Source organism: Promicromonospora noduliphila (assembly GCF_056951025.1).
On record NZ_CM167806.1, the window covers coordinates 4,456,400 to 4,571,742 of the forward strand.

Consider the following 115,343-nt stretch of genomic DNA (forward strand, 5'->3'; position numbering starts at 1 on the left):
ACACGGGCGCCAGGAGCCGCTCCCCCAGCGTCGCGTCCTGCGCGAGCTCTGCGAACAGCGTGGCGAGGACGGCGCCCAGGGCGATCAGCACGCCGACGCCGGCCAGCCCGAGCCGCCAGCCGCGCACCACCGCGCCGTCCTGCTCGACGGGGCCCAGCTCGCTGTCGCGCGGCGTCGCCGCGAGCGCCGCACCGGCCAGGGCGAGCCCGAGGCCGGTGCCGACGCCGGTGCCGCCGCCGAGGTCGAGCACGAGGTGGATCAGGCCGATCACGGCGATCGGGAGCCCGGCGAGCAGGCGGGTGCGCCGGGTCGAGTGCACGGTCCAGGCGACGGGCAGCACGGCGAAGCGCGCGAGGTACGGCAGGGACAGCGAGGCGAGCGACAGCGCGACGGCGAGGACCACCTCGACCCGGTCGGCCGAGCGGTCGACGAGGTTCCACGGGAGCGCGAGCGACACGAGCAGGGCGAGCGCCGCGATGACGTCCCGCACGTAGTCGGCGACGGCGATGTTCGCGAACGGCCTGACGACCTCTGGGTCCTCCGGCGTGGCGTCCGGCCCGGCCTCCGGCGAGATCGTGGCGACGTGCTCGTGGTCGAGCCGTTCGGTCGGGGCGCCGTTCGCGTCCTGGTCGACGTCGGCCGAAGTTCTCTCGTCACGCTCGGAGGCGCGCTGGTCCATCATCCGTTCACTCCTCGATAACGCCGCTGGTCGAGACTGGGGAAAGTGTGGCTGGCGGCGCTGGGGTCCACGACGTTTGTACCCGCTCGGCACGGGCCCTGTCAGGCCCAACCACGGCGAGTCCGGTCACACCTGCATTTCTGCGCACGTCCATCACATCCGGCGCGTGGGTGGAAGAACCGCGATCGGCGGCAGCCGACCGCACGTCGAGGTCAGGAGAACGCAGTGGACTCTTACGCCGCACCGGCACCCCGCACCTGCGACGTCTGGCTGGTTCCGGTCCGACGCCGGGAAGCCTGGACGCGCCTGCTGACCGTACCGGATCGCGAGCAGCTCGTGGGCCTGGACGAGGCGGCGACGGAGGTGCACCTGACGTCGCGGGCCGCGCAGCGGCTGATCCTGTCCCGCTACCTGGGCGTTCCCCCGGAGGAGATCGTCGTGGACCGGTGGTGCGAACGGTGCGGCGACCCGCACCACGGGCGCCCGCACGTGCCGGGGGTGGCCCTGGACTACTCGGTCTCCCACACGCGGGCCTGGGTGCTGGTGGCCGTGGTGGGCGAGGGCCGGGTCGGCGCCGACCTCGACGCCCGCCCCGCCACCGGCGACCTGGACGACCTGGCGGCGGCCGCGCTGACCCGGGCGGAGCACCATGCGTGGCGCCGCCTGCCGGCCCGCGACCGCGCCGACGCGCTGCTCGCGTCCTGGACCCGCAAGGAGGCGACGACCAAGCTCACGGGGCACGGCCTGGCGATCCCGCTGCGCGACCTCGACGTGACCGGCCCGCGCCCGACCCTGGTCACGGCCGACCCGTCGGTCCGGCTCCCGCACCCCCGGCCGTACCTGACGCACGTGCCCGCGCCGGCGGGCCACAGCGCGGCGCTGGCGACCACCACCCATGTGGACCAGGTGCGGCACCTGCGCCTCCCGGACGCGGTGCCCGACGACGTCGCGGCGCGGACGGCGGCCCGCCGGGAGCCGGAGCTGTCGCCGCTCGCCCCGTCCGCCGCCGTGGAGCCGGCCCCCTACTCGGCCTGAGGTCAGATGCCGAGCTGGTAGGCGCCCCAGTACGCCAGGGTGACCAGCAGCGCCGTCGCGCCCAGCACCGTCGCCCAGAAGCCAGTGGAGACCACCACGGCGGCGGCGCGGCGCGGCGCGACACGGATGGTCTCGACGGCCTCCGCCACGGGCCGCACGACCCGTCCCCGCAGGTCGCGGACGCGGTTCAGCAGGAGGGCCGCCGCCACGACGGCCGCGATCGCGAGGAGCCGCACGGCGATCCAGCCGCCCTGCACCACCAGGGCGTCCTTCTGGTAGTCCAGGGCGAGCCGCGCGACCGCCCCGAGGTACGCCACCAGGCCCACCGTCGTCGCGACCGAGCCGACGCCCAGCCCTGTCAGCGGTCCGCGCAGCCCCGGGGCGAGGCGGACGCCCGGGCGACCGGACCGCCGTCGGGCAAGGTGGCCTGCCAGAACGGCGCCGCCCACGAGGAGCGGGCCCACCACCAGCAGGCCCGCGGCGGTGACGACCACCCCGACCAGCCAGTCGCCGTCGCCGTACCACTGCGGCTGCGGCACGGGCGCGGCGAGGTAGAGCTGCTCGGGCTGGGCCCCGGCCACCTGCGGCGGGGCGGACGCCGTGGCGGGCAGCCCGAGCACCCAGTCGGCGACGTCGGCCGCGAAGTCGGGGTGCAGCACCAGGCCCTCTGGCGTCTCCACGTTGATGCCGTGGTTCGCACGCTCGTAGAACCGCACGGTCACGTCGTCCGCGGCGGCCAGGAGCTCGCGTGTGCCCTGTTCGAGCGGCATCGAGGCGTCCTTGGTGCCGTAGACGGCGAGGATCGGGTCCTCCTGCTTCTTCAGCCACGGCCGCACGTCGAAGTCCGCGTACTCGAACCCGCCGCCCGGCACCCTCATGCCGACGGCGCGCGGGATCGCCCGGAACACCCCGGCGGGCACGTCCGTGTTCCGCAGGTAGTTGTCGACGGCGTACGCGGCCTGCTGCCGGGGCGGCACCACGGGGGCCGAGACCAGGATCTGGAACGCGAGCCGCGGGTCGTCCACCATCATCACCGGGGACACCCACGCGCCCTCGGACTCGGCGTACAGCCCCACGTCCTCCGGGTCGACGCCGGGGACCTCGCGCAGGTAGCCCACCGAGTGGGCGTAGTCGCGCGCCATGGCCTCGTAGTCGCGGTGCCGGGTGGAGTAGTTGTCGAGCCGCTTGTCCGGCACGAGCGTGGTGATCCCCGCGCTGGCCAGGGCGGTGGCGGCGAGCGTGAAGGCGTCGGCCGCCTTGCCGGTGCCCGCGCCGTGCACGAACACGATCCCGGGGCGCTCCGCCGGGCCGTCGACGGGCTCGCGCAGCAGCCCGCCCACCTCCAGGCCGTCCGCGAGCGGGATCGTGACGGGCGACTCGCGCACCTCGTAGTCGCCGGGCTCTCCCGTACCGGGCGGGACGCCGCCGATCGCCGTCGACGTCGTGGCCGGGCGCAGGTGGTCGGTCACGGGCTCCGGCTCCCAGGCCGGCCCGGCGACGGCGCCGGTCACGGCCAGCGCGACCAGGATCGCGGCGGATGTGGCGACCGTCCGAAAGAACACCTTCGGATGTTACGCCCGGCGCCCCGAACCCTCGATCCGACGCGTCATTCGGGCGGGCGGTTCGCGAGCATCTGAGCGGTGTCCCAGGTCAGGGCGCCCGAGTGCAGGTCGCCGACCACCCCGCGCACCCAGGCCAGCTCGGCGCGCGTCACGGCGATCAGGTGCTCGTGCTCCAGCAGGAGCACCCGGGGCAGGCCCCCCTGCTCCCGGCTGATCGCCTCCTCGCGCTCCGCCTGCTCCAGCGCGGCCGCCAGGGCCGTCGCACGCTCGGCGAGCCGCTCCGCCACCAGGTCCGGACTCGTGATCGCCACCACGGCCAGCACCGCGCGGAACTCCGGGAACTCGCGGGCAGGCGTCGCGAGGGCCGCGTCCATCCAGCGGCGCAGCGCCTCGCGGCCGTCGGCGGTCAGGGCATAGACGATCCGGGCCGGGCCCGTGTCGGCCGCCAGCTTCTCGCGCACCTCGATGAGGCCGTCGCGGAGCAGCCGGTCGATCGTCTGGTAGACGCTGTTGCTGCGCGCCACGTTGACGACGTCGTCCTTGCGCCGCGACTTGATCAGCCGCTGCATGCGGTAGGCGTGCATGGGCTCCTCGGCGAGCAGCGCCAGCAGCACCATCGCGAGCGGCGAGCGGGGCCGGGACTCCTGGTTCACGGCGCCCAGCCTAGATCGGGATCGCCCGATCACTCGGGGCGCCTTGCCATCTTATGGTTAGCCATTTTATGGTGAGCACATGAGAGCGATCATCATCGGAGCGGGCATCACCGGACCCGTGACCGCCATGGCCCTGCAGAAGGCGGGCATCGACAGCACCATCCACGAGGCGTACCAGCGCACGGCCGACGGCGTGGGCGCCTACCTGAACCTCGCGCCGAACGGCCTGGCCGCGCTGCGCGTGCTCGGCATCGACCACCACGACCTCGGCGGCTTCGACACGCACACGCTGGCGCTGCGGGCGTCGTCGGGCCGCAGCCTCGCCCACCTCCCCATGGGGCGGGACGACGACGCGCGCACGGTGAGCCAGACCGTGCGGCGCTCCGACCTCTACGTCCGGCTCCGCGACGAGGCCGTGCGCCGCGGCATCCCGATCGAGTACGGCAAGCGGCTCACAGGCGCCGCGGTGCGGGGCAACGGCGGCGTCGTCGCCTCCTTCGCCGACGGCACCACGGCAGAGGGCGACCTGCTCGTCGGCGCCGACGGCCTCCACTCCCGCGTGCGGGAGATCCTCGACCCGAGCTGCCCGCCGCCGCGCTACACCGGCCTGCTGAACACCGGCGGCTACGCCTCCGGCGTCTCGGTGGACGCGCCGCAGGGCACCTTCACGATGATCTTCGGCCGGCGCGCCTTCTTCGCCTATGCGAACCGCGGGCCCGGCGACGTCTGGTGGTTCGCCAACGTGCCCCGCGCCCGCGCGGCGACCGACGCCGAGCTCGCGGCCTGGACCCCGGACCGCTGGCGTGCCGAGCTGATGCGCCTCTTCGCCGACGACGCCGGCCCCGCGCTGGACCTGATCGCCGCGACGCCGGAGATCGTCCCGCCGTGGAACACGCTCGACCTGCCGACCGTGCCCGTGTGGCACCGCGGCCCCGTCGGGCTGGTGGGCGACGCGGCGCACGCCATCTCCCCGACGTCGGGCCAGGGCGCCTCGCTCGCGATCGAGGACGGCGTGCTGCTCGCGCGGTTCCTGCGCGACCACGGCGACCCGGCCGCCGGCTTCGCGGCGTTCGAGGCGTCACGCCGACGGCGGGTCGAGAAGCTGATCGCTCAGGCCAAGCGCACGTCCAACCAGAAGATCCCGAACCCGCTGACCCGGCTGCTGCGCGACCGGGTGATCCTGCCGCTGGTCGGCCGGGCGGCGACCAGGACCACGCGGGACTGGGTCACGGACTACCGCATCGACTGGGACGCCCCGGCGGACCGCCTCGTGGCGTGACCCGGCCGGGCCCGGATCAGGCCGGTTCCCCGTGGCGGCCCGCGCCCGCGGCGAAGCGGGCCGCACCCGGGTAGGCGTCGGCGGCCAGGGAGCGCTCGCCGTGTGTCCACTCCTGGGCCAGGGCCGCCGGTTCGTCCAGGCCCCACTGGTCGAGCACCGACGCGCGGTCCTCACGCAGGCAGACCTGCGGGAACGCCGCGAGCGAGGCCGCCAGCTCCACCGCGGCCGGGACGGCCTGCCCGGCGGGCACCACCCGGTTCGCCAGGCCCATGCGCAGCGCCTCGTCCGCGTCCACGGCACGGCCCGTGAGGATCAGGTCCATCGCGTGCGACTGCCCGATGAGCCGAGGCAGCCGCACGGTGCCGCCGTCGATCAGGGGCACGCCCCAGCGGCGGCAGAAGACGCCGAACACGGCCGTCTCGTCCGCGACGCGCAGGTCGGCCCAGGCCGCGAGCTCCAGCCCGCCCGCCACGGCGTGCCCCGACACGGCGGCGATGACCGGCTTGCTCAGCCGGAGCCGGGTGGGGCCCATGGGCCCGTCGCCGTCGGCCGCCGCGCGGTTGCCGTCCGGCGTGCCGAGCGCCTTGAGGTCGGCGCCCGAGCAGAACGTGCCGCCCGTCCCGTACAGCACGGCCGCGGTGGCGGCGTCGTCGGCGTCGAAGGCCCGGAACGCGTCGGCGAGCGCCACCGCCGTCGGCCCGTCGACGGCGTTGCGCCGCTCCGGGCGGTCGATGCCGATCAGGGTGACCGTGCCCTCGCGGGTGACCAGGACGTTCACCGGCGGCCCTCCCACAGGGGCTCGCGCAGCGCGCGGCGCAGCACCTTGCCCACGGGCGAGAGCGGCACCGAGTCGACGGCGCGCACGGACTTGGGCACCTTGTAGCCCGCCAGCTTCTCGCGCACGGCGGCCTGCAGCGCGGCCTCGTCGACGGCGGCGCCCGGCGCGGGCACGACGAAGGCGGTGACGGCCTCGACCCAGGTGTCGTCGGGCGCGCCGACCACCACCGCCTGGGCTACCGACGGCTGCGCCAGCAGCACGTCCTCGACCTCGCGCGGGTAGACGTTGTAGCCGCCCGTGACGATCATGTCGCTGCGCCGGTCCACGAGGTAGAGGTAGCCGCGCTCGTCCGCGCGCGCCATGTCGCGGGTACGCAGCCAGCCGTCGCCCGCGAACATCTCCGCGTTCAGCTCGGGTGCCGCGTGGTAGCCGGCCATGGTGAACGGCGCACGCACCCGGATCTCGCCGATCTCGCCCGGTGCCACGGGGGCGCCGTCGTCGTCGGTCACCAGGAGCTGGGCGTCCAGCGCGGGCTGGCCGCACGAGCCGAGCAGGGCGGCATCGGCGTGGTCCTCCGCGTCGAGCACCGTGAGGCACAGGGGCGCCTCGGTCTGGCCGTAGTACTGCGCGAACCGGCGGCCCCACACGTCCATGGCCTGCTCGATCACCGGGCGCGGCATGGGGCTGGCCCCGTAGATGGCGGTGCGCAGGGAGGAGACGTCCGCGCGCTGGGCGACGCCCGAGCTGAGCAGCATGCCGATCATCGTGGGCACCAGGTTGATCTCCGTGGCGCGGTACCGGGCGATGGCGTCCACGTAGCCCTGCGGCTCGAACCCGGGCAGCACCACCGACTCGCCGCCGCGCAGCCAGTACGGCAGCACGAACGTGCCGCTCGCGTGGATCAGGCTGGCCGCGTGCAGCATCACCGAGTCCCGGGCCGGGCTGACCAGGTTGGTCAGGACGTTCGCCACGATCGCGGCGTAGCTGGCCTGGGTGTGCTCGACGGCCTTGAGCGTGCCCGTGGTGCCGGAGGTGTACAGCAGCAGGATCGGGTCCTGCGGGTTCGCGGGCAGGTTCGGGTCGGCGGTGGAGACGTCCTGCATCGCGGCGAGCAGGTCCGGTCCGCCGACGGCGCCCGGCGCGCCCAGGCCGAGGGTGGCGACGCCGTGCGCCGCGGCGAGCTCGGCCGCGCGCTCGGTCAGCGCAGCGTCGTGCACCAGGAGGCGCACGCCCGTCTCGTCGAGCATGCGGCCCTGCTCGGCCGCCGACAGCCGGGCGTTCAGCGGCACCCTGGCGACACCGGCCTTGAGGCAGGCGAAGTCCATGGCGATGGACCACAGGCCGTTGCCCATCAGGAGCGCGACCCGCGAGCCCGGCTCGGCTCCGTGGGCGTGCAGCACCCGTGCCATGGCGTTCGCCGCCTCGTCCACCTGCGAATACGTCAGTGACTCGGCGCCGAAGCGGACGGCGGTACGCGGCCCGAACCGGGCGGCTCCGCGTCGGACCAGGTCAACGGCGAGCATGCTCTTCCTCCACGGCAGATGTCCGGTTAGTACGTTTCGTGACCGTACTCTGCGCTCCGCGCGCGGTGGAAGGGCGTGCCGACTACGTCACACCTCGTAGATCTCCGTGCCCGACGACCGCGCCCGCCGGTACTTCACCGGCAACGCCTGCGGGTGCCGCACCCAGGGCGAGGGGACCCACGCCAGGTCGTGGTCCTCGACGGCGAGCTCCAGGTCCAGCTCGGTCAGGAGCCGGTTGATGGCGACGCGCGCGATGATCCGCGCCTGCCGCGACGCCGGGCAGCGGTGCGGCCCGACGCCCCAGGCGAGGTGCGCCCGGTTGCCGACCTCGTCCCAGTCGTTGCCGGTGTGCACCCGGGGGTCCTGGTTCGCCGCCGCGACCGCCATGATCAGGGCGTCACCCTTGCGGATGAGCTTTCCGTCCAGCTTGAAGTCCCGCATGGCGTACCGCGGCAGCGGCGGGTTCGCGGCGGGCGCCTCGCGCCAGAGCACCTCGTCCAGGGCGTCGTCGAGCGCGATCCGGCCGCCGGTCCAGCGCGCGGCGAACCGCCGGTCGGTGAGCAGGAGCCGCAGGGTGAGCGCGATCCACGCGGTGAGAAACTCGCTGGCCGCGATGATCGGCACGGACATGGAGTCGGCGACCTCGCGGTCGTTGTGGAAGCTGGGGTGCCGCACGAAGGTCGAGGTCAGGTCGGAACCGCCGGCGGCCCGCCGTTCCCCGACGTGCGCCATGAGGTTGCGGCCCATCCGCTCGCGTGCCTCCGCGGCCTCGCTCGTGTGGTCCATGATGTGCGCCGAGTCGGCCATCATCTGGTTCGCGGTCTCGGTGTCGAACCCGAACAGCGAGGTCACGGCGAGGAAGCCCACCTTCTTGGCCCACTCGGGCACCAGGTCGGCCTCGCCGCTGTCCCCGAGGTCGTCGATCAGCCGCCTGCTGACCTCCTCGACCTGAGTCACGACGGTCTTCTCGGGCAGGGCCTCCAGGCCGTCGTCGAGGGGCTGCCTGAGCCGGCGGCGCTTCTCGCCGTCGTGGTGGTAGGACGAGTTGCGCGGCTCCCGCGGCGAGATCCCAAGCAGGCCCGAACGCTCCGGCAGCAGGCCGTCGTAGTGCCAGCGCCAGTTGCGCGGGTCGCGGGAGAACTGCGCCTCGTTCCGCGTGATCTCGCAGATCTCCGCGTGGCCCATCACCAGCCAGGCGGGCACTCCCGGCTCCATGTCCACGGGGGCCACCACGCCCCACCTCGCCCGCAGTACGTTGTAGATCTCCTGTGAGTCCGCGCCACCTGTGGTCGCCGACAGGGGGGTGAGCCCCGTCAGGCCCGTGAGCTCGACCGGGGACGTTCGAGCGGCCACTGTCTCCATTCCACCATCTCAGCACAGTGTCCGTATTGCCCGTAAATCCGCCGTGCGATATTCGGTATCGGCCTGCAACATGTAGGGCGATCGTTGCGGGCTTGGTCCGGCTCCGGCGCCAGGGTCTGGGCCCGGCAGGCCCGGCGTTAGAACCCGAGCCGCCGGAGCTGTTTCGGGTCGCGCTGCCAGTCCTTGGCCACCTTGACGTGCAAGTCCAGGTAGACCTGCTGACCGAGCAGCTTCTCGATGCCGCGCCGGGCCTCGGTGCCGACCGCGCGCAGCCGCGAGCCGCCGCGCCCGATGACTATCGCCTTCTGCGACTCCCGCTCGACGAACAGGTTGACGCGCACGTCCAGCAGCGCGGGCCTGCCCTTCTCCGGGTCGCCCGACCCCTCGCGCTCGACGATCTCCTCGACGACCACGGCCAGCGAGTGGGGCAGCTCGTCGCGCACCCCCTCCAGGGCGGCCTCGCGCACCAGCTCCGCCACCATGACGGCCTCGGGCTCGTCGGTCAGCTCGCCGCCCGGGTACAGGTCCGGACCCGCAGGCAGGTGGGACACGAGCACGGTCTCGAGCTCGTCCACCTGGAAGCCGTCCTTGGCGGACACGGGCACGATGTCGGCCCACTCGCGGTCCACCGACTTGGCGAGCTGCTCGACGGCGATGAGGTACTCCATGAGGTCGGCGCGCGCCACGAGGTCGGCCTTCGTCACGACGGCGACGACGGGCACGCCCTTGCGCCCCGTCATCAGCTCGGCGAGCTGCGCCGCGATGTAGCGGTCGCCCGGGCCGATCTTCTGGTCGGCCGGCAGGCAGAACGCGATGACATCCACCTCGGAGAGCGTGTCGCGCACCAGGTCGTTGAGCCGCTCGCCCAACAGCGTGCGCGGCCGGTGCAGGCCGGGCGTGTCCACGAGCACGAGCTGGGCGTCCGGGCGGTGCACGATCCCGCGGATCGTGTGCCGGGTGGTCTGCGGCCGTGCCGACATGATCGCGACCTTCTGCCCCACCAGCGCGTTCGTCAGGGTCGACTTGCCGGCGTTGGGGCGGCCCACCAGGCAGGCGAACCCGCTCCGGTGCTCCGTGGTGTCGTCGCTCACGAGGTCACTTCCTTCTGGTCACGCTTCTGATCACGGTGGCCGTGCTGGTCTTGACCACCGTTGCTGTCGTCCGGCTCACCCACCGGCTCCGTGCGGTGCACGAGGATCGTCGAGAGCTGCTTGCGGCGGCCCTCGACCCGCTCGGCCTGCAGGTGCATACCGCCGATCTCGGCCGACGAACCGGCGAGCGGCACCTTGCCCAGCGCCTTGGCGAGCAGGCCGCCGGCGGTGTCCACGTCGTCGTCGTCCAGGCGCAGGTCGAAGAGGTCGCCGAGCTCGTCAACGGGGAGGCGGGCCGGGACGCGGAGCACGCCGCCGCCGAGGTCCTCGACCTCCTGGACCGGCACGGTGTCGTGCTCGTCGGTGAGCTCGCCGACCACCTCCTCCAGCAGGTCCTCGATGGTCACGAGGCCCGCCACGCCGCCGTACTCGTCGACCACCAGCGCGATGTGGCTGGCCGAGGCCTGCATCTCGCGCAGCAGGTCGTCGATCGGCTTGGACTCTGGCACGAACACCGCGTCCCGCGCCACGTCCGACGCCGGGCGGAGCGACGGCTCCGCCGCGCCGCCCCCGCCGTCGTCCACGGGCCAGTGCACCGCCGCCACGACGTCCTTGAGGTAGGCGACGCCGACGACGTCGTCCACCGACTCGCCGATGACCGGCACCCGCGAGAAGCCCGAGCGCAGGAACAGCCGCAGCACCTTGTCGAGCGACGTGTCGGCGGTGACGGTCACCATGTCGGTGCGCGGCACCATGACCTCGCGCGTGATGGTGCCGCCCAGCTCGATCACCGAGCGGAGCAGCTCCCGGTCGGACTCCTCGAAGGCGCTGCTCTCCCCCACCCGGTCCGCGATGTCGCGCAGCTCGGCCTCGGTGGGCGGCGACGGGTCGTAGCGCGGCACCGAGAACCGGGTGAGCCAGGCGACGGCGCGCGAGACGCCGGTCAGCGGCCCGACGAGCGCGAGCAGCACCGCGACCGGCCGGCGGAAGCCGAGCGCGCGCGGTGAGACCCGCACGAAGATCACGCCGACGACGACGCCCACCACGAGCGCGACGAGCATGACCGGGAGCTCGTTGGGCACCTCCCCCGGGATCGCCTGCTGCGCGAGCAGCGTGCCGGCCGCGATGGCGACCACCTCGGACACCACGCGCACGAGCGCGAAGGAGGCCACGATCGCCGTCGGATCGACGACGAGCGCCTGGGCGCGGCGGATCCGGGCGGCGCGCTCGGGGTCGGGCGACTGCCCGAGCTCCGCCTCCGCCAGCGCCTCGGTGAGCGAGGCGCGGGTGACCCGCAGGAGCGCGGCCTCGCCGGCCGAGAGCATGCCGGCCAGCGAGAGGCCCACGAGCACGATGAGGGTCAGGAGCAGGACGATCACACCGGTCACCGGGTCGCGAGGAAGGTGAGGAGGAGCTTGCGCTGGAGCGTGAACATCTCCTTCTCCTCCTCCGGCTCCGCGTGGTCGTAGCCGAGCAGGTGCAGGATCCCGTGCGTCGTCAGGAGCAGCAGCTCCTCCGTGGTGGAGTGGCCGGCCGCCTTGGCCTGGGTGACCGCGACCTCGGGGCAGAGCACGATGTCGCCGAGGGTGCCCGCGGGGGTGACGTCGCCGTCGCGCCCCGGGCGCAGCTCGTCCATCGGGAAGGAGAGGACGTCGGTGGGGCCCGGCTCGTCCATCCACTGCACGTGCAGGTCGGACATGACGGTGGTGTCGACGAAGATGATCGACAGCTCCGACTGCGGGTGCACCCGCAGGGCGTCCAGGACGAAGCGGCCGAGCGCGGCGAACTCCGCCTCGTCCACCTCGAACCCGGACTCGTTGTTGACCTCGATGCTCACCGGCGCTGCCTCTTGCTCCCCGGGCGGTGGTCCTGCGGCTGGCGTCCGGGGCGCTGGCCGCCCGCCATGACGTCCCAGCGCGCGTACGCGTCGATGATGTCGCTCACCAGCCGGTGCCGCACGACGTCGGACGAGGTGAGGCGGCAGAACTCGACGTCGTCCACGCCCAGCAGGATGTCCTCCACGACGCGGAGCCCGGACTGGGTGCCGCCCGGCAGGTCGACCTGCGTGGCGTCGCCGGTGATCACCATCTTGGAGCCGAAGCCCAGGCGGGTCAGGAACATCTTCATCTGCTCGGTCGACGTGTTCTGCGCCTCGTCCAGCACGATGAACGAGTCGTTCAGCGAGCGGCCGCGCATGTAGGCCAGCGGAGCGACCTCGATGGTGCCGGCCTCGATCAGCTTGGGCACCTGCTCCGGGTCGATCATGTCGTGCAGCGCGTCGTACAGCGGGCGCAGGTACGGGTCGATCTTCTCGGTCAGCGTGCCGGGCAGGAACCCGAGCCGCTCCCCGGCCTCGACGGCGGGGCGCGTCAGGATGATCCGGTTGATCTGCTTGGCCTGCAGCGCCTGGACGGCCTTGGCCATGGCGAGGTAGGTCTTGCCGGTGCCGGCCGGGCCGATGCCGAACGTGATGGTGTTCGTGTCGATGGCGTCGACGTACGCCTTCTGCCCGACCGTCTTGGGCCGGATGGTGCGGCCCCGGTTGGACAGGATGTTGAACGTGAGCACCTCGGCGGGACGCGACGCCGACGCGTCGCTCAGCATCGCCACCGAGCGCTTGACGACCTCTGGCGTGAGCTGCGTGCCCGCCTCGACGACCTCGATAAGCTCGTCGAGGAGCTGAGTGACCAGGGCTACGTCGCCCGCCGGTCCGTTCACTGCTATCTCGTTACCACGGGCATGGACGTCGACGCCGGGGAAACCCTCCTCGACGGCCCGCAGCACCGAGTCCCGGCTCCCGAGGAGCGCGACCGTCGGGATGTGGGCCGGGACGACGATCTTGTGCTCGATCCGGGTCTGGGACTGTGTGCTGGGCGAAGTTGTCATGAGCCGGCCCGCGGGCCGATCCGCTCCTTCATGCGGTAGGGATGACGACAGCACTCATCCTATCGACCTGACCGGGCTGCGCCACGGTCTTTCCACAGGGTTGGTGCCCGAGCGTTCCCCGAGCCTTCCCGCTGTGTTCACGCACCCGCCGGGCACGGATTCACCCGTGGGCCCCAGAGTTGCCGCGCCACCCTTCGACGTCGACGAGGAGACCACCATGGCCGGCACCGACTCTCGCCAGCTCACCCGCCGTCAGGCGCTGGCCGCGGCGGGGGTGGGTGGGCTCGCCGCGGCGCTCGGCGTCTCCGCGGCGACCGCGCCGTCGGCCTCCGCGACCGCGCGGCGGCTGGCCACGGCCCTCCGGACGACGGCGACGCGCGCGCTGTCGACGTCGGGCACCACGCTGGAGGTGGCCGCCCTGCCGCTCGTCGCGGACACGACCGTCTACTCGCGGCTCACCGCGGGGCCGGGCTGGCCGCTCGTGGTGCGCGAGGACCTGGTGGCCGGCGCGGCGGGCCGGGATGACCGCCGGACCGGCCGGACCGCGTTCGTCCAGCTCACCGACCTGCACGTGCTGGACGCCGAGAGCCCCGTCCGGTTCGAGTACCTGCACCCGCTGATCGGGTCGGCCCACCGGCCGCAGGAGGCGCTGGGCGCCGCGGGGACGGCGGCCCTGGTGCGGCGGGTCAACGCCCTGCGGCGCGGGCCGTTCACCGGGCGTGACCTCGACTTCGTGATGACCACCGGCGACAACACCGACAACCACGAGCTCGTCGAGCTGAGGTGGTTCCTCGCGCTGCTGTCCGGCGGCTCGGTGCGGCAGACCACCGGCGACCCGCACGCGCACGAGGGCGTGCAGGCCTCCGGCGCGAGCGCGTTCTGGAACCCCGACCGCACCCTCGACGGCTCGGACTGGACGGCGAAGGGCTTCCCCGAGATGCCCGGGCTGCTCGCGGCCGCGGCGGCCGAGGTGGTCTCCCCCGGCCTGGACGTGCCCTGGTACTGCACGTTCGGCAACCACGACGACTCCATCCAGGGCTCCATCCCCGACCTGCCCGGCATGACCGCCTTCTACACGGGCGGGCTCAAGGTGGTGGGCCGCGACGAGAGCGCCATGCGGCGGATCGCGGACCGGCTGGAGACACCGGGGGCGACCATGACGGCCTCGGACCTGTTCGGCACAGGGACCCTGCGCGAGATCACGCCCGACCCGCGCCGCGCGCCCTTCAGCACCGGCGAGTTCGTGCGGGCGCACCTGGACCCCGCCGTCGCGGGCGCCGGGCCGGTGGGCCACGGCTTCACCGACCGGAATGCGGACGGGCGGGACGTGTACTACACGTTCCGGATCGCCCCAGGGATCACCGGCATCTCGCTCGACACCACCACGACCGCAGGGTTCGCCGACGGCTCGATCGGGCTGCGCCAGCTCACCTGGCTCGAGGAGCTCGGGTTCTGGGAGATCAACACGGCGTCCCACATCGACCACCCGCAGCTCGCGCGCGTGATCGAGGTGGCGGACAACGCCGACGGCACCCTGTCCCTGTTCACGACGCTCATCGAGGCGGACGCCCCGTACGCCGTGGAGTACGACGACTTCTCCGCGGCCGGGCTCGCGTCCCTGTACCGCGAGATCGGGTACAACGACCTGCACGTGAACCCGGACCAGCTCGGCGGCCCCGCCGACCGCAACACGGAGCTCCTGCTCGTCGACCCCCTGGCGTGAGCCTCACCCGAAGCCGGGCAGCCCCTCGCCCGCGAGCAGGTGCGCGTGCACGTGGAAGACGGTCTGGCCGGCCTTGGGCCCGGTGTTGAAGATGAGGCGGTACTGGCTGTCGGCGAGGTCGCTCGCGACGCCGTCGGCCAGCGCGACCAGGCTGGCCAGGCCGCTCGGGTCGGACGCGGCGAACGCCGGCACGTCCGGGTAGTGCTCCCGCGGCACCACGAGCACGTGCACCGGCGCCTTGGGTGCGATGTCCCGGAAGGCGATCGTCGTGTCCGACGACGCCACGACCTCCGCGGGAATGTCCCCCGCGACGATCTTGCAGAAAAGGCAGTCGGGGCTGTCGGTACTCGTCATGCCCCGCAGGCTACCGGCGGGTGTCGACGGGCGGCTCCCGCAAAGCGGCTCAGCGCGCTCCGAGCGGGACTTCGCCATGTTTTTCCATACCGTTACATAGTTCGAAATGCCCGGGTGAATGGGATGTGGGAGAGTTTGCCGCGTTCGATGGAGATTGGCGTACTGGGACCTTATTTTGTGGTCGCCCACCGCGCGGGTCTCGCCAGTCGTCCTCACACCACACAACCAGCAGTCACCTGGAGGTTCGCGTGGGTTGGTTCATCACCCAATCGCTCGCATTCATCATCATCGCGGCCCTGATCGGCCTGGCGATCGGCATCTGGATCGGCTGGCTCGGCTGGGGCCGGCGCGCCAAGGGCAAGCACACGGCGGAGAAGGCGGACGCCGCGACCCGCTCGGCCGCGAAGGCGGGTGCGAACGCCGGTGCGGCCAAGCAGCCCGTCGCCGCCGCCCAGTCGGCTCCCGCCCTCGCGACCGCCGGCACGGACGAGGCGGCGTCCGCCGTCGGCACGGACACCGCGGTGCCCGTGGGTGACGGCGCGTCGGGCTCCGCCGGCGACGCCGACGGCCCGGCCGACGAGGCGGCCGACGGCGGGAAGGGCAGCGTCGAGGAGGGCGACGGTGCGACGAGCGACGGCGAGCCGGAGGTCGGGGCCGCCGGGTCCGACGTCGTCGCGGAGGCCGAGGCCGTGGCGCGCGAGGCCGCTGAGGCGGACGCGGCGGCCAAGGTTGAGGCCGAGCCGGCGGGCGAGAGCGACGTCGAGCCGATCGCCGAAGCCGACGCGGACGCCGATGCGGGCGCGGGCGCCGAAGCCGTGGCCGGCGAGGCCGCCGCCGCTGCCGCCGACGAGACCCCGGACGACCTGCAGCGCATCGAGGGCATCGGCCCCAAGATCGCCACCGCGCTGGTCGCCGCCGGCTACCCGACGTACGCCAAGATCGCGGACGCGAGCGAGGACGAGCTGCGCGAGGCCGTCGCGGGCCAGGGCATCAAGTTCGCCCCCGCTGCCGCGAGCTGGGCCGACCAGGCCCGCTACCTGGTGGACAGCGACGCCAAGGGCCTGGAGGAGTACCAGGACTACCTGATCGGCGGGCAGGAGCGTCGCGCGAAGTTCCAGGAGAACGTCGACTACGCCGACGTCGACGAGATCGAGGGCGCGGACGCCAAGGCCGCCGCTCTTGCCGAGGACGAGGCGGAGGCCGCCGCGGCGACCGAGGCTGCGGAGGAGCCGGCAGCCGAGGCCGCGACCGAACCCGAGGCGTCCGCCGAGCCCGAGGACCTGCGCCGCATCGAGGGTGTCGGCCCGAAGATCGAGGCCGCCCTCAAGGCCGCCGGCTACACCACCTACACGAAGCTCGCCGTCGCGAGCGAGGACGAGCTCCGCGCGGCACTCACCGCGAGCGGCATCACCTTCGCCCCCGCCGCCACGAGCTGGGCCGACCAGGCGCAGTACCTGGCCGACGGCGACGAGGACGGCCTGCGCGAGTACCAGGACTACCTCATCGGCGGGCAGGACCGCGCCGCCAAGTTCCGGGAGAACGTCGACTACGCCGACGTCGACGAGATCGAGGGCGCCGACGCCAAGGCGGCCGCCATCGCCCAGGACGAGGCGGAGGCCGCCGCAGCGGCCGAGGCTGCGGAGGAGCCGGCAGCCGAGGAGCCGGAGGCCGCCGAGGCCGGGACGGAGGCGGAGGCGTCCGCCGAGCCGGAAGCTGCGGAGGAGCCCGAGGTCGTCCCGGCCGAGGCCGAACCGCAGGACCTGCAGCGCATCGAGGGCATCGGCCCGAAGATCGAGTCCACCCTCAAGGCCGCCGGCTACGCGACGTACGCCAAGATCGCCGGCGCCTCGGAAGCCGAGCTCCGCGAGGCGCTCGCCACCGGCGGCATCAAGTTCGCCCCGGCCGCCACGAGCTGGGCCGAGCAGGCGCAGTTCCTGGCCGACGGCGACGAGGAGGGGCTGCAGGAGTTCCAGGACTACCTCATCGGCGGCCAGGACCGGCGCAGCAAGTTCAACGAGAACGTCGACTACACCGACGTCGACGAGATCGAGGACGCCGACGCCAAGGCCGCCGCCATCGCCGACGACGAGGCCAAGGCCGCGGCGGCCGAGGGCGACGCCGAACCCACGCAGTCCGGGGTGAAGGCATGAACCTGAGGACTGTCCTGCCCCCGGTGCTCGTCGCGATCCTCGGGCTGGGCGTGCTCGCCGGCATCCAGAACACGGGATTCCGCGAGCAGATCGAGGACACGCTCACGGAGCACGCGCAGGAGGCACTCAGCGCCGCCGGGCTCGGCGACGTGGACGTCAAGCTCACGGGGCGCGACGCCGCCGTCACCGCCGGGTCCGACACGGAGGCGCTGGCCGCCGCCGAGCTGGTCGGCGACGTCGAGGGCGTCCGGACCGCCGTGGCCTACGGCCCGGACGGTCAGGTGTCCACGGCCGCGGCCGAGGCGGAGGCCGCCGACGGTGACGACGCGGGCGGCGGCGACGGGAGCGGCGACGACACGGGCGAGGCCGACGCCGAGGCGAGCGCCTCCCCCGAGGCCTCCGCAGATGACGACGCCTCGCCCGAGGCGAGCGAGCCGACGTCCGACGAGACCGGCGACGGCGAGGACGGCAACGACGGAACCGGCGAGGACGGGACCGGCGACGGAGCCTCGGGTGACGAGACCTCGGGCTCCGAGGACTCAGGGGACTCCGAGGACGACTCCGCGGACGAGCCGACCCGCGAGGAGCGCGAGGAGGCCCAGGAGGACCTGGTCGAGATCCCGAACATCACGTTCGTCACGGACAGCGCCAGGCTGACCAAGGACGGCCGCAGGGTCGTGGAGGAAGCCGCGGAGGTGCTCGCGGAGCACCCCGACGTCGAGGTCCGCATCGAGGGGCACACCGACTCGGTCGGCTCCGACGCGCACAACCAGCGGCTCAGCGAGCGGCGCGCCGAGAAGGTGCTCGAGGAGCTGGCGGAGCTGGGCGTGGACCGCGACCGGCTCACGGCGAAGGGCTACGGGGAATCGGATCCGCTGGTCGTCCCGCGGACGTTCGCCGACCTGGAGAAGAACCGCCGCGTGGAGTTCGACGTCGTCGACTGACGCCCGAACCGCACGATGAAGGTTCTCGGGGGCACCGAACCGCAAGTTCCTCACCCCACCGCCGCCGAACCGCAAGTCGCGTGTCGATTCGGGCCCCGATCGACACGCGACTTGCGGCTGGGCGTCGGCGTACACCGATAGGTTGCGGTTCGGCGGCGACGTACACCGACAAGTTGCGGTTCGGCGTCCGCGTCACCGACAAGGCTGCGGTTCGAGGGACGAACCCTATTCCCAGCGGCCCAGGCGGTCGCTCAGCAGGGCTATCGCCACGGGCCCGGCCGTCGAGGTGCGCAGCACGTGCGGTCCCAGCCGCGCGGTGACCGCGCCGGCGTCCGTGAGCAGGGCGACCTCGGCCTCGGAGATCCCGCCCTCTGGTCCGACGACGACGAGCACGTGGCCGGCGTCGGGCAGCGGCACCGTCGCGAGGGCCGCCGTCGCCTCCTCATGCAGCACGACCGTCGTGCCGCCCGCCCCGACCACCTCGCGCGCCCGGGCCGCGAGCTGCTTGGTCGTGAGCGGCAGCTCGACGTCGGGGATGCGCGCCCGGCGGGCCTGCTTCGTCGCGGCCCGCACGGTGCTGACCCAGCGCGCCCGCGACTTCGCCGCCCGGTCCCCGCGCCAGACGACCACCGACCGCTCGGCCTGCCACGGGATGATCGCGTCCACGCCGGTCTCGGTGGCCGCCTCGATCGCGAGCTCGTCGCGGTCGCCCTTGGCGAGGGCCTGGACGAGCGTCACGACGACGGCGGGCGCCGGCTCGACCTCCACGTCCTCGACACGCAAGTGCACCTGAGCGCCGTCGACCGACTCGACGACCGTGCGCAGGCGGAAGCCCGCGCCGTCGACGACGTCGATCCGCTCGCCGGGGCCGCGCCGCTGGACGACGCCGGCGTGCCGGCCCTCCGCGCCGTCGAGCACGTACACGGACCCCGCCGCGTACCCGGACAGCGGATGGGCGCTGGACGCCTCCGCGAGAAAGACTGGCGCGCTCATCGGTGGGCGGTCAGCGCCCGCTGAGCTTGTCGCGCAGGCGCGAGAACACGCCCCCGTGGACCGAGGCGAGCCGCGGCTCCGGCCGCTCCTCGCCCCGCAGGGCGGCGAGCTGCTGCATCAGCGCCGTCTGCGCCTCGTCGAGGCCGGTGGGCACCTGGACCTCGATGTGCACGTTGAGGTCGCCGCGCCCCGCGGAGTGCAGGTGCCCCACGCCGAGGCCCTTGAGCGTGATGACCTGGCCGGGCTGTGTGCCGGGGCGCAGGTCGATCTCCTGGAGCCCGTCCAGCGTGTCGAGCTCGAGGACGGTGCCGAGCGCCGCGGCCGTCATCGGCACCTGGAGGGTGCAGTGCAGCTCGTCGCCGCGGCGCACGAACGTGTCGTGCGCGCGCTCCCGGATCTCGACGTACAGGTCCCCGGCGGGGCCGCCGCCGGGGCCCACCTCGCCCTGCGCGGAGAGCTTGATGCGGGTGCCGGTGTCGACGCCGGCGGGCACGTTCACCGAGATGGTGCGGCGCGAGCGCACGCGGCCCTCGCCGGAGCAGTCGGTGCACGGCTCGGGGATCACGGTGCCGAAGCCGCCGCAGGCCGAGCACGGCTGGTTGGTCATGACCTGGCCGAGGAACGAGCGCGCGACCCGCTGCACGGAGCCCCGGCCCTGACAGACGTCGCAGGTGCGGGCCGACGTGCCCGGCCGTGCGCCGTCGCCGCCGCAGGTGTTGCACACCACGGCGGTGTCGACCTGGATCTCCCGCTTGGCGCCGAAGACCGCCTCGGACAGCTCCAGGTCGAGCCGCACGAGCGCGTCGTTGCCGCGCCGCGCGCGCGGGACCGGGCCGGTGGGCTGCCCGCCGCCGAAGAAGGTCTCGAAGATGTCCTGGAACCCGAAGCCCGCGCCGAACCCGCCGCCCGCGCCGCCGCCGGGCGAGGTGGGGTCGACGCCCATGTCGTACTGCTGGCGCTTGTCGGGGTTGGACAGCACCTCGTACGCGCGCGCGACGTCCTTGAACCGGTCCCCGCCCGCCTCGCCGGCCACGTCCGGGTGCAGCTCGCGAGCCAGCTTGCGGTATGCCTTCTTGATCTGCTCGGGTGAGGCGTCGCGCGGAACACCGAGAATCTCGTAGTAGTCGGTCACAGGTCTCTCTTCGCGGGGAGGTGTGTGGGGAATGGTTCGTGGGCGGGGGAAGTCAGCTCGGCAGCACCCGCGACAGGTAGCGCGCCACGGCACGCACCGCGGCGATGGTGCCCGGGTAGTCCATGCGGGTGGGGCCGATCGAGCTCAGGATGGCCACAGAGTCGCCGTCGGACGAGCCGTAGCCGGACGTGACGACGGAGGTCTCCGCCAGGCCCGCCAGCCGGTTCTCGTGGCCGATGCTCACCGTCACGCCGGCGTCGTCGGTCATCTCGGTGAGGAGGCCGAGCAGGACCACCTGCTCCTCCAGCGCCTCGAGCACGGGCCGCAGGCCCTGCTCGAACCGCATGCCGGACCGCGCGAGGTTGGCCTGGCCGGTCAGCACGATCCGCTCCTCGCTCTCCTCCGCGAGCGCGGTCGTGACGACCTCGGCCACCGCGGCCGCCAGGGGCTTGTGCTCCTCCGGCATGGCCGCTGCGACCTGGGCGAACGAGTCGCCGATCTCGGTGAGGCGGCGGCCGGCGGCCGCCGCGTTGAGGCGGGCGCGCAGCTCGCCGAGCGTGCCGTCGTCCAGGTCGACCGGCACGTCGAGGAACCGCTGCTCCACCCGCCCCGTGTCGGTGATGACGACAACGAGGAGCCGCCCCTCCGCCGTCGGCACGAGCTCCAGGTGCCGCAGGCCGGACCGGCGCAGCGAGGGGTACTGCACCACGGCGACCTGGCCCGTGAGCTGGGCGATGAGCCGCCCGGCGCGCGCCACGACGTCGTCGAGGTCGACGGCCTCGGACAGGAACGTCTCGATCGCCCGCCGCTGCGGCGCGCTCAGCGGGCGCACCTCGGCGAGCTGGTCCACGAACAGGCGGTAGCCCTTGTCGGTGGGGATGCGCCCCGCCGACGTGTGCGGCTGGGCGATGAGCCCGGCCTCCTCGAGGGCCGCCATGTCGTTGCGGACGGTGGCAGGGGAGACGCCGAGCCGGTGCCGCTCCGTGAGTATGCGCGACCCGACGGGTTCGCGTGTCCGGACGTAGTCCTCCACGATCGCCCGCAGGACATCGAGCCTTCGTTCCTCGCTCACCGCGCTCACCTCCGTCCCCAGGTTGAACGTCCGGGACGTGCACCCGGGTTCCGGCCGTTCACCGACACTGCCTCCAGCACTCTCGCCGACCGAGTGCCAATCCTACGCGGCACACGCGAGCGGCCAACCCCCCGACCCGCCGCGCGCACGGTCCCGGGGTGCCGGACCCGCAGGTCAGCCCCGTGACCCGTGGTTGTGACACGTTCGCGAAGGGCTGAGCCGACGGGCCTGACAACTGTCCCGCCGACCGGCGCTTAGGGCAATGCCTTAGGTACCTCGGACCCGCCGGTCGGACCGGCAGCCAAAGATGCGGCGACCGCCCGATCCGCGCGGGGTACCTCACGCACGAGGGTGGAACCACCGCCGGCGAGGGGCCGGCCGCACCCAGGAGGCACCACGATGTTCGGCTTTTCGGACTACGCCGAGTACCGCAGGAACGAGCAGGAGCTCGACCGCCGGACGGAGCAGACCCGCCGGGCGCGCGAGCAGCAGGAGACCGCCCGGCGCCAGGAGGCCGCACGGCACGCCGCCGAGCGCGCCGCACGCGCCAAGGCGGCCGACGCCGTCCGGCCGCGCATCGCCTGAGCCGCGCCGGAACGGCCGTGGCGAACAGCGAACCGGTACCAGGACCGGCACCAGGACCGGCATGGGACGATGAGCCCATGCCGGTCCCCCGCGCCCGCCTCGTGGGCCGAGCCCGTGAGCTCGGCGAGCTCATGGCCGCCCTCGACGACGTCCGCTCGGGCGCCGGCCGCACCATCGTGATCGCCGGCGAGGCCGGCATCGGCAAGACGCGTCTGGTCGACGAGCTGACGTCCCGGGCGGACGGCGTGCTGGTCCTGGCCGGGCAGTGCGCCGACTCCGGCTCGGGACCCGTGCCGTACGCCGCGACGGCCGGCCTGCTCGCCGGGATCGTGGCGACGCTCGGCCCCGACGCCACGGTCGAGGCCGCCGGCCCGGCGGCCGCCGCCCTGTCCGCGGTCACGCCGCAGCTCGTGGCCCCCTCGCCCGACGCGGGCGCCGACCGCCTCCCCGAGGTCCTCACCGACCTGCTCGCCCGCACCGCCGCCGACCGTCCGGTCGTCGCCGTCGTCGAGGACCTGCACTGGTCCGACGACGTCACGCGGGCCCTGGCCGTGCGCCTCGCGCGCGCCGCGCTGCCCGGCCTGCTCCTGGTCCTGACCTACCGCAGCGACGACGTCGACCGCAGCCATCCCCTCCGGGCCGTGGCGGCGGAGCTCGACCGCGCACGGCTGGCCACCCGGCTCGACCTGCGCCGGCTCGGCCCGGAGGAGGTCCGCGAGATGGCGCGGGACCTGCTGCTCGCGGAGTCCTCCGGGCCGGCGGCCCCCGGCCTCGCCGGGCTCGGCCCCGCCGACGAGCTCGCCGACGACATCGCCGATCTGGCCGAGCGCAGCGAGGGCGTCCCGTTCTACGTGGAGGAGCTGGTCGGCTTCCTCGGCACCGACCTGCCGGACTCCCTGCGCGACATCCTCCTGCTGCGCTACTGGAACCTGAGCCGTGCGGCGCAGGCGCTGTGCCGCGTCGTCGCGGCGGCGGGCCCGCGGGTGTGGCACGACGTGCTGGACGACGTCCTGGCCGACGACGCCTCGGGCGCGCGCCCCGGCGTCGGCGCGGAGCCGGAGGAGACGGCGCGCGAGGCGGTGGACGCGCAGGTGCTGGTCACCACCGACGTCGGGTACGCGTTCCGGCACGCGCTCGTGCAGGAGGCCGTGTACGCGGAGCTGCTGCCCGGCGAGCGCAGGCGGCTGCACGCCGCGTACGCCCGCGCGCTCGAGACGGCGCTGACCACCCGCACCCGCTCGGTCGCCAAGCTGTCCCGCATCGCCGACCACTGGTGGCGCGCCGGTGTGCTGGACAAGGCCTTGGCCGCCGCCGTCGCCGGGCACGCGGCGGCGTCGACCGCGGCGGCGTCCACGGCCGTGACCCTGGGCGAGCGGGCGCTCGAGCTGTGGGACCAGGTGCCCGACGCCGAACGCGTGGCCGGCCTGCCGCACCACGAGCTGCTGCGCGCCGTCGCCGGGTCGCTGCTGGACTCGACGCGCGTGGACCGCGCCCTGGCCGTCGTGCACCAGGCCCTCGACGAGTGGCCCGACGACGACCCCGTCGGCCAGGCCAGGGCCCTGGCCGACGCCGCGCTCATCGCGGGCCGGGCCGGGTCCTTGGACGGTCCTGAGCTCTACGAGCGGGCGCTGCGCCTGGTGCCGCCGGGCCTCGACGACACCGTGCGGGCCCAGGTGCTGGTGCTGCGGGCCCGGCGCGCCATGCTCGACGGGCACTGCGCCGAGGCCATCGTGGCCGCCACGGAGGCGTACGACACCGCGACCGCAGTCGGGAGCGCCGAGCTCGCCTCGGTGGCGCTCAACCTGCGCGGCGTCAGCCGGTTCCAGCTCGGCGACCAGGACGGCCTGGCCGAGATCGACCGCGGCCGCGAGGTCGCCGGCGACAACTGGCACGGCCTGCGGCAGTACTACATCAACGGGTCCGACGCCCGGCTGACAGCGGGGCGCTGGGACGAGGCCGCCGCCATCGCCGCGGAGGGGGTGGAGATGGCGCAGCGGTACGGCGCGGCGGAGGGCACCCGGACGATGCTGGAGGGCAACATCGTCGAGGCGATGATCGGGCGCGGCGACTGGGCCGAGGCCGCCCGGTGGTACGACCGCAAGGTGCCGATGATCCACGCCAGCGTGTACTCCGTCTACCTCGGCTGGCACCGGGCGTGGCTGTCGATGTGGCGCGGGCAGGTCGCGTGGGCGCAGGCAGAGGCGCGGCGCAAGGCGGCCACCTGGGACCGGTTCGGGCGCCTGGAGGTGCAGATCCGGTCGCGCGTCGCGGTGACCCGCGCGGAGCTGGCGCTCCTGCGGGACGACCCGGCGGAGGCGCTGCGGCTCACGTCCGGCGTCGTCGCGGGGAACGGGCCGCGCAACCCGGCCTACGACCTGGAGCTCCTGGCCGTCGCGGCCCACGCGATCGCCCGGCTGCGCGCGGCGGGCCAGGACGTGGACGACGCCCCGTTCCGCACCGCCCTCGCCGAGTGCGCCGGGTGGGCCACGTTCCCGGTGTGGTCGGCGCTGTTCGAGGCGGAGCTCGGCACCGGCCCGTGGACCGTCGTCGCGGACCTGCCCGGCCCCGCGCACCTGCGGCCCTACGCCCTGTACCGCGAGGGTGAGCGGCTGCTGGCGGTCGGCGACAGGGGAGGGGCGCGGTCGGCGCTGGGATCGGCGGTGGCCGAGGCCGAGAAGATCGGGGTGGGCCTGGTGGTCCAGCAGGCCCAGGCCCTGATCGACCGGGCGGGCCTCGCCGACCGGTCGGGAGCGGCCGGGCGTTCGGGAGCCGCCGGGCGCGCGGGGCGGGACGCGGCGGACGGCGCCGCGCCGTCGGACGGCGGGGCCGAGACCCTCACCGCGCGCGAGCGGCAGGTGCTCGCCCTGGTGGCGGAGGGCCTGACCAACGGGCAGATCGCCGAGCGGCTGTTCATCTCGGCCAAGACCGCGTCGGTGCACGTGTCGGCGATCCTGCGCAAGCTCGGGGTGGCGACGCGGACCGAGGCGGCCCTGCGGGTCCGGGTCGGCCGCTGACCCGCCCGTCGGGACACGCCAGCGCACCCTCCGCCGTCGGCCCTTGCCCCGGATCTAGGCTCGCGGCGTGCACGACGAACGCTACGGCCCCGACGTCCTGTCCCCCGCCTTCCCCGGCGCGCAGCGGGGGCGGCGGCCGACGTCGCAGCCGACGCCCGCCGAGTCCGGGCTGGTGGTCGAGGAGGTCGAGACCGGCTGGGTCGGCGCCGTCGTGCGGGTCGAGAAGTCGGGCGGCATGCACGTGGTGGTCCTGGAGGACCGGCGTGGCCGCACGCGGACGTTCCCGCTAGGCCCCGGTTTCTGGGTCGAGGGCAAGCCCGTGATCCTCACCGCGCCGGCGGTGAACCGCGCGCCCGCCCCGCCCACGCGCACGGCCTCCGGTTCGGTGGCGGTGCACGGCGCGCGGGCGCGCGTGGCACGCGGCAGCCGCATCTGGGTGGAGGGCAGGCACGACGCCGAGCTCGTCGAGAAGGTCTGGGGCGACGACCTGCGCGTCGAGGGTGTGGTGGTCGAGCTGCTCGACGGCGTGGACCACCTCGCCGAGCGGCTCGCCGAGTTCGGGCCCGACGCCGACCGGCGCGTCGGCGTGCTGGTGGACCACCTGGTCCCCGGCTCGAAGGAGCAGCGGCTCGCCGACGAGGCGGTGCGCCACGTGCCGCCGGGCACCGTGCTGGTGCTGGGGCACCCCTACGTCGACGTGTGGCAGGCCGTGCGCGCGGAGCGCCTCGGCCTGGACCGCTGGCCGGAGATCGACCGGGGCACGGAGTGGAAGCTCGGCATCCTGCGCTCGCTGGGCTGGCCCGCGCAGACGCAGGCCGACGTCGCGCGCGGCTGGCAGCGCATCCTCGGCACCGTGCGCGACTACCGGGACCTCGACCCCGTGCTGCTCGGCCGGGTCGAAGAGCTCATCGATTTTGTGACCATTTTGTGAGGCACAACCTCTACGGTTGAGCCATGTCCGAGAACCCGCAGCAGCCGCAGTCTCCTCAGCAGCCCGGCCCGGCGCCTCAGCAGCCCCAGCCGGGTCCCGCCTACGGCTCGCCCCAGCCCGGTCAGCAGCCGTACCAGGGCCAGGCGCCGTACCAGGGCCAGCAGCCCTACCAGGACCAGTCCCAGCAGCCGCACCCGGGCCAGCCGGCCCCCGCGTACAGCGGCCCGTACCAGCAGCCCCAGCCGCTCACCCCGTCGGACGAGCGCATGTGGACCGTCTTCGCCCAGATCGGCGCGATCGTGCTGTCGTTCATCCCGCCGCTCGTGATCTGGCTGGCGCTCAAGGACCGCAGCCGGTTCGTGGAGCAGGAGGCGAAGGAGGTGCTGAACTTCAGCATCACCCTGATCATCGCCAACGTCGCCGTCGCGATCATCACCGCGATCACCCTCGGGTTCGGCGCCATCCTCTACCTGGCGTTCATCGCGGCGCTGGTGTTCATGATCCTGGCGGCCGTCGAGAACGGTAAGGGCGCGCCGTACCGCTATCCGGTGAACATCCGCCTCATCAAGTAAGGGACGGCGTCGGCGGACGGCGGCGGCGTGTGGCGGCGGCGGACGGCGGCGGCGGACGGCGGCGGCGTGTGCCGTCGGCGGACGGCGTCGGCGTGTGACGTCAGGCACCGGCGGACGGTGACGTCAGGCGCCGTCCGACGGCGGCGTCTGGCGCAGCCGGACGGCGGCGTCTGGCGCAGCCGGACGGCGGCGTCTGGCGCAGCCGGACGGTGGTGGCAGGCGCCGTCGGACGGTGGCGTCTGGTGTTGGACGACGTCGGCGTTGGACGACGCCGCCGTCGGAGGCCGTCTCCGTCGGATGGTGCCGCCGTCATCCGTTGACCATGCACTTACTGCCGGATCCGGCTTCGATCCGGCAGTAAGTGCATGGTCAACTTGGTCGCGTCGGCGAGCGACCGGGTTGGTCGGCGCCGGGCGTCAGGCCACCGGGCGTCAGGCCGCCATGGGACCCGCGGCGGCCGGGCCGCTCGGCAGCGGGCCGGCCGCGACCGGGCCGCCCGTGATCCGGCGGAACGCGAAGGCCAGGGCGACAAGCGACAGCGGGATCGTGAGGAACAGGCCGAGCCCGCAGACGATCGCGCCGAGGATGTTGATGCCGAAGAGCGCGAGCTCCAGCAGGAAGACGGCGCCGAAGTTCTGGCCCACCAGGCGGAACGACGACGTGAAGGCCGCCCAGGCGTTCATGCCCCTGTCGACCACGTTGTGGTAGGTGAAGGGCGCGAAGATCGCCAGGACGATGAGGCCGAGACCGCACAGGAGCGCGCCGGCGAAACCGGCGACCAGCAGCAGGAGCGCCGTGAGGATGATCATCGCGTAGCTGTTGACCTGGAAGAGCGTGCCCCAGGTGGCCTTCTCGCCCGCGACCTCACGCAGCGCTGCGTTGATGCCAAGGGCTCCCAGCACCGAGAGCACCAGACCGCCGATGAACCCGAGCGTCGAGTTACCGACGCTCACCCCGGTCCAGACGCCGGCCAGGTCCCCCGGGTTGGATGCCGCCCTGTTGACCTGGTTCTGGTAGTCGACGGCCGAACCCGAGTTGGACAGCGCGAACACAACAAGGAGGAGCAGAGCGAACAGCACCCAGAACAGCCAGTTCCCGGTGAACCGCCGCCACCCGAAGCCCAGCGCCTCGCCCACGCCGAACGGGGCCGACGGCTGCGTCCCGTAGGGCCCGCCCGGGCCGCCGTACGCCGGCGGCTGACCCGCGGCACCGTAGCCGGGCGGCTCGCTCGCGCCGCCGTACGCGGGCGGCTGCCCACCCGGCGCGGGCGGCTGCCCACCCGAGGCCGGCGGCTGACCGGGACCGCCCGCCGGCGGCGGCGTCGGCCCCTGTGCCGGCGGCTGCGTCGGACCGCTCGCGGACGACGGCGGCGTCGGCCCGCCCGCGTTCGGCCCGTACGGGTCCTGCGGCGTGTTCTCGCTCATGTGCTCCCCCTAGAAATGGTCGGTGATCGAGGCCACCTTCACCTTTTCTTCGCAAGCGCGCACGCGGAACTGCCGAGTTGTTACCCGTGGGTCAGGCGTGGACGGCGTCCCCGGTCCAGCGCTGGACGAGATAGGCCCCCACCAGGAGCATCGCCGGCGCCACCACGACCAGACCGATCCCGCACGTGAAGATCGACGCGATGGCCAGCCCGGCGAAGATCCCGAAGACCGCGAGCGCCGTCCCGAGGTGGGTGAGCACCAGCCCGACGCCGCCCGCCAGCGCCTTGCCGAAGCCCCACCCCTTGAGCAGCAGGAAGGGCACGGGGAGCAGGAGCAGCGTGCAGACGACCTGCACCAGGCCGCCGACCATCGGCACGATGGTGCTGACGAACCCGAGCACGCCCGCGAGCACCGCGTAGCCAACGAGACCGCCGAAGCCGCGCAGCAGGAAGAAGTCGCGGAACCTGACCTTGCGGGTGCGCGTGGCGGCGAGCGCGCCCGCGTACAGGAGGGCCTGCAGCAGGAAGCAGATGGCGGTCCCGCCGGCGGCGAGGGCCTGGGCGCGGACGGTCCGCCCGGCGGCCTGGGCGGCGTCGACGGCCGCCGGGTCGCTGGCGTTCATCAGCCCGTCCAGCGTGGACGGGCTGAACACGAGGATGACGGCGAGCTGCGCGACGCCGAGCACCAGGCTCATCGCCACCCACAGGCCCCAGCTCGCGCCGAACGCGCCCCAGCCCCAGCGCCACGCGCTGCCGACGGTGGGCCGCTCGCCGTCCGCCACGTGCTCGGTGCCCGGGGCGGCAGGCTCCGGGAACTGCGGCGCCTGTGGCTGGTAGCCGCCCTGCTGGTACCCGCCCGGCTGCTGGTACCGCGGAGCCTGCGGGCGGACCTGGTACTGGCCCCACACGCCGGGCTGCGGGTCCCGCTGCTCCGGCTGCTGGTGGGCCTCGTAGTCGGGCCGGCCGTACGGGTTGGCGGGGCGGCCATAGGGATCGCGCGGTCCGTACGGGTCCAGCGGCTGCGGGGTCTGCCCGTAGGGGTCCTGCGCCGGCGGTTCCGGTTGCCCCTGGTGGTTCGCGTCCCGGGCCCGCCGGAGCTCCGGATCCTGCCCACGGTACGGATCCTGTGGATGCCAGCCACCGTGCGTGTTGCTCATGACGCGTGCCCCTCGGTCAGGCGTGCCTGCGCCCGCCCAGTAACTGTCTTAATTCGCCCAAGATATCGGCGATTTCGCCAGCCACGCAAACAAAACTAATCCGAACTGTGGCGAAATACCCGGTACCGATTCAGGCGGTCAGGTCCCGCACCACGGCGTCGGCCAGGAGGCGTCCGCGGCGCGTCAGCACCGCACGCCCGCCCGCCCCGCCGACGCCGACGGCGGCCCGGCCGTCGAGCAGCCCGCCGGCCACCAGACCGGCCACCGCGGTGCGGCCCTCCGCCGTCAGCACGCCGAGGTCGAGGCCGTCGCGCAGCCGCACGCCGAGCATGACGCGCTCCAGGTGCGCCTCCTCGCGGGTAAGCAGCTCGCGCCCCGCGCCGGGGCTGTGCCCGGCCTCCAGCCGCGTGGCGTAGGCGCGGGGATGCTTCACGTTCCACCACCGGACGCCCGCCACGTCCTGCGCGGTGTCCTCGGCGGCCGAGAGGTAGCTGTGCGCGCCGGGTCCGACGCCCCACCAGTCGTCGCCGCGCCAGTACCCGACGTTGTGCCGGCACTCGTGCCCGGCACGGGACCAGTTCGACACCTCGTACCAACGCAGCCCTGCTGCCGTGAGGAGGTCGTCGGCCAGCTCGTACTTCGCGGCCTGGTCGTCCTCGGACGGCGGCGCGAGCTCGCCGCGGCGGACCTGTGCGGCCATCTTGGTGCCCGGCTCCACCACGAGCGCGTACGCGGACACGTGGTCGACGCCGGTGGCCAGCGCCGCCTCGACGCTCGTGCGCCAGTCGTCGAGGGACTCGCCGGGGGTGCCGTAGATGAGGTCGAGGGACACGTCCAGCCCGGCGTCCCGCGCCCACCGCACGACGTCGGGGATGCGCAGCGGGTCGTGCGTGCGCTCCAGTGTGGCCAGCACGCGCGGCACGGCGGACTGCATACCGAACGAGACGCGCGTGAACCCGGCGTCGGCCAGGAGGCGCAGGGACTCGGGCGTGACGGAGTCGGGGTTGGCCTCGGTGGTGACCTCTGCGCCGTCGGCCAGGCCCCAGGTGTCCCTGACGCCGGCGAGCACGCGGGCGAGGTCGTCGGCGGGCAGCATCGTCGGCGTGCCGCCGCCGAAGAAGACGGTCGAGACCGCGGCGGGCGAGCGGCCGGCGTCGGACAGGACGCGCTGCGCGAGCGTCACCTCGCGCAGGGCTGTGGTGGCGTAGGCGGCCTGGTTGGCGCCGCCGCCCAGCTCGGCGGCGGTGTAGGTGTTGAAGTCGCAGTAGCCGCAGCGCACGCTGCAGAACGGGACGTGCACGTACACGCCGAACGGCCGCTGGCCGGCCTGGGTGCTGTCCCGCACGGGGGCGGGCGGGCGCACCGCGGCGGGCAGCGCCCCGTCGTCGGGCACGGGGATGCCGGGGGGAAGTGCGGGCAAGCTACTTCTTCTTGTCCTTGGGGGCCGCGGCGTCGGAGGACAGCGCAGCGATGAACGCGTCCTTCGGCACCTCGACGGAGCCGATGTTCTTCATGCGCTTCTTGCCCTCCTTCTGCTTCTCCAGCAGCTTGCGCTTCCGGCTGATGTCACCGCCGTAGCACTTGGCGAGCACGTCCTTGCGCATGGCGCGGATGGTCTCGCGGGCGATCACCCGGGCGCCGATGGCGGCCTGGATCGGCACCTCGAACTGCTGCCTCGGGATGATCTCCTTGAGCTTGCCGGTCATCAGCACGCCGTAGTCGTAGGCCTTCTCGCGGTGCACGATGGCGCTGAACGCGTCCACCTGCTCGCCCTGCAACAGGATGTCGACCTTGACCAGGTCGGCGGTCTGGTCGCCGGACGGCTCGTAGTCGAGCGAGGCGTACCCGCGGGTGCGGGACTTGAGCTGGTCGAAGAAGTCGAACACGATCTCGGCCAGCGGCAGCGTGTAACGCAGCTCCACGCGGTCCTCGGACAGGTAGTCCATGCCGAGCTGCACGCCCCGGCGCTCGTTGCACAGGCCCATGACCGTGCCCACGAACTCGCTGGGCATGAGGATGGTCGCCTTGACGACCGGCTCCCGGACCTCCTTGATCTTGCCGCCGGGGAACTCACTCGGGTTGGTGACCCGCACCGCCGTGCCGTCCTCCAGCGTCACGTCGTAGATCACGTTCGGCGCGGTCGAGATGAGGTCGAGGTTGAACTCGCGCTCCAGGCGCTCGCGCACGATCTCCAGATGCAGCAGGCCGAGGAACCCGACGCGGAACCCGAAGCCGAGCGCCACGGACGTCTCCGGCTCGTAGTTCAGCGCGGCGTCGTTGAGCTTGAGCTTGTCCAGCGCGTCGCGCAGGTCGGGGTAGTCCGAGCCGTCCACCGGGTACAGGCCGGAGAACACCATGGGCTTGGGGTCGCTGTAGCCGCCGAGCGCCTCGGTGGCCGGCTTGGCCTGGTTGGTGACGGTGTCGCCGACCTTGGACTGGCGCACGTCCTTCACGCCGGTGATCAGGTAGCCCACCTCGCCGACGCCGAGCCCCTTGGTGGGGTTGGGCTCCGGGGAGATGACGCCGATCTCGAGCAGCTCGTGGCTCGCGCGCGTGGACATCATCGTGATGCGCTCGCGCGGGTTGAGGTTGCCGTCCACGACGCGCACGTAGGTGACCACGCCGCGGTAGGTGTCGTAGACCGAGTCGAAGATCATGGCGCGCGCGGGGGCGTCGGCGTCGCCGACCGGGGCCGGGACGCTCCGGACGATCTTGTCCAGCAGGGCGTCGACGCCCACGCCCGTCTTGCCGCTGACCTTGAGCACGTCCTCCGGGTCGCCGCCCACGAGGTTCGCGAGCTCCTCCGCGTACTTCTCCGGCTGGGCCGCGGGCAGGTCGATCTTGTTCAGGACCGGGATGATCTCCAGGTCGTTCTCCATGGCCAGGTACAGGTTGGCCAGGGTCTGCGCCTCGATGCCCTGCGCGGCGTCGACCAGCAGCACGGCGCCCTCGCACGCGGCCAGCGACCGGGACACCTCGTAGGTGAAGTCCACGTGGCCCGGGGTGTCGATCATGTTCAGGGCGTGCGGCACGCCGTCGAGCTCCCACGGCATGCGCACCGCCTGCGACTTGATGGTGATGCCGCGCTCGCGCTCGATGTCCATCCGGTCCAGGTACTGCGCGCGCATGGCGCGCGCCTCGACCACGCCCGTGAGCTGGAGCATGCGGTCGGCAAGCGTGGACTTGCCGTGGTCGATGTGCGCGATGATGCAGAAGTTGCGGATCAGGTCGGGCGCGGTGGCGTTCGGCTGGATGCGCGCCGCGAGCGTAGGACCGGGGATGGGCAAAGCGTTCTCGCTCCGTCGTCAGGGTGGTGGTCAGGATAGGCGGGGCCAGCCACCATTCTCCCACGTCCCGTGCGAGCGAGGCGCGGCCATGCCTACGGTCGGAGGGCAGCGACCCCGATCGACGGAGGACAACCATGCCGCACCTGACCAACAAGCAAGTGCTGGCAATCGTGACCAACTACGGCGTCGAGCAGGACGAGCTCCTGGTACCCGTGCGGCACCTGCGTGACCACGGCGCCGTCGTGACCGTGGCGGCCGCGCAGCCGGGCGACGTCCAGACCCTGGTGGGCGACGAGAAGCGCGGCGAGACGGTGGTTCCGGACACCGTGATCGCCGAGGTGGACACGGCCGGCTTCGACCTGCTGCTCGTGCCCGGCGGCACGCTGAACGCCGACGCCCTGCGCCTGCGGCCCGAGGCCGTCGACGCCGTCGACGCGTTCGCCGCCACCGGCCGGCCGGTGGCGGCGATCTGCCACGGCCCGTGGGCGCTGGTCGAGGCCGGGCGCGTGTCGGGCGCACGGCTCACCAGCTACCCGTCGCTGGCCACCGACGTACGCAACGCGGGCGGCACCTGGGTGGACGAGCCCGTCGTGCGGGACGCGGGCGCGGGGTTCCCGCTGGTCACGTCCCGCACGCCCGGCGACCTGCCCCACTTCCTGCGCGAGATCGACGCGGTGCTCGGGGGCTGACCTCCGCCGTGGCGGGGCCGCGGCGCCGGCGGGCTCCGCGGTCCGCGGCGTGGCGGGGCCGCCCGGGCTCCGCGCCCGCTCCGGGATGTCGGTGGCTCGCGGTACCTTTCCGCACATGAGCCTCGACCACCTGTCGCTGCTGGCCCGGTTCCAGGGCGACTTCCTCACCGCCGTACCCGGTGCCGACGGCGACGCGCGGGTCCCCGCCTGCGGTGACTGGACCGTGCGGGAGCTGGTGGAGCACCTCGCCGACATCCACCACTGGGCGGCCGGCAACGCCCGCGGGGTCGAGGCCGAGGCGCTCGGCGACGGGCCGTTCGACCTGGCGCCGCACTATGCGGCCCAGGCGGCGGCCCTGCGCACGGCGCTGGCCGGCCTCGACCCCGACGCCACCGCCAGGGTGCTGACCCATCCCGAGCCCCTGGGCCCCGGCCCGGTGCGGTTCTGGTACCGCAGGCAGACGCACGAGACGCTCGTGCACCTCCACGACCTGCTGGCCGCCCGCGCGGGGGCGGGCTCGACGGGCCTGGTCGACGCCGAGCCGGAGGTGTGGGCCGACAACGTCGACGAGATCGTCACCGTGCTCCAGCCCCGCCAGGTGGGCCTGGGCCGCATGGCGCCGCTGCGCCATCCGGTGGCCCTCGTCGCGGCCGACGTCGACGGCGGGCGCACCTGGGTGCTCGGGGCACCGGGCGAGCGCACGGAGGAGGTGGCGCCCGACGTCGTCGTCAGCGGGGCGACCGAGGGGCTCGCGCTGATGCTGTGGCGGCGTCTCACGCCGACCGAGGCGGGCGTGACCGTCGAGGGCGACCGCGGGGACCTGGAGGCGGCGCTGGCGCAGGCGATCGTGCCGTAGCCGCTGTCCGGCCGCCCGGCCGCGGCCGCTGTCCAGGCAGGCGAGGTCTGGCAGACGGGGCCCGTCCTTGGGGGCGGCGTCGGCCTCGATCGCGCGGGCAGTCCGCCCGTGCCGTCGATTCGCGCGTGCCGTCAGCCCGCGAGGACCGCGGCGATCCGCGCCTGGCCAGCCCGCGCGAACTCCGGCCAGCGGTCCCAGTAGTAGGGCAGGGCGATAACGGCCTGGACCAGCATCCAGCCCCGGCCGCGCTCCCACGCGTCGTCGGGGTCGGCGAGCCCGTCGGTCGCGGCGGCCCGGAAGTCCGCGCGCTCCGCGGCCGTGAACCCGGCGCCCCAGGCGGGGATCAGGTCGGCGGCCGGGTCGCCGACCCCCATGGCGCCCCAGTCGATGACGCCGGTCAGCCGGCCGTCGCGCACCAGGAGGTTGCCGGGCAGCAGGTCGCCGTGGATCCAGGAGCCGGACGCCCGGGGTCCGGGCGTCGTACCGGAGGACCCCTCGTGGGGTCCGGGCGCCGGCCGCGCGGCAAGGGCCCGGTCCCACGCCGCCGTCGTGGCGCGCCCGTCGATGCGGGTGCCGGAGGCGCTGATGGCGCGGCGGACGTCGTCGTCCAGCCGGGCCAGCGGGACGCCGCGTGACGTGCCGTCCTTGACGGGTCCGCCGTCGGTGGGCACGCCGCGCAGGGCGGCGACGAACTCGCCCAGGTCGCGGGCGCCGGCCGGTCCGAGGTCGCCCGGGGCCGGTGGCGCGCCCTCCAGCCAGGGCACCACCGACCAGCGGAACGGGAAGCCGTCGGCCGGCTCGCCGACGGCCTCCGGCACGGGAAGCTCGGCCGGCAGATGGGCGGCGAGGCGCGGGAGCCACCGCGCGTCGGCGACCGCGTGGTCCTGGGCCCAGGCGATCTTGGGCATGCGGACCAGCAGCTCGTCGCCGAGCCGGAACAGGTGGTGGTCGGTGCCGCCCGCCGGCCCCGGCGTCACGGGCAGGTGCGCCCAGCGCGGGAACTGGTCCGCGACCAGCCGGTGGACCAGGTCGGGTGTGGAGACGACCTCGTCGTCGTGCAGGCGCATGGGGGCCACCGTGGCATCCGGTCCGGCGGGCGGGCCAGGGCTTTTCCGCCGGCCCCGCGTGGGCAGCACGCGGCTGGCTCCGCGTGGCCGGCGGCGCGCGTGTATCGATGACGCGTGCACCGATGAGTTGTGCGCCGCCCCGTCGTCGGACGGCCATGACTGACTACACGACCACCAGCCGGGGCGACCGCGTCGCCTACGACCTGCGGGGCGGCACGGGCCCCGCCCTCGTCTTCGTGACGGGCGCTGGCCCGGACCGCGCCGACGACCCGGTCACCGCCGAGACCGCCCGGCGCGCCGCCGACGGCGGGCTGACCACCGTCACCTTCGACCGGCTCGGCCGCGGGGAGAGCCCGGCCGAGGGCCGCCTGGACCTGGACCGCGAGCTCGCAGCCGTGGCCGCGATGATCGAGCTGGCGGGCGGGTCGGCCGTGCTGGTCGGCCACTCGTCCGGCTGCTCGATCAGCCTCAAGGCGGCCGACGCCGGCCTGCCGGTCACGGGCCTGGCCCTCTGGGAGGCGCCGCTGGGCGACCCCGCCGCGACGACGCAGGCGTGGGCCGACGAGATCGAGCGCCTGGTCGACGCGGGCGACCTCGAGAACGCGATGCGGCACTACATGAAGGACATGCCGCCCGAGTGGCTCGCGGGGCTGGAGGCGTCCCCCGACTGGCCGGTCATCGCGCGCACCGTGGCCGCCTACCGCGCCGACGCGCAGTCGCTCGCGTGGGCACAGCGCGCGCTGGAGGACGGGACCCTCGACGTGCAGGTCCCGGTGCTGGCGATGTACGGGACGGAGACCTTCCCGGAGATGCCGGTGGCCGCCGCGAGCATCGTGGCGGCGGTGCCCAAGGGAGTCGAGAAGGAGGTGCCGGGCGCCATGCACAGCTGGGAGCCGGAGTCGATGGCGCCGGAGCTGGCCGAGTTCGCGCGGCGGTGCGCCGGCTGATCCTGTGCCGGGCCTGGGCGCCGGTTAGGTCCTGGATGCGCGCTTCACCCGTTCCGGTACGGTTCCGGCGTGACCTTCGCATCAGACAACAGCTACCCCGGCGACTTCGAGGGTGAAGTCCACCCGATCTACCACCCCGACCTGGACGGTGACCCGGACCCGGGCGAGGTGGTCTGGACCTGGGTGCCGTACGAGGAGGACCACAGCCGGGGCAAGGACCGGCCAGTGCTGCTGGTGGGCCGGGACGGCCCCTGGCTGCTCGGCCTCCAGCTCACCAGCCAGGACCACGACCGCGACGCGCTCCAGGAGGCGCGCGCCGGCCGCATCTGGATGGACGTCGGCACCGGCGCGTGGGACGGCTCGGGCCGCGCCTCGGAGGTCCGGATCAACCGCGTCATCCGCATCGACCCGGACGACGTGCGCCGCGAGGGCGATGTTCTCGCCGAGGACGTCTTCAACGACGTGGTGAAGTACATGGACCGGGCGCTCGACCTGACCTGAGCCCGGCTCCGCCGCCGTCACGACGACGCCGCCCGGCGCCGGCCCGCCCTGCTCGGGGGCCGGCGCCGGGCTACCCTGCCCTGCGTGAACCAGAACCCGTGGATCAGGCTGCTCGGCGACGTCGTCGAGGCCGTCGCGCGCTCGGCCTTCGACCAGGACGACCAGCGTCAGGGCGACCGGCGTCCGGATGCCCGACGTCACGACGACCGCCCGGAGGACGGCGCGCCGACGCGCGTGCCGCGCCCGCCGCGCGCGTCCGGTCGCGCCCTGCCCGAGACCGACGGCTACCCCGGCGACTTCGTGGGGCGGGTCACGGCCGTCTACCGCCCTGAGCTGGACGGCGACCCGGACCCGGGCGAGGTCGTCTGGTCGTGGGTGCCCTATGAGGAAGATCACAGCCAGGGCAAGGACCGGCCCGTGCTGATCGTGGGCACCGACGGCACCTGGCTCCTCGCGCTGCAGCTCACCAGCCAGGACCACGACCGCGACGCCGAGCAGGAGGCACGGGCAGGCCGCGTCTGGATGGACATCGGCACGGGCGCCTGGGACGGTTCCGGCCGCCCCTCCGAGGTGCGTCTCAACCGGGTGATCCGCATCCACCCCGATGCCGTCCGCCGCGAGGGCGCCGTCCTGGACAAGGCGGTCTTCGACGAGGTCGTGGCGGCGCTCTGACCCTACGGCTGGACCGACACCACGAGGAACGCCGCGAGCAGCACCAGGTGCACCACGCCCTGCAGGGTGTTGGCGCGGCCCGGCGTGATGCTCAGCATCGCCACCACCACCGAGACCGCGAGCAGCACCATCTGGGTGGGGTCGAGGCCGAGCGTGAGCGGCCCCTCGATCCAGATCATCGCGACGGCGATGGTCGGGATGGTCAGGCCGATCGACGCCATCGCGGAGCCGTAGGCGAGGTTGAGGCTGATCTGCACCCGGTCGCGCAGGGCATTGCGCACCGCGGCGATCGACTCGGGCGCGAGCACCATGAACGCGATCACCACGCCGACGACGCCGTAGGGCAGGCCCGCCGCGTCCACCGCGTGCTCGATGGTCGGGGAGAGCAGCTTGGCCAGCAGGACCACCGAGACGAGCGCGGCGAGCAGCAGCCCGACGCTGAACCATGCCTCCCTGGTGGGCGGCGGGTCCGCGTGGTCGTCGCCGTCCTCGTCGAGCAGCCCCGTGATCCGGCCGTACTCGTCGCTCGAGACCGGCAGGAAGAAGTCGCGGTGCCGCACCGTCTGCGTGAACACGAATGCCCCGTACAGCAGCAGCGACGCGACGGCGGCGAAGCCGAGCTGGAAGGCCGTGTAGGCGCCGCCGTCGGCCGACGTCGTGAAGCGGGGCAGGACCAGGGTGACCGAGGCCAGCGTGATCACGGTGGCCAGCGCCGACCCGGTGCCCGACGCGTTGAAGCTCACCAGGTGGTGCTTGCTCGCCCCCACGAGCAGGGACAGCCCGACGATCCCGTTGATGGTGATCATCACGGCGGAGAAGACCGTGTCGCGGGCGTACGTGCTGGTGGCGTCGCTGCCGCTGCTCATCAGCATGAGGATCAGGCCCACCTCGATCACGGTGACCGCGACCGCGAGGATGAGGGAGCCGAACGGCTCGCCGACCTTGTGCGCCACCACCTCCGCGTGGTGGACCGCCGCGAGCACGGCGCCGACCAGGGCCGCGCCGATCGCCACCAGGACCGCCGGGTGCTCGTGGTTGCTCCACGTGGCCACGAGGAGCACCAGGGCAAGGATCGGGACCACCACGGTCCACTGGAAGGGTCCTCTCAGCGTCCTGGCACTCATGCGTGGGAGTCTAAGTGCCGCGTCGGCGGGCCTCCGGGACCGGTCGCCCGGCGTCGCGGGTCTCACAGCCCGGCGCCCCACGGGACGCCCGACGCTCTGGTAACCTTGGGGGTCGCGTGTCCGCCCAGGTCGGCGGGCACAGTCCCAGTTCCTCTCCACGGGTCCCCACCCCAGTCCCGGAACTGCGACCGCCCTCTACGACCTATCCGCTCGCCGACAGGCGAACACACCAGGAAGTCCACTCGTGGCAAACATCAAGTCCCAGATGAAGCGCATCAAGACGAACGAGAAGGCTCGTCTGCGCAACAAGTCCGTCAAGTCGGAGCTGAAGACCCACGTGCGCAAGGTGCGCGAGGCCATCGCAGCCGGCGACAAGGAGACCGCGACGGTCGCCCTTGCCACCGCGTCGCGCAAGCTCGACAAGGCTGTCGCCAAGGGCGTCATCCACGCGAACCAGGCCGCGAACCGCAAGTCGGCCATCGCGAAGCAGGTCGCGGCTCTCTGAGCAGACTTCGAGAGACGCCGTTCGCCCCAGAGGCGGACGGCGTCTTTCCCGTACCCGGCCGCTGCTGCCCGCACCCGGCTGCCCGGGCCCGGTACGCCGAGTTGCCTTCTACCCAGTCATTGGGCCCAGAAACACACTGGATTCTGGGCCCAATGACTGGGTAGAAGGCAACTTAGCCGCGGCACGGGGGCGGGATCAGGAGCGGCGGGAGCGGGCGATCGTCATCACCGCGCGCTCCACCGCGAACACCGTGTCTCTCGCCTCGCCCTTGACGTCGGCGTCGGCCTGCGCGACGGCGGAGATCGCAGCGGCCAGCCCCTCCGGCGTCCAGCTCCGCAGGTCCTTACGGGCGCGGTCCACCTGCCAAGGCGCCATGCCCAGGTCCCGCGCCGAGAGCCCGCCGCCGCGCATCGAGGCGACCTTCGCCAGGTTCCGCAGGCGCAGCGCGAGGGCCGCCACGATCGGCACCGGGTCCAGGCCCGTGTCCAGCGCGTGCCGCAGGAGGGCCACGGCGGCACCGACGTCGCCGGCCACCGCGGCGTCGGCCACCCGGAAGCCCGTCGCCTCGACGCGGCCGCCGTAGTACCGGTCCACGGTGCTCGCCGTGATGGTGCCGGTCGTGTCGGCGATGAGCTGCGCGCAGGCTGACGCGAGCTCGCGCAGGTCGCTGCCGACGGCGTCGATGAGGGCGCGCACCGCCTCGGCGTCCGCCCGCCGGCGCGCGGCCTTGAACTCGCCGGTGACGAACGACGCCTTCTCGGCGTCCTTGGTCACCGGCTCGCACAGCATGACCGGCGCGCCCGAGGCGGTGACGGCGTCGAGCATCTTCTTGCCGCGCTGCCCACCCCCGTGGACCACCACGACGGTCGTCTCCTCGTCCGGCGCGGCGACGTACGCGATCAGGTCGGACATCAGGTCTTCCGTCCCCGACTCCGTCGAGCGGACCACCACGACCTTCGCCTCGCCGAACAGGGACGGGCTCGCCGCGACCATGAGCTGGCCGGCGCCGTAGGTGGCCCCCTCCAGCTCGACCTTCTCGACCTCGGGATCGCGCTCCCGCACGAGCCGCACCACCCCGTCGACCGCCCGCTCGGTCAGGAGCGGCTCGGCGCCGCGCACGAGCACGACCGGAGCGACCGTCGGCTCGTCCCAGCCACGGCCGGAGGGAGGGGCTGCGGTACGGCGCTTGGTCGCTGGAGGCACGGACACAGCCTGCCACGGCTCACCGACACCCACCGCTGACGACACCTGCCTCCGGTGCAGGTCGGTCAGCGCCACCGCAGGTCGGTCAGCGCCACCGCAGCTCGGTCAACGCGATGCGGCCGCCGTCGGTCCACGCGTTGGCGACCACGCACGCGCCGGCCTCCGCGCAGTCCGCCGTGCCACCGCCGACGAGCTGGATCTCCCGGTCCACCGGCAGCCGCGTGACCACGGTGCCCGCGCGGTCGGCGATCACGCGCCGCCCGTCGTCGTACAGGCAGTTGTCCGCGTCCACGCCGCCGCCCGACGCCGTCGCGCACTGCACGATCCGCACCGTCGCGCCGGGCGCGAAACCCTCCCCCGTCACCGTGACGCGCCCGTCGGCGGCGCCGAGCTCCTGCTCGGACAGCATGAGGGTCGGTGCGTCCGGCGGCTCGGCGCCGTCGGGGAGTGGGGCGGCGGCCGCCGCGAGCACCCGGTCGGAGAGGTCGGCGACGGCCAGCACGCACGGGTCGCCGGTGCAGTCGACCTCCGACACCGCACCGACGTTGACGAACGCCCTCGGCTGCCGGGTCGCCGAGATCCGGCCGTCGTCGTCCGCCACCACCTGCTCGCTGGTGGACATGTCGCACTCGTCCAGGGCGTTCGCGCCCGCCGCCGTACCGTTGGTGCACTGCACGAGGTACTGGTTACCGCCCCGGAAACCCGAGCCGCGCACCAGCCAGGCATCGCCGGCGGTCGTCACGGTGATGGTCGGGTCGGCACTCCCCGGCGCGTCCGACGACGTCGGGCGCGCCTCCGGCGTACTCGTCGCCCCGGTCTCGGGCGATGCTCCCGAACCGCTCCCGCCGTCCGGGGCCGCCGTGCACGCGGCGAGCAGGAGCACGACGGCGGCGACGGCGACCGACGCGTGCGGCCGAACCCTCGGCCGCCTCACGGGTAGCCCAGGTACTCGTCGATGCCGCCGGCCACGCGCCAGCTCCAGGCGCTGCGGTTGCGCATCCAGTCCACTCCCTGCTGCCACACGTGGTACTCCTGCTCCAGGTAGCACGCCACGGCGTTGGTCTGGTTGAGCTCGCCCAGGTCGGACCGGTACTGCCGGGTGTCGTTGGTCCCGGGGCTGCCGGCCCCCACCCGCGCGGCGAGACGCGACGCACACTCCCCGCCGGCGGTCGACACGTACATCACGTGCGTGCCGTACCGCGAGGCGGGGTGCCCGGTCTCGCAGGGGGCGCTGATCGCGTTGGAGTGCAGCGGGACGTGCAGATCCGCCCCGACACGGTTCGAGCTGGCGATGTTCTCGGTGGTCAGCCCGTTGCCGCGGACCACCTTGTAGCCCCGCTCCAGGAGGTTGAGGTGGTCACCGTCGCCCTCCTGGGCGGCCGACACCGCCAGCAGGTAGGAGTTCGCGTTCTCGCTGAACCCGTCGCAGCCGGTGTTGGTGTGGCACACCGTGTCGCCCCGGTCGTGGCACGCCTGAGACAGGTACACCACCTTGCCGTTCCAGGTCTCCGGCACGTAGGTGACGTCGGCGGCCGAGGGCGGGGCCGCGGCCAGGAACAGGCCGGAGCCGAGCACGAGGGCCGCGAGGACGGACCCGAGCCGGCGGAGCGTCGCGCGCATCGTCGTCACCTCAGCCCAGCTCGATCGGCAGGTCGGTGGAGGCGCACATGTCGCCTCCCGTGGCATAGGCGAAGGCGAGGCAGTCCCCGTCGAGCGTGAACCGCACCGAGTCGACGTCGCCGTTGCTGTGCGCGGTGAACAGGAGCGCCTGCCAGACGTCCCCCGGGTAGACCCCGGCGTCGGACAGCGCCTGCTCGAACCCCGCGGCGACGTCGACCGTCGCCTCGCCGTTGGCGATCCGTACCTTCGTGGGCGCCAGGTCCGCGCCGGGGAGGTAGGACGCCAGCACCTCGTCGACGGCGGTCGCCAGCGTCTGCGCCGGGCCGCCCTCGGTCGCCGGCACCGCGCCCGCGGTCAGGTGCACGTCCTCGCCGGTCTCGCAGCCCAGGACGGGCGTCGTCGAGCCGTCCGTCGACCGCGGCCCGTCCGGGACGTCGGGGCACGGCGCCTCCGACGGCGGGTCCTCGGCGAACGCCTTCTGGTCGAGCGCCCGCCGCTGCTCCCCCGTCCGCACGTCGACGCCCGCAACGACGACGGTCCAGCCGTCCAGGACCGTTGCCGACTCGTCGAGCCACGCCTCCGCGGCGGCCGGTTCCTCGGCGACGTCGACCCGGACGACCTGGTCGGCCTCCGAGACGTCGGTGACGAACGACCGCGCCAGGAACTCCTGCCGGAGCTGGAGCTGAGCGGTGCCCTGGTCCAGCCCCGCCGCGCTGAACGCCGCGAGCGGCACGAGCAGGGCCGCTGCCGCGACCGCCGCGATGGTCCGGCGGTGCCGCCGGGACGCCAGTCTCAGATCAACCACGAGGCCCCCTCCTCCGTGCTGATGCAGCCTCCGGCATACCGCCGGCCGGGCCGCGATCAGGATCCGCAACGTTTGCGCAAAGTGTCGCGCCGCCCACAACGCCGCGCAAGAGAAGGCCTCAGGACACGCCGGGGTGCCGTTGGCGCATCGCCTGGGCACCGTTGGCGCATCGCCTGGGCACCGTTGGGGCGCCGCCGGGGTGCCGTCGACCCGCCGCTCAGCAGCCGCCCAGGGACACCTCCCCTCCGCGCACGACCAGCACCACCGTGCCGCACTCGTCGGTGCGGACGACGGCGGCGCCGACGCCCGCGTACAGGTCGAGGGCCGCGTCCGTCGGGTGGCCGTACTCGTTGCCCCGGCCCGCCGAGACGAGCGCGACCGCCGGGCGGAGCCGTTCCGCGAGGGCGCCCGACTGCACGGCCGACCCGTGGTGGGCGACCTTGACGACGTCGGTGCCGCCGACGAGAGGGACCAGCGCCGCCTGGCCCGCGTCCTCCAGGTCGCCGAGCAGCAGCACGTCCAGTCCGGCGGTCCGGGCGGCGAGCACGACGCTCGAGTCGTTCGCCCCCTCGCCCGCGCCGGCCTGCAGCACCCGCCACTCGAGGCTGCCCGCCGCGCCCCGGTCGCCGGCCCGTGCGGCACGGACCGGCACCCCGGACGCGGCCAGCGCCGCCTCGGTCGCCGCGGCGTTCGCGGCCGGCTCCCGGACCGGCGACACGAGCGCACCCGAGACCTCGCGCCCCGCGAGGACCGGCCCGAGGCCGCCCACGTGATCAGCGTGGAAGTGGCTGAGCACGAGCAGGTCCACCCGCGCGACGCCGAGCTGGTCGAGGCAGCGGCCCGCGGCCGGCCCGTCCGGTCCCACGTCCACCACCACCGCCGACGCCGGCCCCGTCCGCAGCGCCAGCGCGTCCCCCTGCCCGACGTCGCACGCCGCCACCAGCCAGTCCTGCGGTATCTCCGACCGCACCGCGAGGCGAGGTACGACGACGGCGACGACCAGCACCGCCGCAGAGGCCGCCGCCGCGAGGGCGACGAACCGGGCCCGGGTGAGCCTCCCCCGTCGGGCGGCGAGCGCCTCGCGGAGACCGGAGCGCACCGCCGCACGCCACGACTCGGGCCAGCCCGCACGCGGGGCGCGCCGCAGCACGGCCCACAGCACCACGGCCGTCAGGACGGCCAGCAGGAGCGCGCCCGCTGGCCCGCCCGGCCACGGGACGGCGGCGCCCGGGAGGGCGGTGGACCAGTTGGCGACCGCGGCGATCCACCAGGTCGCGCCGCTCGCCGCCCAGGCCACCACCCCGGCGACCCCCGGAAGCCAGGGCGCCAGGACCGTTGCGACCAGCCCCAGCACGGTCGCGGGAACCACCGCCGGGCTTGCCAGCAGGTTGGCGAGCACGGACACCGTGGACACCGACGGGTCGAGCAGTACCAGCCCCGGCCCGCACGCCGCCTGGGCGGCCAGGGGCACCGCCAGGGCGAACGCCGCCGTGTCCCCCGTCCAGGGCGCGAGCCGCGCGGCCAGCGGCGCGGCGAGCAGCACGAGCCCCGCGGTCGCCGCGGCGGACAGCGCGAACCCGAAGGACCGCGCGAGCCACGGGTCGACCACCAGCAGCCCGATGACCGACGCCGCGAGCGCCGGGACCGACTGCGCCGGCCGACCGACCGCCACCCCCGTCAGCGCGAAGGCCGCCATGACCGACGCCCGCAGCACGGCGGGCTCCGGCCGGACCAGCATGACGAACGTGAGGGAGGCGAGCGCGACGAGCAGCACCCGGGCCGCCCTCGGCAGGCGAGCCAGCGAGGCGAGCAGGGTCAGGACCGCGACGACCACCGCGAAGTGGCCGCCCGAGACCGCCGTGACGTGGCTCAGGCCCGAGCTTCTGAGCTCCTCCGCCAGGTCGTCCGGGAGCCGCGAGGTGTCGCCGATCGCCGCGCCCGGTACCAGCCCGCGCGCCTGCGGGGACAGCGAGTCGGTCACCTCCAGCAGCGCGGTGCGGTGGGCGTCGAGCACCCGGAGCGCCGACGGCGGGGCGCGGATCTCGGTGACGCCGTCGGTGGCCAGGCGGGCGGCCTCCGCGGCACCGGGATCAGCGGGCCGCAGCGCGCCGGACACCGTCACCGTCGACCCGTACCGGGGCGCGGTGCTCGACAGGACCTGCACGTGGGCTCGCGCGGCCGACTCGACGCCGCGGGCGGCCACCGTGCGGGCGGCCAGCACCCAGCGGTACTGCGCGGCCTCCGGAGCGAAGGCGCCCGGAGCGAAGGCGCCCCGAGCGAAGGAGAACGGCTCGGGCTGGGCGACGACCACGCCGGTGAGCGACGCCGTGACCCGCTGCTCGGCGAGACCGGCGAGCGGGGCCCGGCCGGCGAGCTGGACGTGCGCGGAGACCGCGACGGCCAGGACGCAGGCGGTGGCGAGCGCGACGTGGGCGGCGAGCGCCGCGGTCAGGGCGGGTGCGGTACGCGCGGGGCGCGCGGTGGCCGTGGTACGCGCGGAACGCATGGCGGGCGTGGTACGCGCGGAACGCATGGCGGGCGTGGCACACGCGGAACGCATGGTGGGCGTGACACACGCGGAACGCATGGCGGGCGTGGCACACGAAGTGGGCCGAGTAGGCGCGCCACGCGGAACAGGTGCGGACGTCGCGGGACGCCCGGCGCCCACGGCGTATGCCGCACGCACGGCGGCGGGCCGACCCACGCGTCGCACGAGGCCCGCCCTCATCGCCAGGTCGAGGCACGCGACGGCGACAACGGCAGCGGCCACCCAGACCGCCGAGCTGCTCGCCGCCGCCCCTGGCCCGGTCAGCACCCAGGCCACGGCCCAGACAGCGAGCGCCGCCGGCGCCATTCGCAGGTCGGTCACGGCCCCACCCGCGCGCTGTCCCGGATCTCTTCGAGGGTGGCCGGGCCGATGCCCGGTACGTCCTCCAGCTCGTCCACGCTCGCGAACGGGCCGTTCGTGTCGCGCCACTCGACGATCGCCTGGGCGATCGAGGGCCCGACGCCGGGGAGCGCCTCCAGGGCGGCCGCGTCGGCGGTGTTGATGTCGATGGCGCCGCCCGGCGCGGGCTGACCGCCCGCAGCATCCTGCCCGGTCGCGCCCGGGGCCGCCGGTACGCCGGGCACCGCCTCCCCGGGCTCCGGCACGTAGAGCTGCTCGCCGTCGACCACCGTGCGGGCCAGGTTGACGGCGGTCAGGTCGGCCTTGCTGGTCACGCCGCCGGCGGCCCGGACGGCGTCGGCCACGCGGGCGCCGTCCGGCAGGGTGACCAGGCCCGGCTTGGCCACCTGGCCCACCACGTGCACCAGCAGGCCGCCGCCCGGCGCGGCAGTGCCCGATGTGGCTGCGCCCGACGGGGCAGATCCCGTGGCACCCGGCGCGGCGGGTCCCGAGCCACCCACCGCGAACGGGCTCGCGGACTCACCCGCCGCCTCACCGGTCGCCGCCTCACCCGCCGCTGCCTCGCCGGCCGCCGCCTCGTCCGCGGCCACCGGGCCGAGCGGCTCCACGCCGTCGCCGCGCATCGCGAGCACCGCGACGCCCACGCCGAGCAGCAGCACGGCCACGGCGGCCACCACCGCCGTCGTGCCGGTCAGCGCCCACCGGCGGGCGCCCTGCTCGGCGCGCGGGTCGGCCGGATGGCCGTGCGCGGCCGCATAGGCCGCCGCGACGCCCGAGGCGGACCGCCGGGCGCGCAGGCGGGCCACCAGCTCGTCGGCGTCCACGCGGGCCTCGTCCCGGGCGGGTGGTCCGGCGGCCCGTTCGGCGGTCGGGTGCACTACCGAGGCACTCGGGTGCACTTCCGGGACGCTCCGGCGCACTTCCGGGGCGCCCCGGTGCACGACCGGGTAGACGGCAGGCGGATCCACCGATGGATCCGCCCCGCCGCCTGGCCCGTTCACCGGACCGAACGGCCAGGGGTCGGAGCGGCGCTGTGGCGCGGTCTCTGGCTGCATGGCTCAGGACGCTATGCGCGCTACGAGCCCTTGACGGGCCCCGGCGACCCACCTGTGCACAGACCCCGAAAAAGGTCCCCTGTGGTCGCGTTCGCCACGGCACCGGGCCGTCACGAGGGTCTGCGTCTTCGAACGACGAATTTCGCACCGCGGCGGCCGATGAGTTCTCCCGCGGACCGTCGTCGGACCTGGCAGACCCCGTGCGGACCCGAGCGGTACCCCCGCCGGCCCGGGCCACGCGGAACGAAACCAGGAGCGATCACCATGACCGACAAGAAGACCCTCACCCTCGACGTGCCGGGCGCCGTCCTCACCTATGACGTGCGCGAGGCCACGACCCCGACCAGCGAGCCGCCGCTGGTGCTGATCGGCCTGCCGATGGGCGCGGAGGGCTTCACCACGCTGGCGAGCCACTTCACCGACCGCACCGTGGTGACCTACGACCCGCGCGGCGTCGAGCGCAGCACCCGGTCGGGCGACGACCGGCCCGAGGTCCCGACCCACGGCGACGACGTGCACCGGATCATCGCGGCGGTCGGCGGCGGTCCGGTGGACCTCTTCGGCTCCAGCGGCGGGGCCGTCGTGGCGCTCGAGCTCGCCGCCGCCCATCCGGAGGACGTGCGGACCGTCGTCGCGCACGAGCCGCCCCTGCCCGTCGTGCTGCCCGACCGTGCGGCGGTGACCGCCGCCATGACCGACATCCACGACACCTACCAGGCGAAGGGCTTCAACGCGGCGATGGCCAAGTTCATCGCCCTGGTCATAGTGCAGGGTGAGCTCACGGCGGACTACGCCAACCAGCCCGACCCCGACCCGGCGATGTTCGGCCTGCCGGCCGAGGACGACGGCTCCCGCGACGACCTGCTGATGGGCGTCAACATGGTGACGCTGCCCCCGTACGAACCGAACTACGAGGCGCTGAAGGCCGGCGCACCCCGCGTCGTGATCGGCGCCGGCGAGGACTCGGGCGAGGCGCTCGCCGTCCGGGCAGCCCGCGCGACGGCGGTTCTGCTCGACGCCGAGCCGGTGGTCTTCCCCGGGGGCCACGGCGGCTTCGGCGGCGGCGAGTACGGCCAGCCGGCCGACAAGCCGGTCGAGTTCGCGGCGAAGCTGCGCGAGGTCCTCGCGAGCTGAGGCAGCGGCTGGGCGGCCCGCGCGGCGTCAGTGCGCGTGGTCGCCCAGGTCCGCGACGACGACGGCGAGCGTGCCGGGGCCCACGTGCACCCCTAGGACGGCGCTCAGCGGCGTGACCTCGACGTCCGCCCGTGTGCGGGTGTGCAGGCGGCCGGCCAGGGCGAGCGCCCGGTCGTGCGCGCCGAAGTGGTGCACGGCCACCGCCGGCCGCCTCGCCTCGGCGACGAAGCCGGCGGCCAGCTCCAGCAGCCGCTCCGCGCCGGCGGCCCGGGTGCGGACCCGCTGGCTGAGCTCGACGGCGCCGTCGGACAGCCGCAGGATCGGCTTGACCCCCAGGACCGTGCCGAGCGCCGCGGCCGGGCCGGACAGCCGCCCGCCGCGGCGCAGGTGCTCCAGGGTGTCGACCACGAACACCGTGTTCGCGGTCCCGGCGACCTCGATGGCCCGTGCGGCGACGTGGGCGGCGTCGGCTCCGGCGGCGGCGCACTCGGCGGCGGCGCGGGCCGCGAAGCCGAGGCCGGCGGCCCCGGTCCGAGAGTCGACCGCGCGCACCTGCAGGGGCGACCGGGCAGCCGCGGTCCCCGCCGAGCCGACGGTGCCGGACAGCGCCCCCGACAGGTGCACCGAAACGACCGACCGCGCACCCTGGTCGCCGAGGGCACGGTAGGCCGCAGCGAACGCCTCCGGCGGCGGCTGCGACGTCGTCACCTGCTTGCCCTCCCCGACGAGCTCGGCCAGGCGTTCGGGTGTGATGTCCTCGCCCTCTGCGTACACGTCGTCGCCCACGAGGACGCGCAGCGGCACCACGACCGGTCCGCCCGCCAGACCGGCGGGCAGGCAGGCGGTCGAGTCGGTGACGACCCGCACCTCCTGGGGTGCCGGGCGGGAAGAACGACGTCGGGTGCGCATGACCGCGTCACTCTATCCGCGCGAGGAACCGGACGGCGAAACCGCGCAGGCGGTAGCGAGACGACGATCTCAGCGAGCGCTCCCGCACGGGCCGTGTGAAACTCGGGCGTGCTCTTTGCTTACATAGATGAGACCTCGAACGCGCGATGCTATCGAACGGTGGGGCTTGTCGTGCGCGCTGCTCGTGTGCGCGCCTTCGCTGAACAGCTCGACATGGTTGTCGCCAGGGCGGCCGATTCGTTTGGGGGAATCAGCGCTGATATCGAGCTTCATGGCCACGACCTCTTCGGCGCGACACAGGACTGGGCCCCTCTCAAGCCTGTCGTACGAGCTCGCATCTCGATCTATCGACAAGCACTCGATGTTGCATCTGAGCATGCGGAGGGCATCTGGATCGAAGGTCTGGACCGGAAGGGTTTCCGCGACCGTTACGCCGACCAGCACGACGAGCACGTCACGGTGCTTCTCCATCTCCTCGAAAAACTGAACAGATACGCCAACCGGCGTGGCGAAGACTTGGTGGTGATCGCTGATGAGCACCGGACGGCGAGAAGCGCCCAAGCCGCCTTGCGCCGAGCACGCCGTGAACGCATCTGGGGTTACCGCGGCAAGCCGCAGCGGATCGCTGACACAGTCTATTTGTGTCGTCGGCGGGTAGTCGGCTCGTCCAGGCAGCGGACCTCGTGGCCTTTCTCTATCAACGGCTGGCCGATGGGATCGATCGCGACGAGCGAGCGGCCACTGCGAACAAGAATCTCTGGTCCACTCTGGAGAACGTCCCCGTCCACGACCGGCTCTGGGAACCGTAGACGCACATCAGCCCCCGGCTGTGCGGGGGCTGAAGGCAGGGCGCTCAGGATCTCTCCCTCTTGCGCCCTTTTACTATAGGCCTGACACCGCGCATGGTCCACAAGGGCATGCCGCGAAGGCCGCACAGTCTGACAACCATCCACCCCCTGCACCCGTGGTGGAGAGTATGAGCATGCGAGACGGACGGCCGTGAACGCCGAGCGGGTGCGCGCGCCGGAGCAGGTCGGCGCCCGCCCTCAGGTCGACGTCCAGGTATCGGGCACCAAGGACGAGCAGTTCGCGGCGTTCGTGGACGACGTCGGCCCGTACCTCCTGCGCGTCGGGCTGCTGCTGAGCGGCGACCTGTCCCGCGCGGAGGACCTGGTGCAGGGCACCTTCGAACGCACCTACCGGTCCTGGGCGCGGGCCCGGGACACCGATCCGCGCGCCTACGCCCGCAAGGTGCTGGTGAACCTGCGGATCGACCGCTGGCGCGGCGTCCGCCACGAGGTCCTCTCCGCCCCGGAAGACCTGCCCGACGGCAGCACGCCTGACCATTCCGCCGCCGTGGACGGGCGCAACGAGGTGGTACGGGCACTCGCCCAGCTCCCCCTGGCCCAGCGGCGAGTGGTCGTGCTCCGCCATCTGCTCGACCTCACCGAGTCCCAGACCGCCCGCGAGCTCGGCATCTCGATCGGCACCGTCAAGTCGCACAACGCGCGCGCCCTCGCGCGCCTGCGCACCCTGCTCTCCGAAGGAGCGTCATGATGGACCCCCTCCGCCCGACGGTGTCCGACGACGCCCTGGTCACCCGCCTGCGTGCCGGCGCGCCCGGCACACCCCCGGTCCGGTTCGACGGGCACGACGTCACCGCACGAGTCCGGCGCACGCTGCGCCGCCGTCGGCTCCGCACGGTGAGCCTGACGGCGGCGGGGGCCGCCGTCGCCTACCTCGCGCTGGCACTGGCCGGACCGCTGCCGGGCCTCGGCACGCTCGCCCTCCCGGGCGGCGAAGGCCTGCGGTCGGCGGTGCGGGACGCCGGCTTCGGCGGGCCGCCCGGCCCCGACCAGTGGCCCGACGACGTGGCCCGCCTGGAGGCGGACGTGATGCCGGTGGTCGACGACCTCGGCGTCACGCGCTACCTCTACGAGCCAGGATCGCCGGCCTGCCGCATCCTGGCGTACGAGCGTGGCGACTTCTCCGACCGGCACGACTGCGAGGAGCTGACGCCGTTCGACGCGCTCGCCCTCGCGGACTTCGACGGCCTCACCGCCGCCGTCGAACGGTCGGGCGTCGGCGTGGAGCGGATCGACCGGCAGCCGGAGGACGGCGACACCGGCCAGGCACCGGACCGCGCCCCGTTTCCCCCTGGGACCACGTGGATCCCGCTCCACGACGAGTGGTGGCCGCAGACCATCGAGTACAACTGGGAGTACGTCTACCTGCCCGGCGCGGACGAGGCGCCGGGCACGAGGTGGCCCGGCGAGACGTGGACCCGGATCGACGGCGACTGGTGGTTCCACCGGACCCACGACGACTGATCGTGCTCCGCGGCCGCCGACCGGCCACGCCGCACGGACCGCCTACGCCGGGACGATGTTCACGAGCTTGGGCGCCCGCACGATCACCTTCCGCACGCCACGGCCGTCCAGGAACTTGACCACGTTCGGCTCGCTCAGCGCCGCCGCCTCCAGGTCGTCCGCCGAGATGTCCGGGGCGACCTCGAGCCGTGCGCGCACCTTGCCCTGCACCTGGACCACGCAGGTCACGGTGTCCTGGACGAGGTACCGGTCGTCGGCCTCCGGGAAGGGCTCGTGCGCCAGCGAGTCCTCGTGCCCGAGCCGGGACCACAGCTCCTCCGCGATGTGCGGCGCGATCGGCGCCGTCATCAGCACCAGCGGCTCCACGGCCGAGCGCGGCACGGCCGGCAGCCCCGTCAGGTGGTTGTTCAGCGTGATGAGCTTGGCGATCGCGGTGTTCGGCCGCATGTTCTCCATCTCGACGCGCACGTCGGCGATGGTGCGGTGCACGGCGCGCAGGGTGGCGGTGTCCGGCTCGTCGTCCGTCACCGTGACCTCGCCGGTCTCCTCCGAGACGACGTTGCGCCACAGCCGCTGCAGGAACCGCTGCGACCCGACGACGGCGCGGGTCTCCCACGGGCGGGACAGGTCGAGCGGGCCCATGGACATCTCGTAGACGCGGAACGTGTCGGCCCCGTACTGCTCGTACATCTCGTCGGGCGTCACCACGTTCTTCAGCGACTTGCCCATCTTCCCGTACTCGCGGTTGACGGGCTGGCCCTGCCAGGTGAACCCGGTCTGCTCGTCGCCCTCCACCTCCTCGGCGGGCACGTACTGGCCGCGCGAGTCGGTGTAGGCGTAGGCCTGGATGTAGCCCTGGTTGAACAGCTTGCCGAACGGCTCGATGCTCGTGACGTGGCCCAGGTCGAACAGGACCTTGTGCCAGAACCGCGCGTACAGCAGGTGCAGCACCGCGTGCTCCACGCCGCCCACGTAGAGGTCGACGCCGCCCGCGGGGCCGGACGTCGGGTTGTGCCGTGGGCCCAGCCAGTACTGCTCCAGCTCGGGCAGCGCCGCCGCCGAGGTCTCGGCCGGGTCGAGGTAGCGCAGGTAGTACCAGCACGACCCGGCCCAGTTGGGCATCGTGTTGGTGTCGCGGCGGTACTGCCTGGGTCCGTCGCCCAGGTCCAGCGTGACGTGCACCCAGTCGTCGTTGCGGCCGAGCGGCGCCTCCGGCTCGGAGTTCGCGTCCTGGGGGTCGAAGGTGCGCGGCGCGTAGTCGGGCACGTCAGGCAGGTCCACCGGGAGCATCGCGTCCGGGATCGCCACCGGACGGTCGTCCTCGTCCCAGACCACCGGGAACGGCTCGCCCCAGTAGCGCTGGCGGCTGAACAGCCAGTCGTTGATGCGGTAGGTGGTGGTGCCCTCGCCGATGTTCTTGCTCTCCAGCCAGGCGATGATCTTCGCCTTCGCCTCGGCGACGCCCAGGCCGTCGAGCGAGATCTCGTCGTTGGCGGAGCGCACCGCCACGCCGTCACCCGCGTACGCCCCGGTGTGGTCCTCCGGCAGGCCGCCCTCCGGCTCGACCGTGTGGATGACGGGCAGGTCGTAGGCCTCGGCGAACGCATAATCGCGCTCGTCGCCGCCCGGCACCGCCATGATGGCGCCCGTCCCGTAGCCCATGAGCACGTAGTCCGCCGTGAACACCGGGATCTGCACGCCCGTGGTGGGGTTAACGGCCAGGTGCCCGGTGAACACGCCGGTCTTCTTGCCGGCGTCCGCCTGCCGCTCGACGGCGGTCTTGGCCGACGCCTCGCGGCGGTAGGCCGCGACGGCCTCGACCGGGGTGTCGTACCCGCCGGTCCACGCCGACCGGGTGCCGTCGGGCCACGCGGCCGGGACCCCGTCGAGCAGTGGGTGCTCGGGGGCCACCACCATGAACGTGGCGCCGAACAGCGTGTCAGGGCGGGTGGTGAAGACCTCGAGGGTGCCGGCGGCTCCGGCCGGGTCGCCCTCCGCCGTCCCGACGACGTCGAACCGGACGTTGGCGCCCGTGGACCGGCCGATCCAGTTGCGCTGCATCGACTTGACCTTGTCCGGCCAGTCGATGAGCTCCAGGTCGTCCGTGAGGCGGTCGGCGTAGGCCGTGATCCGCATCTTCCACTGCCGCAGGCTGCGCTGGAACACCGGGAAGTTGCCGCGCTCGGACCGGCCGTCCGCGGTCACCTCCTCGTTCGCGAGCACGGTGCCGAGGCCCGGGCACCAGTTCACCGGGGAGGAGTCCACGTAGGCGAGGCGCTGGCCGTCGATGACGTCGCGCTGCTCGAGCTCGCTCAGCGCGGACCAGACCGCGCCGCCGGTGTTGTCGCCGTCGTGCCCGGGAACCGGGCGGGTGCCCGCGGCCAGCTCGGCGCGCAGCTCGGAGATGGGGCGGGCCCTGCCGCGGCTGCTCCGCTCGCCCGCCGACGGGCCGGGGCGCTCGGCGTCGGCGTCGTACCAGGACTCGAAGATCTGCAGGAAGATCCACTGCGTCCAGCGGACGTACCCGGGGTCGATCGTCGCGAAGGTCCGGCGCGGGTCGTGGCCGAGCCCGAGGCGGCGGAGCTGGCGCCGCATGTTGACGATGTTGGCCTCGGTGGTGGTGCGCGGGTGCTGGCCGGTCTGGACGGCGTACTGCTCAGCGGGCAGCCCGAACGCGTCGTATCCCAGCGCGTGCAGCACGTTGTCGCCGCGCATCCGGCGGAAGCGTCCGGTCACGTCGGTTGCGATGTAGCCGAGGGGGTGGCCGATGTGCAGGCCCGCACCCGAGGGGTACGGGAACATGTCCATGATGAAGTAGGGGTTGCCCTCCGCCGGGCTCCCGCCCGGCCCCGTAAGTCGCCCCTGCGGGTTCGCCGCGTGGAAGGTGCCGCGCTCCTCCCAGAGGTCCTGCCAGCGCAGCTCGATCTGCTGAGCGAGGGCAGGGGTGTAGCGGAAACGGGGCTCGTCCGGAGACGTGGTGCGCTCGGGTGCGTCGGGCATGGTCACCCGGCCGAGTCTAGCGACAGCGCCTGCCCTCGGCCCTCGGTTGTCCACAGGCACCAGGGTTCATCCGAGATTCGCCCACGCCTTCCCCGCAGTTCTCTGCCCGGGTGCTCGAATGGCCCGCATGATGCCCTTGTTGCGCAAGCTCCTCGCCGCCAGCATCGCCGCCGTCGTCGTGTGGACGGCGGCGACCGCCGCCGCCGTGCCGCTGCCCGGGGCGACCGACGCCGAGCCGGCGAGCGCAGGGCCCGCCGCAGCCAGGCCGACGGCGCACCACGGCCGCGCCGACCACGTCGTCTTCCTCGCGCTCGACGGGTTCGACGTCGAGTACCTCGACCTGGTCCGCTCCGGCGACGCTGTGCCCGATTCCGCGGCTTTGCGGGGCTCGCAAGCTCACTCCTCAGCCGCGCCCATGCCGAACCTCCGCCAGCTCCTGCGCCGCGGCAGCGTCACCACCTCGACCGGCGTGATGACCTCGATCACCAACCCGTCGTGGTCGTCGGTGGCGACCGGCGCCTGGCCAGAGACCCATCGCAACACCGCTTACTGGTTCGACACCGCGACCAACACCGCCCGCGGCCAGCAGCGCGACCTCGCCGTGCCCACCATCGCGCAGTCCGTGCGGGAGCAGGGCGGCACCGTGTTCTCCGCGCAGTGGTTCATCCTGCAGAACTACGGCGTCACCTACGGTGACCCCGACGGCCTCTACACCCAGCCCGGCGGCGACTGCGCCCGCCGCACCGACGACGCCGTCGCCGTGCTGCGCGGCGAGCCCGTCAGCTCGGGCGGCCGGCTCGTCACCGCCAACGGCATCCCCGAGCTGATCACGGTCTACTGCGACACGCTCGACGCGATCGGGCACGACGGCGGCGACGCCGACCCGCGTATCCCCGAGGCGCTGACCATGATCGACGAGCAGCTCGGCCGCATCGTCCAGGCGACGAAGGACGCGGGCGTCTACGGCAGCACCGCGTTCGTCATCACGGGCGACCACGGCATGACGACGTTCGACAAGGGCTTCGGCGCCGAGGGCCTCGCCGCCATCGAGGCGGCCGGCTTCACCCCGCAGGTCCTGACCAGCGGCCAGTCCCCGGCCCCCGGCACCGACGTCGCGATCGTCGTGGGCGGGGTCGCCGACGTACGCATCATCGGCGAGCGGGCGGGCGACCCGGACGCCGTCCGGCGCCTGGCGCGGGCGCTGGAGGCGCTGCCCCAGGTGCGGAACGTCTTCGACGAGGCCGACCAGCGGCGCCTGCACATGAGCCCGAACCACGGCGACCTCATCGTGGAGCCCGAGCCGGGCTGGTCGTTCGGGCCCACGCCCGCCGACCCGGCCGGACGGCACGGCGCGACCACCGAGCTGCGCGTCCCGCTGGTCCTGGCCGGCGCTGGCGTGCGGCCGGGGGTGCAGCCGGACCACCCGCGGCACATCGACATCGCGCCGACCATCTCGGCCCTGCTGGGCTACGCGCCGCCGTCGGGCAGCGAGGGCCGCGTGCTGCGCGAGGCGCTGCGCCGCTAGGCGCGGCCGGGCGTCAGAACGACGCCACCAGGTCCCCGCCCACCGCGAGCATCAGCCACGCCACGGCCGCGACGTACCCGATGACCAGGATGAGGTGCCGGTTGGCCACCACCGCGTCCCGCAGCCCCGCGGCCACCGGCAGGTCGCCCGACTGCGCGGCCCGTACGAGCTGGTACCACAGCAGCGGCCACATGATGGTCCACACGACCATGCAGTAGGGGCACAGCGCGACGATCGAGTAGAAGCTGGTCCACATCAGGAAGAACACCAGCGCCTGGCCCAGCACCGTCCCGACCAGCAGCGACACCCAGTACCAGCGCGGCAGCCGGGTGCCGAGCAGCAGCATGACGCCCGTGGTCACCACCACGGGGAACGCCGCGACACCGATGTACGGGTTGGGGAACCCGAGCAGCGCGCCCTGCCACGAGTCCATGGCGGCGCTGCACGTGACGAACACGTTGAGCGTGCACGACGCCGTCCGCTCCGGGTCGATGAACGCCAGGTACTTCTCCCAGGCCAGGGCGAACGAGGCGATGAACCCGATACCGCCGAGCACGACCAGGAGCAGCCCCATGGTCCGCGCGCCGAGCGGCGCCGGCCCGGCCGCCGCGACGTCGTGCTGGTCGTTGATGTCCGACGACGTCGTGGTCGCCCCGGTCTCAGTCACCCGCCCTACGCTACCGGCGTTGCCTGGGACCTTGCTGAGACCCGGGTCGCAGAGCGGTCTCCGCCGGCTGGTGGGCCACCCGCTGTCGCCCGAACGCCAGGATCATGCCGAGCCCGAGCACGGTGACCACCGCCCCGGCCCAGGCGGGCGCCAGGTAGCCCCAGCCGGCGTCGATGACCACGCCGCCGAGGAACGCCCCTGCACCGTTGGCCACGTTGAGCCCCGCGTGGCACAGCGCCGCGCCCAGCGAGGGCGCGCCCGGCGCGAGGTCCATGAGCCGGGTCTGGAACGCGAGGCCAAGGATCTGCGACGTGACGCCCAGCAGGAACAGCGAGACCAGCGCTGGCACCACCGACGCGCCGGTGAGCGCGAACAGCACCAGCGACGCCGTCGTCGCCACGAAGCCGATCAGCACCGCGCGCAGCACGCCGCGGTCGGCGAGGCGGCCGCCGAGCTGCGTGCCCACCGTCATGCCGACGCCGAACAGGGCCAGCACCCACGGCACGGCGCCGCCGGGCAGGCCGGTCACGCCGGTCATGGTGGGCGCCACGTAGGTGTAGACCGCGAACATGCCGCCGAAACCGATGGCCCCCGCCACGAACGCGAACCAGAGCGGCCCGTTCCGCAGGGTCGCCAGCTCGGTCCGCACCGAGCGGCCCGCGCCGCCCGCCCCGGCGGGCACGAGGCGCCACAGCCCGAGGAGCGTCACGGCGCCCAGCAGGCCGATGAGCACGTAGGACGTGCGCCAGCCGAACGTCTGCCCCACCCACGTGGACAGCGGTACGCCGACGACGTTCGCGATGGTCAGGCCGGTCATCATCGTCGCGACGGCCCGCCCGCGCTGGGCCGGCCCGGCCACAGCGGCACCCACCGCCGCGCCGACGCCGAAGAACGCGCCGTGCGGCAGCCCCGCGAGGAACCGGCCGACCACGAGCCACCCGACGTCGGGCGCGGCGGCGGACAGCACGTTCGCGACCGTGTAGAACCCCATCAGCGCCAGCAGCAGGTGCTTGCGCGACATCCGGGCCGCCACCACGGTCAGCAGCGGCGCCCCGACGACGACGCCGAGCGCGTACGCCGTGATCATGTGCCCCACCTGCGGGTCGGTCGCCCCGAGATCGGCGCCGACGTCGGGCAGCAGGCCCATCGCGGCGAACTCGGTGGTGCCGATGGTGAAGCCGCCGACCGCCAGCGCGACGAGCGCGGGCGCGGCACGGCGCATCGAGCCGCCGCCCGCCACCGTGTCCTGGGCATCCTGCGGGGAGGTGGTCGCCATGGCGTCTCCAGTCGAACCGATTCGGGGTTACCGTCGGCGACACCGGCGACGAGCACAAGGAACGGGGAGCAGACTACTCCTGCGCCACCCACACGCGGGACGCCGCCAGCAGCCCGAGATCGGCCACCCGCTCGGCCTCGGCGGCCGAGGCCCCAGCGTCAGCGGCCGCGGCCCCTGCGTCGGGCACGCCGTCCCGGGCCTGCCCAGGGGGCGGGCAGATCCAGGAGATCGCCACCGTGCCCGCGAACTCGCGCCGCGTGGTGACCTCCACCCGCATGTCCAGGTCCAGGCCGAGCTCCGCGAGGTAGCGCAGCGCCTCCGGGTCGGCGTCGGAGATGCGGACCACCGTGCCGGCGTCACCCGCGTGCATCGACGACAGCGGCACCGCGGAGGGACGCTCCACCGTGCCGTCGGCAGCCGGGATGGGGTCGCCGTGCGGGTCGCGGGTCGGGTTGCCCAGGCGCGCGGCCATGCGCTCCACGAAGACGTCCGACACCGCGTGCTCCAGCACCTCGGCCTCGTCGTGCACCTCGTCCCAGCCGTAGCCGAGCTGGTCCACCAGGAAGGTCTCCAGCAGCCGGTGGCGGCGCACCATCACGAGCGCGAGGCGACGGCCGTCGTCGGTCAGCCGGATCGCGCCGTACCGCTCGTGCTCCAGCAGACCTTGCCCGGACAGCCGGCGCACCGTCTCCGACACCGTGGACGCGCCCACCCCGAGCCGGTCGGCCAGGTGCTTGGTGGTCACCTTCTCGTCCGACCACTCCTGGGCCGACCACACCGCCTTCAGGTAGTCCTGGGCGACGGGCGTCAGCTCGTTCGGGTCGGTCGGGATCTCCACACCCCGAGCCTAGTTGCCCTACGGCGCCGACGACGGCCCTCGCCCGGTCCCCGAGCCCTGCCCCTGCGCACCGTCCTGGTCGCTGACCACGCCCTCAGGCACCTCGTCCGGCAGCGGCACTGCCGGCGGGATCATCCGCCGCTCGCTCACGAACGCCTCGCCGTCCGGCGTGACCTCGACGAGCTGCCAGTCCACGAACTGGCGCCGCACCGGGTCGAACCGCAGCACCGTCATCTCCGACGAGTCACGCAGGGGCCCGACCGACGGGTTGCCCTTCGTCGCGCCGGCCGTGCTCGCGTTCACGTACCGCACGCCGTACCCCACGACGTCCGGCCCGATCCGCGTGTGCATGTGGCCGGAGACCTGGAACGGCACGCAGCCCGACTCCAGCGCCGCGTCGCCGACGGCCGGCTGGTGCACCATCAGCAGGTCCACCCGGTCCTCCGCGGTGAACCCGCCCAGCCCGGGCTCCCCCGCCGCCTCGCACGCCACGTCCCGCAGCCGCTCGCCGGCCTCCTCGGGCGTCTCCTCGCGCGCGATCACCGTCCCGCCGCCGATCCGCGTCTCCAGCGGGTCCCGGTCCCCCAGGATCCGCACCCCTTCGACCTCGACCACCTCGCCGTCGAGCACGATCTGCCGGTTGGCGAGCTCCGTGTCCGTCGTCAGGCGCGAGTCGTGGTTGCCGTCGGCCACGACGAACGGGACGCCGTCGGGCACCGCCGACGCGAAGGAGTCCACGCAGACCGACTCGACGCTCGTCCCGTTGATGGTGGTGTCCCCCGCGTTGAGCATGACGTCCGGCGCCAGCCGGTCGGCGAGGTCGCGGATGAGGGGCGTCATGCCCGTGTTGCAGTGCAGGTCGGAGACCAGCAGGAACGTCACGTAGTCGGTGGCCTCCGGGCTGTCCGGCGCCGCGGCGCCCTGCGCGCTCTCCGCCGCCTCCTGCTCGGCGGCCCGTGCGTCCCAGGCCGCCAGCAGCTTCTCGCGCGCCCCCGCGTAGAACACCTCGTTCGCCTGGTAGGTCTCCACGAGCTGGCCGCTGTAGGTGTCGATCACGCCGGCCAGCCGGCCCGTGATCCGCGCGCCCTCCAGCGCGGTGCCCTCGAACACGGGCGAGGCGGGCAGGTCGGCCCGCTCCTCGGGCCCGGCGCTCGCGGTGACGGTGGCGCCCACCAGTACGACGACGAGCAGGCCGCCCGTGAGCTGCCACGTGCGCGCGGCGAGGGCCCGGGCGAGCTCCCGCCGTCGGGTAGGGCCCAGCAGGGCGCGCACGCCGTAGCTCGCCCCGACCAGCAGCAGCGCCGCCACCACCGTCCCGCGCGCGGCGTCCCAGACCAGGGCCCACGCCACGGTGCGCACCGTCTGCTCAGGGGTGTCGAAGAACTGCAGGTACCCGTCGAGGTCGCCCTCCAGCGCGTCGAGGCTGGCCACGTCGACGGCGGACAGGTCGGCGGGGATCTCGTGCACGGTGATCCGCACGCCGAGCGTGAGCGGCAGGGGCGAGTCCGCGACGACGGTGCCGAGCGGGCCGAGGTCGGCGACCAGCTCGTCGCCGGCCGTGACCGCGTAGGTCGCCTCGTGCGGGCCGAGGCTGAGGTCGGCCCGCGCCGTCGTGATCCCGAACATCAGGCACAGGAGGCCCGCTACCACGCCTGCGAGGGTCCAGCGCAGCCAGCGGGGCGGGTGGGAACTGCTCATCGTGTCTACCTTTTCATGCACCCGCCGCGCACGTGCTCCGACGCCGTCCGCCCGGCACACGGCACGATGGGTCCGTGTTCGTCCTGGAGTCCGTCTGGCGTCCGGCCGCCCCAGTGACGCGGGTCTGGTCGGTGCTCGCCGACCCCCGGTTCACCTGGCCCGACTGGTGGCCGGGGCTGACGGCGTCGGCGACCCATCCCGTCGTGGGACCGGACGGGCTGGCGGCGCCCGGGGCGTGGGCCCGGCTGCGGGTCCGCAGCCCGCTGGGGTACGCGCTGCGGTTCCGGCTGGACCTCGCGGCGACGACGGCGCCGTCGGACGGCGTGCCCGGGCGGGCCCGGCTGGACGTCTCCGGGGACCTGGCGGGGCGGGCGGAGGTGACGGTCTCGCCCGGCCTGACCGTTCGGAGCGCAGGCCGACCGGGCGCGGACGACGCGGACGAACCGGCCGTCACCGAGGTACGACTCGTCTGGCGGGTAGCCCCCGTGCCGGCCTGGTTCCGCGCGGCGTCCCGGATCACTCCGGGTCCACTCGCTTGGGCGCACGCCCACGTGATGCACGCCGGCGAGCGCGGCCTGTCGCTACACCTCCGCGAGTGAACTCACCATGGTCTGCAGTCAGCCGCGCGAAGTCGGCACTCGGCATTGAGATCGGTCCAGGCCTGTGCCGATCTCGATGCCAAGTGCCGATCTCAATGCAAAGGGGCGCCTAGCCCGTCTTGCGGCGGGACTTCTTCGCGTCCGCGACGCTGCGTTTGAGGGCCTCCATGAGGTCGACCACCTCGGCGCCCTCGCCCTCACCCTCTGCCGCCTCGCCGAACGTCGCCGCCGTGTCGACGCTCTCGCCCGCCTCCAGCTTGGCGTCGACGAGCTTGCGGAGCTGCACCTGGTACTCGTCCTCGTAGTCCTCTGGCGTGAAGTCGGCCTCGAAGCTGCTGACGAGCTGGGCCGACATCGTGAGCTCCTTGTCGGTGACCTTCGCGGGCTCGTCGAGGGACGGGAACGCGGCCTCGCGGATCTCGTCGGCCCACAGGAGCGTCTGGAGCACGAGCACCTCCTCGCGCACCCGCAGCGCCGCCAGCCGGGTGCGCTGCCGCAGCGCGAACTTCACGATGGCGGTGCGGTCGGTCTCCTCCAGTGTGCGGCGCAGCAGCACGTACGCCTTCGTGGACTTGGAGTCGGGCTCCAGGTAGTAGGTCCGGTCGAACATGATGGGGTCGATCTGCTCGCTGGGCACGAACTCGACCACCGAGATCTCCCGGTCCCGCTCGGCGGGCAGGTCGGCGAGGTCCTTCTTGGTGAGCACCACCGTGCGCTCGCCGTCGTCGTAGGCGCGGTCGATGTGCTCGTACGGCACCACCTCGCCGTCGATCTCGCACACGCGCTTGTACCGGATGCGTCCGCCGTCGGCGTCGTGCACCTGGTGGAGCGGCACGTCGTGGTCCTCGGTCGCGCTGTACAGCTTGACCGGGACGTTGACGAGACCGAAGGTCACGGCACCCTTCCAGATCGCCCTCATGCTTCTATAGTGCGCCCCAAGCGCACTACATGCCCAGGTTTCGGTCTCCGCCGACGTCGCGGCAGGGCCCGGGCGGGCGTCAGAGGCCGGAGCGGTCCAGCTTCGCCGCGAGCTCCGCGTTGGTGGGCTCCACGAGGTGCTCGCCGTCGGGAAAGACGAGGACCGGGATGGTCTTTCGCCCGGTCAGCGCCTCGGCCTCGTCGGCGCGGGCGGGGTGGGCGACGAGATCCACGTAGTCGTAGTCCACGCGCCGCACGTCGAGCACCGCCTTGCTGCGCCGGCAGTCGCGGCACCACTCGGCGCCGTAGACCGTGAGCCGTGCGGGACGGCCGACCGGGGCGCGTTCGGCGGCCGTCGGGTGTGTTGTGAAGACGTCAGTCGACGCGTCGTCCGAAATCACGCGCCGGAGCCTAGCGGAGTATCCGCCGCGAGTTCGACACCGCACTCAGGACGACGCAGACAAACACCGGGCGGGTGACCACGACGGGCGGCACGATGGTGGGATGGCGACCACACAGCACATGGTGACCGTGGACGGGCACCGCCTGCGCCTGAGCAACCTCGACAAGGTGCTGTACCCGGCGTCGGGCACCACCAAGGGCGAGGTGCTGCACTACCTGGCGCAGGTCGCGCCCGTGCTGCTGCCGCACGCCGCCAACCGCCCGGCCACGCGCAAACGCTGGCCCGACGGCACCGGTGGCCAGATGTTCTTCCAGAAGAACCTCGACGCCTCCACCCCCGACTGGGTCAAGCGGCGGTCGATCCAGCACAAGAAGTCGTCCAACGACTACGTGCTGGTCAACGACCTGGCGACGCTGACCTGGCTGGGCCAGACGGCGACCCTCGAGCTGCACACCCCGCAGTGGCAGTTCGGCCGCACGGGCGCACGCCTCGACCCGGACCGCCTCGTGCTCGACCTCGACCCCGGCCCGGGCGCCGGCCTGCCCGAGTGCGCACAGGTCGCCCGCTGGGCCCGCGAGATCCTGCAGGGTATGGGCCTGGAGCCGTACCCGGTCACGTCCGGGTCCAAGGGCATCCACCTGTACGCGGCCCTCGGCAAGGCGGCCGACACCCGGCTCGACTCGGACGCCGTGTCCGCCGTCGCGCACGAGCTCGCCCGCTACCTCGAGTCCGAGCACCCCGACCTCGTCGTCAGCGACATGAGCAAGACCCTGCGGCCCGGCAAGGTCCTGGTCGACTGGTCGCAGAACAACGGGAGCAAGACCACCATCGCGCCCTACTCCCTGCGCGGCCTCGACCGGCCGTGGGTGGCGGCGCCCCGCACCTGGGCTGAGCTGGACGACCCGAAGCTGGCCCACCTCACGCCCGACGAGGTGCTCGCACGCGTCGAGGCCGACGGCGACCTCCTCGCCCCGCTGCTGGAAGGGCACCGCTCGGCCCTCGAGCCGACGCCGGAGCGGATGGCCACCTTCCAGAAGCTGGAGACCTACCGGGCCAAGCGCGACCCGGCCAAGACCCCCGAACCCTTCGGCCCCGACGCGCAGGCCGAAGCGGCCCGGGAGGCGGGGCAGGCCACGTTCGTCATCCAGGAGCACCACGCCCGCCGCCTGCACTGGGACTTCCGCCTCGAGCACGACGGCGTGCTCGTGAGCTGGGCGCTCCCGCGCGGCGAGCCCACCGACCCGGACAAGAACCACCTGGCCGTCCAGACCGAGGACCACCCCCTGGAGTACGGCTCCTTCGAGGGCAGCATCCCGGCGGGCGAGTACGGCGCGGGCGAGGTCACCATCTGGGACTCCGGCACCTACGACCTGGAGAAGTGGCGCGACGACGAGGTGATCGTCACCCTCCGCTCCGACCGGCGCGGGTCCCGGCGGCTGGCGCTGATCCGCACCGGCGGCCGCCACGGCGACGCCGAGAACAACTGGCTGATCCACCTCATGGCACCCAAGGGCACCCCGCCGGCCCGCCCGAAGACCCGCACCAGGCGCGGCACGGACGAGCCGGCCGACGCCGCCGGTCCGACGTCGGACAGCCGACGGCCCATGCTGGCGACCGCCGCCGAACCCGGCGACCTGACCGAACCGGACGACTGGGTGTTCGAGATGAAGTGGGACGGGTTCCGCACCCTCGCCCACCTCCAGGACCCCGAGACGATGCACCTGATCAGCCGCTCCGGCCAGGACCTCACGGTCACGTTCCCCGAGCTCGGCGTGCTCGCGGGCCAGGTCGACGCCGACCGGTTCCCCCTGGTGCTCGACGGCGAGATCGTCGCGCTCGACCGCGACGGCCGCCCCGACTTCCGCCGCCTCCAGCTCCGCGCCAACCTGCGCAAGGAGCGCGACGTCGCCCGCGCGCGGGCCCGCGTCCAGGTGGACCTCATGCTCTTCGACATCCTGGTGGCCGACGGCCACGACGTCACCGGCCGCCCCTACACCGAGCGGCGCGAGCTCCTGGAGTCCCTCGTCACGCCGCACGCCCCGGTCCACCTCCCGCCCGCGTTCGACGGCGACCTCGACGCCGCCCTGCGCACCTCGCGCTCCCTGCGGCTGGAGGGCGTCGTCGCCAAGCGCCGCACCTCCACCTACGCGGGACGGCGGTCGCGCGAGTGGCTCAAGGTCAAGCACAAGGCGATGCAGGAGATCGTCGTCGCGGGCTGGCGCCCGGGCCGGGCGGACGCCTCGGTGATGGGCTCGCTGCTCATGGCGGTGCCGGACGGCGACGACCTGCGCTACGTCGGGCGCGTCGGCACGGGCTTCACCGAGCGCGAGCGCCGCGAGATCACCACGCGGCTACGGGGCATGGAACGCAAGACGCCGGGCGTGGTGGGCGTGCCGGCGGAGGACGCGTCCGACGCCCACTGGGTCAGCCCGAAGCTCGTGGCGGAGGTCACGTACGCCGACTGGGCAGAGGGCACCGACGGCGCGTCGGGCGAGCGCCGGATGCGGCACTCGGTGTGGCGGGGGTGGCGGCCGGACAAGGAGCCGGCGGAGGTCGAGGTGGAGCTGCCGGGCGGGGTTTGAGCTGGTCGGGCCGGGCTGGGGCCGGCCGGAGCCGGGCTCGGGCGGGCCGCGCCACGCCACGCCGGGGCGGGTTCGAGCGGGGCGGCTGGCGCCGGGCCAGGCTCGGGCGGGACCGCGCCGGGGCGGGCTCGGGCGGGGCGGGCTCGCGCCGGGCCGTTTGGGCGGGGCCCGCGCCACGCCGGAATACCGGCGTCCGCGGGGCCGGTTGTCGCCGGTATGCGAGCGATCACCTACACCCGTTTCGGCAGCGCGGACGTCCTGGAGCTCACCGAGCAGCCCGACCCGCACATCGGCCCCGACACCCTCGTGGTGCGGGTCAGAGCGGCGTCGGTCAACCCGGTGGACTGGAAGATCCGCGAGGGCCGGCTAGAGGGCGTCATCGACGTGCAGTTCCCCGCGATCCCGGGCTGGGACGTCGCGGGCGTGGTCGAGCAGGTCGGCCTGGACACCCCCGAGTTCCAGGTGGGCGACGAGGTCTACGGCTACGTGCGCAAGGACACCGTGCAGGGCGGCACCTTCGCCGAGCTCGTCGCCGCGCCGGTGCGCACCCTGGCTCGCAAGCCGGCGTCGCTGAGCTTCGAGGAGGCGGCGGCCGTGCCGCTCGCGGGCCTCACCGCCTACCAGGCGATCCAGCGTTCTGGCGTCAAGGAGGGTCAGACCGTGCTGGTGCACGCGGCGGCCGGCGGCGTCGGCGCGTTCGCCGTGCAGATCGCCAGGGCCCGCGGCGCACGCGTCATCGGCACCGCGAGCGAGGCGAACCACGAGTTCCTGCGCGGCCTCGGCACCGAGCCCGTCACCTACGGCGACGGCCTGACGGACCGCGTCCGCACGCTCGCGCCCGGCGGCGTCGACGTGATCCTCGACTTCGCGGGCGGCGGCGCCGTCGCCTCCACCACCAGCCTCCTGGCCGACGGCGGCACGGTCACCTCGATCGCCGACCCCACCGCCCGCAGCGAGCACGGCGGGCAGTACGTCTGGGTGCGCCCGTCGACGGCCGACCTCGACGCGCTCACCGCCCTGTTCGACGCGGGCGAGCTCTCGGTCGAGCTCGCCCAGGTCTTCGACCTGACCGACGCCGCGGAGGCACACCGAGCCAACGAGACGGGCCACACCCGCGGCAAGGTGGTCGTCCGGGTGTAAGGGGCGCTGCGGCCCGTGTGGTCGGCAAACTGTCAGGTGATCGGCATTCCGGGGTACCGATCACCTGACATTCTGCCGACTACGCGGGCGCCGCCCACCCTGGCGAGCTCCGCCCGGGTCAGCCGTAGACCGGTGGGTAGGTGATCTTGCCGCGCAGGGTGGGGGTGTTCGGGTCGTAGGTCGGGAGCAGGTAGACCTGGGCCGCCTCGGGCGGGGCCCAGTCCGGCAGGTGCATCTCGATCCCGTGGTCGCGGGCCGAGACGAAGCCGAGCGCGCCGTAGTACGCCGGGCTGCCCTCCAGCACCACGTAGGGCTCGCCCGCCGCCTCGGCACCCGCGAGCGCCGCACGGACCAGGGCGGCTCCGATGCCGCGCCGCTGCCGGTCGGGGCTGACGGCCAGCGGGGTGAGCATCGCCGCCGTGCGTTCGCCGGTGCTGTGGGTGACGGTGCAGCCGGTGATCATGACGCAGCCGACCACCTCGCCGTCGGCCACCGCGACCAGCGACGTCGCGGGCCGGTAGATCCACGACTCGCGGATCCGCTCGACCCCGTCGGCGACTTCCTCGTCGCCGAAGGCCGCGATCAGCACCGCCCGGATCGCCGCAAAGTCCTCGGGCTGCTCGGGCCGGACGTCCCAGCCGCTCACGCGTCGGCCCGCTCGGCCGGATTGGCGGGCGCGGACTGCCCGGCCGCCTCGACCTCGGCGGTCGAGCGCAGGATGCAGAACTCGTTGCCCTCGGGATCGGCGAGCACCACCCAGCCGGAGCCGGGCCCGTAGATCCCGCGGCGGTCGGCGACGACCGTGGCGCCGTGCGCGGTCACCCGCTCGATCTCGGTGTCCCGCAGGTCGGCGCGCGGGCGCAGGTCCAGATGCAGCCGGTTCTTGACCGTCTTGCCCTCCGGCACCTCGACGAACAGGATGTTCACGCCCGTGCCCGCCGGATCACTGATCATGCACTCGTCGTGCCCCGGCAGATTGGGGTCGCCGGGCACGTCCTCGTACCCGAGCACGGGTTTCCACCACTCGGAGAGCGAATAGGCGTCGCCACAGTCCACGGTCACATGCGAGACAAAGGAAGCCACTCCGGGACCCTGACACACGGGCGCCCACGGGCCAACCAGATTTCGTGTGGTCGGCAGAATGTCAGGTGATCGGCATTCCGAGTTACCGATCACCTGACATTTTGCCGACCACACGGGTTCTTACCCGGTCGGAGGGGGTGGGAGGTCGCGGAGGGGGCGGAGAGCTGCCCGGGCTGTGTCCGGGATGTGGTTGAGGAGCCGTGCTAGGGCCTGGGTGGGGGTGTCCGATGACGTTACGCGCACGACTCCCCAGCGCTCTTCCCGGAGATAGTCCTCGCGGCGCTTCTCGTCGAACAGCGCACTGTCGGCGTCGTGCCCGGGACCGAGCGCACCGCGCACGTATTTGACCCGACCGTCGAACTCGGCCAGCAGCCTGAACGCCTCCCAGCCCAGGTCGGCCCGGAACTCGCCGTGGGGCGTGCGCACCCGGAGCTGCGTGACCGGACGAGGCAGGCCGGCCCGCAGGACGAGATAGCGCAGCCACGTCTCCCACGCCGACTCCGCGCCGCCGTCCGCCAGCTCCAGCACGAGTCTCGCCCGACGACGGCCACGCGGGTCACGCCGAGCCCCCACCGACGTGAGGGCGGCCGCTCGATCCATCCCGAGCGCGAGCGCATGGTCCGCGATGACGAGCGCGAGCAGCGGATGCAGGGAAGTGCAGCAGTCGGCGACCGTCCGCACCAGGCTCGTCGTCGCCACGCCGTCGACCACGGTCCGCTCTTCGTCGGCGAGCGTCAGGCGGTGCCGCGAGATATCGCGGGCCGACGCCGACGACGCCCGGTACTCCTGGATCACATGGACGCTGCCCGGTAGCTGCCACAGCCGCAACCCGTGCAGGAGCGCTGCCGACTCGTGGCTCACGCACGCGTTGCGGAGCTGGGCCGCCACCGCCGTCGTGCGCGCGAGAGCAAGGGCTGCCGCGACCTGGAACCGGTCGCCGGCCGTTGCCCGTCGACTGCGGTAGGCGCCCCAGCGGATCTTCTCCACCCGGTTGTCGCGCAGCGCACGGCGCAACGCCTCTCTGTCGTTGTCGCGGGCAAGGACTATCCCCGATTCGTTCATTCAGCCCCGGTCGCGCATTCGGGGATGCCTGCGGGCCCGCCGACGCACCATCTGTGCACGAACGCCGAAAATCCACACCTGTGGTCGAACTCGTTCCCGCGGAAACCCGTAACCGCAGGCCCACCCGCCCCGACCACAAATCTCCCGGACGCAACCGCCACCCGCCGCCCCCTCCGCCCGCCCCTGTACCCCCAACTCCCGCCCGCCCGCGGGCCCCCACCCGTGCGCACCCGCCGTGCGCACCCGCCCGCGCGCACCCGTGGGCCCCCACCCGTGGACGCCCACCCGTGGATGCCCCACCCGGCTCCGCCCGCCCGCGTGGTCGGCAAAGTGTCAGGTGATCGGCAACTCGGAATACCGATCACCTGACATTTTGCCGATCACACGGCCGACCCCCGGCCCGCTCAGCCAGGGGATGCCTTGCCGTGGCGCCAGTAGCCTACGAAGTCCACGTGCGCCTTCGGGACGGCGCGCTCGCCTACCAGGTGCCGGCGCGCGCCCGTGGCCAGCGACGACTCGCCGACCGCGAAGGCGTACACCTCGCCCGCGTGGCCCCCGAGGTCCAGGCCGCGCAGCTCGGCGAGCGCGGCCTGGCCGGGGACGGCGTGCGGGTCGGCGTCGGACCGCACCACCCACCGCAGCTCGATGCCGGACGGCGCGCGCAGCTCCTGCTTGTCCTCTGCCGTGGGCACCTCAATGACCGCGATGCCGCGGGCGTCGCCGGGGAGCGACTCGCAGATGCCCGCGACGGCGGGCAGCCCCGACTCGTCGGCGATCAGGAGCGTCCAGTCGTGCTCGTGCCGGGGGTTGTAGGCGACGCCCTGGTCGAGCAGGCCGACGCGCATGCCCCGGTCGGCCCCCTGGGCGAAGCCGGCCCCCGGCCCGGAGCCATGGTCAGCAGAGCCACGGCCGGCAGCGCCATGATCAGAAGCGCCATGGCCGGCAGCGCCGTCGGCGTCGTCGCCCCCCGCGTGCAGCACGAAGTCGATGTCGAGCTCGTTCAGGTCGGGCCGCGCGGCGCGCACGGTGTAGTTGCGCACCCAGGGTCGCTTGACCTTCGGGGTGGCCAGGTACTCGGCGTACCAGAGGGCCGACGTGCGCGTGGGCAGCCGCAGCATGTCCTGGCCGGGGCGGGGCAGGAAGAGGCGGAACCACTGGTCGTAGCCGGCCGGCGTGAACCGGGCGAGCTCGTCACCGCCGAGGGTCACGCGCATCATGTTCGGTGTGACGCGCTTGGTCTTGATCACCTCGGCCATGACCACGTGCGGGTCGACGGCTCTGAGCCCTTTGTATGCCATGAACTGAGGTTAGGCACACCTAACTAGGTTTGACCAGGGTCGCGTCGGAATCCACCCCGCGCACGTTCCGGATGCCGACGAGCGACAGCAGCCCGCCGAGCACGAGCAGGGCCGCTGTCACCAGGAGCGCCCGGTGGAACGAGGCGACGTCGAGCACCCCGCCGGTGATGATGCCGGCGAACGCGACGGTCACCAGCCCGGCCACACGCGCGACCGCGTTGTTCACCGCCGAGCCGATGCCGGCGTCCTGCGTGGGGACCGCGCCGAGGATGGCCGCCGTCAGGGGGGCCACCGTGATCGAGAGGCCCAGCCCGAACACGAGCTGACCGGGCAGCACCTGCGTGGGGTAGAAGGCGGTCTCGTCCATCGCGAGCATGAGGAGGAACCCGCCGGCCGCCACGATGGGTCCCACCGTCATGAACAGCCGCGGCCCGTACCGGCCCGCGAGGGTGCCGAACCAGGCGGACAGCGCGATCATCGCGACCGTCGTCGGGAGCTGCGCCACGCCGGACCAGGTAGCCGAGTACCCGGCGACCTGCTGCAGGAACAGCGTGATCACGAAGCCGCCCAGCGACAGCGCCCCGTAGATCGCCGTGGTGGCCAGGTTGCCCCAGGCGAAGTTGCGCGCCGCGAACAGGCGCAGCGGCAGCATGGGGTCCGCCGCCCTGCGCTGGTAGACCAGGAACGCCGCGAGCAGCACCGCACCCACGACGACGGGGATCAGCACGCCCGGTGAGGTCCACCCGAGCCGCTCCCCCTCGATCAGCCCGAACACCACGCCAGCGAGGCCGAACGCGGCCAGCGTCGCACCGGGGACGTCGACCCGCCGCCCGGGCTCACCCTCCGCTGCGGGGACCCCGCGCAGCAGCCAGAGGGTCAGCGCGATGACCGGCACGTTGATCCAGAACACCCAGCGCCACGACACGAAGTCGACCAGCATGCCGCCGACGAACGGGCCGACCACCATCGCGGCGGTCGTCCACGAGGTCCAGCGGCCGATCGCGCGCGCCTGCGCCTCACCGTTGAACGTCGCGACGATCAGGGCCAGCGAGCTCGGCACCAGCAGCGCGCCCGCGACTCCCTGCAAGGCGCGGGCGATGACGAGCACCGGGCCGGTCGGCGCCAGCGCGCACAGGATCGAGGCGACCCCGAACCCGACGAGCCCCGCGACCAGCACGCGACGCCGTCCGTAGACGTCCGACACCGAGCCGGCGACGAGCATCAGCGCGCCGAGGGTCACGAGGTAGGCGTCCACCACCCACTGCTGCAGGGCCAGCCCCGCCGGGCCCTCACCGCCGAGTTCGTCGGCGATGGCCGGCAGCGCGACGCTGACCACCGTGCTGTCGAGGAACGATACGAAGGACCCGAGGATGGCGACGAGGAGGACCCGTCTCTGCAGCGTTGTCACGGGCCTCACGCTATGCCCAGCCACTGACAGTCGCCCCGCACGCGCCGACAACTTCACCCCTGGCCGAAAATCAGGCACGATCGGCCGATGGAACGGACGATCCGGCCCGCGACCACGGACGATGCCGCTGCGTGCGCGGAGATCTACGGCTTCTACGTGCGGCACACGCACATCAGCTTCGAGTCGGAACCGCCGAGCACCGAGGAGATGGCCCACCGCATCACGAGCTGCTCGGCCCACCACGCGTGGCTCGTCGCGCAGGAGCCGGGCGGGCAGGACGTCGTCGGCTTCGCGTACGGGGCGCCGTACTCGCCGCGCGAGGCGTACCGCTGGGCCGCGGAGACCAGCGTCTACCTCGAGGCGGGCCGGCGCAGGACCGGCACGGGCCGGGCGCTGTACGAGGCGCTCTTCGACCGGCTCGCCGAACGCGGCGTCCGCCGCCTCGTGGCCGGGCTGGCCCTCCCGAACGACCCCAGCCTCGGCCTGCACGTCGCGCTGGGGTTCGAGGTGGTCGGCACCTTCCGCAAGATCGGGTGGAAGCACGGCCAGTGGCGGGACGTCATGCGCCTGCAGAAGGACCTCACGCCCGGCCTCGGCGACGCCCCACCCACCACCGACCCGGGCTGACCACCCCCGCCCAGACGCAACCCGCCCCCCGCCCGCGCGCACCCGCCCCGCGGCACCCGCCCTTGTGATCGGCAGAATGTCAGGTGATCGGCAACTCGGAATACCGATCACCTGACATTCTGCCGACCACATGGCCGGCCCCCGGCCCGCCGCCACCCAGACGCAACCCGACCTACCCGCTAGCCCCACCCCCGTCAATTCCGCCCTGCGATCGTCCCGCCCGCGCGGCACACGGCAGGATCCGGGCATGGACAGCATCGTCCGCGTCGCGACACCCGACGACGCCGCAGCCTGCGCCGCCATCTACGCCCCCTTCGTCGCCGACTCGGCGGCCACCTTCGAGACCCGCCCACCGGACTCCCGCGAGATGACGCGCCGCATCGAGCGGTTCTTCGGCCGGGAGACCTGGCTGGTGCTGGAGACCGAGGGAACCGTGGTCGGCTTCGCCTACGCCAAGCCGTTCGCCGACCGTCCGACGTTCCGCTGGACGCTCGAGACCAACGTGTACGTCGCCGCCGACCACCAGCGGCGCGGCGGCGGCCGCGCCCTGTACGAGGCGCTCCTGGCGCGGCTCGCGCGCCGCGGGTACCACCGCGTCGTCGCCAGCATCGTGCTGCCCAACGACCCCGCCATCGCGCTGCACGAGGCGGCAGGCTTCCACCGCGCGGGCTCGTTCGAGAAGATCGGCTGGAAGCTCGGCGAGTGGCGCGACGCCGTCCTCTTCCAGCGCGACCTGGTGGCGGACGACGGCCTGGCCCCCGGCAACCGCACGGCCGACGCCGAGCTGCAGGGCCTGCTCACGCCGGAGCCGCTCGAGGTCACGCGCACGCCGCTGGTGCGCCCGCACCCCGCCGAGGACGAGGTGGCCTACTTCGGCGACTGAGACCGGCCCGGATTTGGGCTCGCAGGTCCGGCCCCGAGTTGCCTAGGGTCACCTGCATGAGCCTCACCGTGCGCCCCGTCGAGTACGCAGACCAGCCGGACTACACCCGCCTGGGCGGCGAGGCGTTCGGCATGCCCGCCACGGGCGCCACCGTCCCGACCCGCGAGGAGTGGGAGGCGTCCGGCTTCCGCGAGTGGGGCGCGTTCGACGGCGACGGCCTCGCCGCCCGGCTGCGCGTCTACGGGTTCACGTCGTGGTTCCACGGCACGCAGGTGCCGACGGCGGGTGTCGCCGGCGTCGCCGTGGAGCCGGAGCGACGCGGCTCCGGCCATCTCGCGCGCCTCTTCGCCGCGGCCCTCGACGAGGCCCGCGAGGGGGGCGAGACCATCTCGACCCTCTACCCGAGCGCGCCAGGCATCTACCGCGGGCTCGGGTACGAGGTGATCGGCTCGTTCGACGACGTCGACGTCCCGCTGCAGAACCTGAACCGCGTGGCACCGCCCACCGGCGTGACGACCCGCAGGGCGACCACTGCCGACTTCGACGCCGTGGTCGCGGTGCACCGCGCGTGGGCCGCGGCGCAGAACGGGCCGATCTCGCGCGCGGAGAAGCCGTTCTGGACGCCGCCGGAGAAGTTCTTCGCCGACTACTCGGGCGTCACCCTCGCCGTCTCCGCCGACGGCCCGACCGACGACTCCGCGCGCGGCACGGGCGACGTGGTCGGCTTCGCGAGCTGGAACCGCGGCGAGGGGTTCACACCGGCCACGACGGTCATGGAGATCGACGACCTCATCGCCCTGACACCCGACGCCGCCCGCGCCCTGTGGCGCACGATCGGCAGCTTCTCGACGGTGGTCGGCACGGCGCGCGTCTCGACGTCGGGCCTCGACCCCGCGTGGCTCGTGCTGCCCGACCTCACCTCGACGGTGCACTCGGCCCACCCCTACATGCTGCGGATCCTGGACGTGGCCGGGGCGCTGGGCGGCCTGGAGTCGCCGCTGGAGGGCGCGCGGGTCCCGTTCGCCGTCCGCGGCGCGGCCGACCTCACCGGCGCCTGGACGCTCACGGTGTCCGACGGCGGCACGCACCTCGAGCGCGACGCCGTCGCCGTCGAGGACGCGCACCACGAGCGGCCGGTGCTCAGCCCGAACGGGCTCGCCCTGCTGTACGCGGGCGCGCAGTCGGCGGCGAACCTGCGGATCGCCGGCCACCTGACCGGGCCGCGCGGCCACGACGCCGTCCTGACCGCGCTGTTCGCGGGCCGCCAGGTGCACGTCCGCGACTACTTCTGACACAAGCCTCCTCTGACGCAGGCCGCTTCTGACGCAGGCCGCCTCGCCGGCGGGCTCATACTGGGGCACGTGAACATCCCGGTTGCCTGGTCCGTCGTCCTGATCGTCACCGCCGCGTGGAACCTGCTCATCTGGCCGCGGTTCTGGCAGCGCATCGTCGCCGACCCCCGCTCGCGCGACGCCGACGGCCGGGCCACCCGGTTCCTCACCGTGCACTCCGTGCTGATCGCCGTCTCGCTCGCGCTGGCCCTGGCGGTGGGCGTGCTCGGCGTGCTCACGCTGCTCTGACCAGCCCGTACCCGGCGCAACGGGAGACGTCTCGGTTGCCGACCATACCTGGAGGTAGGTATGGTGCGGCCCATGAGCACGACCACCGCACGCGACCGCCTCGTCGGCGCCGCGCAGGAACTCTTCGCCGCACAGGGCGTCGGGGCCACGAGCCCGCGCGCGGTGCTGGGGGCGGCCGGCGTCGGACAGGGCAGCCTGTACCACCACTTCCCCACCAAGCACGACCTCGCCGTCGCCGCCGTCGGCGCCACCGTGGACGACGCGCTCGCCCGGGCGATGCGCACGCTCGGCAGCGACTCCCCCGCGGTCGAGCGCCTGGTCGCCTACCTCGAACGGCCGCGCGACGCCCTGGCCGGCTGCAAGATCGGGCGCCTCACCTCCGACCAGGCGGTGATGGACGACGACGGCCTGCGCACCGTCGTCACCGCCTACTTCGTGCGGCTGCTCGGCGTCGTCACCGAGATCTTCCGCGAGACCGGTCTGCCCGACGGCGCCGCCCGCGACCGCGCGCACGCCGCCGTCGCGATCATCCAGGGCGGGTACGTCCTGGCACGTGCCACCCAGGACCCGGACGCGCTCGCCGCCGCGGTGCGCGGCTTCGTCGGCCTGCTGACAGCCCAGGAGGACGCGTGACCTTCCGCGAGCGCCTGCGCGCGCTGCCCACCTTCCCCCGGCCCGGCCTCGCGGACTTCGACACGGAGGCGGTCCCGCCCACCCCGCACGAGCTGTTCGTCACCTGGATCGACGAGGCGATCGACGCCGGCGCCCTGCTCCCGCACGCGGCGACCCTCTCCACCGCCGACGCCGCAGGCCACGTCCACGCGCGCACGCTGCTCCTCAAGGACGTGACGGCGGACGGGTGGTGGTTCGCGTCGCAGTCCACAAGCCCGAAGGGCCGCGACCTGGCGGCCAACCCGCACGCCGCGATGACCTTCCTGTGGCCGGAGCTGGGCCGCCAGGTCAAGGTGACGGGCAGCGCGGCGCCGGCGGGGCAGGAGGCGAGCCAGGCGGACTTCCTCGCGCGCCCCGACCTCTCCCGCGCCGCCGGCCTGGTGAACCACCAGAGCGAACCGCTCTCCTCGCGGGTGGAGTACGAGCGCGCCTTCGCCGAGGCGCTGCGCGCCGTCACGGCGGACCCGAGCCGGGCCGCCCCGGACTGGACCGCGTACGCCCTGGCTCCGACCGAGGTCGAGTTCTGGCAGCAGCCGGACGACGGCCCGCAGGCCCGCCTGGTGTACCGGGCCGAGGCCACCGGCTGGTCCACCGGCCTGCTGTGGCCCTGAGCCCGCCCCTTTTCACGTGTCAGACGTACCGATCACCCGGGTGACCTGTGCGTCCGACAGCCACACCCGACGAAAGGACTCCCCCGTGACCACCACCACGAGCACCAGCACCGACCCGATCCCCCACGCGCTGGCCGACTCGGCGGCCGGGCTGGACGCGCTCCTGGCGGCCGTCGGGCAGCTCACCGACGACGACCTCGCCGAACCGTCGCCCCTGGCGGGCTGGACCCGCGGGCACGTGCTGTCCCACATCGCGGGCGTCGGCGGTGCGATGCTCCGGCAGGCGCGGGCGGCCGGGCGCGGTGAGGTGGTGCCCGTCTACGCGAGCCAGGACGCCCGCAACGCCGAGATCGAGGCCGGTTCGGGCCGGACGGTCGCCGAGCACCTCGCCGTCCTGACCGACCTGCGCGCAGAGCTGGCCGGCGCCTGGCCCGAGCTCGGCTCGCCGCTCTGGGCCGCCCCGAGCGGCTACCGCGGCGGACCACTGTCGGGCTGCGCCCTCGCCCTGTGGCGCGAGGTGCGGATCCACTCGGTCGACGCCCTCGCCGGCACGTCCCAGGCGTGGGGCTACGACACGTGGGACGACGCCCTGTGCGCCCACCTGCGGGAGTTCCTCGCCGTCCGGCTGCCCGACGGCATGTCCGTGGACGACGTCGAGGGCGACCCGCGCGACGTCGTCGCCTGGCTGGCCGGACGCGTGCCGGCGACGCCGCTGGCGGGCGACCTGCCCGAGCTCGGGCCCTGGCCGTCCGCCGCGCCGGCGAGGTGACACGGTGCGCCCCGGCGAGGTGAACGCGGTGTGCGGGCGGGGCGGGCGGCGGGCGTGAGGGAGGTCACGGAACAGGTCACGTGATTCGTGCCACAGCGCTCGTTCCGCTTTTCACAAGCCCGCTATCGTTCTAGCCGTGACTTCTTACCACCAGAGCGCCCCCCGTCCCTCCGATGAGGTAGACGTCGCGCTGATCGGCGGAGGGATCATGAGCGCCACCCTCGGCGCGCTGCTCACGATCCTCGAACCCACCTGGCGCATCGGGATCTACGAGCGACTCGACGAGGTCGCGCTGGAGTCGTCCAACCCGTGGAACAACGCGGGTACCGGGCACTCCGCGCTCTGCGAGCTGAACTACACGCCGGAGCGCGCGGACGGCTCCGTGGACATCTCCAAGGCGGTGAAGATCAACGAGCAGTTCCACACCTCGCGCGAGTTCTGGAACCACCTGCTCACCGCCGGCCTGATGGAGGGCACGGACTTCATCAACGTCACGCCGCACATGACGTTCGTGCGCGGCGCCGACAACGTCGACTTCCTGCGCCGGCGCTACGAGGCGCTCAGCGGCCACCCGCTGTTCAGCGACATGGAGTTCAGCTCCGACCCCGCCGTCATCGGGCAGTGGGCCCCGCTGATGACCCTGGACCGTGACGCCGACGAGCCGATCGCCGCCACCCGCGCCGCCGCGGGCACGGACGTCGACTTCGGCTCGCTCACCAAGAAGCTGATCGGCTTCGCGACCGCGAACAACGCGGAGCTGCACGTGAACCAGGAGGTCAAGGGCCTCAAGAAGCTGCGGGACGGCCGCTGGCGCCTCACCCTGCGGGACCGGTCCTGGAACGCTGCGACCCTCCGCCGCACCGTCACGGCGAAGTTCGTCTTCGTGGGCGCGGGCGGTGGCGCGCTGCCGCTGCTGCAGGCCTCTGGCATCAAGGAGGCGCGTGGCTACGGCGGCTTCCCGATCTCCGGCGAGTTCCTGCGCACCGCCAACCCCGAGCTCGTCGCCCAGCACCACGCCAAGGTGTACGGCAAGGCCGACGTCGGCGCGCCGCCGATGTCCGTGCCGCACCTGGACACCCGCATCGTGGACGGCAAGAGCTACCTCATGTTCGGCCCCTACGCCGGGTTCAGCCCCAAGTACCTCAAGAAGGGCAAGTACCTGGGCCTGATCACCTCCCTGCGCCTGCACAACGTGTTCTCGATGCTGGGCGCCGGCGTGAAGAACCTCGACCTCACCGGCTACCTGGTGGGCCAGCTCGCCGCCGCGCCGGAGACCAAGTTCCACGAGCTGCAGCGCTTCATGCCGACGGCGCAGCCCGGCGACTGGGAGAAGATCGTCGCCGGCCAGCGCGTCCAGGTGATCAAGTGGGTCAAGGGCAAGGGCGGCGTGCTGGAGTTCGGCACCGAGGTCGTCGCGTCGTCGGACGGGACGATCGCCGGCCTGCTGGGTGCCTCCCCGGGCGCCTCGACCGCCGTCGCGGCGATGACGGGCCTGCTGGAGCGCTGCTTCCCCGCCCAGTACGCCGAGTGGAAGCCGCAGCTCACCACGATGATGCCGAGCCTCGGCGGCGGCATCGCCGACGACGCGGCCCAGCTCACGGGCGGCGCCGACCGGATGGTCCCGGCGGGGGCCTGAGCCGGCGGCGTCGGCGGCTCATCCCGCGAGGTCGGCAGTTAGCTCTGCGAGGTCGGCAGTTGGCATCGAGATCGGTCCAGGCCTGTGCCGATCTCGATGCCAACTGCCGACCTCGTGCGAAAGTGCGGACTCTGCGCCGCTCTTCATACTGCAGATCGATACACTTTCTGTAACTTTTCGCAGCGTCCAGAGCACGTCAGCCAGTCGTCAGGCCCATCAGGCGCTCCGTCCAGCGGTTCAGGAGTCGATCGATCGTCTCGACCGCCACCAGGGTGCGGGGCATGCGGGCGCGCACGGCCACGCCGTCGTCGGTGCGGGAGACCCAGAGCTGCAGGTCATCGGCCCGGGTCGCGGCCGAGATGTGGTGCGCCCGCCGTCCGGCGGCGGCCGCGTGGCCGGGGAGTCGCCGGTAGTCGAGGTAGGACACCTGGAAGATGTCCACGCGCGGGAACCGCAGCGGGCTCGGCAGCGACTCCACCACCTGTTCGAGCGGCACTGCCGACAGCTCGCGCGCGGCCCGTAGGGCCTTACCGGTGGTGGCCAGGGCAGTATCGGTGACCCCACCGACGTCAGCGGCGCCCACGGCGTTGGCCTCGATCCGCAGCGGCACGGTGGTCGTGTGCCAGCCGATGGCCCGGCGCGCGGCGGCGTCGCCTCGGGTGTGCACGGGCAGGAGCGTCTCCAGGACGGCGGGGCCGCCGAGGTCGGCGACGGCTCCGGCGAGCGTCGCCAGCACCGCCGCCGACGTCGACGCGCCGGCCGACCTGGCGCGTGCGGCGACGGCGTCAGCGGTAGCGGCGTCGGCCAGCGGGAGCACGACCGTGCGCTGCGGCACCCGCACGCCGCCGGGCACGCCGAGCGGCAGGGGGAACGTGGGAAGCGCCCAGCCGCGGTCGCGGAGGAAGCCGTGCCAGGCGGCGAGGCGGGGGTCGTCCGCGCCGACGCGCGCCGGGCCAGTCGGCGGTTCGACCTGCTCGTCCGCCGGCAGGTCCGGAACCGCGGCCGTCGTGGGGCGGGGTGCGTTGTCGGACGCCGGGGCTGTCGGGGCCAGGCCTCTTGGACCCGTAACCGCCGGAGTCACCACCGCCCGAGCCAGGGCAGCCGGAGCTACGGCAGCCGGAGCGCCTATGGACCAGTCACCGGTGGATGGTGCACCAGTGGACGGAGCCTCGGTGACCGGGGCCACAAGAGCCGGGGCCTCGGTGGCCCGAACCACAGCGGCCCGAGCAAGGACTGCCGGGGCGAGTGCCGTCCGCGGCGCGCGCGTCGGGGCCGCGACGGTCGCGACCCCGGCCGTGACCGTTCCGGCCAGGGCGACGGCGGGCTCCGCCGCGCCGCGCCGGCTACGCGCGTCGTAGAAGGCGGCCAGCTCGTCGACGACGACGGTGGTGGACCAGGCGTCGGTGTGCAGGTGGTCCATGCCGAGCACGATCGTGGACCGGTCCGGGCGGCTGATCGCGGCCGGCAGGAACGCCGGGTAGCCGAACGGCGCGCACCGCCGGCCGAGCTCAGCGACCAGATGCTCGCGGGTGGCCTCGACCGTGCGGGTGACGGGGCCGTCCTGCCGCAGCCAGACCAGCCCGTCGGGCGCGTGCCGCACCAGGTCGGGGCCGCCCCGCCGGCGGACCGCCTCCACCCGCAGGCTCGCGTGCCGCGCCACCAGGTCCCGGAAGGCCCCCTCCAGCGCATCGGTGGCGACGGGGCCGTCGACGTCGAACGCCGCGGTGATCCACACGCTCGGCTCGCCGGTGGCGGCCCCCAGGAGGTGGTTGCGCTGGTTGTAGGTCAGCGACGCCGGCACGGGCGCTGGGCCCGCCCCCGGCAGGACGTCCCACGTGAATACTTGGCCGGGCGCCGGCTCCCAGAGGTCAGCCGAGACGACCCGCACCGGCCGCCTCCAGGCGTTCGTCCGTGCTCGCGCCCGTTCGGGCTCCGTCCGGCCCGGCCTCAGCCTCGCCTGGCCCAGCCTCGGCGTCGCCCGACTCAGCCGGGTACAGCTCAGCCCGGTCCAGCCCGGACTCGCCCACCCCAGGCACCCGGGACGCGCCGACTGCCGCCTCGAACGTGGCCGTCACCTCGGCGAGGTAGCGGTCGACGGCGGCCTGTGCCACCGGGGTGTCCGGCGTCTGCATGACGAGGTAGAGGCGCTCGTCGTCGCGGTTCACCCAGAGGGAGGCGTTCGCGGTGCGGCCCTCGCCCGTGAAGTGCAGGCCGCGGTCGTAGGCGGGGCGGCCCGCACCGGGGAACCGCCGCAGGTCCAGGTAGCTGATGAGCTGCGGGCTGCCGAGGGAGGCGGGGTCGAGGACGCCCTCGGCCAGCATCACGCCGAGCGCCGCGTGCACCGGGACCCTCGCGACCTTCCTGGCCTGCCGGAAGGCCGCGTTCGCCGCGGGCAGCACGTCCGTGAAGGACGGCGTTCCGCCGCCGGCAGCGCCATCAGCCATCCGGCCGCCGGCCACCGCACCGTCAGCCGCCCCGCCGTCCGACAGCGAGAACGTGACCGGCGCGAAGTTGCACAGCCAGCCCTGCGTGGTCTCGAACCCGGGTCCGCGCGAGCCCACGACGGTGACGCCGAACCAGTCGGTGGCGCCGGTCAGCCGGGCGTCCGTGAGCGCGAGTCCGGCGAACACCGCCCCGGTGAAGCGCGCGCCGTGCGCGGCCGCTAGCTCCTCGAGCCGGGCAACGCCGTCGGCGTCGAGCAGGGTCGTGGACCGGATCCGCACCGGCGCGTTCTCGCCGGGCGGCAGGCCGAGGTCGAGCGCGAAGCGCGGCAGACGGCCGCCGTGCGCGGCGACGGCGTCGGCCCAGGCGCGAATCTCGGGGGCGTCCGCGGGGGTCGCGGCGGCGAGGGCGTGCTCCGCCTTCGCGTGGTCGAGGAACGACCCGGCAGTATCGGGCGTGGGCTCCGGTGCCTCGGCGCCGTCCGGCCTTCCTACCAGCTCCTGCGCGTACAGCTCCTCGATCTCGCTGAGCACCATGAGCTGCGACGCGCCGTCGGTGAACGCGTGGTCGCAGCCCCAGAACAGGCCGAACCCGTCGTCCGCGACCACGGCGCCGAGCGCGAACGGCGCCCACGAGTCGGGGCGGCACGCGGCGTCGAACGTCGTGGTGAGGTGGGTGGTCACCCACTCGTCCCACGGGAGGCCCGGCACCGGCGAGAACGCCGGAACCTCGACCACCTCGAAGCCGACGACGTCCGCTGGGACCAGGTGCCGCACCGGCTCGCCGCCGTCGGCGCAGGCGTCGACGTCGAACCAGGTGCGCAGGCCCTCGTGCCGGCGCACCAGCCGGGTCAGCGCCCGGGCGAGCGCCGCCCCGTCGAACGTGCCGTCGAGGTCGGTCGCCGTGCCGGTCCAGGCCCGGTGCCGCCCGCCGGACGCCCGGCGCGCCGCGTAGGCGCACAGGTGGTCGCCCTGGAGGAACGACGGCGGTCCCGGGTCCACCGGGGCCTGCTCCGCCGCGGTGAGCGCCGCCGCCGTCGGCCGGACGTGCAGCACCTGTCCGGGGCGTGGGGACCATGTGCCCATGGCACCGAGGATCATGCGACTGCCTCTTTCATGTCGGCGGACCCGAAGGCCCGGAAGTAGCAGCGCAGCTCCTCGATGAGGTCGTCCAGCGCGGCGTGCGCCGCGGGGGTGTCCGGGTAGCGGGTGGACACGTTGAGACCGTCGTGGGTGCGCAGGAACCACAGGTAGAGCTCGTCGGTGCCGTACGCGGGGCTGCGCAGGGTCCTGGCGTCCCAGGAGGTCCAGCGCTCGGCGCCCGGCACGAACCGAGTGTCCACGTACGAGACGGCGAAGTGCGGGCTGTCGGTGATGCCGCCGAGCTCCGCGATGCGCGCGAACGAGTACCGCACCAGGTGCTTGCCCGCCAAGACCGCTGCGTGCACGCGCTCGACCGTGTCGGTCAGGGCGTTGCCGTCGATCACGCAGGCCTGCCCGTCCTGGCCCGCGTCCACGTCGCGCAGCACCGGGTCCACACCGTCGAGGTCGAGGTCCACGGGGCACAGCCCCACGTACCAGCCGACGGCGGCGGCGTGCTGCGGCGCGTACCGGGTGTGCATCGGCAGCACGAACCGCAGCCGGTCGAGCCCGTGCACCCGGCGCGCGGCGTGGGCGAACGCGGCCAGCACCCCGGACTGGGCGGAGGCACCGCGGGCCCTGCTCCGGCCGCTCAGGTCGTCCACCTGGTCGACCGTGGCCAGCCACGCCGACCGGGACGCCTGCGGACGGGCCGCCTCGGCGGCGTCGGTGGCGGGGCGGGTGATGCCGGAGTAGTGCGGGAAGGCGGCGTCGGGCCCGAGGAAGTCGAGCCAGCGGCGCACGGGCTCGCCGTCGGCGGCGAGCGTCATGGCGAGCTTGCGGTCCTCGGCGGAGAAGTCCACGTGGGAGCCGACCTCCAGCGCGCGCAGCTCGGCGTCGGGCACGCCGCGGCGCGCGGCGTCGTACAGCGAGACCATCTCCTCGAACCACAGGAGCTGGGAGTAGGCGTCCATCACGGAGTGGTCGGCGCCGAAGGCGAGCACGAAGCCCTGGTCGCCCGGGACGCCGTCGGCCGGGGTGCCGTTGCCCGCCACGCCGTCGCCCGCCACGCCGTCGCCCGCCACGCCGTCGCCCGGCTCGCCGTCGCCCGCCACGCCGTCGCCCGGCTCCCCGTCAGCCACTGCGCCGCCGTCGCCGGGCGCAAGCGCCGGCACGACGCTCGCCATGACGCAGTGCGGCCACGCGGTGGGCGAGACGTCGGCGAGCAGGCTGGGCAGGAGCGCCGCGACCTGGCCGGCGGTCAGGTCGCCGACCACCAGGTCCTTGATCGCCACGGCCTCCGCGGGCGCCGTCACGCGCCGCCAGCCCTGGTCGCCGTGCCGCGTGACGGTGGTGCGCAGCACCTCGTGGCGGCTCACCCAGGCGTGGATCGCGCGGCGCAGCGGCTCCGGCTCGTACGGTCCGGGCACACGCAGCACGGACCCGATCCACGAGCCCGGCTCGGAGTCGCGCAGGTGCGCCTCATGCCCCGGAGACAGCTCTCGCGGGTCCTGCTGCCAGCGGCCTGCGTCGGCTCGTGGCGTCCAGGACGTCACCCTTCCGGCGGGCAGTTCGTAGGCCGACAGCTCGGTGTATTCCATGCAGGTTGCGTCCTAGCTCGTTTGTGTGGGCACGGCCAGCACGACGTCGGACGAGTTCCGCGGTCCCCTTGCGCCGACCTTTATACCGGATTCGTCGGGTGAAAGTTAGTCCCCTTGGTTATGCCCGGTATGGTCGGGCCCCTGAGAGGACGGTCCCTCCGGGCCGGAACCGAACGGGGAGACGAGCGTGACGAACCCGCCGACCGCACTGCGCCTGCAGTTCGCCGACGACATGTTCCTGCGCCGGCACGACGGCGACGCCAGCCCGGCCGTGAACCAGGTGCTGTGGCGCCTCGACGGGCCGTACGACGCCGACCGCCTGCGCGACCTGGCCGAGGGCATCGCCGCCGGATCCCTGCACCGGCGCGTGGTGCGCGCCCGCGTGCCCGGCGCGCGGCACCGGTGGGCGCCCGCGGGCACCCTGCCGGTCCTCGACCTGCAGACGACGCCGGTACCCGCCGACCAGCTCGGGACGTGGGCGCAGGCCCAGGCCGACGTGCCGCTCGATCCCGCGCAGGGCCGCTCGTGGCGCCTCGCCGCCGTCGACCTGGTGGCGCGGCGGGCGACCGGCGCGGGGCCGAGCGGCACCGGCGAGGTGGTCGGGGGGATCGTCTCGCTCACGTGCGCGCATGCCGTGGCGGACGGCGCGGCGCTGATCGACGCCCTGGTGCGCGCCTCCACGCATGCCGACCCGATCGTCGTGCCGGCACCCGAGCGCGGGCCACGGGCCCTGCTGGCCGACGCCGCCGACGCCGCGGCCCAGGCCGCCGCCGTCGGCCGCTGGGCGGGGGCGAAGGCCCGGGAGGCAGCACGCTCGGCGGCGAGCCAGTCGCTCGGGCAGGTGGCCGGGTCCGCGTCCGGCGGGGCGACGGCGGGTGGGGTAGCACCCGTGGGGCCAGCAACGGCCGGTTCGACGACGCCCGGGACGATGGCGGCCGGGTCAACGCCTACTGGACCGGCCTCCGCCGGGCCGACGCTGCCCGGAGCCAGCCCGGCGTCGGGAACCGCGGCCCGCCCGGCCTCGACCGGCACGGCCTCGACAGGCTCCGCCGACGGGCAGACTGGCGGACAGGCCCAGGACGACGCCGGCTGGCGCGCCCCGGTGCTGCACGTCGAGCTCCCGTCCGAGCGGGTCGCCGAGGTCGCCGCCGCGCACGGCGGCACGCCCAACACCTGGTTCGTGACGTTCCTGGCCCGGTTGGTGCACGCGACCGGCCGGTTCCCGGGCGAGCCCGTTCCCGTCGCGCTGCCCGTGTCCACACGCGGCGCCGACGACCCGCGAGCGAACTCCACCAAGATCGCCCGGGTCACGATCCCGGCGGACGTGCTCGCCCACCGCGACCTCGGCTGGGTCCGGGCGGCGGCGAAAGAGGCGTACACCGCCGTCGGACAGGCCGGGCCGGGGGTGGCGCCCGTGCCGCTGGAGCTGGTGCAGATGCTGCCCGACACCGTCGTGAGCCGCCTGCCGCAGCCGCCCGTCGCGGCGGCCCTCGCGTCCAACCTGGGCATGCCACCGGAGGGGTACACGCACGCGCCGGGCGGGTCGGTACGCGCCGTCGCCACCCTGTCGCACTACCAGGGCGCCTCGGCCGTCGAGCTGCGCGCCGCCGGCGGAGGACTGGTCGCCTTCTGCACCACGGTGGGCCGCGTGACGATGCTCAGCGTCGCCGCCCTCGACCCCGACCGGGTCGCCGATGACGAGACCCTGCGCCGCCTCGTGCTCGCCGAGGCGAACGGGTGGCGGCTCCCGGCGGTCCCGTGGTGACGGCGGCCCGACCGGTGGCCGGCGATTCCATGACCAGCGGTCGCGCGACGAACAGCCCCGCGACGGGGTGTCCCGCAACCGGCGGTCGCACGGCGGAGAACCCCGCGGCGGGCGCCTCAGCCAGAAATCGCGTCCGCCGCGGCGGCGACCGCCCGGTCGGCAGGCACGAGCCGCGACCCGAGCGCGGCGGCGCGGGCCGCCGTGGCGTCGTCGAGCACCTCGGCCAGCGCCCCGGCGAGCACACCGGGTTGCGTGAGAGTGCTCGCGCGGCGCGCGACGCCGACCCCCGCGTCGCGCAGCAGGGCGCCCCACATCGGCTGGTCGGCGGAGTACCAGCCCACGACGGCGGGCAGTCCGGCCCGCAGCACCGCTCCCGTGGTGCCGGCCCCGCCGTGGTGCACGGCGGCGCGGCAGCGGGGCAGCACCGCCGCGTGGTCGACGGCGCCGACCACGCGCACCCGCTTCTCGTCCACGGCGGGACCGGCCGCCCCGCCCCGCGCGCCGGAGCCGCCCTCGTTGTTCGCGCCGGAGCGAACCCCGGCCTTCGCACCGGAGCCGACCGCCCCACCACCCGCACCGGAGCCAGCAGCGCCGCCGGCACCACCCGCCCCGGAGAAGTCGTTCCACCCCGCACTCACCAGCGCCCGCACCCCGAGCTCCGCGCACGCGGCGTCGACTGCGGCGAGCAGCGCGGCCGGGTCCGCGACCGGCATGGAGCCGAACCCGACGTAGACGGGCGGGTCGCCGTCGTCCAGCCATGTCTCCAGTTCGCTGTCCAGGCCGGTGCCCGAGCCGACCTCCCCGAGGCGGGCCCTGGCGTCGTCGTCCAGGGCGAGGAAGCCGGTGAACGGGCGGCGCGAGCCCCACTCGTCGGCGAGGCCCGGCACGAGCGCGGGGTCGTAGGCCTGGACCTCGACCGCTCCGGCGGCACGCAGGCGGGTGGGCAGGTGCACGCGGGTGGCGCCGAGGCCGAGCTCGCCGCGCTGGGCGTTCTCCGCCCGGCGGGTCAGGCCCCAGCGCACGCGCTCCCCCAGCGCCCAGACGGCGCGCGTGGCGCGCGGCCCGCGCACGCCGCTCACGGGCGACACCACGCCGTTGGCCCGCACCGGGCAGTAGTGCAGCGCCGCCATGGCCAGGCCGCGCCGCTCGGCCACCGCCGCCGCCACCTCCTGGCCCAGCAGGCCGGTCACCACGGTGTCGGCCCCGCCGACGTCGTCGAGCAGCGCCACCAGCCCGGTGCGCAGCTCGTCCCAGCCGGCCGCCGCGACGGTGCGCAGCGCGCGCACCCTGCGCACGGGGTGGGCCGAGCGCATGTCGCGCCGCACCAGGTCGGACCCCAGCAGCGCCGCCGAGTCGATGCCCAGCGGCACGGGGTCAAGGCCCAGCCGTTCGGCGAGCGGCACGAGGTTCGGGGCCACGCCGGTCACCACCTCGTGCCCACGACGGCGCAGCTCCAGCCCGACGGCAAGGGCCGGCTGGACATCTCCTCGGCTGCCCACGAGGGCCATCACATGACGCACGCGCGCACCCTACCCACCCGCCAGGTACCGGAGACCACGTGACCAGCCCAGCGACCACCAGCAAGCCCGAGCCCAGCAGGCCAGAGCCCAGCAGGCCGGAGCCCAGCAACCGCCTCACCTACGACGACGACCTCTTCCTGCGCACCCGCCGCGTGCTCGGCGTCGCCGTGGTGAACCAGACCGTCTGGCGGCTGCCCGCGTCGCTGGACCGCGACGCCGTCCGCGCGCTGCACCGCGGCCTCGCGCACGGGCCGCTGCAGCGGGTCGTGCGGCCCGGCCGCCTCCCCGGCGCCCGCGCCAGGTGGTCGGCGTCCACCGCGCTGCCCGACCTGGTGGTCGGCTCCGCCCCCGTGCCCGACGACGCCGTCCTCGCCTGGGCCGACCAGCAGGCCCAGGTGCACCTCGACCCGGAGCGCGGCCCCACCTGGGCCCTCTCCGCGGCGCCGACGGCGAGCGGCGGCAGCCTGCTCAGCTTCGTCACGTCGCACGTCGTGGCCGACGGCGGCATGCACATGGGCGCGCTCCAGGCGGCGGTCGCGGACGCCGGGCTGGTCCCCGCCGGAGCCTCGGCAGCCGGTGCTCCGGGCGGCACCCCGGCGGGCGGCACCCCGGGGGGCGCGCCGCCGTCGGGCACCCGCCGCCTGCCCAAGGAGGGCGAGCGCATCCGCACCGGCCTGGTGGCCGACCTGCGGGACGCGACCGGCCAGGCGCGCGCCGCCGTCGAAGGACTGCGGCAGGCCGCCCGGCAGGGGCCGGTGCCGCCGATGCTGGCGCAGCAGTCGGCGGACCGGCCCCGGCCCGAGCCGCGCGCGGACGACGCGGAGCTCGCCCACCCGCCGATCGTGGTGGTCGACACCGACGCCTCCACCTGGCACCGCGCGGCGCACGCGGCGGGCGGCACCGCGAACAGCCTGTTCATCGCCGTGTGCACCGAGATCCTGCTCGCCGCGGGCGTGGCGACGGCCGGCATGCCGGTGCGCGTGTCGGTGCCCGTGAGCCTGCGGCGCAAGGACGACCTGCGCTCGAACGCGACGTCAGGGGTCTCCATCGCCGTGGACACCACCGTGACACCGGCGCCGGAGCGGGCGGGGGTCGTCGCCGACATGGCCCAGATCCGGGCCAGGTCGAGCGCCGAGTTCCGGGCCCTGACGTCGGGCACGCGGGTGGACACCCTCGGCCCGCTCAAGCCGCTCATGCAGATGGTGCCCGACGCCGTCGCCAAGCGGGCGGCGCGCGACGCGACCGCGCCGCTGTGCCTGGCCTCGAACCTCGGCCGGCTGCCCACGACGTTCGCCGCCCCGCTCGGCACGCCCGCCTCCAGCGTGCTCATGCGCGGGGTCACGCAGGGGCTGACCCGCGGGCGGCTGCGTCAGATGCGGGGCGGCGTGGACTCCTGGTGGTCGGAGCACGCGGGCGTCGCGACCCTCGCGGTGCTCGGCCTGGACGAGGAGTGGCTCGGCACCCCCGCCCAGGTCCGCACGGCCATCGAGACCGTGTACGCGCGCCACGGCCTCCCGGTCCGCTTCTGGTAGACGTCCGTCCCCTTCGAGACGTCCGTCCCCTTCGAGACCGAGGTCTCGGAGGGAAAAGCGGCCGACGGCGGCTGACCCCCCTCGGTCACGCGGCCATGCGGACCGGGGGGTGTCCCGCGTGCACCGTGCGGGGACCGACCGCCCGGCGGCGCCGGTTCGTCGCCAGCACGCCGGCCGCGGCCGCCGCGAACGACAGCACACCGAATCCGGTGGACCACGCGTCCAGCTCGATGGTCACCGCGAAGGCGACGATCGCCGCGACCGGCGGGGTCATCCCGACGAGCGCGGACACCCGTGGCAGGCGCAGGAGACGCGTCACCAGCGCGGTGGACCAGCCGACCATCGCCCAGGTGAGGAACGTGAAGGCGGCGCCGCCGAGGGAGGCAAAGGCCTCGCCGCCGTTGTGCACCCCCGACGGAGGCCCGAAGTAGAAGAGTTCAGTGGTCGCCACAAGCACCAGGAACCCGACGATCGCGACCGCTCCGGTCGCGAGAGAGCGTGTGAGCACTCGGCCTCCGCACTGAGGGACTGCGCCGGACTCTCCTGGCGCGGCCCCTTTATACCAACTCGTTACCGCGTGATGTCAGCGCGGCACCCTCAATTCACCCACACATGACCACCTGAATGCAAAAAGCGCCGGACGGATCTGGTGCCCAAAGCCACATAGTCATACATTCGAGTGATGTCCGATCAGTCGGAACACCCGGATCCCATCACGTCCCCCGGCCCCGCCGGATCCCCCGGTCTCACCCGCCGCGGTGTCCTGCGTGCGGCGGCCGCCGGAGCGCTGGGCATCCCGCTCGGCGCCGCCACGGCCGGGCTCGCCCCGGCGACCGCGGCCACCGCGGCGTCCGCGGCCGCCCCGTCCACCGCCGTCCCGAGCACCGCACCCGAGCTTCCCGCCGGGCTCGTGCCCTACCTCTCGCCCTACATCAACTGGTCCGGCGAGATCACCCACGGAGGGCTGTGGACCTGCGCGCCCCGCACCGGGCAGGACCTCGCCGACCTCGCCAACTGGGCGCGCGCCAACGGCTGGCGGCTGCGCGCCCGCGGCAGGTCGCACACCTGGTCACCCCTGACCGTCACGCCGACCACCGAGCCCGACGCACGGGTCCTCCTGCTGGACACCACCAAGCACCTGACCCACCTGGAGCTCACCACCCCGCCCGTCGGCGCCGCCGGCGCGGTGCGTGCGCAGACCGGAGTGCTCCTCGAGACGCTGCTGGCCTTCCTCGCCGACCACGGGCTCGGCGTCACCAACACCCCCGCACCCGGCGAGCTGACCCTGGGCGGCACCCTGGCGATCGACGCCCACGGCACCAGCGTCCCCGCGGACGGCGAGCCCGCGCGCCCCGGCCACACCTACGGCAGCCTCAGCAACCTCGTCCTGTCCCTCACCGCCGTCGTCTGGGACCCCGGCCAGGACGCCTACGTCGTCCGGACCTTCCACCGCGGAACCGACGAGGAGTGCGAGGCCCTGGCCACCCACCTCGGGCGCGGCCTCGTCGTGGAGGCCGAGCTCCAGTTGGGCGAGGAGATCCCGTTGCGCTGCCAGAGCCGCGTCGACCTCACCGCCGACGAGCTGTTCGCCGCCCCGGGCAGCGCCCTCGCCGCCCGGGGAAACACCTTCGCCGACTTCATGGCGGAGTCGGGGCGGGTGGAGACCATCTGGTTCGCCTTCACCGACAAGCCCTGGCTCAAGGTCTGGAGCCTCAGCCCAGAGCGCCCGGCCACCTCCCGGCAGGTGCACACCCCGTACAACTACCCGTTCAGCGACACGGTCCCGACCCCGGTCTCCCGGCTGGTCGGGCTCCTCGTCGGCGGCTCCTGGCACCTCGCGCCCGTGCTCGGCGCCACGCAGTACACGGTGGCGGCGACAGGACTGACCGCCACGTTCGCCACGGACCTGTGGGGCCCGGCGTACATGCTCCAGTTCTACCTGCGCCCGACGACGCTGCGGGAGACCGCCAACGGGTACGGGATCCTCACCCGCCGCGCCGACGTCCAGCGCGTCGTCTCCGAGTTCGCCGGCTTCTACCGGGAGCGGCTGGAGGCCTGGGCCGCGGCCGGCCGGTTCCCGGTCAACGGGCAGGTGGAGATCCGGGTCAGCGGCCTCGACACGCCCGGCGACTCCGCGGCGCCGGGCGCCCGTCCGCCGCTGCTCTCCGTGATCCGCCCGCATCCCGACCACCCGGAGTACGACTGCGCGGTGTGGGTGGACGTGCTGACCCAGCCGACCTCACCCGGGGCCCACGAGTTCTACCGGGAGCTGGAGCAGTTCCTGATGAGCACGTTCGACGGCGGGTACGCGCTCGCGCGTGTCGAGTGGTCGAAGGGCTGGGGCTACACGGACACGGCGGCCTGGGCCGACGACCAGGTCATCGGGTCGGCGGTGCCGGCATCGTACGGAGCCGGCCAGTGGTCCGAGGCCGTGGCGATCCTGGACCGGCTCGATCCGCACCGGGTCTTCGGCAACGGCTTCACGGACGAGCTGGTGCGCTGAGCGCCCTGCTGCCCGCCGTCACAGCGCCTGCACGATCAGCTCCACCTGGTCCTTCGCGTCCCCGAACAGCATGGCGGTGTTCGCGCGGAAGAACAGCGGGTTCTGCACGCCCGCGTACCCCGTGGCCATGGACCGCTTGAAGACGACCACCTCGTGGGCCTGCCACACCTGGAGCACCGGCATGCCCGCGATGGGCGACGCCGGATCGTCCTGCGCCGCGGGGTTCACGGTGTCGTTGGCGCCGATCACCAGCACGACGTCGGTGCCGGCGAAGTCGTCGTTGATCTCGTCCATGCCGAGCACCTGGTCGTACGGCACCTTCGCCTCGGCGAGCAGCACGTTCATGTGTCCGGGCAGCCGGCCGGCCACGGGGTGGATGGCGAACCGGACGGTGGTCCCGCGCGCGGTCAGCCGGGCGACCAGGTCGGCCACCGGGTACTGGGCCTTGGCCACCGCCATGCCGTAGCCGGGCACCACGATCACCGAGCGGGCGGCGGTCAGGCGGTCGGCCACCTCGAGCGCCGTCGTCTCCCGGTAGGAGCCGAGCGCCGCGGCGCCGCCGGACGGCGGGACGACGCCGCCCTCGGCGCCGAACCCACCGAGGATCACGCTCAGGAACGACCGGTTCATCGCCCGGCACATGAGGTAGCTGAGGATCGCACCGGACGACCCGACCAGGGCGCCCGTGATGATGAGCAGGTCGTTGCCCAGCATGAACCCCGCCGCGGCCGCCGCCCACCCCGAGTAGGAGTTCAGCATCGAGACGACGACGGGCATGTCGCCCCCGCCGATCGCCGCGACCAGGTGCCAGCCCAGCGCCAGGGCCACGACCGTCATGAGCAGCAGCGGCAGCAGGGCCGCGGTACCCGCCGTGACGAACCACCACAGGAGTCCGGCGCACACCACGAGGGCGGCCAGGTTGAGCCAGTTCCGGCCGGGCAGGAGCAGCGGCGAGGACCGGAGCCAGGCCGACAGCTTGCCGAAGGCCACCACGGAGCCCGTGAACGTCACGGCGCCGATCAGCACGCCGAGGAACACCTCGACCAGGTGCACCGTCGCGCCGGGTCCGGTCGTCGGCTCGGTGAGGAAGGACCCGAAGCCCACCAGCACCGCCGCCGCGCCGACGAACGAGTGCAGCAGCGCGATGAGCTCCGGCATCTGCGTCATCTCGACGGTCCGCGCGCGCCAGGTGCCCACCGTGACACCCACCAGGAGCACCAGCAGGATCAGGCCCGCCGTGACGCCGACCGGACGCTCGGACCGGTCCAGCGCGAGGGCGATGGTCGCCACCAGCGCCAGCCCCATGCCGGTCATGCCGAGCAGGACGCCGCGCCGCGCCGTCTCCTGCCTGGACAGCCCGGCCAGCGAGAGCACGAACAGCACCCCCGCCACCAGGTAGACGGCCTGGACCACGGACTCGACGCTCATCGGTCGCCCCCGCCCTGCGGGTCAGCCGTACCGCTCACCGGAGCGGCCGGTGCGTCCGGCACGTCGGACGGAGTGTGGTGGAACATACCGAGCATGCGGTGGGTCACCAGGAACCCGCCGAAGATGTTGATGCTCGCCACCGCGGACGCCAGCACCGCGAGCGTGCTCACCACCGGGTCCGCCGACCCGATCTGCAGCATCGCCCCGACCAGGATGATCCCCGAGATCGCGTTGGTCTGGGACATGAGCGGCGTGTGCAGGGCGTGGCTGACGTGCGAGATCACGTAGAACCCGACCACGACGGCCAGCGCCAGCACGGTGAAGTGGGCGGCCTGGTCCGGCGGGGAGGCCGCCACCGCCAGCGCGGCCAGCACCGCGCCAAGACCGATCAGCACAGCCCGCACCGCCGTCGGCCGGGCCGGCCGGGACCCCGGCGAGGCCGGGGCCGCCGCCGATTCCCCGGCCCCCGACGATGCCGGAGCAGGCGCCGCAGCGGCTTGCGCCGACACCGCCACCGGGGGCGGCGGCCAGAGCACCGCGCCGTCCCGCGCCACGGTCATGCCGCGCACGACGGCGTCGTCCGGGTCGAGCGCGAGGCGGCCGTCGCGCTCCGGCGTGCCGAGCTGGACCAGGTTGGCGACCGCCGTGCCGAGCAGCTCCGAGGTCTGCCGCGGCATGCGGTCGGGCAGGTCGGTCCAGCCGAGCACGACCACGCCGTCGGCGCTGACCACACGCTCGCCCGGCACCGTCAGCTCGCAGTTGCCGCCGCCCGGAGCCGCGAGGTCCACGATCACGCTGCCCGGCCGCATGCGGGCCACCATCTCGGCGGTGACCGTGGTGGGCGCGGTGCCGCGCACGAGCGCCGTCGTGATCACGATGTCGGCGGCGGCCGTCTCGGCCGCGTACACCCGCAGCGCCGCCGCCTCCTGGTCGGCCGTCAGCGCCGAGGCGTAGCCGTCCACGCTGACCTGCTGCGCGGCGTCGTCGGCACGGACGACCGTCGCGCCCATGGACTCGATCTGCTCGGCGACCTCGGGGCGGACGTCGAACGCCCGCACGCGCGCGCCGAGGCTGCCCGCGGCGCCGATCGCGGCGAGCCCCGCCACGCCCGCGCCGATCACGAAGACGTTGGCGGGCGGCGTGGTGCCCGCCGCGGTGACCTGGCCGGAGAACATGCCGCCGAACTCCGCGGCGGCCTCGACGACGGCCCGGTACCCCGCGACGTTCGACAGCGCGCTCAGCACGTCGAGCGACTGCGCCCGGGAGATGCGCGGCACGGCGTCCAGCGCGAGGGCCGTGACGCCCCGCTCGGCGAGCTCACGCACCAGGTCGGGCCGGGCGGCCGGCGCGAGCTGGGCGATCAGCACCGCCCCCGGTCGCAGCGCGGCAGGCCCCGGCGCCGCGAGGTCGTCGGGCGCCCGGGTGACCGCGACGACGTCGGCGGCCCACGCCTCGGCGTCGGGCACGACGACGGCGCCCGCCGCCGCGTAGGCCGCGTCGGGGAAGCCGGCCCCCGCCCCGGCGCCCGCCGCCACGGCGACGTCGTAGCCCAGGCCGACCAGCCGGGCGGTGGTCGCGGGGGTTGCGGGCACGAGCGGCCCGCCGTCGTCCGGTATACCGATGCGCATGTGACCCTCCTCGCTCACCTGCGCAACCTACCGCCTACCACTGACGCCGCCGCCCGGCCCGGCCGGAGCGCCCGGCCTGTGCACCCAGCCCGGCCGGGCGCTACGCCGACACCACCGGCCTCGGGAACGTCACCGGGAGGCTCACCGGCTGGCGGATCCACAGCGTCTGGTCCCAGGTGACGTCGGAGGCGGGGATCCGCAGCACGACGTCGAGCCGGCGCAGGATGGTCTCGACGGCGATCCGGGCGATGACGCGCGCCGTGCGGGGCGCCGGGCACGCGTGCGGGCCGGTGCCGAACGACACGTGGGCGCGGCTGCCGACGTGGTCCCACGGGTCGCCGGTGTCCATGCGCGGGTCGGTGTTCGCGGCGTGGATCCCCAGGACGAGCGGGTCGCCGGCCGCGATGAGCTTGTCGTCGAGCACCACGTCCTGGCGGGCGAAGCGCGGCAGCGTGTTGATGGTCGGCGTGGACCGCCACAGCACCTCGTCCATCGCGCTGTCCAGGTCGATGCGGCCGCCGTGCAGCCGTCCGGAGAACCGCGCGTCCGTGAGGGTCAGCAGCAGGGTCTGCGCCACCCACGCCGTCAGCGCCAGGTTGCCCGAGTAGGCGACCGTCAGCAGCGTGTGGGTGACCTCGACGTCCTCGCGCAGGTTCGGGTGCGCGACCAGCGAGCTCGCGAGGTCCCGCCGGGGCTGCTCGCGGCGCAGCGCGACGAGGTCGCCGAGCATGTGGTCGACCTCCGCGACGGCGGCCGCGGCGTCGGCGGCTCCCCCGGCGACGCGGCGCGTCAGGTCGAACAGGCGCTGCCCGTCCTCCGGGTCGAACCCGATCATGTCGGCGACCACGAGGAACGGGATCACCGACGCGTACTCCAGCATCAGGTCCGCGCGGCCGCGGTCCTCGAACCGGTCGATGAGCAGGTTGCAGAACGACCGCACCTTCGACGCGGTGATGCCCTCCGAGAGCTGCTCGAACGCGTCGTCCAGCGGCTCCCGCAGGCGCTGCCGCAGCGCGCCGTCGGTGTGGTTGGCGGCGAAGCGCTGCTGCGACGTGAAGGCGGGGCGCAGGCCCGACGTCGGCGGCAGGCCGCCGCGCACGTGCCCGTTCCACGTGCGCGGGTCGGTCGCGAAGACGTGCTCGTTGCGCATGACGTCGTAGACGAGCCGCTGCCCCATGACCAGCCACGCGGGCACCCCAGGCTCCAGCTCGACGGGGGCCACCTCGCCCCACTCGGCCGTGAGCTCGTCGTAGAACTCACGCGGGTCGGCCAGCGCGGACGCCCGGACCAGGGGCTGCAGGCCGGAGACGTCGTCGAGGCGCAAGGGCTTGATGCCGCGCCATGGCCGTTCGGGGGTGCTGTGCAGGTCGTTGAGCACTGTTGCCTGCCCTTCGGGTAATCCCTGCCCGCGCGGACGGGCTGGATACTCGGAGGGTACTTGCCTGATATCGCCAACTTCAGGTAATTTCACTGATTCGTCGTATCTGTGCATCTTCATTGATCGCAGCGGGTGAAAAGGCCCGTGTCGTGTCGTGCGCTGTGGCTTCGGCCAGGCCCGCGGCTACCATGTGAGCAAGAGCACACACACTTTTGCATCCTCGAACCACACTGTCGAGACCTCCGGGGTCGAGACCACAGTCGAAAACGGTACCGTCGAGCAAGGGGGGCACGTGACACTGGACTCCGAGCGAGAACGCCCGGACGACCTGGTGCAGAGTGTGGCTCGCGCCTTTCGCGTCCTCGAGGTCGTCACCCGTTCCCCTGGCCTTCCGGTCAAGGCGATCGCGCGCCGCAGCGGCCTCAACCTCTCCACCACGTACCACCTGGTGCGCACGCTCGCGTACGAGGGCTACGTGACGCGGCTCAAGGACGGCACCTACGACGTCGGCGAGCAGGTGAGCCACCGGTTCTACGAGCAGCTCGGCTCGCTCGGCCGTGGTCCCAACACCCGCGAGGTGCTGCGCCACCTGGCCCAGACCACGGGCTACAGCGCCTACCTCGGCCGCATCAGCGCAGGCCGCGTGATCGTGGTCGACTACTCGGAGGCCAGCGGCTCGCCCTACCTGGAGGACCTGGAGCGCGGGCTCGACGTGTCCGCCCACGCCACGGCACTGGGCAAGGCCCTGCTGCTGGCCATGTCCCGCCGGGAGCGGCACGAGCTGGTGATCGAGGCCGGGATCCGCCGGTTCACCGCCCGCACGACCCCCGACGTCACCACGCTCGACGCGCAGCTCGCCCGGCTGCGGCCGAACGCCGTGGTCGAGGAGCACGGGGAGTTCCGCGACGACCTCGCCTGCGCCGCCCACCTGGTCCCCCGCCGCCCCGGCGACGACGCCGCGTGGGCGGTCGGCCTCAGCGTGCCCGGCGAGATCGTGCCGCAGTACGCCCGCCGCGAGCTGAGCCTTGCGGCGGGAGACCTGGCGACGGTCTGACGGGCACGCAGAGCGTCAGCGCCTCCCGGTGGGCCTCGATCGTCACCGGCACCGGCCCCACGTGCTCGCCGTCGGCGTAGGTGACCAGGCCTACGGGGGCCTCCAGGCGGACGGCGGGCGCGCGCAGCGTGGTGACGTCGGGCCGCCCCACGTGGGTGCCCGCCTTGATGAGCGGGTCGAACGCGAGCACCTTGAACCGGCCGACGGCCTGCACCAGTGTGACGTCGAGCAGCCCGTCCGTCGGGTCGGCGTCCGGGCAGATCGGCACGCCGCCGCCGTAGGTCCTGGTGAGGCCGACCGCCAGCATGTAGCCGTCCTGCTCCAGCGGCGGCGCCCCGGCCGGCCGCAGGCGGTACCCGAAGGTCCGCAGCCGCAGCCACTCCAGGTAGACGGCGACCAGGTAGCGGGACCGGCCGGTCGGCCATGTCATGCGGTTGGTGCGCTCGTTGGTCAGCGAGTCCAGGCCCGCGCACAGCACGGTGACGAAGTGGCGCACCGTGCCGTCGTCGGCCGTGATGGTGCCCGTGTCCACGCGGCGGCGGGCGCCGTCGAGTGCGAGGTCCGCGGCGGCCGCCGCGTCGTCCAGCGGGATGCCGTGCTCCCGGGCCAGGTCGTTGCCCGTGCCCGCGGGGATGACGGCGAGCGGGATCCCCGCCTCCAGCACGGACGGCAGCACCGACGAGATGGTCCCGTCGCCGCCGGCCACCACGAGTACGTCGGGCCGCTCGTCGACCGCCTGTCTGCCGAGCGCCACGGTCTCGTCCGCGCTGAGGCCCTGGTAGACCTTGACGTCGGCGCCCCTGGCCCGCAGCCGCTCGACCGCGACGTACCCGCCGTCCGCGCCGACGCCGCGGCCCGAGGCCGGGTTCACCAGCACCGCGACGTGCCCGGCCCGGCCTGACTGCTCTGTCATGCGGGAAACCTACCGGCTCACGAGGGTGCCCGGGTTCATGATCCCCGCCGGGTCCAGCTCCGCCCGCACCGCCCGGAGCAGGCGCAGGCCCGCCTCGCCGATCTCCCGCTCCAGCCAGGGCGCGTGGTCCACGCCGACGCCGTGGTGGTGGCTGATCGTGCCGCCCGCCGCCAGGATCGCGTCGTTCACGCGGGCCTTCACCCGGGCCCACGGCTCCAGAGGCTCGGTGCCGAGGCCCGCGACCACCGTGAAGTACAGGGAGGCGCCGGTCGCGTACACGTGCGAGACGTGGCACAGGATGCGGTTCTTCGCGTGCTCCTCGGCGAACCCCTCCGCCAGCGCCGCCGTGACCCACGCCTTGAGCACGTGCAGGTTCGACCAGGTCGTCGCGGTCTCCAGCGTCTCGCAGAACACGCCGGCGGCGAGCAGCGCGTCGCGCAGGTATGGCGCCTTGAACCTGCCGCGGTCCCAGGCCGCCGCCAGCTTCGTGGCGGCGGGCGTACCGCCCGCCTCGCGCAGCACCCGGGTGGTGGCCTCGCGGCGCGCGGCGGCCAGGTCGGCAGGCCCTTCGTGCAGCACGACGGCGGAGCACCCCCTGGCCAGCGCCTTGCCGATGCTGCCGACCTGGGCCAGGGACACCGCGGTCTCCTCCTCGTCGGACAGCCGGAGCACGGTGGGCCCGGTGCCGAGCTGGGCCACCCGGCGCAGCGCGTCGGCCCCTGCGGCGAAGTCCGGGAAGGTCCAGGCGTCGAACAGCCGAGCCTCGGGGGTGGGGTGCACACGCAGCCGCACCTGGGTGATCACGCCGAACGCGCCCTCCGAGCCGAGGAACCAGCGCACCAGGTCCGGACCCGCCGCCGAGCCGGGCGCGCGGCCCAGGTCCAGCGTGCCGGTCGGCGTCACCACCCGCAGGCCGGTGACCATCGCGTCGAACCGTCCGTACCCGGCGGAGTTCTGGCCCGACGACCGCATCGCGGCGAACCCGCCGAGCGTCGCGAACTCGAAGCTCTGCGGAAAGTGCCCCAGCTCGAAGCCCCGCTCCGCGAGCGCCGTCTCGGCGTCCGGTGCGCGCGTCCCGGCGTGGAAGGTCGCCTCGTGGGCGACGTCGTCCAGCGCGACCAGCCCGCACAGGCGGCGCAGGTCGAGGCTCACCACGCCGCGGTGCGTCCCGGCGTCCGGCTCCAGGCCGCCGGTCACGGCGGTGCCGCCCCCGAAGGGCACGACGGCGAGGTCACGCTCGCCCGCGACGGCCAGCACGGCCGCCACCTCGTCCTCCGACCCCGGCAGTACCACCGCGCCCGGCGCCGTCTGCACGGCCTGCCGACGGCGCAGCAGGTCCGGCGTCGACTTGCCGCCGGCGTGCCGCAGGCGGGTGTCGTGACCCGCGTCGACGTGCGCCTCTCCGACGGCGCCGGCCAGCGCCGCGAGGTCGGCGTCGGGCAGCGGCGGGGTGCTGATCGTGACCTCGGCGAGCCGGGGCGCGGGCCCCGGCCGCGGCGTGCGCCCGAGCACGGCGGCGAGCAGCAGCTTCACACCGCCCGGGAGTCCGTGCGCCCGCGCCGGGTTGCCCCAGCCGTCCCACCGCATGTCGATGTGCTCGTCCTCCGGCTGGGTGCTCATGCGTTACAGTCTTACACAAGATGACAATTCGTAATGCACCCCCAGGGGCACTCTCGCTGACGTCGAACGGCCCGGACGACGCCGCCAGCCAGGACCCCGCCGACCCGGACGACGCCGTCCGCGACCGCATCGAGGCGCGCCTGCTGGAGGCCGCCGCCGAGCTCGTGGCCACGCGCGGCACGCGCGGCCTGTCCATCGCGGAGCTCGCCCGGGCCGCCGGCGTCTCGCGTCCAACGGTCTACCGCCGCTGGGAGTCCGCCGACGACGCCCTGCGCGCCCTGATCGCGCACCGCGCGCGGCTCGTGATCACCGCGGTCGGCCCGCACGCGGCCGACCGCGCCACGCTCGTCGACAAGGTGGTCCGGTTCGGCGAGCTGTTCCACGCCGACCCCGTGTTCGGGCGCCTCCTGGCCAAGGAGCCAGAGGTCTTCACCCGGTACGCGTTCCAGCGGATCGGGCGGTCGCAGCGCGTCCTCCTCGAATGGCTGGCCGCCGCGATCGCCGCCGCCCAGGAGGGCGGCACGGTGCGCACGGGCTCGGCCACGGACATGGCGGTCATGGTGCTGCTCATCTCCCAGTCGGCGGTGCTCTCCCACCGCACGGTCACCACGGTGATCGACGCCGGGGCGCTGCGCGCCGAGCTCGCCCGCTCCCTCGACGGGTACCTCCGCCCCTGACGCCCCGGCGTCCCCACCCGGAAGCAGGACCGATGCGCAGCACCGCCCTCACCGCCCGGCGCCGCGAGCGCGAGCTCGACGAGCTCGCCGCCGAGACCGTCGACCTGCTGGTGGTCGGCGGCGGCGTGACGGGCTGCGGCGTCGCGCTCGACGCGGCGGCGCGCGGCCTGTCCGTCGCGCTCGTCGAGGCCCACGACCTGGCGTGGGGCACCTCGCGCTGGAGCTCCAAGCTGGCGCACGGCGGCCTGCGGTACCTGGCCACCGGCGACGTCGGCGTGGCCCGCGAGAGCGCGCGCGAACGGCACGTGCTGATGACCCGCACCGCGCCGCACCTGGTGCGCGCGCTGCCGCAGGTGCTGCCGCTCACCCAGGGCGTCGGACGGCGGCAGGGCATCACGGCAGGCCTCGGGTTCGGCGTCGGCGAGCTGCTGCGGCGCGACGCCGGGACGCCGTCCGACGTGCTGCCGGGACCACGCCTGGCCCGCCCGGGCGAGGCCGCGCGGCTCGTGCCCGCGGTCGCACGCGAGCATCTGCACGGCGCGTGGGTGGCGCACGACGGTCAGCTCGTGGACGACGCCCGGCTCGTCGTCGCGCTGGCCCGCACCGCCGCCGGGCGCGGGGCGAAGATCCTCACGCGCGTGCGGGCCACGGAGCTGCGCGCGGACGGCGCGACCCTGCGGGACACGCTCACGGGCGCCGGCCTGACCGCGCGGGCGCGCGTGGTCGTGAACGCGACGGGCGTGTGGGCGGGGACGGTGGACCCCTCGGTAAGGCTGCGGCCGAGCCGCGGCACGCACGTCGTGCTGCCCGCCGCCCGGCTGGGCAGCCCGTCCGGCGCCCTGATGGTGCCGGTGCCCGGCTCCGGCTCGCGGTACGTGTTCGCGCTGCCGGTCCAGCTCGGCCGGGTGATCGTCGGCCTCACCGACGAGGAGGCGCCGGGTCCCGTCCCGGACGTGCCGGTGCCCACGCGGTCCGAGATCGACTTCCTGCTGGCGACCGTGTCCCGCGTGCTGGAGCGCCCCCTGCTGCCCGACGACGTCGTGGGCGCCTTCGCGGGGCTGCGACCCCTGGTGGACTCGGTGCTGCCGGGCGACGGCCCGGCGGTCGTGTCGTCCGACGTCTCGCGCAGGCACCTCGTGGAGGTGTCGGCGGCGACGGGCGCGGTGAACGTGCTGGGCGGCAAGCTGACGACCTACCGGGCCATGGCCGAGGACGCCGTCGACCTGGCGGTCAAGCACGCCGGGCTCACCGCGGGACCGTGCTGGACGGCGGACCTGCCGCTGGTGGGGGCGCCGGCCGCGCCGGCCCGGAAGGCGCCCGGCGGGGCGGCCGCACCCGTCGCGCCCGCTGCGCTGGTCGCCCGGTACGGCGCCGAGGCCGCCGAGGTGCTGGCGACGGCGGCGCTGCCGGGTGCGGCATCCGCCGTCGGACAGGGCATCGCGGGCACGGAGCACCTGGACGTCACGCGCGCAGAGGTCGAGTGGGCGGTGACGCACGAGGGGGCGCTGGACGCGGACGACGTGCTGGACCGGCGCACCCGCATCGGCCTGGTCCCGGCGGACCGGGCGGCGGTGCACGACGTCGTGCGGGAGCTGGTGGCGGAGACCCTGGCGCGGCTCTAGCCGGCGACCGGCCGCTCTGGTTTTCGGCGCGGGGCGCGCAGCACGGACAGCGACACCATGCAGGCGATGAACCCGAGCAGCCAGCCGCCGGGGATGTCGCTCAGCCAGTGGTAGTCGAGCCACGACATCAGCGCGCCCGCGACCATCACGATCACGGCGACCACGACGATCAGCTTCCGCAGCCGCGCGACGTTCGGGTAGAGGCCGGCCTGGGAGAACAGCAGGCACAGGATGAAGAACCCGGTGAAGAAGGTGTTCGACGCGTGGCCCGACGGGAACGCCTGGCCGCCGGCGTGCAGCACGTCCATGTTGTGGTGCGGGCCCGTGCGCCCGAGGCCGAACTTGGTGCCGTAGCCGATCACCGCGATGGTCACGAGCCCCGCCAGCACGGCCAGCATGGGCCGGCGCGTGCCGACCTGCCAGACCGAGCCGGGGCCGCCCTGCTTCCACGCCACGTAGAAGGCCGTGCCTGCCACCATCGGGATGGTGCACAGGCGCTCGCCCGTGATGGTCGCGACGACGTCGAGGAAGACCTTCTCCCAGCCCACGGGCTGGTTGGCGTCCACGTAGTAGTGGAACTGCCAGTCCCAGGCGATGAACGGGCCGCGGACCACCACCTGCCAGATGCAGACCGCGAAGACCAGTGCCCCGATGGCGGCGGCGACGGCCGAGCTGCGCCAGGTCGGACGGGTCGGCGTGTCGAGCAGAGCCCCTGGTGGTCGTGACTCCACTCGTGCTGCACCCCTGCCCTCTGATAGCGCCATCGAGCCGATCCTACGGGTTTCAGGGTGAATGTTCGGTACCAGAATTGTGTCTGACGGGCGCCTCGGGTAACGATCCCGCCACGGTCGTACCCGCTCACGGGCGGCGATGCCTCACCCGCCCAAGGCCGGCGTGGGCAGGGTCACGCCCCCGCTGTGCGGGTCACGCCCGGTGCGCCGGAGGCGGGGCGGTGCTCGAGCGCACCGTGAGCTCGACGGGCACCACCTCGTGCAGGGCCTCGGGCCCAGCCGCGCCGACGGCGTCCCGGGCACCCGGGTCGCGCTGCGCGCGGACCTGCCGCAGCAGCCGGGCCACGAGCCGCCGGCCGATCTCGTCGAAGTCCTGGACCACCGTCGTCAGCGGCGGCCAGAGGTGCTCGGCGAGCAGGATGTCGTCGAACCCCACCACCGACACCTCGCCCGGCACGGCGCGGCCGGCCTCGTGCAGCGCCCGGAGCACGCCGGCGGCCATCTCGTCGTTGGCGCAGAACACGGCGGTGACGTCCGGGTCGGCCGCGAGGCGGCGTCCGGCGGCGTACCCGGAGGCCGCCGTCCAGTCCCCGGCCAGCGCCTCCGGCACCGGCCGCCCCGCCGCCTCGAGCTCGGACCGCCAGGCCTCTGCCCGCATCTGCGCCGGCGACGACGACGCGGGCCCGGCCACGTGGTGCACGGTGCGGTGGCCCAGGTCCAGCAGGTGCCGCGTGGCGCGCCGCGCGCCGTCGGCCTGGTCGGCGCCGACGGCGGGGTGGCGGCCGACGAACCGCGAGTCCGAGACGACGACGGGCAGCCGCGACGGCAGCGCGAGCGTCTCCGGGTCGACGGTCTCGGCCCGCACGATCACCAGCCCGTCGATGGCCTGGTGCGAGAGCCGGGCCGCCGCGGCGGAGACGACGTCGGACGACGGGCTCTCGACGTCGAGCAGCGTCACCGTGTACCCCTCGGTGCGGGCGGCCTCCACGACCGCCTCGACGGTGCGGGACTCGCCCGTGCGGGCCAGCCGGTGGGCGATCATGCCGATGGTGCGGAAGTTGCCGTACCGCAGGGCGCGCGCCGCCGTGTTGGGCGCGTAGCCGAGCGTCGCCATCGCGGCGAGCACCCGGTCGCGGGTGGCTGGCCGCACGTTGGCCAGACCCATGGACACGCGCGACACGGTCTGCGTGGACACGCCGGCGAGCGCGGCGACGTCGGCAAGGGACGGACCTCTGCCCTCCACAGCAACCACCTCCTCGTGGTGCGATGACTGGTTCTGGTGACGCGCCCTACCAGCGGCTTGACACCTCGTAGACTCACGAGCACTGTAGGCCCCGCCACCATGTTCACGTCAACACCGTGGTGCGGGCGCGGTTGCCCGCATACGTGAAGGAGCCTTCCTTGACCACGCTCGCATCGCCGTCTGCCGTCCCGCGGACGCCGCGACGGCTGCGCCGCAACTCACGCTGGACGGGCTGGGGGTTCGTCGGGCCGTTCATGGCGGTCTTCGCTCTCGTCTTCCTCGCGCCGATCGCGTACTCCCTGTACCTGAGCATGTTCCAGACCCAGCTCGTCGGCGGCACGTCCTTCGTCGGGTTCGCGAACTACGGGCGGGCGCTGACCGACCCGCTGTTCTGGGACGGCGTCGGCCGCGTGACCCTGTTCCTCGTGGTCCAGGTGCCCGTGATGCTGGGCATCGCGCTGCTGGTGGCGCTGGCGATCGACAGCGGGCGGCTGTACGGCCGCGACTTCTTCCGCCTCGCGATCTTCCTGCCGTATGCGGTGCCCGGCGTCGTGGCCGCGCTGATGTGGGGCTTCATGTACGGCGAGCGGTTCGGCCTGGTGGGCAACATCAACGAGGTGTTCGGCACCGACATCCCCGACCCGCTCGCCTCCGCCCTGGTGCTCCCCGCGATCGGCAACGTCGTCACGTGGGAGTTCGTGGGCTACAACATGCTGATCTTCTTCGCGGCGCTCCGCGTGGTGCCGGTCTCGCTGTACGAGGCGGCAGAGATCGACGGCGCCGGACCCTGGCGGGTGGTCAGCGCGATCAAGCTGCCCGCCATCCGCGGCGCGCTGGTGGTCGCGACGATCTTCTCGATCATCGGGTCGTTCCAGCTCTTCAACGAGCCGAGCGTCCTGACGCCGCTGTCGCCGAACTACATCTCGACGCACTACACCCCCAACCTGTACGCCTACTCGCTGTCCTTCTCGGGTCAGCAGTACAACTACTCGGCCACCGTCGCGATCATCATGGGCCTGCTCACGATCGTCGTGGCCTACGTCGTGCAGGTGCGCGGCATGCGCAAGGAGGCGTGACCCATGAGCACCAACGTCCTGCTGAAGGCGCCGTCGGTCCGCGCAACGAGGAGCCGGCGGCCGCGCCTGCGGAGCGCCAGGAACACCTTCGCCAACCCGCGGCGCAGCGTCACGATGACCGTGCTCACGGGCCTGGTCGGCCTGTACGCCCTGATCCCGCTGGTCTGGCTCGTCATCACCTCGACAAAGACCCAGGAGGAGCTGTTCAACACGTTCGGCCTGTGGCCGGCCGAGCGCTTCGCCCTCTGGGACAACATCGTGGGCACCCTGACCTACGACGACGGCGCGTTCCTGCGCTGGTTCGGCAATACGCTGCTGTACGTGGTGGTCGGCGCCGGCGGGGCCACCCTGCTCGCCGTGCTGGGCGGCTACGGCCTGGCGAAGTTCAGCTTCCCCGGCAAGCGCGCGGTGTTCGCCATCGTGATCGGCGCGGTGGCCGTCCCTGGCACCGCCCTGGCCGTGCCGACGTTCCTCATGTTCGCGAACATGGGCCTGACCAACACGCCCTGGTCGGTGATCATCCCCTCGCTCATCACACCGTTCGGGCTCTACCTCATGTGGACCTTCGCGAGCGAGTCCGTGCCGGACGAGCTCCTGGAGGCCGCCCGGCTCGACGGCGCGAGCGAGGCGCGCGCCTTCTTCCAGGTGTGCCTGCCGATGATGGCGCCTGGCATCGTCACGGTGCTGCTGTTCACCATGGTGGCCACGTGGAACAACTACTTCCTGCCGCTGATCATGCTGCGCGACCCCGCCTGGTACCCGCTCACGCTCGGCCTGGACGCGTGGAACGCGCAGGCCACGACGGCGGGCGGCGAGGCGGTCTTCAACTTCGTCATCACCGGCTCGCTCCTGACCATCCTGCCGCTCATCGCGGCCTTCCTGCTCCTGCAGCGCTACTGGCAGTCGGGTCTCGCTGCCGGGAGCGTCAAGGGGTGAGCACCACCGTGCGTGTCCTGTCCGGCGAGATCTCCTGACCACGAAGCGAGAGGAACAACCACCACATGTCTACCCGCCACCGCCGCGCCGCGGCAGCGCTCGCCGCGGCGAGCGCCCTGGCAGTCACCCTCACCGCGTGCGGCGCCGGGTCCCCGGAGGGCGGCACGGCCACGGCCGAGCCGGTGTCCGCCGAGGAGATCGACGCAGCGCTCGAGGAGGGCGGCGACCTCCTCGTGTGGGCGTGGGAGCCCACGCTGGAGCAGGTCGTCACCGACTTCGAGGCGGAGTACCCGAACGTCGACGTCGAGCTGGCGAACGTCGGCACGGGCAACGACCACTACGTGGCGCTGCAGAACGCGATCAGCGCGGGGTCGGGTGTGCCCGACGTCGCGCAGGTCGAGTACTACGCCCTGCCGCAGTTCGCGATCTCCGACGCGCTGGCCGACCTCACCCCCTACGGGGCGGCCGAGCTGGAGAGCACGTACTCGCCCGGCACCTGGGGCGCGGTGTCCGACGGCACGGCCGTGCACGCGCTGCCCATGGACTCCGGCCCGATGGCCATGTTCTACAACGCGCGGGTGTTCGAGGAGGCCGGCGTCGAGGTGCCGACCACGTGGGACGAGTTCGTCACCGCGGCCGAGGCGATCCACGCGCACGACCCGGAGACCTACATCACCGCCGACAACGGCAGCGCCGGCTTCACGACGTCGATGATCTGGCAGGCCGGCGGCAAGCCGTTCCAGGTGGACGGCACCTCCGTCACCGTGAACCTGGCCGACGAGGGCACGGTGAAGTTCGCCGAGCTGTGGCAGGGGCTCATCGACGACGGCCTGGTCGCCGACATCCCCGACTGGTCGGACGAGTGGTTCCAGGGCCTGGGCAACGGCACCATCGCCGCCCTGGTCACGGGCGCCTGGATGCCGGCGAACCTCGAGTCGGGCGCCGCTCCGGCATCGGGCGACTGGCGGGTGGCGCCCATGCCGCAGTGGACCGAGGGCGCGAACGAGACCGCCGAGAACGGCGGCTCGTCGCTCGCGATCACCGAGGCGAGCGAGAAGAAGGCGCTGGCCTACGGCTTCCTCCGGTACGCGAACGCCGGCGACGGCGTGCAGACCCGCCTGGACAACGGCAACTTCCCTGCCACGACGGCGGACCTGACCGACCCGGCGTTCCTCGCCGAGGAGCCGGAGTACTTCGGCGGGCAGCGGATCAACGAGGTGCTGTCCGACTCGGCCGCGAACGTGGTGCCGGGCTGGCAGTACCTGCCCTACCAGGTCTACGCGAACAGCGTGTTCCCCGACACTGTGGGCCAGGCGTACACCGGCTCCACGCCGCTCGCGGACGCGCTGGTGTCGTGGCAGGAGTCGATCGTCTCCTACGGCAACGAGCAGGGCTTCACCGTCAGCGAGTGAGCCACGGCGCGTAGCCACCTGGACGACGGCGGGGGCCGCCCCCGCCGTCGTCCCTTGTCCGCCCCTCTCAGCAGCACCACCCGAGTCCCACCGCACCACCGAGGATCCCCAGATGCCCACGTTCGACATCGGCCAGGACGACTTCCTGATCGACGGCCGCCCGATGCAGGTCGTCAGCGGCGCGCTGCACTACTTCCGCGTGCACCCCGACCAGTGGGCCGACCGCATCCGCAAGGCCCGGCTGATGGGCCTGAACACCATCGAGACGTACGTGGCGTGGAACTTCCACGCGCCAGAGCGCGGCGTGTTCGACCTGGACGGGCGGCGCGACCTGGGGCGGTTCCTCGACCTGGTGGCCGCGGAGGGCCTGTACGCGATAGTGCGGCCGGGCCCGTACATCTGCGCGGAGTGGGACGGCGGGGGCCTGCCGGCCTGGCTGCTGGCCGACGACGCCGTCGGCGTGCGCCGCCACGAGCCCGGGTTCCTGGCCGCCATCGGCGAGTACTACGCGAACCTGCTGCCGCTGGTGGCCAAGCGCCAGGTGACGAACGGCGGGCCGGTGCTCATGGTGCAGGTCGAGAACGAGTACGGCGCCTACGGCGACGACCCGCTGGCGGAGCGGCAGAAGTACCTGCGGGCGCTCGTGGACCTGACCCGCGAGCACGGCATCGACGTGCCGCTGTTCACGTGCGACCAGGCGGACGACGAGATGCTCGCCCGCGGCGGTCTGCCGGAGCTGCACAAGACGGCGACGTTCGGCTCGCGGACCACCGAGCGGCTGGCCGTGCTGCGCCGGCACCAGCCGACCGGGCCGCTGATGTGCATGGAGTTCTGGAACGGCTGGTTCGACTCGTGGGGGCTGGAGCACCACGTGGCGCCCGCCGAGACCAACGCCGCCGACCTGGACGACCTGCTCGCGGCCGGCGGGTCCGTGAACCTGTACATGTTCCACGGCGGCACCAACTTCGGGCTGATGAACGGCGCCAACGACAAGGGCATCTACCGGCCCATCACGACGTCGTACGACTACGACGCGCCGCTCGCCGAGGACGGCACGCCGACCGCCAAGTACCACGCCATGCGCGAGGTGATCGCGCGGCACCTGCCGGTGCCCGATCTCACCGGGCCTGACCTGGCCGGGCCTGACCTGGCCGCGTCCGATCGGGACGGCACCATGGGCAGGCGGCCCGCGCCGGTGCTCGACGTCGCGCTCACCGCCCACGTGCCGCTGGCCGACGCGCTGCCCGCGCTGCTCCGGGACGAGCCGCGCGCCTTCGCCGCGGTGCCCACGATGGACGACCTGGGCCTGTGGTCGGGCTTCGCGGTGTACCGCACGCACGTCCGGGCCGACGACGCCGTGCTCAGCGTCGGCGAGGTGCGCGACCGCGCCGTCGTGCTGCTCGACGGCGAGCCGGTGGGCGTGCTCGACCGCGGGTCGCACACGTTCGCCGTCGCGCTCCCGGGCCGGGCGGGCGAGCTGACGCTCCTGGTCGAGGACCAGGGGCGGGTCGACTACGGGCCACGGCTCGGCGAGCCGAAGGGCCTGATCGGCCCCGTGCGCACCGCGGTGCGCACCCTGGACGAGTGGACGGTGGCGGCGCTGCGGGTCGAGGACGCGCCGGAGCTGCTGCGGGCTGCGCTGGACGGCGGTGCGGGCGACACGGGCGGCCTGGTGAGCGACGCGGACGCCGTCGGCGGTGGCGGTGGCGCGGGTACGGCCGGTGGCGGCGCTGCCGCCCCCGGCCTGTACCGCGGCACGTTCGACTCGGTGGCGGGGGCCGACCACTTCCTGCGGCTCGACGGCTGGACCAAGGGCCTGGCCTGGGTCAACGGCGAACTACTGGGCCGGTACTGGAGCCTCGGCCCCACGCACACGCTGTACGTGCCCGGGCCGCTCGTGCGCGACGCCGGCAACGAGCTCGTGCTGCTGGAGCTGCACGGCGCGGCGCGTGCGCGGGCGTCGTTCGTGAGCGGCCCGGACCTGGGGATCACCGAGCAATAGAGACCGCTGCAACCGGCTCCGCCTCACCGACCGCTCCGCTCGACAACCGGCTCTGCTCCGCGGACGGCTCTGACTCCTGGGAACAATGTTCCTCCCGGAGATGTGTTGCTCCGAGTAGACATCGTCTACTCGGAGCAACACACACCCGCGAGAGAAGTCCCGCCCCCCCCCCGGACCTCGGTCCCCGCCAGATCTCGGCTCCTCCCAGACCTCGGATCTTCGCCAGCCTCGGGCATCCCCCAGCCGCGACCCGGCGACGTCGAACCTGGTTCGAGCGCGTCCAGCAACCAGCCGGCCCTGTCGAAGGTCAGACCCGCTCGCCGTCCTGCCAGACCTGCGCCACCAGCGGCACGCCCGGGCGGTAGGCCAGGTAGGTGTGGGTGGGCACGTCGAGCACGGTGAGGTCGGCGCGCGCACCGACCCGCAGGTGGCCGACGTCGTCCCGGCGCAGGGCGAGCGCGCCGCCCGCCGTCGCCGACCAGAGTGCCTCGGCGGGGCTCATCCGCAGCTCGCGCACCGCGAGCGCCACCACGAACGGCATGGACGACGAGTAGCCGGAGCCCGGGTTGCAGTCGGTGGCCAGCGCTACGGGGATGCCGGCGGCGAGCAGGCGCCGGGCGTCCGGGTAGGGCGAGCGGGTGGAGAACTCGACGGCGGGCAGCAGGGTTGCGACCGTACCTGTCCCGCTCGCCCCGCCGAAGCCGGCTGTCCCGCCGCCCGCGGTACCGCGGCCGGAGCCCCAGGAATCCGCCAGCGCGTCCACGTCGCCGTCGGACAGGTATGTGCAGTGGTCCACGCTCGCCGCCCCGACCTCGACCGCGAGCCGCACGCCGGGGCCGGGCGCGAGCTGGTTGCCGTGCACCCGCGCGCCGAGTCCGGCCCGCAGGCCCGCGCGCAGCACGGTCCGGGCCTCGTCCTCGTCGAAGGCGGTGGGCGCAGCGGGCTCGCAGAACACGTCGATCCAGCGGGCGTACGGCGCGCAGGCGACGAGCATCGGCCCGGTCACCAGGTCGACGTACCCGGCGCGGTCGTCGGCGTACTCGGCCGGGACGGTGTGCGCGCCGAGGAACGTCGTCTCCGGCGTGAGCTCCCCCGCGATGCGCAGCGTGCGGGCCTCGGTGGCGACGTCCTGGCCGTAGCCGCTCTTGATCTCGACGGTCGTGGTGCCCTGCGCGAGCATCTCGCGCACCAGGGCCCGCCCGCGCGCTCGCAGGGCCTCCTCGCCCGCCGCGCGCGTGGCGGCCACCGTGGTCGCGATGCCGCCCCCGGTGTACGGCTCGCCGGTCATGCGCGCGGCGAACTCCGCCGCGCGGTCGCCCGCGAACACGGTGTGCGAGTGCGAGTCCACGAAGCCGGGCAGCACGGCACGGCCCTCCAGGTCGACGGCGATGTCCGCGGCGGGCGCCGACGCCGCCGGCCCGGTCCAGGCGATCCGTCCCGCATCGATGACGACGGCGGCGTCCCGCACGATGCCGAGCAGGTCCCGGTCGGCGCCGCCCGGCCCGCTGTCCGCGTTCCTCGGCCCGGTGTCCGCACCGCCCGGCCACGGCCCCGCACCGTGTGCCGGGTCGTTCGTGACGAGTTCGCCGATATTGGTCAGCAGCACGCTCATGCTTCGCTCCCCTCCGTCGTCGCGACCGGTGTCGCGGCCCAGAGCTCCTCGATCGCGTCGGCCAGCATCCGCGCGACGTCCCCCGCCCGGTGCTCGCCGTGCCGAACGACAAGCTCCCCGCCCGCCACGACGTCTGACACGTCGCCCGCACCCGCCACGAGGACCACCTGCGCGGGATCGGTCCCGGCGGTACGCGCGGTGTCGAGGCGTATCGCAACCAGGTCGGCGGGCGCACCCACGGTGATGCGCCCGGCGTCCGGCCGGCCGAGCGCGGCGTGCCCCGCCGCCGTCGCGACGTCGACCAGCGTCGCCGGGTCGAACGAGCCGCGCCGTCCGGTCGCGAGCCGCTCGTGCTCCTCGACGCCGCGCGCCTCCGCGAGCACGTCGGCCGTCACGTGCTGGTCCGTGCCGACCGACAGCGGGCTGCCCGCCCCCAGCAGCCGCGCTCCGGGGGCGATCCCGTCGGCGAGGTCGCGCTCCGTCGTCGGGCAGAGACAGACGCCCGTGCCCGAGGCGCCGAGCAGCGCGACGTCGTCGTCGGTCAGGTGCACCGCGTGGACGGCGGTGGTGCCGGGGCCGAGGGCTCCGGTGTCGTGCAGCAGCCTCGTCGGCGTGACGCCGAAGGCCGCGAGCGCCGCCTCGTTCTCCGCCGGCTGCTCCGACAGGTGGACGTGCAGCGGCGCACCGGCTCGGCGTGCCCAGCGGGCCACCTCGCGCAGCTCGTCCGGCGCGAGCGCCCGCACCGAGTGGGCTGCGGCGCCGACGAGCACGCGGTCGTCGTCGGCCCAGGCGGCGCGCAGTGCGTCCACGCGCGCTGCCCACGCCTCGACCGAGCCGTCGCCGAACCGTGCCTGCTCGGGCGCGAGCGGTGCGTGGCCGTCGGGGCCGAGGCCGCCGTGCAGGTAGCAGGTGTCGAGCAGCGTGAGGTGCACCCCCGCGTCCCGGGCCGCGGACCGCAGTGCCTCTGCCATCGCGTTCGGGCCGCCCTCGGACGCCGGGTGCGGCGTCCCGTCGGCGCGGTGGTGCACGTAGTGGAACTCGCCGACGGCGGTGGTCCCGCCCAGCGCCAGCTCCGCGTACACGGCGCACGCCAGCCGCTCGTACCGCTCCGGGGTCAGGGCCGCGGCCAGCGCGTACATCCCCTCGCGCCAGGTCCAGAACGATCCGCCGCCCCAGCGATCCTGGTCGCTGCGGGTCCGGTCAGCGTTGCCGTGCGTGCGCCCGCGCAGGGCGCGGTGGAACGCGTGCGAGTGCGCGTTGGCGAGCCCGGGTAGCACGATCCCACCCAGCCGCGTATCGCCGTCCGACGCCGGGACGCCGGGCTCGACGGCGACGATCCGCCCGCCGGAGACCTCGACCCGGACCGACTCGACGACACCGCCGGGTGCCTCGCTGGGGCCGAGCGCTCCCCCGCTGGACGCCCCACCTCCGACCGCCCCACCTCCGGTCAGCCAGGCCCGCTCGCACCAGAAGCTCATCGGCTCTCCCCACCCACGACCGGCTCCCCGCCATCCGGCCCCGACTCCCGGCTGTCCGCCCTCGACTCCCCTTCGAGACCGAGGTTCCATGGCTTTGAGCCGTCCGAAAGCGAAGAAACCTCGGTCTCGAAGGGACGGGGGCTCGCCGTCGTGCCGACGGACCGGCCGGCTGGCCTGGACGGCACCGCCGACTCGGCCGACACGGACGACTCCTCGAGCAACCCGGCGAGCCCTCCCGACGACCAGGCCGACGCTCCCGACGACCCAGCCGTGCCTCCAGACGACCCGGTCGGCGTCGACAGCAGGTCGGCGAGGACGGCGGTCAGGGCGCGCACGGCGGCTTCGCAGTCGGCCTCCTCCGCGAACTCGGCCGGGGAGTGCGAGACGCCCGTGGGGTTGCGCACGAACAGCATCGCGGTGGGCACACCCGCGGCGGCGAGGATGCCGGCGTCGTGCCCCGCGCCCGTGCCGATCACCGGGGCGGGCAGGTCGGAGCCGGGCCGCCCGACGACGTCGGCGAGCCGCGCCGCGAGCGCCGGGTCGAACACGGTGGCGGGCGTCCAGGACTCCTCGACGGGCTTCCACCGCCCAAGCCCGCCGCCGGCGCCGGTCACCGCCCTTCCCAAGCCGCCCGGTCCACTCACCCCCTCCCCCATGCCACCGCCAGATCCCGTCGAACGCAGGACTGGTCGCTCCAAGGAGCCTGTTTCCGCTACTGCTCCTGCGCTCACCGGATCACCGATCACCGATCTGACCGCGGCCTCTTCCGCCGCGCGGGCGTCGATCCAGGCGCGCACGCGGGACGGGATCGCGTTGACGCCGTTCGGCTCGACCTCGACCTTGGCCAGCGTCGCGAGCGCCCCGGCCCGCTCGGCGGCGGCGCGGACGTCGGTGATCAGCCGCGCGAGGTCGAGCATCGGGTCGTGCCGGTGCGCCAGCGGGGTGGTGCCGGCGTGGTTGGCCTCACCGGCGAGGTCCACGCGCCAGCGGCCGTGCGGCCAGATCGCGGCGCCGACGGCGACCGGCGCCTCCTGCTCCGGCGGCAGGTCGGCAAGGTAGCGGCCCTGCTCCACGTGCAGCTCGACGAACACACCGATGCGGGCGAGGGCCTCGGGGTCACGCCCGTAGTGCTCAAGCGGCACACCGCCGGGGCCGATGCCGCCGAGCGAACCCACCGAGCCCAAGCCCGAGCCGCGCCCGGAGCTCCGGCCACCAGCCCGGACGAGCACGTCCGCGAGGCTGTCCCCCGCCCGGTCCCGCAGCGCAAGTAGCCGCTCCGCCGGGACCGTCCCGGTAACCGCCCGCGAGCCGAGGCACGCCAGCCCGAACCGGGCGCCCTCCTCGTCGGAGAAGTTCACGATGCCCAGCGGGCGCGCGGGAACGACCCCGGACGCCCGCAGCGCGTCCAGCGCCGCGAACGCACTCGCCACCCCGAGCGGCCCGTCGAACGCGCCGCCGCCGGGCACCGAGTCGAGGTGGCTGCCGGTCACGACGCCCGGCCCGTCGGCGTCCGGGTCGCCCCACCACGCCCACTGGTTCCCGGCCCGGTCCACGATCACATCCAGCCCCCGAGCCGAAGCCTCGGCGGCGAACCACTCCCGCAGCGTCAGATCGTGCGGGGTCCAGGCGAACCGCTCGTACCCGCCGGACGGCGCCCGCCCGACGTCGGCGATCGCCCGGAGCAGCCGGCCCACCGCCGTCGTCCCGACTGCTGCCGACCCACCACGCACCGCAGCCGCGCTTCCCGCCGCTGCCGCCGCACCCACCGTTGGCCTCCCGTCCGACGCAGGCACCGCATCTGCCGCACCCTCGGCTCGCGCCCCGCCCGCGTCGCGCGCACCCGCTCCCGTCACGCCCCCTCCCGCATCGGCACGCGCAGCCCGCCGCGCTCGGCGGCGGCCACGGCGTCGTCGTACCCGGCGTCCACGTGCCGGAGCACGCCCGTGGCCGGATCGTTCGCGAGCACCCGCGCGAGCTTCTCGGCGGCGAGCGGCGTCCCGTCCGCCACGGACACCTGCCCCGCGTGGATCGAACGCCCCATGCCGACCCCGCCGCCGTGGTGGATCGACACCCATGTCGCACCCGAGGCCGTGTTGACCAGCGCGTTGAGCAGCGGCCAGTCGGCGATCGCGTCCGAGCCGTCCGCCATCGCCTCGGTCTCCCGGTACGGCGACGCGACGGACCCGGAGTCCAGGTGGTCGCGCCCGATGGCGACCGGCGCGGAGATCTCGCCGGAGGCCACGAGCTCGTTGAACCGCAGCCCGGCCGCGTCCCGCTCGCCGTGCCCGAGCCAGCAGATCCGGGCCGGCAGCCCCTGGAAGGCGACCCGCTCCTGGGCGGCGCGGATCCAGCGGCCCAGGTGGTCGTTGTCGGGGAACAGGTCGAGCACCGCCTGGTCGGTCACGGCGATGTCCCGCGCGTCCCCGGACAGCGCCGCCCACCGGAACGGCCCCTTGCCCTCCGCGAACAGCGGCCGGATGTACGCGGGCACAAAGCCCGGGAAGTCGAACGCCCGGCCGTACCCGCCCAGGCGCGCCTCGTCGCGGATCGAGTTGCCGTAGTCGAACACCTCGGCTCCCGCGTCCAGGAACCCGACCATGCCCTCGACGTGCCGGGCCATCGACTCCCGCGCCCGCTCGGTGAACCCTTCCGGATCCTTCGCAGCGAGGTCCGCCCAGTCCTCCAGCGCCACGCCCGACGGCAGGTACGACAGCGGGTCGTGCGCCGACGTCTGGTCGGTCACGACGTCGACCTCAACGCCCCGGCGCAGGAGCTCCGGCACGACGTCCGCGGAGTTGCCGACCACGCCCACCGACAGCGCACGCCCCTCCCGCTTCGCGGCCACCGCCAGCTCGACCCCCTCGTCCAGCGAGGAGGCGACGACGTCGAGGTACCGCGTCTCGACGCGCCGGTGCAGGCGGGCCGGGTCGACGTCGACCACGAGGCACACGCCCCCGTTGAGCGTGACGGCCAGCGGCTGGGCGCCGCCCATGCCGCCGCAGCCGCCGGTCAGGGTGAGCGTGCCCGCGAGCGTCCCGCCACCCAGCCCCTGCCCGCCCTGCCGGGCGGCGAGCTTGGCGGCCACGGCCGCGAACGTCTCGTAGGTGCCTTGGAGGATCCCCTGGGTGCCGATGTAGATCCAGGACCCGGCAGTCATCTGCCCGTACATGGTCAGGCCGAGCTGCTCCAGACGGCGGTGCTCTGGCCACGTGGCCCAGTCGCCCACCAGGTTGGAGTTGGCGATCAGCACGCGCGGCGCCCACTCGTGCGTCCGCAGCACGCCCACGGGCCTCCCGGACTGGACCATGAGGGTCTCGTCCTCGCGCAGGTCGGTGAGCGAGCGCACGATCGCGTGGTAGCTCGGCCAGTCCCGCGCGGCGCGGCCGGTGCCGCCGTAGACGACCAGGTCGTCGGGCCGCTCGGCCACCTCCGGATCGAGGTTGTTCATCAGCATGCGCAGCGGCGCCTCGGTCTGCCAGCTCCGCGCGGTCAGGGCCGTCCCGCGGGGCGCGCGGACGGCGACGGGGGTCCCCCGGTCGTACGGCTGGTTCATCTGGGTCTCCTTCGGCTCAGGCGGACAGTTGGGGCCGGGCGGTTCGGCTTGGACGGTTTCGGTCGAGCAGTTCGGCTCAGGCAGTTCGGGCAGGCAGTTCGGGCAGGCAGTTCGGCTCAGGCAGTTCGGCGGCTCAGTCCAGGTGTCCGACGGCGGCCGCTGCCGCCGCCTCGATCCGGCCGCCCGCCACGAGCCGCACCACGTGCTCGATCTCGGGCGCGAGATGACGGTCAGGTCCGGGTCCGGGCACGACGGCGCGGACGGCGTCGCGCACCGCTCCCGTACCCGCAGCCGGGGCGAGCGCGGGGGCCGACGTGTCGCCCGTGCCGGCCTGGGGGCCGGTGCGGAGGTCCAGCGCCCGCGTCGCCGTCAGCACCTCGATCGCGAGCACCCGGGTGAGCCCGTCCACGGACCGGCGCAGCTTGCGCGCCCCGGCCCAGCCCATGGACACGTGGTCCTCCTGCATGGCCGAGCTCGGAATGGAGTCCACGCTGGCCGGCACCGCGAGGCGCTTGAGCTCCGAGACGATCCCGGCGGCCGTGTACTGCGCGATCATGTGGCCGGAGTCCACACCGGGGTCGTGCGCGAGGAACGCAGGCAGCCCCTCCGACCGGGCGACGTCGAGGAACCGATCGGTGCGCCGCTCGCTCATGCTCGCCAGGTCGGCGACGGCGATGGCGAGGAAGTCCAGCACGTACGCGACCGGCGCCCCGTGGAAGTTGCCATTGGACTCCACCCGCCCGTCGGTGGTCACCACCGGGTTGTCGATGGCCGAGGCCAGCTCCCGGCCCGCCACCGTGGCGGCGTGCTCCAGGGTGTCGCGGGCGGCGCCGTGCACCTGGGGCGCGCAGCGCAGCGAGTAGGCGTCCTGGACACGGGTGCAGGCGGGGTTCCCGTCGTCGTCCAGCTCGCGGTGGCTCGCCATGAGGGGCGAGCCGGCGAGGAGCCGGCGCAGGTTCGCCGCCGACGCCGCCTGGCCCGGGTGCGGGCGCATGCCGATCAGGTCCTCGGCGAACGGCGCGTCGGAGCCGAGGAGGGCCTCGACCGACAGGGCCGCGGCGACGTCGGCCGTGGTGAGCAGCCGGCGCAGGTCGTGGATCGCGAGGCAGAGCATGCCGAGCATCCCGTCGGTGCCGTTGATGAGGGCCAGGCCCTCCTTCTCGGCGAGCACCAGGGGTTCGATCCCGGCGTCGGCGAGGGCCTGAGCGGCATCGACGAGCGCGGCAGTGCGGGCCGTGGCGGACGGCGGCGCGGGGCGGTCGGTCTCCGCCGCGGCGTGCTCGCCGTCGGACATGGGCACGACCCGCACCCGCCCCTCCCCCATGGCGGCGAGCGCGACGTGCGCGAGCGGCGCGAGGTCGCCCGAGCAGCCGAGGGACCCGTACTCGTGCACGACGGGCGTGATGCCGGCGTTGAGCATCGCCGCGTACGTCTGCGCGGTGACGGGGCGGGCGCCGGTGTGGCCGGTGGCGAGGGTCGCGAGGCGGAGGAGCTGCAGGGCGCGCACCACCTCGGTCTCGACCTCCGGGCCGGATCCAGCGGCATGCGACCGCACGAGGCTGACCTGGAGCTGGGCCCGCTTCTCGGCGGGGATGTGTCGCCGGGCGAGCGCGCCGAACCCGGTCGAGACGCCGTAGTGCGGCACGGTGTCGTGGGCAAGACCGTCGATGACGGCGCGGCTCCGCGCCATCCGGTCCAGCGCCGACTCGTGAAGCTCGACCGTAGCGCCGTGGCGGGCGACGGCGACCACCTG

General features: G+C 74.0%; 97 protein-coding genes (2 of these 97 running past the window's edge). 40 read left to right on the top strand and 57 right to left on the bottom strand.

Annotation, left to right across the window (positions count from 1 at the left end):
• Positions 1–682, bottom strand: partial view of a DUF7937 domain-containing protein gene (locus AC0QU1_RS19540; RefSeq protein WP_483571690.1) — the start only. The gene continues 1,385 nt to the left of window position 1, outside the view; 682 of the gene's 2,067 nt are visible here — the first part of the coding sequence; the start codon lies at positions 680–682; the stop codon falls past the left edge of the window.
• 222 nt (positions 683–904) lie between these two features.
• Between AC0QU1_RS19540 and AC0QU1_RS19545 the strand changes: the two genes are divergently transcribed.
• The gene (locus tag AC0QU1_RS19545) at positions 905–1,714 is read left to right on the top strand and encodes a 4'-phosphopantetheinyl transferase family protein (protein WP_483571691.1); all 810 of its coding nucleotides are present in this window, start codon (positions 905–907) and stop codon (positions 1,712–1,714) included.
• A gap of 2 nt (positions 1,715–1,716) precedes the next feature.
• On the opposite strand, the gene AC0QU1_RS19550 is transcribed toward AC0QU1_RS19545, so the two are convergent.
• Positions 1,717–3,276 carry an alpha/beta hydrolase family protein gene (locus AC0QU1_RS19550; RefSeq protein ID WP_483571692.1) on the bottom strand — a complete coding sequence of 520 codons (1,560 nt, stop codon included), beginning with the start codon at positions 3,274–3,276 and terminating at the stop codon, positions 1,717–1,719.
• 44 nt (positions 3,277–3,320) lie between these two features.
• A complete protein-coding gene (locus tag AC0QU1_RS19555) occupies positions 3,321–3,929 on the bottom strand; it encodes a PadR family transcriptional regulator (RefSeq protein WP_483571694.1) in 609 nt (202 codons plus the stop codon).
• A 79-nt stretch (positions 3,930–4,008) separates the two neighbouring features.
• Here AC0QU1_RS19555 and AC0QU1_RS19560 point away from each other — a divergent pair, with 79 nt between their 5' ends.
• Positions 4,009–5,208 (top strand): FAD-dependent oxidoreductase, encoded by a 1,200-nt coding sequence (locus AC0QU1_RS19560; protein ID WP_483571696.1) that lies wholly within the window; start codon positions 4,009–4,011, stop codon positions 5,206–5,208.
• Between the two features lie 16 nt (positions 5,209–5,224).
• On the opposite strand, the gene AC0QU1_RS19565 is transcribed toward AC0QU1_RS19560, so the two are convergent.
• From AC0QU1_RS19565 to AC0QU1_RS19595, 7 genes are all read right to left on the bottom strand, one after another.
• The gene (locus AC0QU1_RS19565; RefSeq protein WP_483571697.1) at positions 5,225–5,986 is read right to left on the bottom strand and encodes a crotonase/enoyl-CoA hydratase family protein; all 762 of its coding nucleotides are present in this window, start codon (positions 5,984–5,986) and stop codon (positions 5,225–5,227) included.
• Positions 5,983–7,509, bottom strand: coding sequence for a class I adenylate-forming enzyme family protein (locus AC0QU1_RS19570; RefSeq protein WP_483571699.1), 1,527 nt, complete (start codon positions 7,507–7,509; stop codon positions 5,983–5,985). The genes AC0QU1_RS19565 and AC0QU1_RS19570 overlap by 4 nt, the downstream gene beginning before the upstream one ends.
• A gap of 87 nt (positions 7,510–7,596) precedes the next feature.
• Entirely contained in the window at positions 7,597–8,862 is a 1,266-nt protein-coding gene (locus AC0QU1_RS19575; RefSeq protein ID WP_483571700.1) for a cytochrome P450 family protein, read from the bottom strand.
• A 146-nt stretch (positions 8,863–9,008) separates the two neighbouring features.
• A complete protein-coding gene (gene era / locus AC0QU1_RS19580) occupies positions 9,009–9,962 on the bottom strand; it encodes a GTPase Era (protein ID WP_483571702.1) in 954 nt (317 codons plus the stop codon).
• Entirely contained in the window at positions 9,959–11,341 is a 1,383-nt protein-coding gene (locus tag AC0QU1_RS19585; RefSeq protein WP_483616279.1) for a hemolysin family protein, read from the bottom strand. Before AC0QU1_RS19585 ends, era begins: the two co-directional genes overlap by 4 nt.
• Positions 11,342–11,346: 5 nt before the next feature.
• On the bottom strand, positions 11,347–11,799 hold the full coding sequence (gene ybeY, locus AC0QU1_RS19590) for an rRNA maturation RNase YbeY (protein ID WP_483571706.1): 453 nt from the start codon (positions 11,797–11,799) through the stop codon (positions 11,347–11,349).
• A complete protein-coding gene (locus tag AC0QU1_RS19595) occupies positions 11,796–12,848 on the bottom strand; it encodes a PhoH family protein (protein WP_483571707.1) in 1,053 nt (350 codons plus the stop codon). The genes ybeY and AC0QU1_RS19595 overlap by 4 nt, the downstream gene beginning before the upstream one ends.
• Before the next feature lie 166 nt (positions 12,849–13,014).
• Between AC0QU1_RS19595 and AC0QU1_RS19600 the strand changes: the two genes are divergently transcribed.
• Positions 13,015–14,571 carry a TIGR03767 family metallophosphoesterase gene (locus AC0QU1_RS19600; protein ID WP_483571709.1) on the top strand — a complete coding sequence of 519 codons (1,557 nt, stop codon included), beginning with the start codon at positions 13,015–13,017 and terminating at the stop codon, positions 14,569–14,571.
• Positions 14,572–14,574: 3 nt separating this feature from the next.
• On the opposite strand, the gene AC0QU1_RS19605 is transcribed toward AC0QU1_RS19600, so the two are convergent.
• Positions 14,575–14,925 (bottom strand): histidine triad nucleotide-binding protein, encoded by a 351-nt coding sequence (locus AC0QU1_RS19605; protein ID WP_483571711.1) that lies wholly within the window; start codon positions 14,923–14,925, stop codon positions 14,575–14,577.
• Between the two features lie 248 nt (positions 14,926–15,173).
• Here AC0QU1_RS19605 and AC0QU1_RS19610 point away from each other — a divergent pair, with 248 nt between their 5' ends.
• Positions 15,174–17,075, top strand: a complete 1,902-nt coding sequence (locus AC0QU1_RS19610; RefSeq protein WP_483571712.1) for a helix-hairpin-helix domain-containing protein — start codon at positions 15,174–15,176, stop codon at positions 17,073–17,075.
• The gene (locus tag AC0QU1_RS19615; RefSeq protein WP_483571713.1) at positions 17,072–18,019 is read left to right on the top strand and encodes an OmpA family protein; all 948 of its coding nucleotides are present in this window, start codon (positions 17,072–17,074) and stop codon (positions 18,017–18,019) included. Before AC0QU1_RS19610 ends, AC0QU1_RS19615 begins: the two co-directional genes overlap by 4 nt.
• 225 nt (positions 18,020–18,244) lie before the next feature.
• Here AC0QU1_RS19615 and AC0QU1_RS19620 read toward each other — a convergent pair whose 3' ends face one another.
• From AC0QU1_RS19620 to hrcA, 3 genes are read right to left on the bottom strand one after another with little or no spacing between them, the layout of a single operon-like run.
• Positions 18,245–19,012 (bottom strand): 16S rRNA (uracil(1498)-N(3))-methyltransferase, encoded by a 768-nt coding sequence (locus AC0QU1_RS19620; RefSeq protein WP_483571714.1) that lies wholly within the window; start codon positions 19,010–19,012, stop codon positions 18,245–18,247.
• 10 nt (positions 19,013–19,022) lie between these two features.
• Positions 19,023–20,144 (bottom strand): molecular chaperone DnaJ, encoded by a 1,122-nt coding sequence (gene dnaJ / locus AC0QU1_RS19625; RefSeq protein ID WP_483571716.1) that lies wholly within the window; start codon positions 20,142–20,144, stop codon positions 19,023–19,025.
• Between the two features lie 52 nt (positions 20,145–20,196).
• Positions 20,197–21,216 (bottom strand): heat-inducible transcriptional repressor HrcA, encoded by a 1,020-nt coding sequence (gene hrcA, locus AC0QU1_RS19630; RefSeq protein ID WP_483571717.1) that lies wholly within the window; start codon positions 21,214–21,216, stop codon positions 20,197–20,199.
• 399 nt (positions 21,217–21,615) lie between these two features.
• On the opposite strand from hrcA, the gene AC0QU1_RS19635 reads away from it, so the two are divergent.
• The 4 genes from AC0QU1_RS19635 (at position 21,616) to AC0QU1_RS19650 (ending at position 26,318) form a co-directional block, all read left to right on the top strand.
• A complete protein-coding gene (locus tag AC0QU1_RS19635; RefSeq protein ID WP_483571718.1) occupies positions 21,616–21,801 on the top strand; it encodes a hypothetical protein in 186 nt (61 codons plus the stop codon).
• 77 nt (positions 21,802–21,878) lie between these two features.
• Positions 21,879–24,815: an ATP-binding protein gene (locus AC0QU1_RS19640; RefSeq protein WP_483571719.1), complete on the top strand. Its 2,937-nt coding sequence runs from the start codon at positions 21,879–21,881 to the stop codon at positions 24,813–24,815.
• Positions 24,816–24,882: 67 nt separating this feature from the next.
• Positions 24,883–25,746: a DUF3097 domain-containing protein gene (locus AC0QU1_RS19645; RefSeq protein WP_483571721.1), complete on the top strand. Its 864-nt coding sequence runs from the start codon at positions 24,883–24,885 to the stop codon at positions 25,744–25,746.
• Between the two features lie 23 nt (positions 25,747–25,769).
• Complete coding sequence (locus AC0QU1_RS19650; protein ID WP_483571723.1) at positions 25,770–26,318, top strand: DUF4870 domain-containing protein; 549 nt, start codon at positions 25,770–25,772, stop codon at positions 26,316–26,318.
• A 431-nt stretch (positions 26,319–26,749) separates the two neighbouring features.
• Here the strand turns inward: AC0QU1_RS19650 and AC0QU1_RS19655 are convergent, their stop codons facing one another.
• The 4 genes from AC0QU1_RS19655 to lepA all read right to left on the bottom strand — a co-directional run bounded on the left by AC0QU1_RS19655 (position 26,750) and on the right by lepA (position 32,185).
• Positions 26,750–27,742 carry a DUF2189 domain-containing protein gene (locus AC0QU1_RS19655; protein ID WP_483571725.1) on the bottom strand — a complete coding sequence of 331 codons (993 nt, stop codon included), beginning with the start codon at positions 27,740–27,742 and terminating at the stop codon, positions 26,750–26,752.
• A 91-nt stretch (positions 27,743–27,833) separates the two neighbouring features.
• Positions 27,834–28,898, bottom strand: coding sequence for a hypothetical protein (locus tag AC0QU1_RS19660; RefSeq protein WP_483571726.1), 1,065 nt, complete (start codon positions 28,896–28,898; stop codon positions 27,834–27,836).
• A gap of 130 nt (positions 28,899–29,028) precedes the next feature.
• The gene (hemW, locus tag AC0QU1_RS19665; protein ID WP_483571727.1) at positions 29,029–30,318 is read right to left on the bottom strand and encodes a radical SAM family heme chaperone HemW; all 1,290 of its coding nucleotides are present in this window, start codon (positions 30,316–30,318) and stop codon (positions 29,029–29,031) included.
• Position 30,319: 1 nt separating this feature from the next.
• Positions 30,320–32,185 (bottom strand): translation elongation factor 4, encoded by a 1,866-nt coding sequence (lepA, locus tag AC0QU1_RS19670; RefSeq protein ID WP_483571729.1) that lies wholly within the window; start codon positions 32,183–32,185, stop codon positions 30,320–30,322.
• 134 nt (positions 32,186–32,319) lie between these two features.
• Between lepA and AC0QU1_RS19675 the strand changes: the two genes are divergently transcribed.
• The gene (locus tag AC0QU1_RS19675; RefSeq protein WP_483571731.1) at positions 32,320–32,874 is read left to right on the top strand and encodes a DJ-1/PfpI/YhbO family deglycase/protease; all 555 of its coding nucleotides are present in this window, start codon (positions 32,320–32,322) and stop codon (positions 32,872–32,874) included.
• A gap of 115 nt (positions 32,875–32,989) precedes the next feature.
• Complete coding sequence (locus tag AC0QU1_RS19680; protein WP_483571733.1) at positions 32,990–33,730, top strand: maleylpyruvate isomerase N-terminal domain-containing protein; 741 nt, start codon at positions 32,990–32,992, stop codon at positions 33,728–33,730.
• Between the two features lie 131 nt (positions 33,731–33,861).
• Here AC0QU1_RS19680 and AC0QU1_RS19685 read toward each other — a convergent pair whose 3' ends face one another.
• Positions 33,862–34,797 (bottom strand): aminoglycoside phosphotransferase family protein, encoded by a 936-nt coding sequence (locus tag AC0QU1_RS19685; protein ID WP_483571735.1) that lies wholly within the window; start codon positions 34,795–34,797, stop codon positions 33,862–33,864.
• Between the two features lie 155 nt (positions 34,798–34,952).
• Here AC0QU1_RS19685 and AC0QU1_RS19690 point away from each other — a divergent pair, with 155 nt between their 5' ends.
• From AC0QU1_RS19690 to AC0QU1_RS19700, 3 genes are all read left to right on the top strand, one after another.
• Positions 34,953–35,744, top strand: a complete 792-nt coding sequence (locus AC0QU1_RS19690) for an alpha/beta fold hydrolase (protein WP_483571737.1) — start codon at positions 34,953–34,955, stop codon at positions 35,742–35,744.
• Positions 35,745–35,813: 69 nt separating this feature from the next.
• Positions 35,814–36,245 (top strand): type II toxin-antitoxin system PemK/MazF family toxin, encoded by a 432-nt coding sequence (locus AC0QU1_RS19695; protein ID WP_483571738.1) that lies wholly within the window; start codon positions 35,814–35,816, stop codon positions 36,243–36,245.
• A gap of 84 nt (positions 36,246–36,329) precedes the next feature.
• Positions 36,330–36,917 carry a type II toxin-antitoxin system PemK/MazF family toxin gene (locus AC0QU1_RS19700; protein ID WP_483571739.1) on the top strand — a complete coding sequence of 196 codons (588 nt, stop codon included), beginning with the start codon at positions 36,330–36,332 and terminating at the stop codon, positions 36,915–36,917.
• Positions 36,918–36,919: 2 nt separating this feature from the next.
• Here AC0QU1_RS19700 and AC0QU1_RS19705 read toward each other — a convergent pair whose 3' ends face one another.
• On the bottom strand, positions 36,920–38,041 hold the full coding sequence (locus tag AC0QU1_RS19705; RefSeq protein ID WP_483571740.1) for a calcium:cation antiporter: 1,122 nt from the start codon (positions 38,039–38,041) through the stop codon (positions 36,920–36,922).
• A 244-nt stretch (positions 38,042–38,285) separates the two neighbouring features.
• Here AC0QU1_RS19705 and rpsT point away from each other — a divergent pair, with 244 nt between their 5' ends.
• Complete coding sequence (gene rpsT / locus AC0QU1_RS19710) at positions 38,286–38,546, top strand: 30S ribosomal protein S20 (protein WP_483571741.1); 261 nt, start codon at positions 38,286–38,288, stop codon at positions 38,544–38,546.
• 195 nt (positions 38,547–38,741) lie between these two features.
• Here rpsT and holA read toward each other — a convergent pair whose 3' ends face one another.
• From holA to AC0QU1_RS19740, 6 genes are all read right to left on the bottom strand, one after another.
• Positions 38,742–39,749 (bottom strand): DNA polymerase III subunit delta, encoded by a 1,008-nt coding sequence (gene holA, locus AC0QU1_RS19715; RefSeq protein WP_483571743.1) that lies wholly within the window; start codon positions 39,747–39,749, stop codon positions 38,742–38,744.
• A gap of 85 nt (positions 39,750–39,834) precedes the next feature.
• Positions 39,835–40,683 (bottom strand): neocarzinostatin apoprotein domain-containing protein, encoded by an 849-nt coding sequence (locus AC0QU1_RS19720; protein ID WP_483571745.1) that lies wholly within the window; start codon positions 40,681–40,683, stop codon positions 39,835–39,837.
• Positions 40,680–41,369: an N-acetylmuramoyl-L-alanine amidase gene (locus AC0QU1_RS19725; protein ID WP_483571747.1), complete on the bottom strand. Its 690-nt coding sequence runs from the start codon at positions 41,367–41,369 to the stop codon at positions 40,680–40,682. The genes AC0QU1_RS19720 and AC0QU1_RS19725 overlap by 4 nt, the downstream gene beginning before the upstream one ends.
• 10 nt (positions 41,370–41,379) lie before the next feature.
• A complete protein-coding gene (locus AC0QU1_RS19730) occupies positions 41,380–42,174 on the bottom strand; it encodes a hypothetical protein (protein WP_483571748.1) in 795 nt (264 codons plus the stop codon).
• Positions 42,175–42,391: 217 nt separating this feature from the next.
• Positions 42,392–44,680 carry a ComEC/Rec2 family competence protein gene (locus tag AC0QU1_RS19735; RefSeq protein WP_483571750.1) on the bottom strand — a complete coding sequence of 763 codons (2,289 nt, stop codon included), beginning with the start codon at positions 44,678–44,680 and terminating at the stop codon, positions 42,392–42,394.
• 359 nt (positions 44,681–45,039) lie between these two features.
• Positions 45,040–45,981, bottom strand: a complete 942-nt coding sequence (locus tag AC0QU1_RS19740; protein ID WP_483616282.1) for a ComEA family DNA-binding protein — start codon at positions 45,979–45,981, stop codon at positions 45,040–45,042.
• A gap of 420 nt (positions 45,982–46,401) precedes the next feature.
• On the opposite strand from AC0QU1_RS19740, the gene AC0QU1_RS19745 reads away from it, so the two are divergent.
• Positions 46,402–47,271, top strand: a complete 870-nt coding sequence (locus AC0QU1_RS19745) for an alpha/beta fold hydrolase (protein WP_483571753.1) — start codon at positions 46,402–46,404, stop codon at positions 47,269–47,271.
• Between the two features lie 27 nt (positions 47,272–47,298).
• Here AC0QU1_RS19745 and AC0QU1_RS19750 read toward each other — a convergent pair whose 3' ends face one another.
• Positions 47,299–48,180, bottom strand: coding sequence for a DegV family protein (locus tag AC0QU1_RS19750; RefSeq protein WP_483571754.1), 882 nt, complete (start codon positions 48,178–48,180; stop codon positions 47,299–47,301).
• Between the two features lie 69 nt (positions 48,181–48,249).
• Positions 48,250–48,720 (bottom strand): hypothetical protein, encoded by a 471-nt coding sequence (locus tag AC0QU1_RS19755; protein WP_483571755.1) that lies wholly within the window; start codon positions 48,718–48,720, stop codon positions 48,250–48,252.
• A 459-nt stretch (positions 48,721–49,179) separates the two neighbouring features.
• On the opposite strand from AC0QU1_RS19755, the gene AC0QU1_RS19760 reads away from it, so the two are divergent.
• Positions 49,180–49,737, top strand: a complete 558-nt coding sequence (locus AC0QU1_RS19760; RefSeq protein ID WP_483571756.1) for a SigE family RNA polymerase sigma factor — start codon at positions 49,180–49,182, stop codon at positions 49,735–49,737.
• Positions 49,734–50,510: a hypothetical protein gene (locus AC0QU1_RS19765; protein ID WP_483571758.1), complete on the top strand. Its 777-nt coding sequence runs from the start codon at positions 49,734–49,736 to the stop codon at positions 50,508–50,510. Before AC0QU1_RS19760 ends, AC0QU1_RS19765 begins: the two co-directional genes overlap by 4 nt.
• A 42-nt stretch (positions 50,511–50,552) precedes the next feature.
• Here the strand turns inward: AC0QU1_RS19765 and leuS are convergent, their stop codons facing one another.
• Positions 50,553–53,510, bottom strand: a complete 2,958-nt coding sequence (gene leuS / locus AC0QU1_RS19770) for a leucine--tRNA ligase (protein WP_483576748.1) — start codon at positions 53,508–53,510, stop codon at positions 50,553–50,555.
• A gap of 127 nt (positions 53,511–53,637) precedes the next feature.
• On the opposite strand from leuS, the gene AC0QU1_RS19775 reads away from it, so the two are divergent.
• The gene (locus tag AC0QU1_RS19775; protein ID WP_483571759.1) at positions 53,638–55,035 is read left to right on the top strand and encodes an alkaline phosphatase family protein; all 1,398 of its coding nucleotides are present in this window, start codon (positions 53,638–53,640) and stop codon (positions 55,033–55,035) included.
• Between the two features lie 13 nt (positions 55,036–55,048).
• Here AC0QU1_RS19775 and AC0QU1_RS19780 read toward each other — a convergent pair whose 3' ends face one another.
• The 4 genes from AC0QU1_RS19780 to AC0QU1_RS19795 form a co-directional block, all read right to left on the bottom strand.
• On the bottom strand, positions 55,049–55,702 hold the full coding sequence (locus AC0QU1_RS19780) for a vitamin K epoxide reductase family protein (protein ID WP_483571761.1): 654 nt from the start codon (positions 55,700–55,702) through the stop codon (positions 55,049–55,051).
• Between the two features lie 10 nt (positions 55,703–55,712).
• Positions 55,713–56,978 carry an MFS transporter gene (locus tag AC0QU1_RS19785; protein ID WP_483571762.1) on the bottom strand — a complete coding sequence of 422 codons (1,266 nt, stop codon included), beginning with the start codon at positions 56,976–56,978 and terminating at the stop codon, positions 55,713–55,715.
• 73 nt (positions 56,979–57,051) lie between these two features.
• On the bottom strand, positions 57,052–57,816 hold the full coding sequence (locus tag AC0QU1_RS19790) for a metal-dependent transcriptional regulator (protein ID WP_483571764.1): 765 nt from the start codon (positions 57,814–57,816) through the stop codon (positions 57,052–57,054).
• Between the two features lie 18 nt (positions 57,817–57,834).
• On the bottom strand, positions 57,835–59,514 hold the full coding sequence (locus AC0QU1_RS19795) for a metallophosphoesterase family protein (protein ID WP_483571766.1): 1,680 nt from the start codon (positions 59,512–59,514) through the stop codon (positions 57,835–57,837).
• A 74-nt stretch (positions 59,515–59,588) separates the two neighbouring features.
• Here AC0QU1_RS19795 and AC0QU1_RS19800 point away from each other — a divergent pair, with 74 nt between their 5' ends.
• Positions 59,589–60,113 (top strand): SRPBCC family protein, encoded by a 525-nt coding sequence (locus AC0QU1_RS19800; RefSeq protein ID WP_483571767.1) that lies wholly within the window; start codon positions 59,589–59,591, stop codon positions 60,111–60,113.
• A 109-nt stretch (positions 60,114–60,222) separates the two neighbouring features.
• Here AC0QU1_RS19800 and ku read toward each other — a convergent pair whose 3' ends face one another.
• The gene (gene ku, locus AC0QU1_RS19805) at positions 60,223–61,032 is read right to left on the bottom strand and encodes a non-homologous end joining protein Ku (RefSeq protein ID WP_483571768.1); all 810 of its coding nucleotides are present in this window, start codon (positions 61,030–61,032) and stop codon (positions 60,223–60,225) included.
• 79 nt (positions 61,033–61,111) lie between these two features.
• On the bottom strand, positions 61,112–61,429 hold the full coding sequence (locus tag AC0QU1_RS19810) for a glutaredoxin family protein (RefSeq protein WP_483576749.1): 318 nt from the start codon (positions 61,427–61,429) through the stop codon (positions 61,112–61,114).
• A gap of 106 nt (positions 61,430–61,535) precedes the next feature.
• Here AC0QU1_RS19810 and AC0QU1_RS19815 point away from each other — a divergent pair, with 106 nt between their 5' ends.
• Together AC0QU1_RS19815 and AC0QU1_RS19820 are read left to right on the top strand one after the other, a co-directional pair.
• A complete protein-coding gene (locus tag AC0QU1_RS19815) occupies positions 61,536–64,016 on the top strand; it encodes an ATP-dependent DNA ligase (protein ID WP_483571769.1) in 2,481 nt (826 codons plus the stop codon).
• A gap of 216 nt (positions 64,017–64,232) precedes the next feature.
• Positions 64,233–65,156 carry an NADP-dependent oxidoreductase gene (locus AC0QU1_RS19820; protein WP_483571770.1) on the top strand — a complete coding sequence of 308 codons (924 nt, stop codon included), beginning with the start codon at positions 64,233–64,235 and terminating at the stop codon, positions 65,154–65,156.
• A gap of 118 nt (positions 65,157–65,274) precedes the next feature.
• Here the strand turns inward: AC0QU1_RS19820 and AC0QU1_RS19825 are convergent, their stop codons facing one another.
• The 5 genes from AC0QU1_RS19825 to AC0QU1_RS19845 all read right to left on the bottom strand — a co-directional run bounded on the left by AC0QU1_RS19825 (position 65,275) and on the right by AC0QU1_RS19845 (position 70,007).
• Complete coding sequence (locus AC0QU1_RS19825) at positions 65,275–65,802, bottom strand: GNAT family N-acetyltransferase (RefSeq protein WP_483571772.1); 528 nt, start codon at positions 65,800–65,802, stop codon at positions 65,275–65,277.
• The gene (locus tag AC0QU1_RS19830; RefSeq protein ID WP_483571773.1) at positions 65,799–66,239 is read right to left on the bottom strand and encodes a VOC family protein; all 441 of its coding nucleotides are present in this window, start codon (positions 66,237–66,239) and stop codon (positions 65,799–65,801) included. The genes AC0QU1_RS19825 and AC0QU1_RS19830 overlap by 4 nt, the downstream gene beginning before the upstream one ends.
• A gap of 120 nt (positions 66,240–66,359) precedes the next feature.
• On the bottom strand, positions 66,360–67,301 hold the full coding sequence (locus AC0QU1_RS19835) for a hypothetical protein (RefSeq protein WP_483571775.1): 942 nt from the start codon (positions 67,299–67,301) through the stop codon (positions 66,360–66,362).
• A gap of 404 nt (positions 67,302–67,705) precedes the next feature.
• Positions 67,706–68,599 carry a siderophore-interacting protein gene (locus AC0QU1_RS19840; RefSeq protein WP_483571777.1) on the bottom strand — a complete coding sequence of 298 codons (894 nt, stop codon included), beginning with the start codon at positions 68,597–68,599 and terminating at the stop codon, positions 67,706–67,708.
• Between the two features lie 19 nt (positions 68,600–68,618).
• A complete protein-coding gene (locus AC0QU1_RS19845; protein WP_483571778.1) occupies positions 68,619–70,007 on the bottom strand; it encodes a DHA2 family efflux MFS transporter permease subunit in 1,389 nt (462 codons plus the stop codon).
• Between the two features lie 87 nt (positions 70,008–70,094).
• Between AC0QU1_RS19845 and AC0QU1_RS19850 the strand changes: the two genes are divergently transcribed.
• The 8 genes from AC0QU1_RS19850 (at position 70,095) to mqo (ending at position 76,785) form a co-directional block, all read left to right on the top strand.
• A complete protein-coding gene (locus AC0QU1_RS19850; RefSeq protein WP_483571780.1) occupies positions 70,095–70,634 on the top strand; it encodes a GNAT family N-acetyltransferase in 540 nt (179 codons plus the stop codon).
• 247 nt (positions 70,635–70,881) lie between these two features.
• Positions 70,882–71,517, top strand: a complete 636-nt coding sequence (locus tag AC0QU1_RS19855) for a GNAT family N-acetyltransferase (protein ID WP_483571781.1) — start codon at positions 70,882–70,884, stop codon at positions 71,515–71,517.
• A 56-nt stretch (positions 71,518–71,573) separates the two neighbouring features.
• On the top strand, positions 71,574–72,809 hold the full coding sequence (locus AC0QU1_RS19860; protein ID WP_483571783.1) for a GNAT family N-acetyltransferase: 1,236 nt from the start codon (positions 71,574–71,576) through the stop codon (positions 72,807–72,809).
• Positions 72,810–72,878: 69 nt separating this feature from the next.
• Positions 72,879–73,097, top strand: coding sequence for an SCO4848 family membrane protein (locus AC0QU1_RS19865; protein ID WP_483571784.1), 219 nt, complete (start codon positions 72,879–72,881; stop codon positions 73,095–73,097).
• Between the two features lie 72 nt (positions 73,098–73,169).
• Complete coding sequence (locus AC0QU1_RS19870) at positions 73,170–73,730, top strand: TetR/AcrR family transcriptional regulator (protein ID WP_483571785.1); 561 nt, start codon at positions 73,170–73,172, stop codon at positions 73,728–73,730.
• On the top strand, positions 73,727–74,380 hold the full coding sequence (locus tag AC0QU1_RS19875) for a pyridoxine/pyridoxamine 5'-phosphate oxidase (RefSeq protein ID WP_483571786.1): 654 nt from the start codon (positions 73,727–73,729) through the stop codon (positions 74,378–74,380). The genes AC0QU1_RS19870 and AC0QU1_RS19875 overlap by 4 nt, the downstream gene beginning before the upstream one ends.
• 85 nt (positions 74,381–74,465) lie before the next feature.
• A complete protein-coding gene (locus tag AC0QU1_RS19880) occupies positions 74,466–75,149 on the top strand; it encodes a maleylpyruvate isomerase N-terminal domain-containing protein (RefSeq protein ID WP_483571787.1) in 684 nt (227 codons plus the stop codon).
• A 208-nt stretch (positions 75,150–75,357) separates the two neighbouring features.
• On the top strand, positions 75,358–76,785 hold the full coding sequence (mqo, locus tag AC0QU1_RS19885) for a malate dehydrogenase (quinone) (protein ID WP_483571789.1): 1,428 nt from the start codon (positions 75,358–75,360) through the stop codon (positions 76,783–76,785).
• A gap of 196 nt (positions 76,786–76,981) precedes the next feature.
• Here the strand turns inward: mqo and AC0QU1_RS19890 are convergent, their stop codons facing one another.
• The 3 genes from AC0QU1_RS19890 to AC0QU1_RS19900 are packed head-to-tail and all read right to left on the bottom strand — an operon-like array spanning position 76,982 to position 81,907.
• Positions 76,982–78,673 carry a hypothetical protein gene (locus AC0QU1_RS19890; protein WP_483571791.1) on the bottom strand — a complete coding sequence of 564 codons (1,692 nt, stop codon included), beginning with the start codon at positions 78,671–78,673 and terminating at the stop codon, positions 76,982–76,984.
• Complete coding sequence (locus AC0QU1_RS19895; protein ID WP_483571792.1) at positions 78,654–80,312, bottom strand: condensation domain-containing protein; 1,659 nt, start codon at positions 80,310–80,312, stop codon at positions 78,654–78,656. Before AC0QU1_RS19895 ends, AC0QU1_RS19890 begins: the two co-directional genes overlap by 20 nt.
• A gap of 11 nt (positions 80,313–80,323) precedes the next feature.
• A complete protein-coding gene (locus tag AC0QU1_RS19900; protein ID WP_483571794.1) occupies positions 80,324–81,907 on the bottom strand; it encodes a condensation domain-containing protein in 1,584 nt (527 codons plus the stop codon).
• A gap of 187 nt (positions 81,908–82,094) precedes the next feature.
• On the opposite strand from AC0QU1_RS19900, the gene AC0QU1_RS19905 reads away from it, so the two are divergent.
• On the top strand, positions 82,095–83,672 hold the full coding sequence (locus AC0QU1_RS19905; protein ID WP_483571796.1) for a hypothetical protein: 1,578 nt from the start codon (positions 82,095–82,097) through the stop codon (positions 83,670–83,672).
• A 116-nt stretch (positions 83,673–83,788) separates the two neighbouring features.
• Here AC0QU1_RS19905 and AC0QU1_RS19910 read toward each other — a convergent pair whose 3' ends face one another.
• A complete protein-coding gene (locus tag AC0QU1_RS19910; protein ID WP_483571798.1) occupies positions 83,789–85,192 on the bottom strand; it encodes a glycosyltransferase in 1,404 nt (467 codons plus the stop codon).
• A gap of 38 nt (positions 85,193–85,230) precedes the next feature.
• On the opposite strand from AC0QU1_RS19910, the gene AC0QU1_RS19915 reads away from it, so the two are divergent.
• Complete coding sequence (locus tag AC0QU1_RS19915) at positions 85,231–86,724, top strand: hypothetical protein (RefSeq protein ID WP_483571799.1); 1,494 nt, start codon at positions 85,231–85,233, stop codon at positions 86,722–86,724.
• An 85-nt stretch (positions 86,725–86,809) separates the two neighbouring features.
• Here AC0QU1_RS19915 and AC0QU1_RS19920 read toward each other — a convergent pair whose 3' ends face one another.
• Positions 86,810–87,232, bottom strand: a complete 423-nt coding sequence (locus AC0QU1_RS19920; RefSeq protein WP_483571801.1) for a hypothetical protein — start codon at positions 87,230–87,232, stop codon at positions 86,810–86,812.
• Positions 87,233–87,406: 174 nt separating this feature from the next.
• On the opposite strand from AC0QU1_RS19920, the gene AC0QU1_RS19925 reads away from it, so the two are divergent.
• Positions 87,407–89,227 (top strand): cholesterol oxidase substrate-binding domain-containing protein, encoded by a 1,821-nt coding sequence (locus tag AC0QU1_RS19925; RefSeq protein ID WP_483571802.1) that lies wholly within the window; start codon positions 87,407–87,409, stop codon positions 89,225–89,227.
• Positions 89,228–89,245: 18 nt separating this feature from the next.
• Here AC0QU1_RS19925 and pntB read toward each other — a convergent pair whose 3' ends face one another.
• From pntB to AC0QU1_RS19940, 3 genes are all read right to left on the bottom strand, one after another.
• A complete protein-coding gene (gene pntB / locus AC0QU1_RS19930; RefSeq protein WP_483571804.1) occupies positions 89,246–90,655 on the bottom strand; it encodes a Re/Si-specific NAD(P)(+) transhydrogenase subunit beta in 1,410 nt (469 codons plus the stop codon).
• A complete protein-coding gene (locus tag AC0QU1_RS19935; protein WP_483576751.1) occupies positions 90,652–92,283 on the bottom strand; it encodes a Re/Si-specific NAD(P)(+) transhydrogenase subunit alpha in 1,632 nt (543 codons plus the stop codon). The genes pntB and AC0QU1_RS19935 overlap by 4 nt, the downstream gene beginning before the upstream one ends.
• A 100-nt stretch (positions 92,284–92,383) precedes the next feature.
• The gene (locus tag AC0QU1_RS19940; RefSeq protein ID WP_483571805.1) at positions 92,384–93,661 is read right to left on the bottom strand and encodes a cytochrome P450; all 1,278 of its coding nucleotides are present in this window, start codon (positions 93,659–93,661) and stop codon (positions 92,384–92,386) included.
• Positions 93,662–93,953: 292 nt separating this feature from the next.
• On the opposite strand from AC0QU1_RS19940, the gene AC0QU1_RS19945 reads away from it, so the two are divergent.
• Positions 93,954–94,715, top strand: coding sequence for an IclR family transcriptional regulator (locus AC0QU1_RS19945; protein ID WP_483571807.1), 762 nt, complete (start codon positions 93,954–93,956; stop codon positions 94,713–94,715).
• Here AC0QU1_RS19945 and AC0QU1_RS19950 read toward each other — a convergent pair.
• The gene (locus tag AC0QU1_RS19950; RefSeq protein WP_483571809.1) at positions 94,636–95,628 is read right to left on the bottom strand and encodes a diacylglycerol kinase family protein; all 993 of its coding nucleotides are present in this window, start codon (positions 95,626–95,628) and stop codon (positions 94,636–94,638) included. The genes AC0QU1_RS19945 and AC0QU1_RS19950 overlap by 80 nt on opposite strands.
• A 9-nt stretch (positions 95,629–95,637) precedes the next feature.
• Positions 95,638–97,248 carry an FAD-binding oxidoreductase gene (locus AC0QU1_RS19955; RefSeq protein WP_483571810.1) on the bottom strand — a complete coding sequence of 537 codons (1,611 nt, stop codon included), beginning with the start codon at positions 97,246–97,248 and terminating at the stop codon, positions 95,638–95,640.
• Between the two features lie 20 nt (positions 97,249–97,268).
• Between AC0QU1_RS19955 and AC0QU1_RS19960 the strand changes: the two genes are divergently transcribed.
• Both AC0QU1_RS19960 and AC0QU1_RS19965 read left to right on the top strand, forming a co-directional pair.
• Positions 97,269–97,925, top strand: a complete 657-nt coding sequence (locus AC0QU1_RS19960) for a TetR/AcrR family transcriptional regulator (protein WP_483571812.1) — start codon at positions 97,269–97,271, stop codon at positions 97,923–97,925.
• Between the two features lie 32 nt (positions 97,926–97,957).
• Positions 97,958–99,547 carry a glycerol-3-phosphate dehydrogenase/oxidase gene (locus AC0QU1_RS19965; protein WP_483571813.1) on the top strand — a complete coding sequence of 530 codons (1,590 nt, stop codon included), beginning with the start codon at positions 97,958–97,960 and terminating at the stop codon, positions 99,545–99,547.
• Here AC0QU1_RS19965 and AC0QU1_RS19970 read toward each other — a convergent pair.
• Entirely contained in the window at positions 99,544–100,311 is a 768-nt protein-coding gene (locus tag AC0QU1_RS19970) for a phosphatase PAP2 family protein (protein WP_483571814.1), read from the bottom strand. The two genes, AC0QU1_RS19965 and AC0QU1_RS19970, sit on opposite strands and share 4 nt — an antisense overlap.
• 160 nt (positions 100,312–100,471) lie before the next feature.
• The gene (locus AC0QU1_RS19975; RefSeq protein WP_483571815.1) at positions 100,472–101,521 is read right to left on the bottom strand and encodes a LacI family DNA-binding transcriptional regulator; all 1,050 of its coding nucleotides are present in this window, start codon (positions 101,519–101,521) and stop codon (positions 100,472–100,474) included.
• A 158-nt stretch (positions 101,522–101,679) separates the two neighbouring features.
• Between AC0QU1_RS19975 and AC0QU1_RS19980 the strand changes: the two genes are divergently transcribed.
• The 4 genes from AC0QU1_RS19980 (at position 101,680) to AC0QU1_RS19995 (ending at position 106,947) form a co-directional block, all read left to right on the top strand.
• Entirely contained in the window at positions 101,680–102,597 is a 918-nt protein-coding gene (locus tag AC0QU1_RS19980) for a carbohydrate ABC transporter permease (RefSeq protein ID WP_483571816.1), read from the top strand.
• Positions 102,598–102,600: 3 nt separating this feature from the next.
• Entirely contained in the window at positions 102,601–103,533 is a 933-nt protein-coding gene (locus AC0QU1_RS19985) for a carbohydrate ABC transporter permease (RefSeq protein WP_483571817.1), read from the top strand.
• 65 nt (positions 103,534–103,598) lie between these two features.
• Positions 103,599–104,945, top strand: a complete 1,347-nt coding sequence (locus tag AC0QU1_RS19990; RefSeq protein ID WP_483571818.1) for an ABC transporter substrate-binding protein — start codon at positions 103,599–103,601, stop codon at positions 104,943–104,945.
• A 112-nt stretch (positions 104,946–105,057) separates the two neighbouring features.
• Positions 105,058–106,947 (top strand): glycoside hydrolase family 35 protein, encoded by a 1,890-nt coding sequence (locus tag AC0QU1_RS19995; RefSeq protein WP_483571820.1) that lies wholly within the window; start codon positions 105,058–105,060, stop codon positions 106,945–106,947.
• Between the two features lie 307 nt (positions 106,948–107,254).
• Here the strand turns inward: AC0QU1_RS19995 and AC0QU1_RS20000 are convergent, their stop codons facing one another.
• The 5 genes from AC0QU1_RS20000 to hutH all read right to left on the bottom strand — a co-directional run.
• Positions 107,255–108,559: an amidohydrolase family protein gene (locus AC0QU1_RS20000; RefSeq protein WP_483571821.1), complete on the bottom strand. Its 1,305-nt coding sequence runs from the start codon at positions 108,557–108,559 to the stop codon at positions 107,255–107,257.
• Positions 108,556–110,037 carry a formimidoylglutamate deiminase gene (locus AC0QU1_RS20005; protein ID WP_483571822.1) on the bottom strand — a complete coding sequence of 494 codons (1,482 nt, stop codon included), beginning with the start codon at positions 110,035–110,037 and terminating at the stop codon, positions 108,556–108,558. The genes AC0QU1_RS20000 and AC0QU1_RS20005 overlap by 4 nt, the downstream gene beginning before the upstream one ends.
• Positions 110,034–111,890 carry a Zn-dependent hydrolase gene (locus AC0QU1_RS20010; protein WP_483571823.1) on the bottom strand — a complete coding sequence of 619 codons (1,857 nt, stop codon included), beginning with the start codon at positions 111,888–111,890 and terminating at the stop codon, positions 110,034–110,036. Before AC0QU1_RS20010 ends, AC0QU1_RS20005 begins: the two co-directional genes overlap by 4 nt.
• Positions 111,887–113,590 carry a urocanate hydratase gene (hutU, locus tag AC0QU1_RS20015; protein ID WP_483571825.1) on the bottom strand — a complete coding sequence of 568 codons (1,704 nt, stop codon included), beginning with the start codon at positions 113,588–113,590 and terminating at the stop codon, positions 111,887–111,889. Before hutU ends, AC0QU1_RS20010 begins: the two co-directional genes overlap by 4 nt.
• A 133-nt stretch (positions 113,591–113,723) precedes the next feature.
• Positions 113,724–115,343, bottom strand: partial view of a histidine ammonia-lyase gene (gene hutH, locus AC0QU1_RS20020; protein WP_483571827.1) — the 3' portion only. Its footprint extends 114 nt past the window's final position; only the last 1,620 of its 1,734 coding nucleotides appear in the window; its start codon lies off the right edge, out of view; it ends in the stop codon at positions 113,724–113,726.

Coding starts and splice junctions, on each gene's coding strand:
- AC0QU1_RS19950 (WP_483571809.1), bottom strand. CDS start 95,628: ATGACAGAGCAGTCAGGCCGGGCCGGGCACGTCGCGGTGCTGGTGAAC.
- AC0QU1_RS19820 (WP_483571770.1), top strand. CDS start 64,233: ATGCGAGCGATCACCTACACCCGTTTCGGCAGCGCGGACGTCCTGGAG.
- AC0QU1_RS19560 (WP_483571696.1), top strand. CDS start 4,009: ATGAGAGCGATCATCATCGGAGCGGGCATCACCGGACCCGTGACCGCC.
- ku (WP_483571768.1), bottom strand. CDS start 61,032: ATGAGGGCGATCTGGAAGGGTGCCGTGACCTTCGGTCTCGTCAACGTC.
- AC0QU1_RS19620 (WP_483571714.1), bottom strand. CDS start 19,012: ATGAGCGCGCCAGTCTTTCTCGCGGAGGCGTCCAGCGCCCATCCGCTG.
- AC0QU1_RS19870 (WP_483571785.1), top strand. CDS start 73,170: ATGAGCACGACCACCGCACGCGACCGCCTCGTCGGCGCCGCGCAGGAA.
- AC0QU1_RS19985 (WP_483571817.1), top strand. CDS start 102,601: ATGAGCACCAACGTCCTGCTGAAGGCGCCGTCGGTCCGCGCAACGAGG.
- pntB (WP_483571804.1), bottom strand. CDS start 90,655: ATGAGCGTCGAGTCCGTGGTCCAGGCCGTCTACCTGGTGGCGGGGGTG.
- AC0QU1_RS19995 (WP_483571820.1), top strand. CDS start 105,058: ATGCCCACGTTCGACATCGGCCAGGACGACTTCCTGATCGACGGCCGC.
- AC0QU1_RS19795 (WP_483571766.1), bottom strand. CDS start 59,514: ATGAGCAGTTCCCACCCGCCCCGCTGGCTGCGCTGGACCCTCGCAGGC.
- AC0QU1_RS19860 (WP_483571783.1), top strand. CDS start 71,574: ATGAGCCTCACCGTGCGCCCCGTCGAGTACGCAGACCAGCCGGACTAC.
- AC0QU1_RS19635 (WP_483571718.1), top strand. CDS start 21,616: ATGTTCGGCTTTTCGGACTACGCCGAGTACCGCAGGAACGAGCAGGAG.
- AC0QU1_RS19675 (WP_483571731.1), top strand. CDS start 32,320: ATGCCGCACCTGACCAACAAGCAAGTGCTGGCAATCGTGACCAACTAC.
- AC0QU1_RS19705 (WP_483571740.1), bottom strand. CDS start 38,041: ATGAGTGCCAGGACGCTGAGAGGACCCTTCCAGTGGACCGTGGTGGTC.
- AC0QU1_RS19955 (WP_483571810.1), bottom strand. CDS start 97,248: ATGAGCACCCAGCCGGAGGACGAGCACATCGACATGCGGTGGGACGGC.
- AC0QU1_RS19750 (WP_483571754.1), bottom strand. CDS start 48,180: ATGCGCACCCGACGTCGTTCTTCCCGCCCGGCACCCCAGGAGGTGCGG.
- AC0QU1_RS19855 (WP_483571781.1), top strand. CDS start 70,882: ATGGACAGCATCGTCCGCGTCGCGACACCCGACGACGCCGCAGCCTGC.
- AC0QU1_RS19595 (WP_483571707.1), bottom strand. CDS start 12,848: ATGACAACTTCGCCCAGCACACAGTCCCAGACCCGGATCGAGCACAAG.
- AC0QU1_RS19745 (WP_483571753.1), top strand. CDS start 46,402: ATGACCGACAAGAAGACCCTCACCCTCGACGTGCCGGGCGCCGTCCTC.
- AC0QU1_RS19655 (WP_483571725.1), bottom strand. CDS start 27,742: ATGAGCGAGAACACGCCGCAGGACCCGTACGGGCCGAACGCGGGCGGG.
- AC0QU1_RS19785 (WP_483571762.1), bottom strand. CDS start 56,978: ATGGCGACCACCTCCCCGCAGGATGCCCAGGACACGGTGGCGGGCGGC.
- AC0QU1_RS19660 (WP_483571726.1), bottom strand. CDS start 28,898: ATGAGCAACACGCACGGTGGCTGGCATCCACAGGATCCGTACCGTGGG.
- AC0QU1_RS19735 (WP_483571750.1), bottom strand. CDS start 44,680: ATGCGTTCCGCGCGTACCACGGCCACCGCGCGCCCCGCGCGTACCGCA.
- AC0QU1_RS20000 (WP_483571821.1), bottom strand. CDS start 108,559: ATGAGCGTGCTGCTGACCAATATCGGCGAACTCGTCACGAACGACCCG.
- AC0QU1_RS19605 (WP_483571711.1), bottom strand. CDS start 14,925: ATGACGAGTACCGACAGCCCCGACTGCCTTTTCTGCAAGATCGTCGCG.
- AC0QU1_RS19900 (WP_483571794.1), bottom strand. CDS start 81,907: ATGGAATACACCGAGCTGTCGGCCTACGAACTGCCCGCCGGAAGGGTG.
- AC0QU1_RS20005 (WP_483571822.1), bottom strand. CDS start 110,037: ATGAGCTTCTGGTGCGAGCGGGCCTGGCTGACCGGAGGTGGGGCGGTC.
- AC0QU1_RS19960 (WP_483571812.1), top strand. CDS start 97,269: ATGACAATTCGTAATGCACCCCCAGGGGCACTCTCGCTGACGTCGAAC.
- leuS (WP_483576748.1), bottom strand. CDS start 53,510: ATGCCCGACGCACCCGAGCGCACCACGTCTCCGGACGAGCCCCGTTTC.
- hutU (WP_483571825.1), bottom strand. CDS start 113,590: ATGAACCAGCCGTACGACCGGGGGACCCCCGTCGCCGTCCGCGCGCCC.
- mqo (WP_483571789.1), top strand. CDS start 75,358: ATGAGCGCCACCCTCGGCGCGCTGCTCACGATCCTCGAACCCACCTGG.
- AC0QU1_RS19725 (WP_483571747.1), bottom strand. CDS start 41,369: ATGCGCGCGACGCTCCGCCGGCTCGGGTCCGTCCTCGCGGCCCTCGTG.
- AC0QU1_RS19815 (WP_483571769.1), top strand. CDS start 61,536: ATGGCGACCACACAGCACATGGTGACCGTGGACGGGCACCGCCTGCGC.
- AC0QU1_RS19775 (WP_483571759.1), top strand. CDS start 53,638: ATGATGCCCTTGTTGCGCAAGCTCCTCGCCGCCAGCATCGCCGCCGTC.
- AC0QU1_RS19835 (WP_483571775.1), bottom strand. CDS start 67,301: ATGAACGAATCGGGGATAGTCCTTGCCCGCGACAACGACAGAGAGGCG.
- AC0QU1_RS19925 (WP_483571802.1), top strand. CDS start 87,407: ATGTCCGATCAGTCGGAACACCCGGATCCCATCACGTCCCCCGGCCCC.
- AC0QU1_RS19690 (WP_483571737.1), top strand. CDS start 34,953: ATGACTGACTACACGACCACCAGCCGGGGCGACCGCGTCGCCTACGAC.
- AC0QU1_RS19935 (WP_483576751.1), bottom strand. CDS start 92,283: ATGCGCATCGGTATACCGGACGACGGCGGGCCGCTCGTGCCCGCAACC.
- AC0QU1_RS19895 (WP_483571792.1), bottom strand. CDS start 80,312: ATGGGCACATGGTCCCCACGCCCCGGACAGGTGCTGCACGTCCGGCCG.
- AC0QU1_RS19680 (WP_483571733.1), top strand. CDS start 32,990: ATGAGCCTCGACCACCTGTCGCTGCTGGCCCGGTTCCAGGGCGACTTC.
- AC0QU1_RS19650 (WP_483571723.1), top strand. CDS start 25,770: ATGTCCGAGAACCCGCAGCAGCCGCAGTCTCCTCAGCAGCCCGGCCCG.
- AC0QU1_RS19765 (WP_483571758.1), top strand. CDS start 49,734: ATGATGGACCCCCTCCGCCCGACGGTGTCCGACGACGCCCTGGTCACC.
- AC0QU1_RS19615 (WP_483571713.1), top strand. CDS start 17,072: ATGAACCTGAGGACTGTCCTGCCCCCGGTGCTCGTCGCGATCCTCGGG.
- AC0QU1_RS19965 (WP_483571813.1), top strand. CDS start 97,958: ATGCGCAGCACCGCCCTCACCGCCCGGCGCCGCGAGCGCGAGCTCGAC.
- AC0QU1_RS19640 (WP_483571719.1), top strand. CDS start 21,879: ATGCCGGTCCCCCGCGCCCGCCTCGTGGGCCGAGCCCGTGAGCTCGGC.
- AC0QU1_RS19970 (WP_483571814.1), bottom strand. CDS start 100,311: ATGGCGCTATCAGAGGGCAGGGGTGCAGCACGAGTGGAGTCACGACCA.
- AC0QU1_RS19850 (WP_483571780.1), top strand. CDS start 70,095: ATGGAACGGACGATCCGGCCCGCGACCACGGACGATGCCGCTGCGTGC.
- AC0QU1_RS19570 (WP_483571699.1), bottom strand. CDS start 7,509: ATGCTCGCCGTTGACCTGGTCCGACGCGGAGCCGCCCGGTTCGGGCCG.
- AC0QU1_RS19840 (WP_483571777.1), bottom strand. CDS start 68,599: ATGGCATACAAAGGGCTCAGAGCCGTCGACCCGCACGTGGTCATGGCC.
- AC0QU1_RS19990 (WP_483571818.1), top strand. CDS start 103,599: ATGTCTACCCGCCACCGCCGCGCCGCGGCAGCGCTCGCCGCGGCGAGC.
- AC0QU1_RS19685 (WP_483571735.1), bottom strand. CDS start 34,797: ATGCGCCTGCACGACGACGAGGTCGTCTCCACACCCGACCTGGTCCAC.